At 44.3% G+C, this 115,343-nt stretch carries 84 protein-coding genes and 1 pseudogene (1 of these 85 running past the window's edge); 60 read left to right on the forward strand and 25 right to left on the reverse strand.

Features of this window, described 5'->3' with window-relative positions; genetic code table 11:
• On the reverse strand, window positions 1-149 hold the 5' portion of the coding sequence (locus MKY01_RS15950) for a VOC family protein (protein WP_339287010.1). It extends 253 nt beyond the left edge of the window; the window shows 149 of its 402 coding nt (coding positions 1-149); the start codon lies at window positions 147-149; the stop codon falls past the left edge of the window.
• Window positions 150-349: 200 nt separating this feature from the next.
• Window positions 350-1,009, reverse strand: a complete 660-nt coding sequence (locus MKY01_RS15955) for a metalloregulator ArsR/SmtB family transcription factor (protein WP_036671328.1) — start codon at window positions 1,007-1,009, stop codon at window positions 350-352.
• A 166-nt stretch (window positions 1,010-1,175) separates the two neighbouring features.
• On the opposite strand from MKY01_RS15955, the gene MKY01_RS15960 reads away from it, so the two are divergent.
• From MKY01_RS15960 to MKY01_RS15990, 7 genes are all read left to right on the forward strand, one after another.
• Complete coding sequence (locus MKY01_RS15960; protein ID WP_036671330.1) at window positions 1,176-2,534, forward strand: MFS transporter; 1,359 nt, start codon at window positions 1,176-1,178, stop codon at window positions 2,532-2,534.
• 24 nt (window positions 2,535-2,558) lie between these two features.
• Complete coding sequence (locus MKY01_RS15965) at window positions 2,559-2,894, forward strand: helix-turn-helix domain-containing protein (RefSeq protein WP_253508618.1); 336 nt, start codon at window positions 2,559-2,561, stop codon at window positions 2,892-2,894.
• Window positions 2,884-3,243 (forward strand): iron-sulfur cluster assembly accessory protein, encoded by a 360-nt coding sequence (locus tag MKY01_RS15970; RefSeq protein WP_017688344.1) that lies wholly within the window; start codon window positions 2,884-2,886, stop codon window positions 3,241-3,243. The genes MKY01_RS15965 and MKY01_RS15970 overlap by 11 nt, the downstream gene beginning before the upstream one ends.
• Before the next feature lie 23 nt (window positions 3,244-3,266).
• Complete coding sequence (locus MKY01_RS15975; protein ID WP_051449765.1) at window positions 3,267-3,554, forward strand: hypothetical protein; 288 nt, start codon at window positions 3,267-3,269, stop codon at window positions 3,552-3,554.
• Window positions 3,555-3,751: 197 nt separating this feature from the next.
• Window positions 3,752-5,116, forward strand: coding sequence for an MFS transporter (locus MKY01_RS15980; protein ID WP_339287013.1), 1,365 nt, complete (start codon window positions 3,752-3,754; stop codon window positions 5,114-5,116).
• Between the two features lie 70 nt (window positions 5,117-5,186).
• Window positions 5,187-6,410 carry a macrolide family glycosyltransferase gene (locus MKY01_RS15985; protein ID WP_339287015.1) on the forward strand — a complete coding sequence of 408 codons (1,224 nt, stop codon included), beginning with the start codon at window positions 5,187-5,189 and terminating at the stop codon, window positions 6,408-6,410.
• A gap of 138 nt (window positions 6,411-6,548) precedes the next feature.
• A complete protein-coding gene (locus MKY01_RS15990; protein WP_339287017.1) occupies window positions 6,549-7,778 on the forward strand; it encodes a multidrug effflux MFS transporter in 1,230 nt (409 codons plus the stop codon).
• Between the two features lie 165 nt (window positions 7,779-7,943).
• Here MKY01_RS15990 and MKY01_RS15995 read toward each other — a convergent pair whose 3' ends face one another.
• Window positions 7,944-8,918, reverse strand: a complete 975-nt coding sequence (locus MKY01_RS15995) for an HTH domain-containing protein (RefSeq protein ID WP_339287019.1) — start codon at window positions 8,916-8,918, stop codon at window positions 7,944-7,946.
• A gap of 105 nt (window positions 8,919-9,023) precedes the next feature.
• Here MKY01_RS15995 and MKY01_RS16000 point away from each other — a divergent pair, with 105 nt between their 5' ends.
• Together MKY01_RS16000 and cls are read left to right on the forward strand one after the other, a co-directional pair.
• On the forward strand, window positions 9,024-9,503 hold the full coding sequence (locus MKY01_RS16000) for a GyrI-like domain-containing protein (protein ID WP_339287021.1): 480 nt from the start codon (window positions 9,024-9,026) through the stop codon (window positions 9,501-9,503).
• A 215-nt stretch (window positions 9,504-9,718) separates the two neighbouring features.
• On the forward strand, window positions 9,719-11,158 hold the full coding sequence (gene cls / locus MKY01_RS16005; RefSeq protein WP_282321342.1) for a cardiolipin synthase: 1,440 nt from the start codon (window positions 9,719-9,721) through the stop codon (window positions 11,156-11,158).
• Window positions 11,159-11,322: 164 nt separating this feature from the next.
• Here cls and MKY01_RS16010 read toward each other — a convergent pair whose 3' ends face one another.
• The 3 genes from MKY01_RS16010 to MKY01_RS16020 are packed head-to-tail and all read right to left on the reverse strand — an operon-like array spanning window position 11,323 to window position 14,985.
• A complete protein-coding gene (locus MKY01_RS16010; protein WP_339287023.1) occupies window positions 11,323-12,444 on the reverse strand; it encodes a Ger(x)C family spore germination protein in 1,122 nt (373 codons plus the stop codon).
• Window positions 12,441-13,529 (reverse strand): endospore germination permease, encoded by a 1,089-nt coding sequence (locus MKY01_RS16015; protein ID WP_339287025.1) that lies wholly within the window; start codon window positions 13,527-13,529, stop codon window positions 12,441-12,443. The genes MKY01_RS16010 and MKY01_RS16015 overlap by 4 nt, the downstream gene beginning before the upstream one ends.
• A complete protein-coding gene (locus MKY01_RS16020; RefSeq protein WP_339287027.1) occupies window positions 13,522-14,985 on the reverse strand; it encodes a spore germination protein in 1,464 nt (487 codons plus the stop codon). The genes MKY01_RS16015 and MKY01_RS16020 overlap by 8 nt, the downstream gene beginning before the upstream one ends.
• Window positions 14,986-15,217: 232 nt before the next feature.
• On the opposite strand from MKY01_RS16020, the gene MKY01_RS16025 reads away from it, so the two are divergent.
• The 11 genes from MKY01_RS16025 (at window position 15,218) to MKY01_RS16075 (ending at window position 37,227) form a co-directional block, all read left to right on the forward strand.
• Window positions 15,218-17,518 carry a stalk domain-containing protein gene (locus MKY01_RS16025; RefSeq protein WP_339287029.1) on the forward strand — a complete coding sequence of 767 codons (2,301 nt, stop codon included), beginning with the start codon at window positions 15,218-15,220 and terminating at the stop codon, window positions 17,516-17,518.
• A gap of 117 nt (window positions 17,519-17,635) precedes the next feature.
• The gene (locus MKY01_RS16030) at window positions 17,636-19,921 is read left to right on the forward strand and encodes a DEAD/DEAH box helicase (RefSeq protein WP_339287031.1); all 2,286 of its coding nucleotides are present in this window, start codon (window positions 17,636-17,638) and stop codon (window positions 19,919-19,921) included.
• Between the two features lie 276 nt (window positions 19,922-20,197).
• Window positions 20,198-21,145, forward strand: a complete 948-nt coding sequence (locus MKY01_RS16035; protein ID WP_036615554.1) for an ABC transporter permease subunit — start codon at window positions 20,198-20,200, stop codon at window positions 21,143-21,145.
• A 13-nt stretch (window positions 21,146-21,158) separates the two neighbouring features.
• Complete coding sequence (locus MKY01_RS16040) at window positions 21,159-22,028, forward strand: carbohydrate ABC transporter permease (protein ID WP_036615551.1); 870 nt, start codon at window positions 21,159-21,161, stop codon at window positions 22,026-22,028.
• Between the two features lie 65 nt (window positions 22,029-22,093).
• Window positions 22,094-23,671, forward strand: coding sequence for an extracellular solute-binding protein (locus MKY01_RS16045; RefSeq protein ID WP_339287033.1), 1,578 nt, complete (start codon window positions 22,094-22,096; stop codon window positions 23,669-23,671).
• Window positions 23,672-23,763: 92 nt separating this feature from the next.
• Window positions 23,764-25,503, forward strand: a complete 1,740-nt coding sequence (locus MKY01_RS16050; RefSeq protein ID WP_339287035.1) for a histidine kinase — start codon at window positions 23,764-23,766, stop codon at window positions 25,501-25,503.
• Window positions 25,503-27,113, forward strand: a complete 1,611-nt coding sequence (locus MKY01_RS16055; RefSeq protein WP_339287037.1) for a response regulator — start codon at window positions 25,503-25,505, stop codon at window positions 27,111-27,113. Before MKY01_RS16050 ends, MKY01_RS16055 begins: the two co-directional genes overlap by 1 nt.
• Window positions 27,114-27,210: 97 nt before the next feature.
• Complete coding sequence (locus tag MKY01_RS16060; protein ID WP_339287039.1) at window positions 27,211-29,442, forward strand: FAD-dependent oxidoreductase; 2,232 nt, start codon at window positions 27,211-27,213, stop codon at window positions 29,440-29,442.
• 17 nt (window positions 29,443-29,459) lie between these two features.
• Window positions 29,460-30,668, forward strand: a complete 1,209-nt coding sequence (locus MKY01_RS16065) for a GDSL-type esterase/lipase family protein (protein WP_339287181.1) — start codon at window positions 29,460-29,462, stop codon at window positions 30,666-30,668.
• Window positions 30,669-30,937: 269 nt separating this feature from the next.
• On the forward strand, window positions 30,938-36,010 hold the full coding sequence (locus MKY01_RS16070) for a hypothetical protein (RefSeq protein WP_339287041.1): 5,073 nt from the start codon (window positions 30,938-30,940) through the stop codon (window positions 36,008-36,010).
• Window positions 36,011-36,339: 329 nt separating this feature from the next.
• Window positions 36,340-37,227, forward strand: coding sequence for a cation diffusion facilitator family transporter (locus tag MKY01_RS16075; RefSeq protein WP_339287043.1), 888 nt, complete (start codon window positions 36,340-36,342; stop codon window positions 37,225-37,227).
• A 128-nt stretch (window positions 37,228-37,355) separates the two neighbouring features.
• On the opposite strand, the gene MKY01_RS16080 is transcribed toward MKY01_RS16075, so the two are convergent.
• From MKY01_RS16080 to MKY01_RS16095, 4 genes are all read right to left on the reverse strand, one after another.
• Complete coding sequence (locus MKY01_RS16080) at window positions 37,356-37,826, reverse strand: ferritin-like domain-containing protein (RefSeq protein ID WP_036671366.1); 471 nt, start codon at window positions 37,824-37,826, stop codon at window positions 37,356-37,358.
• Window positions 37,827-37,932: 106 nt separating this feature from the next.
• Window positions 37,933-38,373, reverse strand: a complete 441-nt coding sequence (locus tag MKY01_RS16085; RefSeq protein WP_339287046.1) for a CBO0543 family protein — start codon at window positions 38,371-38,373, stop codon at window positions 37,933-37,935.
• 276 nt (window positions 38,374-38,649) lie between these two features.
• Window positions 38,650-40,026, reverse strand: coding sequence for an MmgE/PrpD family protein (locus tag MKY01_RS16090; protein ID WP_339287183.1), 1,377 nt, complete (start codon window positions 40,024-40,026; stop codon window positions 38,650-38,652).
• A 163-nt stretch (window positions 40,027-40,189) separates the two neighbouring features.
• Entirely contained in the window at window positions 40,190-41,149 is a 960-nt protein-coding gene (locus MKY01_RS16095) for a LysR family transcriptional regulator (protein ID WP_339287048.1), read from the reverse strand.
• A gap of 232 nt (window positions 41,150-41,381) precedes the next feature.
• On the opposite strand from MKY01_RS16095, the gene MKY01_RS16100 reads away from it, so the two are divergent.
• From MKY01_RS16100 to MKY01_RS16115, 4 genes are read left to right on the forward strand one after another with little or no spacing between them, the layout of a single operon-like run.
• Complete coding sequence (locus MKY01_RS16100; RefSeq protein WP_339287050.1) at window positions 41,382-41,939, forward strand: DJ-1 family glyoxalase III; 558 nt, start codon at window positions 41,382-41,384, stop codon at window positions 41,937-41,939.
• A gap of 12 nt (window positions 41,940-41,951) precedes the next feature.
• Window positions 41,952-42,506, forward strand: coding sequence for a DJ-1 family glyoxalase III (locus tag MKY01_RS16105; protein WP_339287052.1), 555 nt, complete (start codon window positions 41,952-41,954; stop codon window positions 42,504-42,506).
• A gap of 27 nt (window positions 42,507-42,533) precedes the next feature.
• Window positions 42,534-44,435: a glucose PTS transporter subunit IIA gene (locus tag MKY01_RS16110; RefSeq protein WP_339282586.1), complete on the forward strand. Its 1,902-nt coding sequence runs from the start codon at window positions 42,534-42,536 to the stop codon at window positions 44,433-44,435.
• Between the two features lie 11 nt (window positions 44,436-44,446).
• A complete protein-coding gene (locus MKY01_RS16115; RefSeq protein ID WP_339282588.1) occupies window positions 44,447-45,862 on the forward strand; it encodes a 6-phospho-beta-glucosidase in 1,416 nt (471 codons plus the stop codon).
• Window positions 45,863-45,976: 114 nt separating this feature from the next.
• Here the strand turns inward: MKY01_RS16115 and MKY01_RS16120 are convergent, their stop codons facing one another.
• Window positions 45,977-47,338, reverse strand: a complete 1,362-nt coding sequence (locus MKY01_RS16120; RefSeq protein ID WP_339287184.1) for an alkaline phosphatase — start codon at window positions 47,336-47,338, stop codon at window positions 45,977-45,979.
• 354 nt (window positions 47,339-47,692) lie between these two features.
• Here MKY01_RS16120 and MKY01_RS16125 point away from each other — a divergent pair, with 354 nt between their 5' ends.
• From MKY01_RS16125 to MKY01_RS16180, 12 genes and pseudogenes are all read left to right on the forward strand, one after another.
• Window positions 47,693-49,507, forward strand: a complete 1,815-nt coding sequence (locus tag MKY01_RS16125; protein ID WP_339282590.1) for a family 43 glycosylhydrolase — start codon at window positions 47,693-47,695, stop codon at window positions 49,505-49,507.
• Window positions 49,508-49,740: 233 nt separating this feature from the next.
• Window positions 49,741-50,055, forward strand: coding sequence for a metalloregulator ArsR/SmtB family transcription factor (locus tag MKY01_RS16130; RefSeq protein WP_036615511.1), 315 nt, complete (start codon window positions 49,741-49,743; stop codon window positions 50,053-50,055).
• Window positions 50,052-52,520, forward strand: a pseudogene (locus MKY01_RS16135) (DsrE/DsrF/DrsH-like family protein). The gene MKY01_RS16130 and the pseudogene MKY01_RS16135 overlap by 4 nt, the downstream one beginning before the upstream one ends.
• A gap of 142 nt (window positions 52,521-52,662) precedes the next feature.
• The gene (locus MKY01_RS16140) at window positions 52,663-52,989 is read left to right on the forward strand and encodes a metalloregulator ArsR/SmtB family transcription factor (protein WP_036671386.1); all 327 of its coding nucleotides are present in this window, start codon (window positions 52,663-52,665) and stop codon (window positions 52,987-52,989) included.
• Between the two features lie 69 nt (window positions 52,990-53,058).
• Window positions 53,059-54,360 (forward strand): arsenic transporter, encoded by a 1,302-nt coding sequence (locus MKY01_RS16145; protein ID WP_282321323.1) that lies wholly within the window; start codon window positions 53,059-53,061, stop codon window positions 54,358-54,360.
• Between the two features lie 38 nt (window positions 54,361-54,398).
• Window positions 54,399-54,818, forward strand: coding sequence for an arsenate reductase (thioredoxin) (gene arsC / locus MKY01_RS16150; protein ID WP_127548768.1), 420 nt, complete (start codon window positions 54,399-54,401; stop codon window positions 54,816-54,818).
• Window positions 54,819-55,069: 251 nt separating this feature from the next.
• Entirely contained in the window at window positions 55,070-55,888 is an 819-nt protein-coding gene (locus tag MKY01_RS16155) for a helix-turn-helix domain-containing protein (RefSeq protein ID WP_282322167.1), read from the forward strand.
• Window positions 55,889-55,927: 39 nt separating this feature from the next.
• Complete coding sequence (locus MKY01_RS16160; protein WP_282321322.1) at window positions 55,928-57,100, forward strand: MFS transporter; 1,173 nt, start codon at window positions 55,928-55,930, stop codon at window positions 57,098-57,100.
• 228 nt (window positions 57,101-57,328) lie between these two features.
• The gene (locus MKY01_RS16165; protein ID WP_339282592.1) at window positions 57,329-57,913 is read left to right on the forward strand and encodes a TetR/AcrR family transcriptional regulator; all 585 of its coding nucleotides are present in this window, start codon (window positions 57,329-57,331) and stop codon (window positions 57,911-57,913) included.
• Between the two features lie 135 nt (window positions 57,914-58,048).
• Window positions 58,049-58,942, forward strand: coding sequence for an NAD(P)-dependent oxidoreductase (locus MKY01_RS16170; protein WP_339287186.1), 894 nt, complete (start codon window positions 58,049-58,051; stop codon window positions 58,940-58,942).
• 29 nt (window positions 58,943-58,971) lie between these two features.
• Window positions 58,972-60,024 (forward strand): LLM class flavin-dependent oxidoreductase, encoded by a 1,053-nt coding sequence (locus tag MKY01_RS16175; RefSeq protein WP_282321319.1) that lies wholly within the window; start codon window positions 58,972-58,974, stop codon window positions 60,022-60,024.
• Window positions 60,025-60,084: 60 nt separating this feature from the next.
• Entirely contained in the window at window positions 60,085-61,038 is a 954-nt protein-coding gene (locus tag MKY01_RS16180) for an alpha/beta hydrolase (RefSeq protein ID WP_339282595.1), read from the forward strand.
• A gap of 400 nt (window positions 61,039-61,438) precedes the next feature.
• Here MKY01_RS16180 and MKY01_RS16185 read toward each other — a convergent pair whose 3' ends face one another.
• The gene (locus MKY01_RS16185) at window positions 61,439-62,248 is read right to left on the reverse strand and encodes an AraC family transcriptional regulator (protein WP_036671408.1); all 810 of its coding nucleotides are present in this window, start codon (window positions 62,246-62,248) and stop codon (window positions 61,439-61,441) included.
• 135 nt (window positions 62,249-62,383) lie between these two features.
• Here MKY01_RS16185 and MKY01_RS16190 point away from each other — a divergent pair, with 135 nt between their 5' ends.
• Window positions 62,384-63,805: a family 43 glycosylhydrolase gene (locus MKY01_RS16190; RefSeq protein ID WP_339282596.1), complete on the forward strand. Its 1,422-nt coding sequence runs from the start codon at window positions 62,384-62,386 to the stop codon at window positions 63,803-63,805.
• 124 nt (window positions 63,806-63,929) lie between these two features.
• Here MKY01_RS16190 and MKY01_RS16195 read toward each other — a convergent pair whose 3' ends face one another.
• Window positions 63,930-64,844, reverse strand: a complete 915-nt coding sequence (locus MKY01_RS16195) for an AraC family transcriptional regulator (RefSeq protein ID WP_339187133.1) — start codon at window positions 64,842-64,844, stop codon at window positions 63,930-63,932.
• Between the two features lie 216 nt (window positions 64,845-65,060).
• On the opposite strand from MKY01_RS16195, the gene MKY01_RS16200 reads away from it, so the two are divergent.
• From MKY01_RS16200 to MKY01_RS16215, 4 genes are all read left to right on the forward strand, one after another.
• Window positions 65,061-65,936, forward strand: a complete 876-nt coding sequence (locus MKY01_RS16200; protein ID WP_339282597.1) for a fumarylacetoacetate hydrolase family protein — start codon at window positions 65,061-65,063, stop codon at window positions 65,934-65,936.
• A gap of 21 nt (window positions 65,937-65,957) precedes the next feature.
• Window positions 65,958-67,424 (forward strand): alpha-ketoglutaric semialdehyde dehydrogenase GucD, encoded by a 1,467-nt coding sequence (gene gucD, locus MKY01_RS16205; RefSeq protein ID WP_339282598.1) that lies wholly within the window; start codon window positions 65,958-65,960, stop codon window positions 67,422-67,424.
• 16 nt (window positions 67,425-67,440) lie between these two features.
• Window positions 67,441-69,417, forward strand: a complete 1,977-nt coding sequence (locus tag MKY01_RS16210; protein WP_339282599.1) for a YjhG/YagF family D-xylonate dehydratase — start codon at window positions 67,441-67,443, stop codon at window positions 69,415-69,417.
• Between the two features lie 62 nt (window positions 69,418-69,479).
• Window positions 69,480-71,141: a glycoside hydrolase family 43 protein gene (locus tag MKY01_RS16215; protein ID WP_339282600.1), complete on the forward strand. Its 1,662-nt coding sequence runs from the start codon at window positions 69,480-69,482 to the stop codon at window positions 71,139-71,141.
• Window positions 71,142-71,313: 172 nt separating this feature from the next.
• On the opposite strand, the gene MKY01_RS16220 is transcribed toward MKY01_RS16215, so the two are convergent.
• Complete coding sequence (locus MKY01_RS16220) at window positions 71,314-71,670, reverse strand: DUF3221 domain-containing protein (RefSeq protein WP_127549420.1); 357 nt, start codon at window positions 71,668-71,670, stop codon at window positions 71,314-71,316.
• A 173-nt stretch (window positions 71,671-71,843) separates the two neighbouring features.
• Here MKY01_RS16220 and MKY01_RS16225 point away from each other — a divergent pair, with 173 nt between their 5' ends.
• The 3 genes from MKY01_RS16225 (at window position 71,844) to MKY01_RS16235 (ending at window position 73,453) form a co-directional block, all read left to right on the forward strand.
• Entirely contained in the window at window positions 71,844-72,146 is a 303-nt protein-coding gene (locus tag MKY01_RS16225) for an immunity 53 family protein (protein WP_235431574.1), read from the forward strand.
• A gap of 41 nt (window positions 72,147-72,187) precedes the next feature.
• Window positions 72,188-72,919, forward strand: coding sequence for a hypothetical protein (locus MKY01_RS16230; protein ID WP_047843145.1), 732 nt, complete (start codon window positions 72,188-72,190; stop codon window positions 72,917-72,919).
• A 66-nt stretch (window positions 72,920-72,985) separates the two neighbouring features.
• Window positions 72,986-73,453 carry an Imm26 family immunity protein gene (locus tag MKY01_RS16235; protein WP_047843146.1) on the forward strand — a complete coding sequence of 156 codons (468 nt, stop codon included), beginning with the start codon at window positions 72,986-72,988 and terminating at the stop codon, window positions 73,451-73,453.
• A gap of 285 nt (window positions 73,454-73,738) precedes the next feature.
• Here the strand turns inward: MKY01_RS16235 and MKY01_RS16240 are convergent, their stop codons facing one another.
• Entirely contained in the window at window positions 73,739-74,353 is a 615-nt protein-coding gene (locus MKY01_RS16240) for a TetR/AcrR family transcriptional regulator (RefSeq protein ID WP_047843147.1), read from the reverse strand.
• Between the two features lie 176 nt (window positions 74,354-74,529).
• Between MKY01_RS16240 and MKY01_RS16245 the strand changes: the two genes are divergently transcribed.
• Window positions 74,530-75,267, forward strand: coding sequence for an SDR family NAD(P)-dependent oxidoreductase (locus MKY01_RS16245; protein ID WP_047843148.1), 738 nt, complete (start codon window positions 74,530-74,532; stop codon window positions 75,265-75,267).
• Between the two features lie 130 nt (window positions 75,268-75,397).
• Here MKY01_RS16245 and MKY01_RS16250 read toward each other — a convergent pair whose 3' ends face one another.
• Window positions 75,398-76,270: an AraC family transcriptional regulator gene (locus MKY01_RS16250; RefSeq protein WP_036671442.1), complete on the reverse strand. Its 873-nt coding sequence runs from the start codon at window positions 76,268-76,270 to the stop codon at window positions 75,398-75,400.
• Between the two features lie 208 nt (window positions 76,271-76,478).
• Here MKY01_RS16250 and MKY01_RS16255 point away from each other — a divergent pair, with 208 nt between their 5' ends.
• The 8 genes from MKY01_RS16255 (at window position 76,479) to MKY01_RS16290 (ending at window position 93,499) form a co-directional block, all read left to right on the forward strand.
• The gene (locus tag MKY01_RS16255; protein ID WP_339282603.1) at window positions 76,479-82,862 is read left to right on the forward strand and encodes a GDSL-type esterase/lipase family protein; all 6,384 of its coding nucleotides are present in this window, start codon (window positions 76,479-76,481) and stop codon (window positions 82,860-82,862) included.
• 275 nt (window positions 82,863-83,137) lie between these two features.
• Entirely contained in the window at window positions 83,138-84,850 is a 1,713-nt protein-coding gene (locus MKY01_RS16260) for a histidine kinase (protein WP_127549416.1), read from the forward strand.
• Window positions 84,847-86,253, forward strand: coding sequence for a response regulator (locus tag MKY01_RS16265; protein WP_127549414.1), 1,407 nt, complete (start codon window positions 84,847-84,849; stop codon window positions 86,251-86,253). Before MKY01_RS16260 ends, MKY01_RS16265 begins: the two co-directional genes overlap by 4 nt.
• Before the next feature lie 252 nt (window positions 86,254-86,505).
• Window positions 86,506-88,242 carry a sugar ABC transporter substrate-binding protein gene (locus tag MKY01_RS16270; protein WP_339282607.1) on the forward strand — a complete coding sequence of 579 codons (1,737 nt, stop codon included), beginning with the start codon at window positions 86,506-86,508 and terminating at the stop codon, window positions 88,240-88,242.
• Window positions 88,243-88,303: 61 nt separating this feature from the next.
• Window positions 88,304-89,218, forward strand: coding sequence for an ABC transporter permease subunit (locus tag MKY01_RS16275; RefSeq protein ID WP_253508706.1), 915 nt, complete (start codon window positions 88,304-88,306; stop codon window positions 89,216-89,218).
• A 13-nt stretch (window positions 89,219-89,231) separates the two neighbouring features.
• The gene (locus tag MKY01_RS16280) at window positions 89,232-90,125 is read left to right on the forward strand and encodes a carbohydrate ABC transporter permease (protein WP_100527586.1); all 894 of its coding nucleotides are present in this window, start codon (window positions 89,232-89,234) and stop codon (window positions 90,123-90,125) included.
• A 22-nt stretch (window positions 90,126-90,147) separates the two neighbouring features.
• Window positions 90,148-91,776: an alpha-glucosidase gene (locus MKY01_RS16285; protein WP_339282609.1), complete on the forward strand. Its 1,629-nt coding sequence runs from the start codon at window positions 90,148-90,150 to the stop codon at window positions 91,774-91,776.
• Between the two features lie 52 nt (window positions 91,777-91,828).
• Window positions 91,829-93,499 carry an alpha-glucosidase gene (locus MKY01_RS16290; protein ID WP_339282611.1) on the forward strand — a complete coding sequence of 557 codons (1,671 nt, stop codon included), beginning with the start codon at window positions 91,829-91,831 and terminating at the stop codon, window positions 93,497-93,499.
• 97 nt (window positions 93,500-93,596) lie between these two features.
• On the opposite strand, the gene MKY01_RS16295 is transcribed toward MKY01_RS16290, so the two are convergent.
• The 4 genes from MKY01_RS16295 to MKY01_RS16310 form a co-directional block, all read right to left on the reverse strand.
• Window positions 93,597-93,878, reverse strand: coding sequence for a GNAT family N-acetyltransferase (locus MKY01_RS16295; protein ID WP_036615433.1), 282 nt, complete (start codon window positions 93,876-93,878; stop codon window positions 93,597-93,599).
• On the reverse strand, window positions 93,871-94,122 hold the full coding sequence (locus MKY01_RS16300; protein WP_036616061.1) for a (4Fe-4S)-binding protein: 252 nt from the start codon (window positions 94,120-94,122) through the stop codon (window positions 93,871-93,873). The genes MKY01_RS16295 and MKY01_RS16300 overlap by 8 nt, the downstream gene beginning before the upstream one ends.
• A 270-nt stretch (window positions 94,123-94,392) precedes the next feature.
• Window positions 94,393-96,147 carry a methyl-accepting chemotaxis protein gene (locus MKY01_RS16305; RefSeq protein WP_339282613.1) on the reverse strand — a complete coding sequence of 585 codons (1,755 nt, stop codon included), beginning with the start codon at window positions 96,145-96,147 and terminating at the stop codon, window positions 94,393-94,395.
• 242 nt (window positions 96,148-96,389) lie between these two features.
• Window positions 96,390-97,229 (reverse strand): alpha/beta hydrolase, encoded by an 840-nt coding sequence (locus MKY01_RS16310; protein WP_339282615.1) that lies wholly within the window; start codon window positions 97,227-97,229, stop codon window positions 96,390-96,392.
• A 151-nt stretch (window positions 97,230-97,380) separates the two neighbouring features.
• On the opposite strand from MKY01_RS16310, the gene MKY01_RS16315 reads away from it, so the two are divergent.
• Entirely contained in the window at window positions 97,381-98,244 is an 864-nt protein-coding gene (locus MKY01_RS16315; protein WP_127549400.1) for a LysR family transcriptional regulator, read from the forward strand.
• A 16-nt stretch (window positions 98,245-98,260) separates the two neighbouring features.
• On the opposite strand, the gene MKY01_RS16320 is transcribed toward MKY01_RS16315, so the two are convergent.
• Window positions 98,261-98,665 (reverse strand): VOC family protein, encoded by a 405-nt coding sequence (locus MKY01_RS16320; RefSeq protein ID WP_339193453.1) that lies wholly within the window; start codon window positions 98,663-98,665, stop codon window positions 98,261-98,263.
• A gap of 307 nt (window positions 98,666-98,972) precedes the next feature.
• Here MKY01_RS16320 and MKY01_RS16325 point away from each other — a divergent pair, with 307 nt between their 5' ends.
• A complete protein-coding gene (locus tag MKY01_RS16325; RefSeq protein WP_339282616.1) occupies window positions 98,973-100,712 on the forward strand; it encodes an ATP-binding cassette domain-containing protein in 1,740 nt (579 codons plus the stop codon).
• A gap of 70 nt (window positions 100,713-100,782) precedes the next feature.
• Here the strand turns inward: MKY01_RS16325 and MKY01_RS16330 are convergent, their stop codons facing one another.
• Window positions 100,783-101,166, reverse strand: a complete 384-nt coding sequence (locus MKY01_RS16330) for a hypothetical protein (RefSeq protein ID WP_047843165.1) — start codon at window positions 101,164-101,166, stop codon at window positions 100,783-100,785.
• A gap of 241 nt (window positions 101,167-101,407) precedes the next feature.
• Window positions 101,408-103,009 carry a response regulator gene (locus tag MKY01_RS16335; RefSeq protein ID WP_339282618.1) on the reverse strand — a complete coding sequence of 534 codons (1,602 nt, stop codon included), beginning with the start codon at window positions 103,007-103,009 and terminating at the stop codon, window positions 101,408-101,410.
• A 354-nt stretch (window positions 103,010-103,363) separates the two neighbouring features.
• On the opposite strand from MKY01_RS16335, the gene MKY01_RS16340 reads away from it, so the two are divergent.
• Window positions 103,364-105,646 carry a glycoside hydrolase family 3 C-terminal domain-containing protein gene (locus MKY01_RS16340; RefSeq protein ID WP_339287188.1) on the forward strand — a complete coding sequence of 761 codons (2,283 nt, stop codon included), beginning with the start codon at window positions 103,364-103,366 and terminating at the stop codon, window positions 105,644-105,646.
• A 190-nt stretch (window positions 105,647-105,836) separates the two neighbouring features.
• Here MKY01_RS16340 and MKY01_RS16345 read toward each other — a convergent pair whose 3' ends face one another.
• Both MKY01_RS16345 and MKY01_RS16350 read right to left on the reverse strand, forming a co-directional pair.
• A complete protein-coding gene (locus MKY01_RS16345) occupies window positions 105,837-106,487 on the reverse strand; it encodes a TetR/AcrR family transcriptional regulator (protein WP_339287190.1) in 651 nt (216 codons plus the stop codon).
• 182 nt (window positions 106,488-106,669) lie between these two features.
• Window positions 106,670-108,334, reverse strand: a complete 1,665-nt coding sequence (locus MKY01_RS16350) for a histidine kinase (protein WP_339282619.1) — start codon at window positions 108,332-108,334, stop codon at window positions 106,670-106,672.
• Between the two features lie 190 nt (window positions 108,335-108,524).
• Here MKY01_RS16350 and MKY01_RS16355 point away from each other — a divergent pair, with 190 nt between their 5' ends.
• The 4 genes from MKY01_RS16355 to MKY01_RS16370 all read left to right on the forward strand — a co-directional run bounded on the left by MKY01_RS16355 (window position 108,525) and on the right by MKY01_RS16370 (window position 114,956).
• Window positions 108,525-110,174 (forward strand): hypothetical protein, encoded by a 1,650-nt coding sequence (locus tag MKY01_RS16355; protein ID WP_339282621.1) that lies wholly within the window; start codon window positions 108,525-108,527, stop codon window positions 110,172-110,174.
• Window positions 110,175-110,225: 51 nt separating this feature from the next.
• Window positions 110,226-113,066: a family 78 glycoside hydrolase catalytic domain gene (locus MKY01_RS16360; protein WP_339282623.1), complete on the forward strand. Its 2,841-nt coding sequence runs from the start codon at window positions 110,226-110,228 to the stop codon at window positions 113,064-113,066.
• A gap of 204 nt (window positions 113,067-113,270) precedes the next feature.
• A complete protein-coding gene (locus tag MKY01_RS16365; RefSeq protein WP_339282625.1) occupies window positions 113,271-114,503 on the forward strand; it encodes a cytochrome P450 in 1,233 nt (410 codons plus the stop codon).
• 318 nt (window positions 114,504-114,821) lie between these two features.
• The gene (locus MKY01_RS16370) at window positions 114,822-114,956 is read left to right on the forward strand and encodes a hypothetical protein (RefSeq protein ID WP_282321286.1); all 135 of its coding nucleotides are present in this window, start codon (window positions 114,822-114,824) and stop codon (window positions 114,954-114,956) included.
• The last annotated feature ends 387 nt before the right edge of the window (window positions 114,957-115,343 follow it).

Raw genomic sequence — 115,343 nt, forward strand, 5'->3', positions numbered from 1 at the left:
TCCGGAAACAGGAGAATCGTTGTTGAGCCTATGACAAGCTGAGCTCTCTCGTTGCCAACATTCTCCCCATGGAATCCAATCTCATTGAAAAAGGTAGTGGATTTCACAACATCTTTCACCGGCAGGTTCATCCAGATTTTTTGTGACATGGCAGTAGCCTCCTAGAGTATATTTTCGACACTCTTACTATACTCTACCTCAATTCAAAATTACATAATCGGGTACATACGATTATGAAAGCGTTAGAAATAACCGGTATAATGAAGGATGATTTAGAGAAATCCGAATCGTTCTAATCAGTTCAAAATCCAAACCAAAAGAGCAATCTCCAATGAGGTTGCTCTTTTGGTCATGGCTTATTATGCCTAACGGTGTATACGCAGTTTCTTCCTCCGGCTAGAATGTATTCTCCCCGTTCAATATGAACATTATCGCCTAGAACTGTTTTGAATAAATGTAACTCATTCTTGCATAACCCGGTACATACCGCGGCCGCTTCACAGATCGGACAATGCTTCTCAATGAATAGGAGACTGCCATCATCCTGCTCCTTAACCTCGGCCATATAACCTTCATTCGTACGAATTTCGGCCAATTTCTCCAATCTCTCTCTAACTCCTGATGAATCGCCAAGATGCTGAAGATATTGTTCTTGCATATTTTTATTTCGAACATCCAGCAGCTTGTCCAGCCCTTCAGTACCAAAAGCCTCTTTCATCGAATTGATGAGGCTGACGGATAGATCCGAATATCCACTTGGAAAAAAACGATTAGCCGCGGGAGTTAATATCCATAACTTGGTGGGACGACCCATGGGACGGGCCTCTTCCACAGTGGTGACCAATCCTTCTCCTTTTAGCGCATTCAGATGTTGACGAATAGCCATTCCGGATAACGAAAACTGAGAGGAGAGAGTGACAACATCCATTCCCCCGCGCTCTTTTAACAGATTAATAATTGCTCTCCGGGTACTGGTCGAGACATCCTTTTTAGTTTGATTTCCGCTCATGGTGCACCTCCTTGTGACGCAACTGAGTCTACATGACTAACTACATTTTAAACAAAAATGTTGACAAAGTCAAAGCCGGACTGTAGCTTAGACATTATAAACAAAAATGTTTACTAAGTATCCGGATACGATGTATACATACCAATTTTCTTGGAGGTCACATTTCATGTCGTCTAATCATCAAAGTATTTTCAGTCCGCGTTATTTTGCACTAACCATAGGGATTATTTTATCAGTGATGGCCGTTGGATTCGAAGGTCTATCCGTCACCACCATTGCTCCTTCGATTGCTGGAGACTTGAACGGCCTTAGCCTGTTCGGATGGATATTCAGTACCTATCTGCTTGCGCAGATTATCGGAACGCTGGTCGTCGGTCGGATCATTGATAAAAGAGGACCTGCAACACCGTTCACTTTTGCACTTCTGTTATTTATCGTAGGGCTGATCGCTGCCGCAACCGCAGGCGACATGTATACCATGATAGGATCACGGGCTCTACAGGGTTTGGGTGCCGGAGCTATGATGACTTGTGTGTATACAGCTATATCGTTAAGTTACCCGGATGAGTTGCGTGCCAAAATTCTTGGAGCATTTGGTACTGCCTATGTTCTTCCGTCCATGCTCGGTCCATATGTAGCAGGAGTTATCGCAGATCAGTGGTCCTGGCGCTTTGTTTTCTGGGGGATCTTACCTGTGCTGGTGGTTTCAGCATTGCTTAGTTTACCTGCCTTTAGGAAATTGAAAGTGCAGAAGACAGGAGGGGATAGCGGATCTTCATCCACTTGGATGGCGTTACTCTTAACGTTAGGTACAGGGATTTTCCTGGTTGGTCTAAGTAGGCTTCCGAGCATTATGGGATTTGTTTTAGTCGTGATTGGCCTAGTATTGATGATATTTCCTCTGCGTAAATTGCTACCGAAGGGAACACTTACGTTGCGCAGAGGAATGCCAGCTATTTTGGCAACACGTGGATTGTTCTTCGCTGCCTATACTAGTACACAGAATTTCCTGGTATTGGCTCTAATCGATGTGAAAGGAATTACACCTTCTCAGGCCGGATTAATTGTGGCGAGTGCTGCATTAAGTTGGTGTATCATTGCGTATCTGCAAGGACGGTGGGATGCGGCAGATCAGGGCAGTGGACGTCATATGAGAATTATTCTTGGCGTATTGTTACTTGCCATAGGGATTGCCATCGTATTTTGGGTACCTGTTGTGACCGTTACCATCGCAGTTATTGGGCAGATCATTGCAGGAGTTGGTATTGGATTGGCGCATCCGATTAGTGGTGTTGTCGCATTCTCCCAAACGGGGGAAGAAGGCGTGGGCCAAACCTCGGCAAATCTGCAATTTGCAGATTCTTTTACACCTGGTGTAGTGATTGGCATTGGTGGTTCCATACTTGTCGTGTGTCAGGCTGGCGGTATGTCACTTCAATCCGGCTTAATTGTAGCCATGGGTTTCCATCTCTTGTTGATCGTCACGAGTATCATTGCCAGCACTCGGATTTCACCACGCAGATGAATAAGAAAGTGGGTGTACAGACCATTGCTCACTGAAGATCCGAATAAACTATTTACAGCTTATCGCATCATCGGAACGAAATGGACGATCCATATTTTATGTGCTCTGTCTCAAGGCCCGAAGAGATTTGGTGAAATATTCGATAACATTCCTTCCATTTCCGAAATGATCCTCTCCAGACGTTTAAAGGGTCTTCAACATGATCATTTGGTCAAAAGAACAATACGGACACGCCCTACACAAATTATTTATGAACTTACGCCAAAAGGAGCTGCTCTTGCAGCATTCATACCCTGTCTAATGGACTGGGATACCGAATTTCAAAATGATACCACCGGGAGGAATAAAGATGATCATTGAGGTCAGTGATACAGCATCGGACAAAATCGTTGAGATCTTATCAAGTGCGGATATCCAAAATGCCTTTCTTAGAGTAGGCGTTGATGAAGGGGGATGCAGTGGTTTATCTTATACCCTTATCGTGGATGAACAGCAGGCAGAAGAAGACATTGTGTTAAATAAAAAGCAATTTAAGATATTGGTTCACGCGAACAGTATTCCATATATTGATGGTCTTGAGATTGACTATGAAGAGAGCGGAATGTTAGGCGGATTCACCATGAATAATCCAAATGCCAAAGTTTCGTGTGGATGCGGGGCCAGTTTCAGAATGGCCAATTATCGTGGCGAAGTGAAAAAATGTGACTGAACTGAAGGAAGGAGTGCAGAGCAATGATCTCATTTGTAATATCTGACCAAGCAATCGATTCATTTAAGAATGAATGGGAATTGGAAGAGGACCAATATGTAAGGATTTACGCAAAGTATGTCGGAGGAGGCTCCGATGCTTTTACAATTGGCATCAATGCGAGTGCTACACCGGTCGATCCCGCATTGGTTCAATCCATTGGAGGATTTCATTTCTTTGTTGAAAAAACAGATGCCTGGATCCTGGAGGATGAACTTCTCCAAATTGACTGTAATGAACATGGCATATTTTCAAGCAAAATCTCCTATTGAACATGGGGAACCCTATTCTAGACCATAATCTTACTTTTTAAACATTTAACTTTACAAAGTATAACACTTCATGTATATTCAGGGAGTAAAAAGGTTTATTTTACCATAATACCCATCAAATTATGGAGGTGTGGAAGACAAACAACAATCAGATTGGGATTTTTGATGCTCAGTACAGGGCGCCTACAATTGGGATTATGCTGGTTCTGGCAACCGTAGCTTTTGAAGGACTGGCTATCACAACGATTGCCGCGAAAATGGCACAAAGTTTAGAGGGTATTCATTTATACGGTTGGATTTTTAGCGCATTTTTGTTATCTCAGCTTATTGGAACTTTGGTTATGGGTCAGCAGATTGACAAGCGCGGCGTTTTTACATCCATGCTGATATCTTTTAGTGTTTTTGTGTTAGGAACTGTGGTCTCCGCTATTTCTTTCGATATGCACATGCTTATTGCCGGAAGAGCCCTTCAAGGTTTTGGAGCGGGGGCCCTGATCACATGTGTTTATACCTGTGTGACGTTACATTATCCAGATACACTTCGTACTCAAATCCTGGCCGCATTCTCTATGGCATTTGTCCTACCAACCTTAATCGGACCTTATGCAGCAGGCCTTATTGCTTCCTACATCTCGTGGCGATATGTTTTCTGGATCGTTTTACCCTTGATTGGAATAGCGCTCAGTCTCACATTCCGTTCTTTCCGTAATTTGCAGCTTCAGCAAGATCTGTCAGGTCCAGCGCGAGCAACCGACTCAAAGATTATGTATGCGATTCTGCTTGCGGTTGGAACGGGGCTGTTACTCACAGGACTTGGTATGATAACCGATTGGAAAGGCATAGTACTCACTTTGGCTGGATTAGTCGTCATGATCACACCAATGCGTAAATTGCTGCCAGTAGGGACTTTTTCGGTAAAAAAAGGATTGCCTGCTACTTTGGTATCGAGAGGGCTATATGTTGCTTGTTATTTTACAACGGAAAGTTTTGTGATCTTGGCGCTAACCGAAGTGAAGGGGTTATCAGCTGACCTTGCTGGCCTCATCGTAGCAGCAGGTTCTCTGAGCTGGTCCGCCGCAGCGTGGTTACAAGCCAAGCTTGATGCACGAGATCAAGGTCGGGCCCGAAAGGGTAGGGTCATGACGGGCATTGGGATTATGATCGTTGGAACTGCGCTTGTGATCCTGGCTCTTATTTTGACGGACGGTGGGATTATACTCATCCTTCTCTCACAAATGATTACAGGGTTTGGTGTTGGATTGGCCAACCCTACAACGGCAGCCATTGCTTTACAACATGCCTTGCCCAGGAAAGAGGGAGAAATGTCTGCGAATCTGCAATTTGTGGATTCCTTCTATATGGGAGTAAGCATTGGAGTTGGTGGCGCTCTGATTGCCTTGTCCGAAACGTTACAGTGGGGCATATCGACAGGTGTTTTGATCGTGTTAACACTGCAATTACTATGGGTCTTGTTAAGTTTCTTAGCATCACTACGAATTACCAAACTCGTTCATCAAGAACATCATCCAATCAGCCAAGTGAAGGATAACATCTCCATGTAACGGATGACGACCGCGTCGTTAAATACATCATGAAGAACGGGGGGACTAATTGCATTGGGAGGTGGGTAAGATGGCACGTGTATTAGTAGTCATTACTCCAGCTGAAGGACATGTGAATCCATCGTTAGGATTAGTTACTCAGTTGATAGACAATGGTGAGGAAGTCATCTATGTGTGCACGGAGGAGTACCGTTCCCGAATTGAACAAACCGGTGCCCAGATCATTACCTATCCGTTTCCACAAGATGCCTTCTCTCATGATCCGGTGTTGAAACCCCAGGAATACAAGCATTCTTATCAGTTCATTTATATGATGGTAAGCGGTATTATCCGGAGGATCATCCCCAATGTGCTACAGGTTATCGAGGATCAAAAGTTTGATTATATGATCTTTGATTCCCTGATGGGATGGGGAGGGACTATTCTTGCAGAAAAACTGGGAATTCCTGCGGTGTGCTCGATTGCGTCCTTTGCTTTTGTGGAGCCTCTGGGGTCTAGCTCAGTTCTGAATGAGACGGAGACGAAGGAGCTTTATGAGGCTACGATGAAGATCACAACGAAGTTAGCTGAAGAGCTTCAAGTGAGTATTCCAGCCATGGAAGAGATTCCGGCACATGTAGGTCAGTTAAAGCTCGTGTACACCAGCCGTTATTTTCAGCCGCAGGCAGAAAAGCTGGATGATCGTTTTATTTTCACGGGTCCTTCGATCATAACACGTCAAGATGCTCCGACCTTCTCGTTTGAGGTGCTTCGTGAACGGTACCCGCAAACCGTGTACATTGCTATGGGTACGATTTTAAATAAAAATTTGGATTTCTATCAGCTTTGTTTTGAAGCATTAGGGGATCTACCCGTGAATGTTGTTTTATCTTCAGGAAAATACACGGATATGGAGCCGCTGGCTGATCAAATACCTCCTAATTTTATCGTCAAGCCATACATTGCCCAGTTGGACATGCTGCAGCATACCGATGTTTTTATTACACATGCTGGAATGAACAGCACAAGTGAGGCGTTATATTACAACGTTCCGATGGTGATGATTCCATTAACATCGGATCAGCCTCTTGTCGCCAATCGGGTACAGGAGTTGGGCGCGGGTATTACTTTAAATAAACATAACCTCAGTGCAACTAATTTGAGAGAGGCATTAACAGAAGTACTACACAATTCACTTTATAGACGGCAGGCTTACCTCATTGGTGAATCTCTAAGGCAGGCAGGCGGTTACAAGCGAGCTGCCGAAATGATTATGAGTCATATGGGTTCAGATCGGAAAAGTTACACAATTTAAATGGTTTTCCATTCAAAGTCGCTTAATAAGCGGCTTTTTTTGGTTTTAATAGTCTTAAGACTTGACCTACAGTTAACTCTATGTCTTATACTCGATTAGGCTTGCAAATTATATAAGGAATTGGAGATTTTATTGATTATGGCGAAGAGCACGAATTGGAATGTTTTTGGACTGGCAATACTACTAGGTTTATTTTCTACATTAGGTCCATTTACGATTGATATGTATTTACCGGCTTTTCCGGAGATTGCACAAAATATGAATACAACGGCATCACTTGTACAATTTAGCCTTACTGCCTGTTTATTAGGGCTTGGTGTAGGACAACTCGTTATGGGTCCTTTGAGTGACGCGTACGGTAGACGTAGACCATTGTTGATCTGTATGGCAGCCTACATTATTTGTTCCTTGGCATGTGCTTTTGCTCCGAATATCGGACTATTGATTTTGTTTCGTTTCACGCAAGGATTTGCGGCTTCAGCTGGAATTGTCATTTCCCGTGCGATAGCCAGAGATCTATACAGTGGACATGAACTCACTAAATTTTTCTCTTTGCTGTTGCTTGTAGGGAATTTGGGGCCTCTGGCAGCACCCATTGCGGGAAGTGGGGTTCTTTCATTCACAACCTGGATTGGCGTGTTTATCTGCCTTTCATTCTTGGGAATTTTCTTATTAATCATGACAAAGTGGAGCTTAAAAGAAACACACCCTATCGAAAGACGTATAGTTCCTGACTTCAAACAGCAATTGGGTAATTACAGAATGCTTCTGCGTGACCGTAAGTTTGTAGGCTACATGCTGGCACAGGGAATTATGACAGCAGGGGTCTTTGCTTATGTGGCGGGAACACCATTTATTTACCAAAATATATATGGCGTCACACCCACAGTTTTTGCTATACTGTTTGCTTCAAACGGCATCAGCTTGATCATCGGATCTCAAATCGTGGGTCGACTAGCTAAACGTATCCCTGAGCAGACGCTGCTATTATCGGGACTATGGCTTGCTATAATAGCAAGTGTGGCTGCTTTGGTCGTAACCCTGGCTCATGGTCCACTTTTCGCATTGGTGATTCCATTGTTCTTCTTCGTATGCTCGATCAGCATTACGTCTACAGCGGCATTCCCACTTGCCATGGAGAGTCAAGCTAAGATGGCCGGAAGCGCAGCAGCACTGCTCGGCGTTGTTCCTTTTCTTCTTGGTGCACTGGTTGCTCCTCTGGTCGGCATCGCGGGTGAGGACACTGCCGTCCCGTTAGGACTCACGTTATTAATGACCAGTATCATTGCGATTGTTACTTATTTCCTACTCGTTAAAAACGTCCCGCAGCATACACCTAATCATGCCCAGTCTAATGCTGACTTCTAGTATAGAAGGAACAGCTCGCCAAGCATTGGCGTGAGACATGAATGAATATGATTCCATTACAAGTCGCTAACACAGCGGCTTTTTTTGGTTTTCCGTACTGAACCCTCAGCCTGAATTCAGGTAAGGCATTGTTAGATAATGGAGAGACTAGGGAGGAGGGGATGCTCACTGCTTCATTTGGAATAAGCTTAATCTCTCTTGTACAGCATCCAGAACTTCTTCCGGAATCTCCTTCACCTTGATATCTTCACCTAGAAAAAGCAACCAATTGGTGATTTCGGTTAACTCTTCTGAGTTATGAACATTCATAAATGCCTTTAGGAGAGCCGTAGTCTGGTATGGATTTGTATAGGCAATTGAAAACTTTAAAGGATGGTATTTTTTGAATTGCGCAATCGCCTTTGGGCCAAGTTCCAGGACAAGGTTGATAACTTCTTCCTGCGTATTTCGTTTGAGTTGTTCTACAATCTTTTTTGTACTCAGTCTTTTTTTCGCCGGGTATGCTTCGACATGGATGAGGTTGTCAACGGATACGATTCGTCTTTTTTCTTCCTCCAAGTCAAAACCTTCAATGATCCAATGGCCTTTTTGATGATGAAGGTGCAAGAGAACAATGGGATAGGACTTTGTTTTCTTCTCTTCTTGGACAGTAACTAACAAATAACGTTCTATAAGAAGAATTTGGATGAGTTTTTCCAAAGTAGGGTGAGGCAGGTCTGATAGATCAAGCAAGTCTGGATTATGGGGATTGGTCCCTTCAAAAAGCAATATTTGATTCAAATGTACAAGGTCATCTTGCTGGTTTTCTGAGATAAGGCCCAATAATTTTTCAGCCAAAGATTGACGACTCTTCAGATAAGGAAGCTGTTGATTTCTTGTCGCCATAAAGGCTATGAATAACGCTTTGATTTCATTATCGGTAAACCGTACCGTGGGCAGGAGGGAGTTGTTCATGACAAAATAACCCCCGTCCCGCCCAACTTCAGCGACAAGTGGCATTCCCATGGCTTCAATTTCTCTGATATCTCGAATGGCTGTTGAACGAGAAATATTAAATTCTCGCATGATTTCAGAGATGGTAAAGTGTGCACGGTTATTGATATACCGGGTGATGATATTTATGCGTTCAATTTTTTTCATTGTACCCCCTAAACAGTATCATATTCTGACATGATTTAAGGTTATTATAAACCTATCAAGTGAAAACACAAATCAATTGAAAATTTAAAGAGGACGGTGTAAACCATGAGTAATTATCATTTCGAAGAAAAAGAGAGCTTTATCGTGTTAGGTATTGGAACCGATCTTAAGAGCGACTATACAGACTATGTTGGCATCAGCAAGGAGAAGGCGGATTTTTGGTCCACGGTGAAAGAGGATGGAAGCCTGGACAAACTAAAGTCTCTGGCAACAAACGACTACATTTTTGCCGTAAACGAAGCAGTGAATAACCAGATGATGCATTATGCTGGTGTCATGACAGAAGAATCTCTGCCAGAAGCAACGCGAGTAATCCAATTTCCTAAGGGAGAATACCTTGTTGTGAAGGGTGAAGCAGAGACGGCTGATGCGCTCAGTAACATGCTTACTGGCATTGCTTTTGGTCAAGCTCTCCCCGTAGAAAAGGATTATGCCTATGTTGGCGGTCCAAATACAACAGTTGAAATGGGAGAGAAAAACGGTTTGGTATATGGTGAAATGTGGATTCCTGTTGTAAGGAACTAACTAAAGCATAAATATTCAATGTGAAAGAATCCCTTCTTTTATAGGAAGTGGATTCTTTTTTAGTTCGATGTCTAGTGATTATCATTTAATAGATTTAGTATTCCTCAAGTATGTTATCATATTCTTTGTGATGACGGCTTCATTCGAGAATAGCTAAGTAATAAGCATTTTTTATTATTTACATAAAGTCAATGGAAGGCAGGAGATATAGCAGTATGGTCACGCTGATACTTTCGCTCGTTATGATTATAAACATATTACTCTCAGCGGTATTTTTGTTTTTTGAAAGGAGAGACATTGGTTATACTTGGGCCTGGCTCATGATATTTTACTTCATTCCTATTTTAGGTTTTATCGTTTATCTCTTTCTGGGACGTAACCTTAAAAAGAAAAATTTCTACGGACTTTCAGCTGAAGAGAGAAACTCCCTAAAGTTAATTGTCGAGAATCAGTTAGTGACATTGAAGGAGCAACGTAAGGAAAACAACCCCCTGCTCATGAAATATGCTGACCTGATTCAATTGAATCTGACTTCATCCAATGCAATCCTAACCAATGACAATGAGATATTCATCTTCGATGATGGACAAGAGAAATTTGATTCTTTATTTGCTGATATCAAGGAAGCCAAGAAAGAGATTAACATCCAATATTACATTATTCAACCGGATTCCTTAGGGAAGAAATTACGAGATGAATTAACTATAAAAGCTAAAGAAGGCGTAAAAGTGCGAGTTCTCTATGACGAAATTGGTTCAAAGAAACTTTCATTGAAGTTTTTCAGAGAACTGATCTCTGCCGGTGGAGAAGTAGAGGTCTTTTTCCCGTCACTGATTAGGCCATTAAATTTCCGTATGAATAATCGAAATCATCGAAAACTTTGTATTATTGATGGGGAGATTGCTTATATTGGCGGATTTAATCTGGGAAATGAGTATCTAGGCATGGATAAAAAGTTTGGATACTGGCGTGATACACATTTTAAAATGCACGGAGATGCCGTTAATCATATTCAAGGAAGGTTTATTTTGGATTGGAAACACGCCAGCAAATCCGATCAAGTAAGTTACGAACAATACTCCTTCAACACAGCAAGGCTTGATGGTTCAAGTCCAGTTCAGATTGTGTCTAGTGGTCCTAACTCACAGGTGGAACATCTGAAGAATATGTACATCAAGCTTATAGTAAATGCCAAAAAGAGTGTGTATATTCAAACGCCTTACTTTATTCCTGACAGCACTTTTATGGATGCATGTAAAATCGCACTGCTATCCGGGGTGGATCTGCGCATTATGATTCCCAATAAGCCCGATCACCCGTTTGTATATTGGGCGACTTGGGCGTATGCTGGTGAATTATTGGACTATGGAGCCAAGATTCTGTTATATGATAATGGATTCTTACACGCAAAGACCATTGTAGTAGACGAAGAAGTCGCTTCAGTAGGGACGATGAATATTGATTCCCGGAGCTTTAGGTTGAATTTTGAGGTGAATGCAATTGTATATGACGAGCGAGTTGCGAAACAACTTCAAGAATTGTTTCATCAAGATAGCCAGTTAAGTACAGAACTTACTTCTGATCGTTATAGAAATAGGTCCCTTATTATCAAATTTAAAGAAGGAATATCACGTCTTCTTTCACCTATTTTATAGCTCAGCTTCACTGCCGAAGTTATACTCAACCAGGCACGATAAAACTTTCCACTGGAGTGCTTCTTAACGACTAGAGGTATTAGCAAATCCTTCTTTTTAAGTCAACAGTCAAAAGCTCTCTTCCAAATGGAAGAGAGCTTTCCCAATTGCACGACAGCATGTTATTAATTTAAAACGCCGCTGCCGACTATTGTAACCTTTACTTCCGGGTGAAAACGAACTTGGGCATATTCTTTATTCCAGTTTAGGCTTTTCCATAAGTCCGGGTAATGGGCAATTAAATGTCTGCCAATACCGAAGGAATCACAACCACTTTGCTGAAGTGTCTTGATAATTTGTTCTGCGTCCTGAGTCATGTCATCGGATAACTTGCGGTTCAGACGTTCAATTGTGTCTTTTTCCTGAAGATGATTCATTGCATACTCAACGATCGTTACTGGAAGTTCGATACGGAGGTTCACATCAATTTGGCTATCACTTGCCACCTTTACCGCAAGTTTGCGCTTAATTTGTGCGATATTTGCTTCATAAGTGACATAGTTCCGCGGGTTGTTGGAAGGCCCTGGGTGGACCTTTTTAACAAAACGCGCTGTTTTATTCCATTCCCCACTCATAATAATGTATAGAGGAGCCTGTTCGGTCGTAAGACTCCCATTGAATCTTTGCCCATGAAACAGGGCGATTCCCCGAGCATCAATCTCCTCTCCATCCTTATATAGATAAGGCAGTGTAAAATCCTGTCCCGGATCCAGCATGGGAGGGAGAAGGGTCTCTAACGTCATTTCCGGAAAAATACATAATTCCTCCAGACTCTTAATTTTTTTCGTAATAAAATCACCAATCAATATGCTGCCAACTTTTTTTTGGTGTAACAGATCTCCGGCATCGCCATCCACAATCGCAATTTTCACATGTGAGGTTGGGTAATCGGGTTCCCGATATAAGACGTCCAGGTAAGGGTAGATATCATTTTGTGCGAGTTTGTTGCCGTATAAGATCATCCCATATTTGAAAAACCGGATATCACCAGTCACTTTAGCGCGAATTCTATCTGTACTTTGACGGACGGATCTCCCGGTGCCTGAGTGGACTTCATTACCGCTACTCCCTTGTTGACTCTCAGAATCATCGACAATTTCAAGCGTCTGTTTAATTTCACCCTCTGAGGTGATGTCAAACGCCGAAGCATTAGCAAGTCTTGCATCTTTTAAACTATCCTGATCCCAACATCCCGTTATCACCATGAGCAGGGTCAGCAGGATGAGGATTTTCCCCCGTTTACTCATATCATCTTCTCTTTTCGTTTCATTATATAAGATAGAACCAACAGGAGCAGAGGCAGGATCATGAGAAAAAAGTATGCCGATCTGTTGGCTATCGTACTAATTAACTCAAGTTTTTCCTTCTGTTGTGGCAGATACGCAATTATGCAAGAAGCAAGAACCACATAAGGCACCGCTTTTTTATGGTGTTTTTGTTTGAAGAGATAACTTATACCATAGGAGGCCGTATAGTAATAGCCACATATGGCCCCGAAAATTGAAATTAACCAGATAGGGAGGAACAGAAAATCGGCCCGATCCATTGTTCCGAGTGGGATAGAGCGGAGCAGATATATGACTGGTTCAGGCATCAAGTCAAGTTGCTGGGGGCTGAACGCCGTTGAACAAATGAACACGGTGAATGCATACAACAACACGACTACAGCACTTGCTAAAGCAACAGACTTGAGTTTGCCACCGCTGCTACCTTCAACCATAGGAAACACAACGAGAAAAAACTCGAATCCGAACATAGCCATTAATGTTTCCGTTGATCCACTAATGATATTGGGCCATCCTGCTTCGGTTAAAGGCAAAAGATATAACAGATTAACTTCCTTGAGTCCATAACTGATCAATACCATCATGGGCAAGACCAAAAAGGAGATGAGTACAAGTACTCGCGCAATGATTCGTAATTTTTGCCGAACCAAATAGATACTGCTGAACAAGAAGAGGGCTAATATAGCCCACCGAGGCGTATCCTGCAGCATCCAGCGGTTAATCACACCGTAGGCGTTCACCAGAACAGAAGTACCCATTAACAGGAAATATCCAACGTAGGAAATGATCAGCAACTTGCCAATCCATTTACCCGTAATCAGCGTTACAATGTCATAAATGGATGAACTCGGGAATCTTCGCATCAAAAGCCAGCACAACAGTATGACAAGTTGGATCAGGAACCCTCCAAGAAAAACAGAAATCCATCCACCGCCTTTAGAGATAAGGTGTATACGGTAAGGGAGGGACAGAATATCTACACCGATCTCAAATTTCAAAATGAGCAAGAATAATTGTCCCCGAGTGATTGTTGTTTCCTTATTCACGTTTTTTCCAACTCCTAGAGAACTTCTGCTGATTCAGCCGCTGCGGGCGGGCATCATGAGGACGCCCGCGAAGCGCCCAGATGGGAAATCGAATCCATACATCCTTCATGTCAGCTAATCTGAAAGGGGCTACTGGAGCAAAATAAGGCGATCCGAAGTTTTCCATCTTACAGAGGTGAATGGTTAGAATCACCAGACCAAATGCGATGCCGATATATCCAAAAAGCGCCGCTCCAATCATCATTGGAAAGCGGAGAATACGGACTGCCGAACTCATCTCATGCGAAGGCACCAAAAACGACGAGATAGCTGTTAGTGAAACCACAATAATCATTGTATAGGATACAAGCCCCGCACGAACGATAGCATCTCCGATAACCAAACCGCCAACGATGCCGATGGTCTGGCCCACTCGGCTGGGAAGTCGGACCCCGGCTTCTCTTAATACTTCAAAGATCAGTTCAAGCAACATTGCCTCTACAAGTGCAGGAAAGGGGATGTTCTGCAATGATTTCTTGATTGTGTGTGCCAGTTCGATCGGTAAAATAGCAGAGTGAAAAGAGATGGTTGCAATATAAACAGCAGGTAATGTAAAAGCAATGACAAAACTCATCATGCGAATTAACCGTAAAAAGGAACTGACAATCCAGCGACCATGGTAATCATCCGGACTTTGATAAAAAGCAAAAAACGTAACTGGAGCGATAAGAGCTGAAGGACTTCCTTCCGCAAGTATGGCCACACGTCCTTCCATCAAGTTGGCAATAACCCGGTCAGGTCTTTCTGTATTGAGCTGCTGGGGAAACAGAGAGAAGGGATTATCCTCCATAAACTCTTCAATAAAACCTGGAGCGAGCACCATATCTGAAGATATGGACGTGATTCGCTCTTTTACTTCGTTCACTAACTCCGGATTGGCCAAGTCCTGAAGATATACAACTGCAATTTTGGTATGTGTCTTCTCGCCGACGTTAAAATATCGAACGATTAAGGATGGACTAATAATTTGTCTACGGATCAGATTCAAATTAACCGAAAGCTGCTCTACGAATCCATTGTGCGGCCCTCGAATAACGCCTTCATTCTCCGGTTCGGTTGTGCTTCGGACATACATTTTCTCGGTAGAGAGAATGTAAAACTCCGGGTACCCATCGATTATGTAAAGACATTTCCCTTGAATAAGTGAATCTATTCCACGTTGCAGATCCGTATCTTTTCGACTTTCTAAAGTGGTGAACGATGGGTAGATTTCCGAATGAGCTTGGCCATTCAATGCTGTTAAGACATGTGTTTGAATGATCTCCTGATCTACAAGTGAATCGATATAGAGAAGCATACTCTGTACACCATTGAGCAGAAGCTGTTGTTGTTTCAAATCGTCTGTACAGTAGAGGGACTGTTCCACATAAGAAATATTCATTTTTAATTCAGAGAAAGCCTGATTGGTTGGGGTCATTGATCCACCTCTTTATAAAATGCGACATGGATTATCTTGTGCAAAATCAAGACTATTATGCAATAGGCGCTTCTTATTCAAAGAACTTATAACCAAACATTGAAAAAATAGTTGCACAAAAATCCATAATTTACAATTCAATTAGAAACTTTTTCCTAAATCTAGCGTCTAATATTATGACTTTTTGAGGGGTTATACATTACTAGAGAGTAGAAGGAGCCAAAGACAACACATGAATATGAAGAAGAAATTATCCATTTTTACCGCTTTAGCCGTTTTTCAAGCATTTGCAGTCGGTTCTGTGAGTGCGCAATCAGCACCGCAAGGTGACACCGCGTCAGTAAACACAGCCAATGTAGAATCAGTTGAGGTGTTACAGCAAGAGCAGCCGATTGCAGAGCGTGAAGTGAAGACGGAGAGCAATAACAAATCTATCAATACTCCGCCCACTGAAACCAAGGACACTCAAACCTCAACCGGCACTGAGGCAACACTTAAAACAGACAGCGAGAAACCTGCATTGGATGGGGAAGAGTCGACTACAAACGAAACGGATGCAAAACCTGTAGTTCAAGAGGAAACCCCTGAGAAGGTTGAAACGCCAGCTACGCCTGCTCAGATAGAGCAACCATCCGTTGATGGGACGTCTCCTGCAGTAGCAGGTGGAAATCTGACGTTGTACATGAATAGCAACAAAATGGAGCAGGATGGAAAAACGTATCTTGCTGGACAGCCAATGGCTGTAAAAAACGGTGTATCCTATGTTGCAATCCGTGCGCTGGTTGACCGTGTGGGATATGGCGTCAAATATGATAACAAAACCAAGGAAACCATCATTATTAGTGGTGAAGATGAACTCCGATTCAAAACGAACAGCAAGGACTATACGGTAAATGGAGAGACCAGAACGATGAAAGGCCCTGCTTATCAGCAAAAAAGTACATTCATGGTGCCGTTAACTTCCATTACTCAAGCTCTGAACATCACCTATAAAGTGAATCAGTCGGCTAAAACGGTTGTGTTGAATCTTAATACAAAACCTGTTGCAAGCTTTACCATTTCCCAAAAGGAAATTTTTGCGGGTGATCAAGTAGACTACGTGACTTCTTCCAGTTCACCTAATGGAATGGATATCGTTGACGAACGCTGGACTGGTCGCCAGGATTCATTTGATCAAGCAGGTACATATACGATTTCATATCAAGTACAGGATTCCAATGGTCAATGGAGCGATCCCTATTCAACTACGATTGAAGTTTTGGCTCCTAATCTTCCTCCTGTAGCCATGTTCGCCACGGATAAAGAAGAGTATAAAATGGGCGAAAAAATAACATACACAGACCAAAGTACAGATGATGAAAATAATATTGTTAAAGCGGCGTGGGAGAACAATTCACTTGCGTTCTTTGAACCGGGGCCAAAAACGGTGACTCTTACGGTAACTGACAATCACGGTGCTACGAACACGTACTCCAAAGTCATCACCATAACCAATGAGACCTTATATTCATTTACCGATTTTAATTTACTCTTCACGCCGGTAGGACAGAAATTCACCTTTAACGGCGGCGAAGTGACTACGATGGAGAAAGTGCCTTATACGTACATGGATGAGCCAAGTTTGCTGATCCGCAGTAACAGTCCGGAAACTGTGAATACGGAAGGCATTGTATATAAAGAATCATCTTTGGGGCAGACCCGTTTCATGATTCACCACGTGAACAATACAGGCAAAAGAGTAAAAATGTATGTGATTGCAACCAATAACAATCCAAATCCAGCCGTATTTGAACAACAGAATATGGGCTTTGCCGGACCTACACCGTATGCTACCGTAGCTGGGAAATTGTCTATTGATAAATGGTTCAAGTCGATTCAGACTGGAGCGGATCAAAAGAAAGAGTACCTTCAACCTGGGGAAAGCAAACTGATTTTGACAGAACTTAATAAAACGCCGATGAAAGAAGGACAAGTAATCTCCCTCTATTCGGACGCTTATAGTGATTATTCCTTAGACTATAACGTTATCCTGGTGGAAGAAAATAAAGATCCTTTCGAGGCTTTGTCATTGCTACCTGTGCTTGATCGTGATGGAGTGCACAACCGTGGTACGTACCCGAATGCGACTCGTATTATAAAGTACGATGAGCACGTGGGAATCAAACCTGCCCGTCTGCCACTTGGTGACAATTCAAGCGATCCCAATCTGGTAGGAACAGATCCAATGGCATACACAGACGCATCCAATGCGGGTAATTTCGGCGTATTGTACAAAATCACGCTGACCAATGTTGCACCGCGTACGCTTATCTCCTTTAACCCTCGTGGAGGGAAGTACTCCGGAGTAGCTCTGGTGAACAATCAGTTGGTATCGATTGCCGATGGTAACGTTGCGGTTGCCAATTCAAGTGAACAAAGCGTGCTTTACCGCACCGGTTCAACTGGAGAGAGCGTAACCATTCTATTCTCTGCCGCACCAGGAAGCAACCTGCCGGTCAATCTGCTCTTCACACCACTCCCATCGGAGAAGTAATGTAGGTTTCTCTTATAACGAATAGTTTGAGTGGCACGTTAATCATCGACAGAAAAGACTCCATATGGAGTCTTTTCTTTTCACAACTTATTTCTACTAAGGAGGAATCAGAATCCGATGAATGTAGTCGTCAAGTTGATACGTGAATTCAAAGAGCGCGATACCCGGCGTTTGTTGAAAGATTATCGAGACAGAGTGGAGCTTATAAGGAAACGGAATTTGGAAACTTGGGACGATCAGCACCTGCAAGCGGAATCTCTTCGGCTGCAAGAAGAAGCAAGATCAGGCAAGCCTTTGGATGATCTGCTTGTTGATGCTTATGCTCTAGTTTGCGAGGTTGCGAAGAGAACACTCGGATTACAGCCTTATGATGTCCAGATTATGGCTGCTATCGCTTTGCACGAAAGATTTTTGATCGAGCAGCATACCGGTGAAGGAAAAACACTCTCTGCTGTTATGCCTGTTTATCTCAACGCTTTGACAGGCAAAGGCGTTCATGTGCTTACTTTTAACGACTACTTGGCAAATCGAGATGCAGCGTGGATGGGACCGATCTATCGCTTCCTCGGGTTAACGGTAAGCTCGGTTCAAGCGGGCATGAGCCTGTTCGAGAAACGGGAAGCTTACGCCAAGGACATAACCTATGTTACAGCTAAAGAAGCAGGGTTCGATTATTTGCGCGACACAATCGCATTTAATGAGGCTGATACCGTGCATCGTCCTTTCCATTACGTCATCGTTGACGAAGCAGATTCATTGCTTCTTGATGAAGCACGAGTGCCGTTAGTCATTAGTGGCGATTCGAGTGCTTCCAAAAGTGATGGCGTTCTTTTCGCAGAAGTGGCCCGGCAGCTGCAGCCAGGAGAGCATTACGATTTTGACGAGTTCCAGCGGAACGTTTACTTGAATGAAGCGGGTGCTGCAAAAGCAGAGTTGCTGCTGGGATGTGGCAATTTGTACGATAGCCATAACAGCCATTGGTTAACGTCATTGAATTGTGCGCTACATGTGGAATCATTATTAAAAAAAGACGTCGATTACATCGTCCGGGACGGTGTAATTGAGCTAATCGAAGAACACACCGGCCGTGTGGCCGAGAACAGATATTTGCCGGACGGGCTGCAAGCTGCGCTGGTGGCCAAAGAAGGGTTACAGTGGAAGGCCGGCGGGAGAATTCTCGGCACGATCACCATTCAGCACTTTATTAGCCTGTATTCGGGAATTTGCGGAATGACGGCTACGGCGCATGCTTCAGCAATGGAATTTGAGGATATCTATGCGTTGCAAGTCGTGCAAATACCGCCAAACCAGCCAAACATACGGATTGACCACAAACACCGAATTTACACCCATAAAGAAGCCAAATATAAGGCGCTTGTACAAGAAATCTCTTCCGTCCACAGGATGGGACGCCCCATTCTTATTGGTACGTCAAGCGTCGAGGAATCTGATATGCTGGCGGAGGCGCTTGCCACTGCTGGCGTACCTTGCCAGGTTCTGAATGCCAAAAACGATGCAAAAGAAGCCGAAATCATCGCTAAAGCGGGAGAAATAGGCGCGGTAACGGTATCTACGAATATGGCAGGGCGCGGCGTCGACATTCGTCTCGGTGGCGGTAATCCCGCACAGGCAGAAGTGGTTGCCAAACTGGGCGGATTATACGTGATAGGTACATATGTGAACGAAAGCATGCGGATTGACGACCAGTTGCGCGGACGTTGCGGCCGCCAAGGTGACCCTGGGTCTTCCGTATTTTATATTAGCCTGGAGGACGAGTTGATGCTTCGCTTTGGCATTCATAAACTGTTTCGCGCTCCAAATCAGGACGAGGTTCTTGATGATCCGGCGCTCCACAGCAAAATCGAGCATATCCAGCACGTTATTATAGGTCAAAACTTCGATATTCAGCGGGAATTGAACGGTTATTCGGATATGGTGGAGGATCAGAGGCGAATTCTATATGAAGAACGGCTCGGAATTTTGAAAGCTGAGAGACTGATGAGTCCATCGGAGCGGCGTGTACGGCTTTTTTATATCGACGAGTTCTGGGCTGACCATCTGGCATTTGTTTCTTACATTCGTGAAAGCATTCATCTCGAGAGCATTACCAGTCGTAACCCAATCGACGAGTTTCATACGCAAATCACCCAAGCATTCGAGCAAATTCCGGCTAAAATAGATCATGAGTCGGCAAATATGCTTAGAAAACTTGGAGGTTCGAATGATCCCGAGAAATGGGAACAGTTCGGTCTGAAGAGTCCTATTTCGACTCGAACCTATATGATCAACGATCAATACAGCCAAGATAAGCGCAGCTCATGGACCGGAACGACGGTATTTGCTTTTTGGGGCAGTAAGATTTTGAAGCTATTACTGAAGCCAGTATATAGGATGTCAAAATAGTGATGGGAGCGTGACGATCGATGAACAATAATTGTTGAATTCGATTATGAAACTGAGATTTTTTGGGGAGAAGTATAAATACGGCATTTGAAAGTCGCTATTATAGCGGCTTTTTTTTATTTTAGTAGAACAGTTCTTGTCTCACCTGCCGGGATTAGCTGTTGGAACGAGCCAGGCACACTTCCTTAAAATCTTATAAGAAATTCTTGATATTTCAGAAATTTATCCGATAGGTGGGTGCTATTATACAAATACAAACAAAGACGAGGTGATGAAATGCAAGCAAAGTTGGCAGCGGACGCCATTCCCATCTCCAAAAAGCGAAAGACATGGATAAGGACGATACAAAAGCACAAAGTGATGTATGCTCTCTTATTACCAGCTTTAATTTACTTTGCGGTATTCAAATACATTCCTATGGCGGGAATTATGATTGCTTTTAAAAACTACAACCTGGCTTTGGGACTATGGGATAGCCCATGGGTGGGATTCAAAAATTTTACCGATTTTATGAACGGCGTTTATTTCTGGGACATCATGAAAAATACGATCGTCATATCGCTGTATAAGCTATTGTTTGGTTTCTCCGCGCCCATCGTGCTTGCTTTACTCCTCAATGAAGTGTATAGCCAATGGTTTAAGAAAATCGTACAGACGATCACTTATTTACCTCATTTTCTATCATGGGTCATTGTGTATGGAATTATGGTAGCATTACTAGCCCCAGGCGATGGTCTCTTTAACATGATTTTGAAGGATTTAGGTGTTGAACCCATCTCGTTTCTAACGGAACCTGCCTGGGGCAGAATGCTGATCATCTTATCTGAAGTATGGAAGGATATTGGATGGGGGGCCATTTTGTACCTTGCCGCCTTGGCAGGAATCGATCCAAGCTTGTATGAAGCGGCTCGAATGGATGGTGCATCCAAATGGAGACAGCTCTGGCATATCACGTTACCCGGTATTCGAGGAGTCATTATTCTGATGCTGATTCTTAAATTAAGCCATATCCTGGATGCGGGTTTTGACCAAATATTCATGTTTGCCAACACCTTTAACCAGGAGAAGATCGATATTATCGACACATGGGTATACCGCGAAGGGTTGGAACGTCTTAAGATTGGCTTGGCTACGGCTGTAGGATTGTTTAAAGCTGTCATCGGATTTGCTTTAGTGTTGGCAGCGAATAAGCTCGCCAAAAAATTCGATGGGCAAATCTGGTGAGGTGGTCTTTAGAATGATCCATATGACAATCGGGGAAAAAGTCTGGCAAACCGTCGTTTATGTAGTTCTTATTATATTATCCCTACTGTGCGTGCTACCCTTTCTATATGTGGTTGCTGTCTCCGTAACACCAGAATCGGAAGTATTAAGAAGAGGGATTGTGATTATACCAGAGTCCTTTACCTTTCTGGCCTATAAAGAAGTATTCATTTCTCATGGGATCTGGCAGGCGTATAAAATTACGTTATTTCGAACGATTGTAGGGACTGCGTTAAATGTGTTTTTTACGGTAATCGCGGCCTACCCGTTATCCAAAAAATATTTGCCCGGAAGAAGTCCGTTTTTACTCTTCATTGTGTTTACCATGATGTTCAGTGGGGGATTAATTCCGACTTATTTACTAATCCGCTCTCTGGGATTGTTAAACAGTCCTTGGGTATTGATTATTCCAAATCTCATTAGTGCATTTAATCTGGTGATCATCAAAGGTTTTTTTGAACAATTACCTGGTGAAATTGAGGAATCAGCGAGGGTAGACGGTGCCAGTGAACTTCAGACGTTATGGCGGATCATTTTACCCCTGTCCTTACCCGTCCTGTCCACCATTTCCTTATTTTACGCAGTCGGGCATTGGAACAGTTATTTTGATGCTATTGTATATATCAATGATTCCAACTACATGCCACTTCAAGTGATTTTGCGCAACATTCTGCTTAACGTTGCAACTCAAAGCGCTGATTCGCTCGCCAATTCCGGGGCTGTCAGTACGTTCGCTGTGCAGATGGCTACAGTAGTTGTAACTACAGTCCCGATATTGATCGTTTATCCATTTTTGCAAAAGCATTTTACCAAAGGTGTACTCCTGGGATCCGTTAAAGGATAAAAGGTGTTCCAACCTAACTTATTACGGGGAAACCGTGATAATATACAAGCAAAGGAGAGGTCAATATGCAGCGTAAAAAGATTTCATTTGCTATTCTGTCGGCAATCTTAGGACTTGGAACGCTTTTGTCAGGATGTGGGGGGAATGAAGAAGTTACATCGACAACTTCGAGTAATTCGCAAGGGCAGTTTGCAACCAAAATGAAAATCTCAATGTTTAACCAAGGCACTTTTAATGCTGCTGCTCCGGTACCTCCACGTGATGAAGATATTCAACGCCAAATGTTGGAAGAAGAGATGAACATCGACTTGGAGATGATGATTCCTCAGGCTGGTCAAGCAACAACCAAACTGAATACACTCATTGCAGGCGGGGATATTCCAGACTTGATCTTTTTGAAAAGTCGTGCTGATCTTGCGCAATATTACGACCAAGGAGTTCTTGCGGATTTAACACCGTATTTGGACCAATTCCCTGAACTACAGAAACGATTTGGCACCGACTCATGGGAGGCAATGTCCTATCAAGGGAAGACCATTGGAGTTCCAGGCTATGATAATGTAAACGGTATCAGTCGAAGCTTCTTCATCCGCAACGATTGGCTGAAAAAGCTGAATATGGAGGTACCAACGACACCTGATGAGTTGTTCGAAGTTATGAAAGCCTTTACAGAGAAAGATCCGGATGGGAATGGAAAAAACGATACGTACGGATTCATCGGTGGTATGAATAAAGAAGGCAATCTGCAAACCTATGGCTTTGATAGCTTGATGTGGATGTTTGGCGTCAATCCTCCTTCAGCCGTTGAGATAAAAGATAATGAACCGGTATTTCTGTTTATCGATCCCAAAATGAAAGAGGCGCTTGCTTACATTAATAAAATGATGGCAGCCAAGGTGGTTGACCCGGACTGGGTGACGATGAATTCGCCTGATCTGTTGGACCAAAAGATGTTTAAGGGTAGAGTTGGCTTCATGATTAGAGATGCTCGCAGACTGGAGCCGGACTATCAGCAGAAAATGAAAGAAATTAGTGGCGAGGTGCCGGAATGGATCGTTATTCCTCCGATGAAAGGTCCTTACGGTGATCAAATTGTAGAGAGAAAATCATTCCAAGGTAATTCATGGGCCATATCCGCAAAAGCGGACGAGGATAAAATCATTCGGATCTTGTCCATGCTGAATTATCTCTTTACGGATGAAGAAGCTTATCCAAACTTTGCATACGGAATCAAAGGCATCCATTGGGATGTCGTAGACGGCAAGATCAAAAATAAAACCTCCGAATTATCAAAGGAAATGAAAGAGAAGTACCTGTGGGTCGATCATTATAGAATGCCACGCCGTGGTGATGATGCAGAGTACTTCAGCTTCCAGAATCCGAAGACGGCGGAAGCTTTCAAGGACAATCAGCAATATGTGGGGCCAACGCTGCCAGGAAATTTATTGACCCCTGACCCTAGCGATACCTTGGATGCTGACCGCACACGTTTCATTAATGAAAGCTTAGTTAAATTTATGACGGGGAAAGAGTCTCTTTCCAACTGGGACAATTTCCTTCAGACGCTGGATACCAAGTTTGACATGCAGAAATATAAGGAAACAGCAATCCAGCAATTTAAAGAAGCCGGCCTTATCAAGTAAAAATAAACGAAGAGAGAGTGGCTATTCGTAGCCCTCTCTTTATTAGCATATGCTATTCTTAGTTTAAAACGGAACTAAAAGGAAGATGATCGATGCGAAGAAGAATCAGCTTGCCTTTAAAATTATTTTTTATCGTGTTTGCCTTTGTATTAGGCTGCATCATCTTGATAAGCCAATTGTCTTATCGCTATGTCCAAAAGGAAATAAGAACCAATGACATTTTTTACACCAATCAAATACTAGACAAGGTTGACCAGTATTTTACCGTTAATTTTTCCTCCTTCCAGACGATTCTCTTCTCAGTTGAAACATCAGTGAAAGCCAACATTAACAATACCGAAGTGATTAAAAAGCAATTAAGGGAGCTGTATGAACTCAACAGTATTTATGTCAGTAATATTTATTTGATCAAAAGCGATTTATCCATTCTGGGTGGAAGTACACCTACTCGAATATTCGATGAACCTTTATCTGAAAGAGCACCTTTATTTGATGCGGCTGACAAGAATAGAAGGACTACCTTTGTTAGTGAACCTTACAAATCGAAGTATTCCGGCTGGACCGTTACGATGGTTCGATATCTGAACGGTGCTCCGTTTCCTATGGCCATTGCGGTTGATTTGGATCTAAATGCCATTGAAGAAACCTTGTTCAAGATTAATAAACAGGAACAAATGAATCTGGCTCTGATCACTGCGTCAGGTAAGATCATTGCCGGATTTTCTGAAAATAAAGGACCTCTGAATATTCAAGATCATTCTTTTTCGATCGGAGAGACGTCAGCGGAAGAAATTCTGGATACGACAGAAACAAACCTTCAACTGTATTCCAACGACGGTATTCCGGTCTCCCTTTTGAAAAAACCAACGGAGAAGTTCAACTGGACCATCATCTCGATCAACGATGAATCACGCTTAAAAGCAGCGTTGTCCAGATTGGAAACCTATTACCTCGAGCTGCTCGCTGCAGGTCTTCTTTTAAGTTTGTTCATTTCTTTTTTGGTTGCCAAATATATAAGAAAACCACTCTATACGCTCAAAACAAAAATGAAGCAGGTGGAACAAGGTATCCTTACAACAACAGTTACGATTAATCGAAACGATGAGTTTGGCGATCTTTCACGAGCATTCGATCGTATGTTACAGCAAATTGTGGAACTGATTCGCCGGGCCGAGCTTCATAATGAACTTGAGCGGAAGCTGGAAATCCAGGTGTTACAGTCTCAAATAAACCCACATTTTCTGTATAACACACTTGGTTCAATCAGCAATGTGATACGTCTCGGACAAATAGAGAAAGTAGATGTGGTGATCGGATCGCTCATTTCATTATTGGAATATGGGATAGACGATGCTTCTGAGAAGGTTTCCCTACGCCAGGAATTACGCAATGTAGCGGACTATATCGAGATCCAGAACATTCGGTATAACCGAAACTTCCACTTGATTGAAGATATCGAAGCAGGACTGATGGATTTTCTAGTTTTCCGAATGCTGTTACAGCCCCTTGTGGAGAATAGTATCTTCCATGGTTATAACGGAGGGGGAATTGAGGGCCCTATTACGATTCATGCGTACAGGGAGGACGGCATCGTCATCATCGAAGTTATTGATCAAGGAGAGGGAATTCCAGCTGATAAAATAAAACATATTTTAATCTCAGAACCGAGTGAAGAGGAAGTAAAAAGGAAAAGAATCGGACTGAATAATATTCATGGGCGAATAAGACTCCACTACGGAGATCAATTCGGGCTGGATATCATTAGCATACCTAAGGAAATAACCCGTATACGCGCTGTATTCCCGGCAGAATTGCCAAAAGGAGATGCATAATGGGGAGAGACTATACCTGCTTCATTGTTGACGATGAAGACCTGATCATTCAGCGATTGGAATTGTTTTTTAATGAACTCTCTCATAGGGATCGACGATTTGTTCTGGTGGGCAAAGCGAATAATGGGCTGAATGGGATCGAGGAGATCATAAAACTTAAACCGGATATCGTCATATCCGATATTGTAATGCCGCGAATGGACGGAATCTCCATGATTGAGCAGCTCAAGGCGGAGCTCCCCCATACCCAATACATACTTCTGACCGCCTATTCATCCTTCGAATACGCTCAACGAGCGATTCAAGCCAACGTATTGGAGTACATTGTAAAGGTTCCACTGAGGGAAGCGGATTTGAATCGAGCGTTGGATAAGGCAGCCGGAATTTTAAATGAGTTTGAGAAAAAAGAGGCGGAATTTCACTCGTTAAACGTATCCGTGCTTGAAAATAAATATAGAGTCCGCAAGCAATTTTTTAACGAATTAATCCGAGGCGAAATCCCTTCTCATCGGGCATCGGATTTTGCCAATCGCATGCAGTTTCATTTTTTTCAAGCCAACTATTGCTGCTTCATCGTTGAGATGAATACGTACGAAAGTTTCCGAAACGAATACGCGGCCGCAGATCAAAACATCTTGAAATATGCGATAACAAATATCATCGAAGAAACGGTGATGAATGGTAGCAGTGGCGTAGCTGCGGATCTGTCCGATAATCGTTTTATTGGCTTTTTATCTTGGGAAAATAACCGCAGTGATATGGAAACGGAATATGCTTGTTTATCTTTGGGAGGGCAGATCATCTCTCATTTGCATCAATATTTGAATAAAAGGGTATCTGTCGCTTTTGGAAGTCCGCATCGAGGCTGGGAATCGATCAAACAGGCGTACACGGAAGCTGAAAATGTGAGTGAGGATTTCTATTATCATACCGAAAAAGTCGTAAAAACACCGATGCATCGGTTCCAATACCATAATGACAAAAAAGCAGATTTTCAGCAGAAGCTTGCTGATTTTCTTATACGCCTGAAGAGGAAGATTTCCAAGGAAGAGCTGGACAATGCACTTGCCGATCTGTCGCAATTTGTTACGGACCATAAAATTCACAAGTCTATCATGGCGCCAATGATTAGAGATTTGTACAGAGACATTACCGTGAAATTTAAATCGGGGAATAAGATGGCCACGGAAGTTCCAGACTTCCCCATGGAATTTATGGCTTTTCAGGAGCAACTCGCCTATATTGGCGACTTCACATTCGAATACGTGCATGCGGGCCAACTATTACATCGTGCAGAAATTATGAGTGCAATGCATTATATAGAGACAAACCTGAAACAACGTTTAACGTTGGAGGCAATTGCCGAGGAAGTGAATTTAGCACCATCGTATTTTAGTAGCTTATTCAAAAAAACAATGAACGAAGGCGTGATCAGCTACATTAACCGTAAAAAAATCCATCTCGCCCTCGAGTTGTTAAACGTTCGAGATTATTCATTATTGGAATTGTGCGAGGAAGTAGGCATCGTCAATGAAGGGTACTTTTGCAAACTTTTTAAAGAATATACGGGGGATACACCTAAGCAATACCGGATAAAAATGACACGGTAGGAATTCAAATAAGGATACAAAAAAATGTATGATTTTTTCGCGAAATCCTGTAAAAAAAAAAGGGTCAAAACCATTACCATGATAGGAGCATCTAATCATGGAGGTTATCAAAATGGAGCTTATGAAATCAGATGTAACCGTCATTGGTGGAGGAATTGCCGGGATATGTGCTGCCATTGCTGCCGCACGCCAAGGGTTGCTGGTTTCACTTATCAATGATCGGCCAGTTCTGGGTGGAAATGCGAGCAGCGAGGTCAGAGTTCACATTAACGGGTCGGCATATCTCGGAAACAGTCCATCCTATTATGCTCGCGAAGGCGGGTTGGTGGAAGAACTTAAACTGAAGATCTTTCATTATAATCCGTTATACAACAAAAAGCTTATGCTTTCACTTTCGGATACGGTCTTGCTTGACATGGTTTATGATGAACCCAACATTTCTCTATTTCTGAATACATGTGTGCATGAAACGGGCATGGAGAACGGCAGAATTCAATGGGTGGAGGGCCTTCAATTGGCTTCCGAAAGAAAATTTCGTTTTGAAAGCCCAACCTATATCGATTGCTCCGGTGATGGAATTGTTGGATACCAAGCAGGTGCTCACTTCCGATGGGGAAGAGAGGCGAAGCATGAATACCAGGAGGAGCTCGCTCCAGAAGTGGCAGATCATTACACGATGGGTGATACGATTCTGTTTCAAGCCCGTGACGTAAACTATTCCGTTCCTTACAAAAGGCCAGGCTTTGCGTATGATATTACGAAGCTGGAGTTTTTTGATAGTATCAGAAAAGGATTAAATCATCGATCTTTTCCAAGGAAAATCAACGGGCTTGGCGGATTGTGGTGGCTGGAATACGGCGGACATATGGATATTATCAAGAATAATGAAGACATCGCATTGGAACTGCGGAAATTGGTATACGGGATATGGGATTATATCAAAAATAGCGGTGAGTTTGATGATGTAGACAACCTTATCCTAGATTATGTATGCCCGATTCCGGGAAAGCGGGAGTCGAGACGTTTTATAGGGGAACACATGCTGTCTCAGAACGATCTTACAGAAAAGACTCATTTCGAAGATGCGGTATCCGTCGGAGGTTGGTATATGGATCTGCATGCAAATAAAGGCATCTACGATGAAGGGCCGGCTACCGCGTGGAACTTTGTGCCGGGATTGTATAATATCCCTTTTCGCAGCTTATTTTCACGCAATATTCCTAATCTCATGTTCGCTGGCCGTAATATAAGCGCTACTCATGTGGCTTTTGGGTCTACAAGGGTGATGGCAACTTGTGGTTGTATGGGGCAGGCGGTAGGAACGGCTGCTGCGTTATGCGTAAAATATGATACAGACCCTGCGGCCATCGTCAAAGCGCATATGGGTGAGCTTCAGGCGCAGTTGCTTCGAGACGGGCAAACAATTGTAGGGCTTCAAGAGCCGTTAGATCCTTATTTCGCAGACGGATTAACGATTCGTGCCTCGTCTCAGCGAAGCTATGAACAACTTCATACAACCGAAGAGATCTCCTTGGAGAACGCGTTATGTTTGGTCTTGCCGATTCAGACACCCGTGGTTGAAAGCGTGCAGATCAAAATTAAAAATAGATCCGAGCATTCGGAAACGTTGCAAGTGAAGCTGTTTGGTGGGGATCGAAAGGAAAACTATATTCCCACCAGCGAGCTGAAGGGCTACAACTTGGTGATTTCAGCGGGTCACGATGACTGGATTACACTGGACCTCAACTGCAAGAAGCCAGAAGACGACAAAATCTACATCGTATTGGAAGGTACGGCGAGCCTTGCCGTGTATGGCAATGAAGAGAAAATGACTGGAGCGGTGAGCTTCCTTTATAGACCGGAAGAGCCATCCAGGCTGAAGAAACTTAATAAGAGCATTTGCTTCAAGGATCTGCTACCATCCCAGGATATGTATAATCCCGCGAATGTCGTCAACGGCTTCTCCAGACCTTATGGTCTGCCGAACAGCTGGATTTCGGAACGTACGGAAGGACAGGAATGGTTGGAATTTGGTTTTGCAAGCCCCAAGAATCTGGATGAAATCCATCTTGTTTTCAATTCGCAGCTGAATTTGGAGCATTTTGATGATCCAATCGAGTCGTTGATTCAAGATTATGATGTGACTTTAACTTTGGAAGATGGAAGCGAGAGTGAAATTAAAGTCCGTGGGAATTATCTTTCGTTGAACAAACATCAGGTGTTTGCACAAGGTGTAACCCACATCCGGTTTGATTTCTGTGCAACGTATGGTTCGCCTTATTATGAAGTGTTTGCTGTAAAACTTTATGCTCCTAATAACGCTAAGTGAGGGCGGGTGAAGTCGTGATGAAGGAATTTTTCCCACGAAGAGGGCTACCTAATGTCATTCAGAAGTTGGAAAATGGAGAAACCGTGACCATCGTTTATTTCGGCGGTAGTAATACACGTTCGAAAGGATATAGGGTCATGACGGCGGATTGGCTGCGAGGGCAATATCCCCATGCCGATATCCACGCTGTGAACGCAGGCATTGATGGGACAGGATCGGACCTCGGCTGCGCCCGTTTAGAGACAGATGTGCTTCGTCATCAGCCTGATCTCGTATTTGTTGAATTCGTTGGCAACGATGGCGGAGTTCCCGAATCCAAGGCGCGGATCGAAGGCATTGTCCGACAGATTCGCAAGCGCAGCCGGTTTATCGATATCCTGTTTGTATATACGATCAAGGAGCGGGATTTGACCTCATTTCAATCCGGCGAATACCAGAAGGGCGCTCTTATGCAAGAGGAAGTCGCCGACTATTACGGCATTCCTTCGATTCATCTGGGCGTAGCGGTCAGTCAATTGGTTTCGGATGGAAAGCTTATTTTTACTTCAAGGGCAGACGTATCCATCCCCGGAGCAGTTATTTTCACGCATGATTCGATCCATCCAACGATCCCCAAAGGACATCAGATTTACACCGATACAATCACCCGGTCGTTTGAGAAAATCAGAGAACTTCGAGATCACGTGGGAAAAGTCGAACATCACTTGCCGCAGGACCCCTTGGTCCCGGCCAATCCTTGGGAGTATGCAACCATGTTGCCACTGGATCGTCTTACTCATTTTTCCGCAGGGTGGTCTTACATGACCTCTGATGATTTTCCTTTAGTACGTGAGTATGATTGGTTGTTCCCCGGATTATGGCGAGCAGTTGATGCCGGAGAGGCGATCACAGTGGAGTTTGAGGGAACCCACATCGGCTTATTTGATATCGGGGGGCCGGATTCTGGCCGATTGAAGGTGTCGGTGGATGGAGGAGAACCCTTCCTTATTGATCGATTCACGCTCTACAACGATCATAATAGAAATCAATATATTTTCTTGCCGGAGCTAACAAATGGGAAACATACAGTTCTCTTCGAGATCGATCACGAGAAAACTGACAAAGCGGCCGTGTTTGAGGCAAGTGGCAATGAACGAGGTATGGAACATGTTCGGCAACATCCAGCTTGGTATGATCAAACCGTCATTCAGCTTGGAAAGTTGTTATTGGTGCAGCCGCCTTTATAATTGATAAGTCCTCTTGCAACACTTGGAAGACCTATATTCTATCTGACTGCTACTGAGCAATCAATTAGGATGTAGGTTTCTTTTTTACTTAAAATCGTATAAGAAATTCTTAAAATGAAAGAAATATCACCGTAATCTAACATGCTAAGATAAAAACGACAGAGCGGGATTAGGCAGAAGGGAAGGTTAAGTGCTTTTTTACGATCATTAGAGCAAAAGGTAACTCATTTTTGGAAGCGTTATCATTATGAGGAGAGGCTGTGAATTGTATGGTCAAAAGGAAGCTGTTTTTCTTCATCGTTTTCATGTTGACGGTCGTAGTTCCTTCCAGCCTGATCGGAATAAGGACCGCTTATGCGGAGACCTTACCTTATCAGACGATTATCATCGATGACGGGAGTATCAAGATCAATGATGTTGTGACACCTGATGCGGGTAACAAGAACAATGGATATGCGGCTCCAAATTGGACTACAAGCACAGGGGTGAAGGGGTATGATCTTTCCAGCACCAAATATACGAGTACAGCAGGCAGAACGATAACATGGAATCCACGCTTAGAAGAAGGAACGGCGAAAATATCGTTCTATAAGCTGGATTGGGCGGATAAGGCTGATAGCAATGTAAAAATCGAAATTGTTCATAATGGAACAACGGATGTAGTCTTTATGGATCTAAGACCCTCATCTGGCGCTCCAGCAGGGTGGGTTGATTTGGGAGAGTACTATTTTTCTGGAGTTGGTGAAGAATTCGTTCAATTGACCCGTTCTACCGGCACCACAAACACGATCCTTACACGCGCGGATGCGGTCAAGTTCGAAGGGAATATAACGCAGAAAGAGCCACATAAGACAATCATCATTGATGATGGGAGCCTCACAATTGATCATGTCGTTACGGTTGATTCCGGCAACGCTAATAACGGATTCTCCGCTCCATATTGGAGCACAAGCGCGGGAGTGAAGGGATACAATAATTCCAGTTCCAAATTTACAGACGCTGTAGGTAGAAGCATCACCTGGAATCCACGCTTGGAAGCAGGGACGGCGAGGATATCGTTCTATAAGCTGGATTGGGCGGATAAAGCAGACAGTAATGTGAAAATTGAGATTGTTCATAACGGGATTACGGATGTTAAGTTTATGGATCTAAGACCTTCGTCAGGTCCATCGGTTGGATGGGTGGATCTGGGGGAGTATGAGTTTAGTGGTGATGATAGCGAATTTGTCAGGCTGACTCGAACGCAGCCTTCTACGGGTACAATTATTACGCGGGCTGATGCAGTCAAGTTCGAGGGGAATATCCGTCAACAAGCACCACCGCTCCCCCCGCTAAGAAGCCGTACCTTAGCGAATCTCAGTTACACAGAGAAAGGCAGCATCGAAAATGCGAACTATAAGGCAACCTTCTATGAGGCAGCATGGGATGAAGGTAAATCCATCGTTCGTGACATGTTCTACAAAAACACGGAGACAGGGAACTGGGTTCCAATCAATAATGAATCGGAAAGACTTGAGGAACAATGGGTTCTATTGGACGGGAACGCGGGCAGCCGAACCAATTACTACGATACGATGAACAAACGCTGGATTACATTCGACGGGGTCCATTTTCCAGACAGCCAGACGGCGGTATTAACCGATTCTAGGCATGGCAGTGATTACTATTTTGAAGTGAACTGGTCCATGGCAGGGGATAAACCAGATGTTTCTTTTGCCTTTACACCTCGCCGCGACGGCAATTATGTGATTGGATATCAGTCCTTCACAACAGAGGCAGTCTCGGGCATCAATGAAGTGTTAAATGGATTCAGGTCACATGCCAAAATGGTAGGTACGGTGGAATCAACAAGTTTAAGAGAGCTGAGCGCTCCGATGAGCCTAGTTGAGAAAAAAGATGGTTCGGGAAATCCATTAACGTATGGCGTATTTGTACCTACGACAGAGCTTCCGGTTGAATTTGAACCGACGGGAGGTGTGACGAAACAACGGCTTGGCATGAGCCTGGTCAACAACGAAGGCAGTGTGCAACCCATCCTGTATGCCCCTCAATTAGGGACTTATTCACAAATGACCGCAGAAAGCACGTATCAATTTCATATGGGGCTAATCGCTCAAAAAAGCAATCTATATGAGTCCTACGTGGATATTCTTCGCAATGAGTACGATTATTCGGCATACCGGGAAAATGTGTCAGATCAGTCGCTTACTGACGCGATGTTTAATATGATTGATCTCCTTAAAATTGAGCCGCAAGGGGACGACTCTGTGAATTATGTCCCATCACCCAGCGGGTGGTGGAGCCGTGCCAAGGGTTTTATTGATATCGAAAACGAGGATAGCGTCCGAACAAGCTCAAATGCGGTTCTTTTGGGGGCTTACTATTTGACTGGAGATGACCAGCTATACGATACGAGAGCACTGCCGTCCGTCCAGTATGGCGTATCGCGAAATGGTATCGGTTGGTCGCCAACGCAGAAAAAAGTATACGGTGTGCCTTCGTTATGGAAAATGGCTACTCTGCCGTTTGATGTTTCAAGTGTCACCGCTGTTCACCAGATGATGGGCACTACAGCTGGTATTGGGGCGCTGGCACAGGAAGAATACCTCGTACGTGACCCGGATCAGAAAGACCGCGGGCCTGTCATTCAGCCCCTGATGATGTATCGGATGACGGGAGATGCACAGTATTTGCAAGCTGCGAAGGATGCAGCCGACAGTTATATCACGCAACATATCGATACGCCTGCATCCGTCGATGTGAGTAAAAATGAGTTCATTTATTATTACAGCAAGCTGTGGATGGAGATCTTGGAGCTATATGAGGAAACTCAGGATCCCAAATACTTGGATGCCGCCTATAAGGAAGCCAAACGGTATGCAACCATGTTTGTTGCTCGTCCAGTTCCTGAAGGTAACGTTACGATTCCTCAGCCGGAGACATATAATTACGCGGAGTCGTTCCATTGGCCGGAAAGTGGTAAATTTCAATATCCTAGGCTTAAGCTTCCCGAAGATATTGCCGGAGGCGTTCAAGCGGAGCGTTGGCTTGTTTCACCGAGCGGACTGACGTTTGAAGCAGGAAGTACAACCGGTTATTATCGGATGAATGCTCAGGAAGCTCCATTCATGCTGAGATTGTCGCTTTATACAGGGGATGAACTGCTGCAGGATATTGCTCATAATGCGGTTATTGGACGATATTCCAGTTATCCAGGTTATTATTATAAAGGCTTCGCCGTTAGCCAACTTGAACCGGACTTTCCTCTGGAAGGCCCAAGCGGGGCTACATCCATCTATTATCACCATATCCCTGGGCAACTCGGGCAAACGATGGATTATTTGATCAGCGAACAATCATTAAAATCGAACGGGAGCATTACGTTTCCTTCCGTATTTGAAACGAATTTTTTATGGTTCAAATATCACCTCTATGGGAATAAACCAGGTCAATTTTATGGTAACTCCGACGTTTGGCTATGGATGCCCAAGGGGATTATTAAGACCAATCATCCTCAATTAAACTGGATAACGGGTGAGAGCGGGGATAAATTTTACATCGGATTAAGCAATGCATCGTCTGAAGAAGTTCAGACTCCGATTGAATTGAATGAACATATCATTGGATTCGACCCGGCACAGGATTATAACGTAACGATCATCCGCGACAATGGTACACCAGAACAAGCAGTTATGAGTGGTGGAATCATTCAAGCCACGGTTTCAGGCAAGGGCATCACCGCGATCATTGTAGAGGGACTTGATATTGATGTACCGCTGCATCAGGTCAGAACGGCAGATACATCGGATGCAAGTTATTTCTTTGATACCCACAGTCCAATTGATGCGGTTAAAGGCATGCTGATCGTTAAGCCCGACGAAACAGTTTATGATGCTTATGTACAGGCCAAAACAACGAAACCAGCGACAATCCATTATTCATTGGATGGCGGAGCTACGTATACGACTATACCCGATACGATATACCCGATGGAATGGTCGATACGAGTGGATGATTTATCCCAAACCTTTACGTATTACGTGGAATCGGACGGGAAACAGACCAACAAGCGTACACTTTATCTGCCTGATCAGGTAACGGAAACTCCAGTCCAACCCGATGGGCAGGATAGTTCATCCATCATCGTGGATAATACGGAGGCGGAGACAGAAGGCGTCTGGATAAGGGATACGACGGCTAACGATTATTATTATGATAACTATGTGTATGCCAAATCTACGACCGGCACAGCGACAAGTAAAATGAGATGGCGGCCTGAGCTGCCGGAAAGTGTCACTTACAGTGTGTATTACAAGATTCCGCAAATCACTGCAACGAGTGAAAATTGGGCTACAAATGCCTCATTTACCGTTTATTATAACGGGGGCTCCGAGACGGTTACCGTTGATGAGACAACGGCGAATGGTACTTGGGTGCACCTAGGGGATTATCCTTTTGCTGCAGGTGATAGCGGGTACGTGGAACTAACCAACAAGGCCAACAAGTCCAGGGTCGTTGCCGATTCGATCATGTGGGTGGACGCGAACCAGATACCGCAATTGGAGTCTGCTGTGATCCTGTCCGATCGGAACGAACTGCAGATGACTCAAACCGCACAACTGAATGTAACCGGTTATTTGGATAACGGTTTGGTCGGTGATCTTACACAAGCCGATGTGCAGTATTTCGTTGATCGTACGGATCTTGCCGAAGTGAATAGCAGTGGGGTGTTGACCCTTCTTAATCTTGATGGGAACACGGATCACATTGAGGTATGGGCTACTGTTACGATTGACGGAGTGACCTTAACCACACCACCTTTGAACATCACGATCAGGGACTTAACGGTTATCGTCGATAGCACAAATACAACTGGGTTATACACGACAGAAGGGTCATGGAGCCAAAGCAATTTAGCAGGATACAAAATTGGGGTTAAATCCCGCTATTCAACAGTTCAAGGCTCATCAGCAACGTGGAAAGGCGAGTTTCCAGAAGGTAAATATACGGTCTCGATCTATAAACTCGTCCATACGACAGCAAACGATAACAATGTCAAAGTGGAAGTGAAACATAAAGCGGGTACCGAGGTCACCTATATCGATGCAACGACCGGATCATCGGGTTGGGTTAATCTGGGGACGTTCGACTTTACGGGCGACGGTAGCGAGTATGTTCGATTAACCAGGGTTACGCCTACCACGGTAGACCCGCCAACGCTTCCTGCGGATATGATCTATACGAGGGTTGACGCAGTTATGTTCGAACGGCATTCCGATGATTCGGAGCAGCTTGCCAATGAAGCGCCAGTTGAACCGACACTTTCTGAATCAGAGCAGTGAATTATGAATGGAAGTGGAACAACGGTAAGTGATGTTATACAAATTATTGTAAAATAACGCTAAGAGCCGAGTGGATCAAAACGATCCATTTGGCTCTTTTTGTCTAAGTGCACGAAAGTGTGGTTACAAGGGAAGGCAGTCGGCCACCTTCCTCTTACCACCCATTAATCACTTAAGTTTGCCAAATCCAACTTTTTTGGATTCTTGTAAAAAAATTGCCGCGTTCAGATTATGTTTCGTCACACTCAAAACGTTTCTCTAGACCCACACAAATCTTCAATGGTACCATCATACACGTGCTTGAATTGAAGATTGCAGGAGGATATCATGTGGATCAACTTAAATACGATAATCTAAAGCTGGGGGAGCGCGGAGCTATCATCAGCATTATCGCCTACATATGTTTGACCGTATTAAAACTGATCGTTGGCAATATGGCCGGATCAGAAGCGCTCAAGGCGGATGGATTAAACAATGCCACCGATATTGTGGCCTCAATAGCTGTACTGATCGGTTTGAAGCTTGCCCAACGCCCAGCCGACACAGATCATACATATGGTCACTGGAGAGCAGAGACCGTTGCGTCACTTGTTGCTTCTTTCATTATGATGGCAGTAGGTTTACAAGTACTGTTTCAAGCCATTGGTTCTGTGTTTCAGGGTACACATGAATCTCCGGATATCATCGCTGGGTACACAGGCATTTTCTGCGCAGTTATCATGTATCTGGTCTATCGCTATAACAAGAGACTTGCTACTCGTATTAAAAGTCAGGCAGTCATGGCTGCAGCTCGAGATAATATCTCCGATGCCTGGGTGAGCACCGGTACGGTCATTGGGATCGTGGGTTCCCAGTTCGGCCTCCCATGGCTGGACCCTGTAACGGCTGTCATTGTCGGTTTCCTGATCTGCAAGACCGCTTGGGACATTTTCAAGGAAGCCACACATCATCTGACGGATGGTTTTGATGTTGAACTGATTCAGGAGTACAAAAAAACGATTGCCGGAATTGACAGCGTAGAAACAGTTAAAGACGTGAGAGCGCGGAATTATGGCAATAACGTTGTAGTAGACGTTGTCATAACAGTCCATGCTGAGCTGGATCTTCAACAAGCACACGATATCTGTACAGACGTGGAGAACGAGTTAATGGAGGAACATGACGTATACACCGTTCACGTTCATGTGGAACCTGATACGTTGGAAGAGTGCATTTAAACTCAGGATTATAAAAGAGCGACTCGGCAAAGCAAAAAACCAGTGAGCTTTAATTATTCACTGGTTTTTTGCTGATTTCAATTTTCATTTTTTTAAAAGAATACGCGCGTTGTTTATCCCATACATGACTATCTCGGCAAATTATAGGTAATCAGATTGTTATATTTATCCGCATGTTTCTGTTCGTCCAGGATGATTCCCCACACCGTGTCTTTATATATGCCATAAGGGAGACCAAACCATATTTTTCTATACTTTTCCACGGCCGCCAATTCACCCTGAAACGCCTTTTGCAGTCCGGCAAGATAAGAGGTGACCGTCTCAACCGGCTCACTGCTTATGCCCGTAATCTCCTGACCTGTCAGATCCTTGTACATTTGGCGGAACATTTGATTATGTCCTCGTTCATCATTGCGGATGCTCGTGATGATGGCAGCCTGATTGGCATCGGGTGACAACTGAATCAGTGAATCATAGAACACCTCATCGTTTCGTTCTCCTTGCACAGCCGTTTTGATTAATTCAAGTGCTTCGGCTGATGATGTTGCCCATACCGGAGTAAAAGTGTACCTGTAACCATATGGATATGCCACATACATTACGAATCCCTCCAAGACGAATATGAGTTAAGATATGCACGTATGCCCATCAGCGTTAACCCATATCATCTGTCCTGCCTTATTTGTGGAAAGCTTCAGTAAAACTTCACTTGGTATACCTCAATATTTTACTGTAACCATAAGCAAGAACAAATGGCAGGAGGTATGACAAAAAGGTCCAAATAATGTTCCATCCATTAAAATAAATGACATGTCCCATCATTTTGGCAACCCATTCGATTAATGTCAGCGATAATGATGCAACGAGGATCGCCAACCATGGCTTGGCACCTTTAACTATAATGGCATACATCATCAAGCAGCCGGCGATCGGATAGACTCCAAGATCCATTGGAAGAGCAGCCAAGGATTGATTATGAGTATTCGGCAGAATATTCCAGAAGTAATTAAACCCGATATTGTTGATGGATGCTGAAATAGCCACACCAAGTGGATAATATAGAATAAGGATTGTAAAGTTCCGACGCAGAATCCATACACCCAATATAATGGGAATGACCATACCCAACAGAATGTTTCCTAACATGCCATTTTCCTCCAAAGCTTTGTTACTTCTGTAGTTTCACTATAAGCCGCATCAGCATTTATCGGATTTCTCTCACTTCAATACAAGTGGTGTTGTATAAGTTAACCAACTCCATGGGATATAATGCATATTAGCAAATTCGAAATAGGCATGTGTGAGTCCAAACGTTAAAAAGGCCGCTTATCCAACAAGAGTAAGCGACCTGGGTGAACTACGGTTCACCCTTTTTCATATTCATCTTATTCAACTCAGAATGGTAATAGCTAGTCAAGTCGCTTACACACAAAGCAGTCTATCCACATGATTTAAGTTCTCCAAATGTTGAATAAGCTTAAATCGTTCTTTTTTTGTTCCATTAAAAGGTGTGCCTTCAAGAAATTGATTGAATTTCTGTTCGAGCATATTCCAGCCAAACGGAGTTTCCATATCACCTAGAGGTACAGGCATCCACCGTTCATATATATTGCCATCATGTGTTGTTATAACAACATGGGAAGCGCAAAAATGAGTTGGATGATCAGCCAGATATTGCTGCACTTCATCATCCAGGGTTACTGTAATTTTTTGCACCAGCTCCTGAACCTCCGGATCGGTGAAGCTATTGAATATTAATTCCTCTGAGTCCATACGACCGTATTTGAGAGCCACGGCTGAAGTGAATTGTGTGCTGGCCTGTGCTCCGATTGCGGTCTTGGGTTTAGGATTCGTCAGACGATATACAAATGAAGAGGTCCTCACATCAACAGACTTGATCTTGGATGGTGTTAAACTATAGTCTTCACGAAGTTCCAACATAGCATCCAGAGTGGCGTGTAATCCACGCTGGCAGGCATGACGTTTGAAATAAATGTCAGTCACTTTAAAATCAGTTCCCAGTCCTTCCAGCACATGACTTGTGTCACAATGCCCGCTTGTTCCTTTGAAGGCCTGGAAGAATCCATATTTTCCTTCCAAAGCTGCATCAGGACCCGTGAAACCACAGGATGCCAGTCTCACGGCCCTTAATCCGGTCAATGCCGCCCAGCCACTGCATAAAATTTTCCCTGAAGTTCCATCATTCTGATATTCAATCAAACCTCCTGTGAAAAGAGAAGCAATTCCCATCGCATCCTTGGTCTGCTTGGTATCTGCATTTGTTAATTTACTTACCAAGGCCGCTGCTGCGACAGCGCCGCATACCCCGGTAGCATCAAATCCTCTTTCCCGGTACATAAATGGATTGATCGCTTCGCCTAACCGAGCATATACGTCATAAGCCGCAACAATGGCGGTGATCATCTGTTTCCCATCGTTTCGGTGAAGCTGAGCCATACTTAGCAGGAGCGGAACAAGCACAGATCCAGGGTGGCCCATGGCGTGGCGATAGCCGTCATCCAGGTCTGCACAACGTGCCATCATGGTATGAATAAAGACAGCATGATCTGTGCTAGTGCGAACATCCTGTTCACCAATCAATGAGACCAAGTCTTCATTTTTAATAATAGAGTCTGCCAATCTTGCATATTCCAAAATGCGTTCACTTGTTTCGGAGTATCGACCAAATACCATATTACCGTAAGAGTCGAGTATTACCTGTTTACCTACTTCGATAGCCCTCTCGGAAAGATCCTCATATTGAAGACGGGTTACGTAGTTGGCAAGTTCTACAATCATATGATTCACAACAGTTCACCTCGTTATTTTGACTTCAATCCGCAAATACACGGGAAGTTTACATAACAAAAATATAAAGTTGGCATGATGTTGAACTCAAGCACAAGTTAACTGCACTAACTCAACTTTTGTATGCACATAAGTAATTGAACACCAATATGATTCAATTGCTTTGATGCAACGAAGGGGTGCAATAACGTTTGACTATTTTTTTTAAATCCTCTACGTAAGAGGGGAAAATTTTAGATTTGTGATAGATCAATGCAAGCGGGTGAAGATAAGAAAAATTGGCGATTGGAAATACATGAAGGTGAGAATTCGTATGATTAGACTCATTCAATGCATGAATCCCTGAAAGATACATCGTTAATGAAAAACTGGCTGCGTAATCCTCAGCACACAAAAGATGATGGATATCCGGTTGCGTCAATTCGTTAATACAATGCAGGGATATGTTACGTTCAGCGAGATGTTTATCGAGCAAAATACGGGAATTGAAGTTTTTCTTATTCAGAACAAAGGGTACATGTTGAAACAGACTCAAATCCGCACCCTGGTTAAATGTTTCGATGCACTCGGGATATTGATCAGGGAAATACTGCTTGAGCAAATTGTCCGAGATTACCATGTACATCTGCTCAAGCAGTATCGTTTCATACTTTACATTTTGCGTTACGATATTGTCCACACCCGAGAGAAACAGATCCAGTGAATTGTTTAACACCATCTCCTGCATTTGCGGTGAGGTTGTACGATGAATTTTAAGCTCCACTTTGGGATGCAGGGCATAAAACTCTTTTAATAATTTCGGCACGATAATGGGATAGCGGCCTTCGGTAACGCCAAAATGAATCGTGCCTGACTTATCCTCTTTAAGATCAGTAAGTTGATTCTCCATGTTTTGATCCAGCAGCTCAATTTGACGTAGCGTATCTTGCATAATTTTCCCCGCTGCTGTCAGCGCAATTTTAGGTTTTCTTTCGAAGAACGCAACACCATGTTTTTCTTCCAAGCTTTTCAGGTATTTGCTGAGTGATTGATGGGAAATATATAGTCGTTTCGCTGCATTGGAAATGTTTAACTCTTCGGACAGAACCAAAAAATATTTATAGTTATTAAGCATGCATACCTCCTGAGGTAATCTTCTGTGTGATTCTAATGTAAACACTATAGATGCAACACGGTTAAAGATCATCATACTGCAACTATTAGTTACATACAAGCAATCTAAATGTGCTTTGGGGTTGCGAATATCTATGATAAATTATGAATGTATTCACGATGTCCATAGCGGTGTAAGCGTGAGCAATATGCAAATGTCTGCTCCAAAATATAATTAACAGGAGGTTATGTGCGTGAGTAAAGTTGCAGTTCTATTAGCAGAAGGATTTGAAGAAAGTGAGACCCTGACGATTGTTGATATTTTGAGAAGAGCACATATCGAATGTCACATGATTAGTACAGCGGGTGAAATGGTTCGTGGTAGTCATGACATCGTGGTCAAGGCTGATGCGCTCATCAGTGAAGATGTTAAAACCTACGATATGATTGTACTCCCTGGAGGAATGCCTGGGGCCGCTAATCTTCGTGATGATGACCGTGTAATTCAACTTATTCAGGAAATGAATCAGTCCGGCAAATATGTAGCAGCCATGTGTGCAGCACCTCTTGCACTAGGCAAAGCAGGTGTGTTGGAGAACAAAAATTTTACCGCTTATGTAGGTTATGATCAGAAAATTGAAACCAGCGGTACTTTTAAAGAAGATATTGTTGTTAAAGATGGAAATCTGATTACAAGCCGCGGCCCTGCGACGTCTTATGCTTTCGCTTTTGCATTAGTGGATGCCTTAGGCGGAGACAGTATGGCTGTCAAAAATCGTATGGTATATTTCAATGCATTTGATGCTGAATAGGAGGGAACTGAAATGACGAATAAAGTAGCAGTATTGATGGCGGAAGGTTACGAAGAGGGCGAAACGCTGACGATTGTTGATATTTTGAGAAGAGCTGGATTAACCTGTGACACGTTTTATTTTGGTGATAAGTTGGTTAAGGGCATGCACGGCATCTTTGTAGAAGCAGACAAACCTTTTGGCGAAGAAGTAAAGCAGTATGACATGATCGTTCTGCCGGGAGGCCGCCCAGGTGGACAAAACCTGAAGGAAAATCCGGATGTGATTGACATGGTGCAGTACTTCAATCAGAACAACAAGTACATTGCCGCAATGTGTTCTGGTACGGTGGTACTGTCCGATGCAAAGGTCATTGAGGGCAAACAGGTAACAGGTTATGTAGGGTACGCTGAGAAATTGATTGGCGGCATCTTCAAGGATGAAGTCGTCGTAGCTGACCAGAATCTCGTTACAAGCCAAGGGCCTGCAACACCTTATCCATTTGCATACAAAATTGCAGAAATCTTCGGCAAAGATACATCAGGCCTACGTGAAAAGATGTTATACAACTTTGCCGGAGGCAAGTAAAGACAGCTAAGAGGGCGGGGGAATCATATGAAAACAGAGGAATTGGCTAAGGAGATTATCGCTAACATTGGACAGGATAATATTACGTATGCCACGCATTGTGCAACCAGATTGAGATTCAACGTAAAAGATGAGTCTCAGGTTAACTTGAAAGCGCTTGATCGACTGGAAGGTGTCCTGCGAGCCCAGTTTAACAGCGGTCAGTTACAGATCATCATTGGCGCAAAAGTGAAAAGCGTTTTTGACGCAGTAAGTGAAAAGCTTGACTTGGAAAATCAGGACATTGAAGTGAAAGCAGTACAACAAAAAAAGAATGTGATTTCCCGAGTCGTGGAAACGGTGGCAGGTATATTCGGGCCAGTCATTCCAGTGTTGATTGGGTGCGGTATGGTGAAGTCTGTGCTTGCAATCCTGACGACAATGAATCTTCTTGAGACAACAAGCGGTGCGTACCAAACCTTTAATCTGATTAGCGATCTTATTTTCTATTTTTTCCCCTTCTTCCTTGCAGTCAGCGCGGCCAAGAAGTTCAAAACCAACGAATATCTGGCTGTGGCCCTTGCCGGGGCTTACATGTATCCCACCATTATGGAAGGTGCAGCAAAAGTGGCAGAGACGGGTGTTACCAGTTTAAGCTTTTTCGGCCTTCCATTATTGCTCGTGAACTATAAATCAACGATCATTCCGATTATTATTTCGGTTTGGGTGATGAGCTACGTCTACCGATTTGTTAATAAGCGAATACCCGATATGTTTAAAATTTTGTTTGTGCCGATGATTGTGTTGTTCATTATGGTTCCACTTGGATTAATTGTTTTCGGACCTTTAGGAACCTACTTCGGCAGTGGAGTTGCTCAAATTGTAACGTATTTGTATACGGTGAATGGCGTCATTGGTGCATTTTTGTTTGGAACATTCAGACCACTTCTAATTATATTTGGCATGCATTACGCAATTACTCCAATTAACAGCCAGCTCATTGCTGAATATGGATACTCGGTAATTTCACCTGCGAACTTGACAGGAAATCTGGCTCAAGCCGGGGCATGTATTGGTGTATTCCTCTTATTGAAACATAAAGCGAGCAAATCCAGTGCTTTATCCAGTGGTGTAACGGCGATGTTTGGTATTACCGAACCGGCTATCTTCGGATTCAACCTTAAGTACAAGCGTCCTTTTATCTGTGCGATGCTTGCAGGAGGTATCGGAGCAGCTTACATCAATTTCTGGGGTGGAGGAGCAACGGCTCTGATTCTGCCAGGTATCCTGGCCTTGCCAACCTATATCGCTGACAGTTATATACACATCATTATCGGGGTAGCAATCAGCATTACGCTTGCACTGGTTGCCGTCTTGATCTGGGGAATTGAAGAAGAGATTCCAGCTCCAGTTACTGCAAGTGTTGGCAATGGAACAGATGGTTCTGCTGCCGCTAATGCGATTGCGGCGACCTCAGAATCTCATGCTTTGACTCGACCAACCGGAACAATGATCATTGGCTCTCCGATTAACGGGATAGTTAAAAATATAACTGAAATCGACGATCCCATCTTTGCTCTGGGGAGCGGTGCTGCAGTTGAATCAATCGACGGCAAAGTATACGCCCCATTTGACGGAAAGGTTGTATCGCTGTTCCCAACCAAACATGCCATTGGACTGATGTCGAATGAGGGTGTGGAAATGCTTGTTCATGTAGGGATAAATACAGTCAAGTTGAAAGGAAAGCATTTCACAGCTTATGTGCAGCAGGATCAGGTGATTAAGCAAGGAGATCTGCTGATCGAATATGATCATGAGGCTATTCGCGCAGCAGGATTTGATACGGTCGTGCCCATCATTATATCGAATACTTTTGAATATCAGAGTGTTGAGCAGATTGCTGAGGATCGGGTTGTCCAAAACGAAGCATTGTTACGCATTCACGCTTAGAGGTGGTTAATATGAGTAAATTATCTGATGACTTTCTTTGGGGAGGCGCTGCAGCGGCCAACCAGTTAGAAGGTGGATGGAATGAGGGCGGCAAAGGAGTCAGTGTTGCAGATGTCATGACAGCAGCAACACATGGCTTGGAGCGAAGAATTACACAGGGAATTGAGGAGAATGTATATTACCCTAGTCATCAGGCTAGTGATTTTTATACAAGATACAAGGAAGATATTCAGTTGTTTCATGAGATGGGATTCAAATGCTTTCGAACCAGCATCGCGTGGACACGGATATTTCCAAACGGAGATGAGACGAAACCGAATGAGGAAGGTCTGCAATTCTATGATGACTTATTTGACACCTGTTTGGCATACGGGATTCAGCCAGTAGTCACCATATCTCATTTCGAAATGCCATATCATCTAGTGACGGAATATGGGGGATGGCGCAATCGTAAATTGATTGATTTTTACTTAAACTTCTGCGAAGCAGTCTACACCAGATATCGGACTAAGGTTAAATACTGGATGACGTTTAACGAAATCAATATGATTGTGCGCAAGCCATGGAAGCCGGGAGGCATTCAGTGGAACGATGGGGAAAACAAACTTCAGACCATGTACCAGGCTGCGCATTATATGCTGATAGCCAGTGCCAAAGCAGTCAAGCTTGGTAAAGAGATCAACCCGGACTTTATGATCGGCGGCATGTTCCTTCATCCAACATCATACGCAGCTACATGCGATCCTGATGATGTGCTTGCCCAGGTCAAAAAACTTCAACAAGCTTACTTCTTTCTCGATGTACATGTCAGAGGCAAATATCCACGCTCATATTATGGGTTCCTGAAGCAGCATCAATTGGAAATTGAAACTGCTCCTGAGGATGAATTGATTCTGAGAGAAGGAACCGTAGATTATATCGGATTCAGTTATTACTCCAGCTCTGTCGTTATTGCTAATCCAACCGATCAGGACAAGAGTGAGGGGAATGAAATAAGCGGTTATAAAAATCCGCTCTTGCCTGCCAGTGAATGGGGATGGCAAATTGATCCGGTAGGTCTCCGGATTACATTAAACTGGCTGTATGATAAGTATCAGATCCCGCTATTTATTGTAGAGAATGGTTTAGGCGCAGTGGATACGCTCGAAGAGGATGGGTCAGTGCATGATCCGTATCGGATTGATTACCTTAGACAGCATGTGAGTGAGATGAAAAAAGCCATTCTGGAAGACGGGGTCGAAGTGATAGGTTACACTCCTTGGGGTTGCATTGACCTTGTCAGTGCCGGAACAGGAGAGATGAAAAAGAGATATGGCTTAATCTATGTCGATAAAGACAATGATGGGAAGGGTTCATTAAAGCGAGTTAAAAAAGATTCTTTCTACTGGTATAAAGAATGTATTAAAAGTCAAGGGAAGATAATATAACACTTCGTCAAGTACACGAATGATCAATTAAAAGCCCTTGTCTCCATCGGCAACAACTGGAGACAAGGGCTTAAGCTTTTTCAAAGTTTTACCGAAATTTATTAGGGATTTTTTTTACTGGTGCTTACTGAGAATATCAAATATGATCTTGGCATTATCTGTGTTGTCGATCAAACCGGCGAAGCGATGACTTGCCGGACCGTAGGCATAGACCGGAACATCTTCACCTGTATGTCCACCTGTTGTCCAGCCGGTAAATGAACGGTTATCAATAATCGCTTCAATAGCATTATCAATCTTTGTTACATCCGCACTTTTGGCTGCTTCGTTCACCGATTGAATCTCTTCAGGTTTCAACTCCAGTTTGAGATAACTTTTCAGTGTTTCTTCAACCGAAGCACCTTTTGCAATTTGTGCTGCCATGAAGTCAGGTGTGCGCAGTGCAGCTTTGATTGGGTCTACGAAGAAGTTGTATTCTCCGTCTTTTCCAAGCGTAAGTCCGCCCGTGGAGTGGTCGGCAGTAGCTACGACAAGTGTTTCACCGTCTTTTTTGGCAAAATCAATAGCTGCCTGAAATGCTGCTGCGAAATCATCCATTTCACTCATCACGCCAACGATATCATTATCATGTCCTGCCCAGTCGATCTGGCTGCCTTCGACCATTAGAAAGAATCCTTTGTCGTTCGAACTGAGGCGATCAATCGCTGTATTGGTCATCTCAGCTAATGATGGAGTTGCAACAGTACGATCAATCAACTTGTCCAGCCCTCCGTCCGCAAACAGTCCAAGAACTTGTTGATTCTTATCAGCGAGGAGAGAGGAACGATCCGTCACATAGCTGAATCCGGCCTTCTGGAATTCCTTTGTAAGGTCACGACCCTCGCGTACAAAATTGGATTTCCCTCCACCCAGAAGTACATCCACCTTATGCTTGCCATTAATCAACTCATCATAATAATCGTCCGCAATAGCATCCATATTTTTTCGACTGATATCATGGGCACCAAATGCAGCTGGTGTGGCATGAGTGATCTCCGACGTAGCCACGAGTCCGGTGGCTTTCCCGTTTTCTTTGGCCTGCTCAAGTACGGTTTTGACTTCCTTCTGCTCAGGGTCAACCGCAATGGCCGCATTGTATGTTTTCACGCCCGCGGACATGGCCGTTGCCGCGGAAGCGGAATCCGTCACATTTTGTTTATCATCATCCGGATAGGTCATTTGTGCCCCAACCAGATAAGGGTCGAATACGGTTTTGTCCATGCCCTTCGTTGAAGGATCATCTTTCATATAACGGTAGGCTGAAGTATAAGAGGTCCCCATGCCATCCCCAATGAGGAAGATGATGTTCTTGATTTGTTTTTTCTCCACACTTACAGCTTGAACGGCACTTGCTTGTCCGGCGGACAAGAGAGTAGAAGCCGATACAGCCAGAGTCAGCGCTACCGCTGGTAGTACTCTTTTGGATAATTTCACAATGATTCCTCCTCGTAATATCTCAACAACAAAAATGAATGCATGAATCTATATTCATTTGTTCATCATTAAGAAGATTAGCATTTATATGTAAATGAACACCAAGAACTTTGTATACTTGAGGTAAAATAAACAAATACGGCGATAACTTTAATTTCTTTGCATGAGGAGCAAGTCAAACATTCCAATCAGGGCAATATATTTCCTGCGAAAGATTCACATGATCTTCTACATACGAGATTACAAAATATACTCATTCCGCTGTTTTTGAAGTATGATACAACATAAGTAGAACGCTTTCATTTTTATATTACTGTTAGTATACGATCAATTTCATTTTCAGGAGGCTCTTTACCATTGACCAAAACAACTCCAAATTATGATGGGTATCTCTTTGTACATTTTATTGGCGAACAACCAGACGGAGAGCAGGTTTATTTCTCCTATAGCGAGGATGGTCTTCACTGGAAGGACCTTAATGGCGGATCGCCTGTGCTGTTTTCCGACCTTGGAGAAAAGGGGGTACGGGACCCGTTTCTGGTTCGTTCAGTCAAGGATAATAAATTTTATCTGATTGCTACGGATCTCCGCATCGCAAGCGGCAAAGGATGGACTCATGCCGTTAATGCCGGGAGCCGTGACGTAATTATATGGGAATCCAGCAATCTCGTGAACTGGTCATCCCCATGGAACGTTACACTAGGTGTTGAGGGCGCTGGATGTGTCTGGGCACCAGAAGCTGTGTATGATGAAATGGCAGATGAGTTTGTTGTATTCTGGGCTTCTGCGACGCAGGAACCACAGGAGCAAGAACGAAAACAAAAAATATACAGTGCTCGCACAAAAGACTTTCGTACGTTCTCTGCATCGGAAAAATACATTGAGCGGGATAATCATATTATTGATACAACGATTCTTCCTGCGGATGGCTCTTATTATCGATACTCCAAGGATGAAACAACCAAAAACATACGGGTAGAAAAAGGAGACTCTCTCGACAAAGGGGCATTTGTTACACTTCAAGCTCCGGTACTGGAGGCTATGGCAGGTGTGGAGGGACCTCAAATCTTTAAATTCAATGACCGGGAGGAATGGTGTCTGATTGTTGATCGATTTGCTGAAGGCAAGGGTTATCTTCCTCTGCTGACTACAGATCTGGGAAGTGGAGAATTCCGAATCGTCCCTGATGGTGAATTCGATATGGGAACGACTCAAAAGCGGCATGGAAGTGTCCTGCCAATCACAGCTGAGGAGTGCAGCCGGCTTCTCGCGGCTTTTGGGGATGGTCATCAGGTGCTTCCCGGACAATATGCCGATCCTGATGTCGCACAGTTTGAGGATCGTTACTATATGTATCCGACAACAGATGGTTTCGAGGGGTGGTCGGGGACACAGTTCAAAGTGTTTTCTTCTTCAGACCTGAAGCATTGGCAATATGAAGGTGTTATCCTTGATCTGGGAACAGAGGATGTAGCTTGGGCAACCGGTAATGCCTGGGCACCGGCAATCGCCAGCCGTAACGAAAAGTTCTATTTTTATTTCTGCGGAAAAAAGCTGAACGGCGAGAGTGCCATTGGCGTTGCTGTTGCAGATACACCGATTGGTCCATTTCTGGCCGAGTCGCAGCCTTTAATCACAATGGAGCAATTGAAACGTCTGGGCATTACTATGGGCCAAGCTATTGATCCTTCCATCTATGTCGAAGATGATGGAAGACAGTATCTGCTATTTGGCAATGGACATGGTGCCATTGTGGAGCTTGGTGAAGACATGATAAGTGTCGTTGAGGACACAATGAGCAATCTGGCGGGCTTGCATGATTTTCGTGAGGCGGTAACCGTGTTGAAGCAGGGTGGACTATACCACTTTACATGGTCCTGTGATGACACAGGTAGCGAAGACTATCATGTGAATTATGGTACGGCAGAGCAATTATACGGTCCAATTACCTATCGATACCCAATCCTGAGCAAAAATGTGGAGAAGGGCATGCTGGGCACAGGTCATCACTGTATATTTAATGATTCCGAAACGGGTCAATACCAGATTGCCTATCACCGTTTTGTCACCCCACTATCTAGATTTTCCTCTGGAAAGGGGTATCACCGCGAAATATGTATGGACCCGCTTCTTTTTGGTAAGGACGGACTGATTCAGCCTGTTATACTCTAATAAAAGACCTTCAGTTAAATCGCTATTTTATGAAGACCTGATAAAGTATGTATGCCTGTCAAATGTCGCTTTTAGCGATTGTTGGCAGGCATTTTTATCATCCACCTGGAACAAGCCAAACCCTTAGGATTGAGCGGGTATGCGACTTAATGAACGTATTCACTCCAGAATACATTTGACATGAGAATCAATAAATCGTATTATTACGATATAACGATTTAGGAGGAATACTTTTGAACACTCCCGCTTTTGACAGCAATAACATTAAACAGTTCGATGAACCAGCTAATCTGCTGAAAGCTCTGTCTCACCCCATTCGTTTATGCATTGTGCGGGGACTGATGATGAAAAAAAAATGTAATGTTTCTTATATGCAGGAATGTCTGGATCTTCCCCAATCAACAGTCTCACAACACCTCCAGAAACTTCGTAGTGCAGGTATTGTTGCTACGGAGCGGAATGGTCTTGAAGTGAACTATGTGCTTGCCGATCAACGGGTTGAACAGATTATCAAAACTTTATTTGAAAAGGATGATTGTGAATCATGAGCAAAAAAGTACTCATTGTTGGCGGTGTAGCTGGAGGTGCATCTGCAGCTGCACGTCTTCGCCGTCTGGATGAACATGCCGAGATTATTATCTTTGAGAAAGGGCCCTACATTTCATTTGCCAATTGTGGTTTGCCTTATTATATAGGTGGCTCAATCGATGATCGAGAGCGTCTGCTGGTGCAAACGCCAAAAGGGATGGCAGATCGCTTTTGTATTGATGTCCGTACAGGAAGTGAGGTCGTAGCTATCGATTCGCAGAAGCGAGTGGTTAAGATACAGTCCCAAGAGCGGGGTGCATATGAAGAAAGCTATGATGAGTTGATATTATCACCAGGTGCAAAACCGATCATTCCCGATCTGCCGGGTAAGGACAATCCGCTAATTTATACCGTACGAAGTATTCCAGATATTGATCGGATTAAAGACCAGGTTAGTTCGTCTAACAACCAATCTTCGATCGTAATAGGCGGTGGGTTTATAGGCGTGGAAATGGCTGAGAATTTAAAGGAAGCTGGTCTGGATGTAACGCTGATTGAGGGGAACGCACAAGTACTCACACCCTATGATACCGAGTTAGCAGCCGCATTAGCACAGGAAATGGAGAATCATGGTGTAAACCTGCTGTTTTCCAAACGTGTTCAGTGATTTCATTCCCTAGAACAGGGCATAGGGGTTGAACTTGCCGATGGTCATGTGTTGACAGCTGACATGGTTATTCTTGCGATAGGCGTAATGCCGGACACCTATTTTTTGAAAGATAGCGGCGTTTCGCTGGGTGCACGTGGACATATTATCGTAAATGAAGCCTTGGAAAGTAGTGTGCCACATATCTATGCTGTTGGGGATGCCATCGAAGTAACGGAAACCATTCATGGTACGAAGGCAACGATACCACTTGCCGGACCTGCCAACAAACAAGGCCGTATTGTTGCCGACCGTATCGCAGGGCTTCCTTCTACCTATAGAGGAACACAAGGTACGTCCATTATCAAAGTATTTGGAATGACCGCAGCGACGACAGGCAGTAATGAAAAAACACTACAGCGTCTCGGCATGGACTATCAAACCGTTATCGTACACCCTGCTTCTCATGCATCGTATTATCCGGGTTCAAGTGCAATTACTCTTAAACTGCTGTTTACTCCGGAAGGCAAAATTTTAGGCGCACAAGCAGTCGGTTATGATGGAGTGGATAAACGAATTGATGATATTGCTGTAGCCATTCATTTTGGAGGACATGTCCGGGATTTAACAGAGCTTGAACTGAGTTACGCGCCTCCTTATTCGTCTGCCAAAGATCCCGTGAATATGGCTGGATATGCAGCAGAGAATATGATTACCGGACGTGTTCAGACGTTCAGCTATAATCAACTGGCTGATCGTCAGCCGGGGCAGTCTATACTTCTGGATGTACGCAGTGAAATTGAGCATCAAAATGGTCATATTCCGGGTTCACTCTCTTTTCCAGTTGATGAGCTTCGTCAACGTTTAGATGAATTAGACCGATCCAAAGAAATCTGGCTATACTGTCAAGTCGGCTTACGTGGTTACACTGCTTCGCAAATTTTGCGTCAGCATGGTTTTAGCGTAAAAAACTTAAGTGGTGGTTATAAAACATACCGTCAAGCCCAGTTTAATCCTGCTCCATTTACTACTGAAAAACAAGATCATCATGATTCTGCGGTGGACGTTAAGGAAAAAAAGTCTATTCCCTCTGAGTCGATACAACCGCAACGTATTGATCATGAGTTGAACGTTTGCGGATTAAGTTGTCCTGGTCCCGTAATTCAGGTTAAGCAGAAAATGGATCAACTCTCATACGGAGAAACCCTTCGCGTGAAAGCTTCCGATCCAGGATTCTATGAAGATGTTAAAGCATGGGCGACAATGTCGGGTTCCACAATCTTGCAGTTGGAAAGACTGAAAGGCGGTACAATTGAGTCTGTCATTGCCAAAAATACAGCACAACCCGTATCCAATGCCCCAATCAGCGATCCTGCCAGCACGATGGTTGTTTTCAGTGGTGATCTGGACAAAGCGATCGCTTCACTCATTATTGCAAATGGGGCAGCAGCCAGTGGACGGAAAGTAACCCTATTTTTCACGTTTTGGGGATTGAGTATTATTCGTAAGCCGCAACCTCAGAAGTTATCCAAAACTATGATCGGCCGTATGTTTGATATGATGTTACCTCGCGGGAGCCAGAAGCTTGGCATGTCCAAAATGAATATGCTCGGAGCAGGCCCGAAGATGATCCGTGGTTTGATGAAAAAACATCATGTGCCTTCGTTGGAAGAATTGATAGAGAGCGCAATTGCACAAGGAGTAAAGATCGTTGCCTGTCAAATGTCTATGGATTTAATGGGGATACAGCGTGAAGAATTAATAGATCAAGTCAAAATTGGTGGTGTAGGTTACTATCTTGGACAAGCATCACAAGCCAATCATAATCTGTTTATTTAAAAAATTATCACAAACTCCAAAAAGCGTTGATTCGAATTCGAACCAACGCTTTTTGGACTTAATCATCAAGTAAACATTGACTTCATTTTTTTGATATTATAATATAAGCATACACTTATATGTGATTAAAGGAGGAAGTGCTATGGATTCTATGCAAGAGGTAGCGGATAAGCTTAAATTGCTGGGTGATAAAACACGCCTTACGATCCTTACACTCCTCAAAGAACGTGAATGGTGCGTGTGTGAATTTGTAGAGATTTTAGACATGTCACAACCTGGAATTAGTCAACATTTGCGCAAGCTGAAGGATCAAGGCTTGGTTAAAGAAAGTAAACGTGGTCAGTGGGTATACTACTCTTTAAATGTAGAGAATACACCCTATATTACATCTGTCCTGGAATTGATGCCAGATACAGCAACTATTCTTAAATCGTTAAATAAAGAAAACTTTACTTCAGTATGTAATTAATTTTTGATCTATATATAAGCATATCATTATATACAAATATAAATTAAGATGAACTGAAAGGGGGTGTATATGGTTTTGTTTTCTACGCTGTTAGCCTGCATCATCTTTTTGATTACACTTGTACTCGTTATTTGGCAGCCTAAAAACCTGTCCATTGGTTGGTCTGCTTGCGGCGGAGCAATCCTTGCTTTACTTGTGGGTGTGGTCAATTTGGAAGATGTATGGGATGTGACACAAATCGTATGGAACGCCACGCTTGCTTTTGTGGCAATCATTCTGATCTCATTAATTCTGGATCGTATCGGCTTTTTTGAATGGGCTGCCTTACATATGGCCAAAGCCGCTCATGGCAATGGTGTACGAATGTTTGTCTATGTCTCCATCCTGGGAGCGGTGGTTTCTGCTTTCTTTGCCAACGATGGAGGCGCACTGATTCTGACGCCGATTGTTCTAGCCATGGTACGTGCACTGAATTTCGATGAGAAAAAAGTATTTCCATTTATTATTGCCAGTGGATTTATTGCGGATACAACTTCCTTGCCACTGGTTGTAAGTAACCTGGTCAACATTGTGTCTGCCGATTTTTTTGGTATTACGTTTATGGAGTACGCAGGAAGGATGTTTGTTCCAAATCTGTTCTCGCTGGCGGCGAGTATAGGTGTACTGTATCTCTTTTTCCGCAAGAGTATTCCCAAACGATTTGATGCGAGTGAATTGAAACCTCCGGTAACTGCCATTAAGGATATGAAGATGTTTCGGTTGTCGTGGGTGGTGTTAGCGGTTCTTCTCATTGGATACTTTACCAGTGAATTTATCGGAATTCCCGTATCTCTTGTGGCAGGTATTGTCGCGATATTCTTCCTGATCATGGCTTCCCGCAGTTCAGCTGTACCGACTACATTGGTTGTCAAAGAAGCGCCGTGGGCCATCGTATTTTTCTCCATCGGTATGTATGTCGTGATTTATGGTCTACGTAACGTAGGTTTGAACGATTTGTTGGCCGTTGTCATTCAGGCTGTGGCTGATCAGGGATTGTTCGCTGCAACAATGGGTATGGGCTTTATTGCGGCAATCATTTCATCCCTGATGAACAATATGCCTACCGTGTTAATTGATGCGCTTGCCATTGATGCAACCACAGCTACAGGGACTGTTCGGGAGGCGCTTATCTATGCCAATATTATTGGCTCGGACTTAGGACCCAAGATTACCCCGATTGGTTCACTCGCGACCCTGCTTTGGCTTCATGTTCTTAGCACCAAAGGTGTCAAAATCTCATGGGGCACTTACTTCAAGACAGGTATCATAATCACGATTCCGACTCTGTTTATTACGCTAGTGGGTCTGTATCTGTGGTTAAGCATTCTATAAAAGCAATCTATAATTCAAGTAACGAGGAGACGATGAACATGAGTAAAAAAACACTGTACTTTCTGTGCACAGGTAACTCTTGCCGGAGTCAAATGGCCGAAGGCTGGGCCAAGAAATATCTGAGTGAGGACTGGAATATCTATAGCGCAGGAATTGAGGCCCACGGTCTGAATCCAAAAGCGGTTGAAGCCATGAACGAAGTTGATCTGGACATTTCGACTCAAACCTCGGACATCATTGATTCAGAGTTGTTGAACAACGCTGATTTCGTAGTCACGTTGTGTGGGGATGCAGCAGATAAATGTCCAATGACGCCTCCACTTGTGAAGCGAGAACACTGGGGATTTGATGATCCTGCCAAAGCACAAGGTACAGATGAAGAGAAATGGGCCGTATTCCAAAGGGTTCGTGACCAGATCGGGGAACGCATTAAAACATTTGCTGAAACCGGAAAATAATACAAACCTGCCTGAGCAGGATAATTGAATGCGTACCAAGAGAATGCCACGATGAGTGGCATTTTTTTGTTCAAAAAAAATGAACGTTTCATTCAGAAACGGTTCTTTGACTTACATTTAACAGCAACATAGAGTGATGACAAGGACGGTGATTGATTTAGCTAGGCAAATGAGAAGCATATACACCCTTGACTTTCCCCTGTACGGGAAACTATATACTCGCATTATGTTAAAAGATTGGAGATGATATGTTGTTCAAAATCAGTGCGTTTTCCAGGCTAAGTAGAGTCTCATTAAAAACACTGCGTTATTATGACCAGATTGGCATACTTAAGCCGAGAAAGGTAGATCACGATACGGGTTACCGTTACTATTCCGCAGATCAGCTTCTCGAGCTCAACCGAATCTTCATTTATAAAGAATTGGGGTTCACGTTGCCACAAATCACACAGCTGTTACAGGAGCATATTACATTGGAGAATATCCAAGGCATGTTTAAGCTAAAAAGAAGCGAAATTCAGCAGATTATCGATACGGAACAAGCCAAACTCGTCCGGATTGAGGAACGCATGCAGCTTATAGAGGAAGAGGGGCACGTCGAAACTGGACAAGAAATTCGAATCAAAGAGGAGGGTGCTCGGCAGTTTCTTTTTCAGACAGGGTGCGGGAGGGAAGAGGATATCCCGACTTTATTTCATCAGTTTGACCAGTCATTAACAAAAGAAATGCGCCAACTGATCGACGGACCTCAGGTTGTTTTGTGGAAAGAAATTGCAGGACAAGAGGAAGAGTTCGAGTTTGAAATAGGTTACTTCTTAAGCTGTGAGCTGCGATCACCTCCCGACCCATTTCAACTGCGGACTCTTCCTGCCGAGCCCATGATGGCCACCATAGCTTATCGTTCCAATGCCACCTTTGCCTGTAAAGCCTGTGTTCATCTAGCTACATGGATTGAGAAGAATAACTATCAGATCAAGGAGAACGAAGCTGGTAGAGAATTATATTTACCCTTATCTCAAGATCAAGATGTACAGTTTATAGAAATACAAATTCCAATACTAAATAGATAACTGAAGAATAGATAACTGAAGAAGACGGAGTGGATTAAAGTGAAAAATAAATGGATTATATATATCTTGGCATTGGCTGTTTTTCTGATCGGAACCCTTGAATACATTATTACAGGAGTCATAGAAATGATCGCCTCAGACTTGAGCGTATCTACTTCCGAAGTGGGTTTACTGGTGACTGTATTCGCTCTGGCAGCGGCCATTATCGCTCCGATTCTCATTGCAATTACAATAAATATGGATCGCAAGAAGTTACTGTTGTCCGCCCTCAGTGTGTTTATTGCCAGCAACGGACTTATGCTTGTTGACCTTTCTTACGAAACTTTACTATGGGTGCGAATTATTCAAGGGGCTAGCGGAGGAGTGGCTACCGTAGTAGCGATGGCCGTATCGACACGACTGGTTGAAAAAGAAAAAAGGGGCAATGCCATCGGCATCATTTTGATGGGGCTAAGCAGTTCGCTAGTGCTCGGTGTCCCATTGGGCACATTTTTTAGTGAAATGTTTGGATGGAGAGTTCTATTTATATTCATTGGATTGTTAAGTGTTCTTCCATTACTTATTATCTACAAAAAGGTTCCGGCAATCAAAGAGGAAGAAAAGATCACCCTCAGAATGCAGCTCTCCATTTTAAAAAATCCACTCATTCTGACTGCCTTGCTTATTACATTATTGTATATCAGCGGCTATTCGACACTGTTCACGTATATTACGCCTTTCTTGCAAGCTACGTCTTCTCTTTCCATGACCGAGATAAGCGGTGTTCTGTTTCTCGCGGGAATTTGCAGCTTTGTCGGATCAAAAGTGGGCGGACAATTGGCAGATGCAAAGGGATCAAAGTTTACAATTTGTCTAGGCCTTCTGTTACAAGGCGTAACTCTTCTTTTGTTTGCTCTAGCTGGAGTTAATCTTATGATGTTAATCTTGGTTTTAATGATTTTTATGTTAGCAACGTGGAGCATATCTCCGGCCCAGCAACTATATCTGGTTACACTGGCACCTCGTAATCCTGACATTGCCCTTAGCGTAAATACGTCGTTTATACAGTTTGGTTTTGCACTGGGATCTGGATTAGGTGGGGTTGTAATCAGTCGTACATCTGTCCTGTACTTAAATTGGTTGGGGTTTGGAGCTGTAGGAATTGCTTTACTTCTTGCGATACTGCTATTTAAGAAATCGAGAAGCAGGACTGGAACTCCAGATCCATTGTAATTTCAGTGATGGGTAATTCTAGCTTATGAGTAAAATAAAAAGAGGATCTCTTCAGCATTCACTGCTCAAGAGATCTTTTTGGTGTATAACAAAGTTAATATTTTTGGAGTTAGATGTAAAATATGCTCATATATTATTCAATGGATAAATTTTTAATAACGATTAACAACCGGCAAAATTCTTTTCTGGACTGATCAGTTCAGATATGTTATATTTCTGAAACGGGAGGTGTTACTTATCGCCAGGACTAAAGAATTTGACAGAAATCAAGCGTTACACCAAGCAATGTTGTTGTTTTGGAAAAAAGGATACGAGGCTGCTAGCATACCGGATTTACTAGAAGTGATGGGCATTAGCCGATCCAGTCTTTATGATACGTTTTCCGACAAGCAAACCTTGTACAGAGATGCCCTGGAGCATTATAAAAAAGGGAGTTCCAATAAGCAGACCATTCTTGAACAAGCATCCAACGTTAGAGAAGGAATTCTTCAATTTTTTGGGTATCATATTGCTTCAGCATACGATACCACCCTACCGGGCGGATGTTTTGTAACGAATACAGCTACAACATTGGAGTCACCAGATGAACAGATAAATGTCTTGATACAGACTAGTTTTTCGGATTTGGAACAAGCATTTTGCGAGCTTTTGGAAAAGGGCCAACAATCGGGAGAGATAGATAAAACAACAGATATCAAAACATTGTCTTATTTATTGCTGAATTTACATCAAAGCATAAATATTATGGCCAAAACAGGTCAAAATCCAGAACGTGCAAAAGAGATGATTAGCTTTATAATTGCAGGGATATAATTTTTTTTAGCAATATTGGAATGATTGTTCCGTTATTATATTCCTCATATTTTGAAGGTGCCATTTAAAGAGTATCTGTAAGACCATAATTTTTTTAATCATTCTGGAACATTCATTCCGTTATCGAAACATTCCATCAACAGTAAGGAGATGCAACCAATGAAGGTATCGTTTATTGGACTTGGAAATATGGGGCTTCCAATGGCACAAAACCTTTTGAAAGCGGGTTATGAAGTAGTCATCTTTAATCGGACCCCTGAAAAAGTTGAACCATTAATAAAACAGGGAGCACGGTATGTCCAAACACCACTAGAGGCAGCGAAAGAAAGTAATCTTGTAATTACCATGTTATCTGATGATGCTGCTTTGAGAGAGATTGTTGAGGGACCAAAAGGAGTTCTGAACGGATTATCTGAAAATGGAATTCACGTATCTGCCAGTACGATCAGCGTAGATCTGGCTCGGAAATTATCCGCTTTGCATGTAGAGAGACACCAGCACTTTGTGTCTGCCACCGTAATGGGGCGCCCGGATGCGGCTAAAGCAGCTACATTGCGCATTATTTTAGCTGGTCCGGAACATGCAAGACAACGAGTACTTCCCATGTTAACAGCACTAAGTCAAGAGATATTTGAGATTGGGGATCATGGCGAAGAAGGTAACATTGTCAAAATAGGCGTTAACTTTCTAATTGCTTCAATGCTGGAAGCTTTGTCGGAAGCGCAGCTCATGGTTGAAAAGCACGGCATTAAGCCGTCCCGATATATGGATGTTGTGAATGCTCTTTTTCAATCTCCGGTATATCAGAACTATGGCTCGATCATGACTGAACAGCGCTTTGAACCAGCCGGTTTTAAAATGAAGCTCGGGTTAAAGGATGTTGCATTAGCTATCGAGGCAGCCAAGTCAGTTCAAGCTCCACTACCTTTAGGTCAGCTTATTCATCAACACCTCTCTGATGGAATTACCCATGGTTATGGTGAGTTGGATTGGACGGCTTTAATCCGTTGTCTTGAGCATTCCTCTTAAGGAAAGAAAAATATAAGGAGAGATTAATTATGGAAATAGGTGTTACTTCATTCGTAGAAACAAAGCCTGATACTAAGACCGGAGTTGTGATGAGTCACGCTCAGCGATTGCGAGAAGTCGTGGAAGAAATCGTCCTTGCAGATCAGGTAGGACTTGATGTGTTTGGCATAGGTGAGCATCATCGTGATGATTATGCCGCATCTTCACCAGCAATGGTGTTGTCCGCTGCGGCGCCCCTCACAAAACGGATTCGATTGACAAGTGCTGTGACGGTCCTATCTTCAGCAGATCCTGTCCGTGTGTTTCAGGATTTTGCCACGCTTGACGGTCTCTCCAATGGACGTGCCGAGATTATAGCGGGTCGAGGTTCCTTCATTGAGTCCTTTCCACTGTTTGGTTATAACCTGCATGACTACGAGGATTTATTTAATGAAAACATTGAACTGCTTCTTAAATTACGGGAATCCGAGAAAGTAACTTGGAGTGGAGGCCATCGACCAGGGATACATAATCTGGGGGTATACCCGCGGCCTGTTCAGAATTCTATACCTGTATGGATTGGTAGCGGAGGTACTCAGGAGTCTGCCATACGTGCTGGAATTCTAGGTCTGCCACTAGTTCTGGCAATTATCGGTGGAAATCCAACGAAATTTGCGCCACTTGTAGAACTGTATAAAAAGGCGGCAACTCATGCTGGTCATGATGTATCACAGCTTCGGGTAGGTTCACATTCTATCGGATTTGTTGCAGAAGATACGGAAAAAGCCGCAGAACTCTTTTTCCCGTCCACTCAGTACGGCATGAATAAACTCGGCAAAGAGCGGGGGTGGGCATATTACGATCGTTCCAGCTATGACGCTGCCCGCAGCTCTGATGGTGCGTTGTATGTAGGGGATCCGGAAACAGTTGCTCAAAAAATTATTCATCTGCGCAAGCATGTAGGAATTACACGTTTCATGATGTATGTTCCCTTAAGCACGATGCCACATGAGTTGGTAATGCAGGCTATAGAACTGCTCGGTAAAGAGGTTGCACCGCGAGTACGAGAGGAAATTTCCAAGTGGGAAGCTGAAATGAGATAGATAAGGATTAACTAAAAAACATAAATGAACGAATTCATTATTATATTTGGAGGAATTATCATGAGTATTGAGACACGTATATTACCAGAATTAAGAGAGGTATATTCACAATTTCCAGGGTTTGAATTGGAGAAAAATTTAGAGTGGAGCAGAAACTTAGTATCGGCTGCATCGGTGAAAAAATCAGAGCATGTAAACACAACTAGCCGGAAAATTCCGAGGGATGGAGGTGAGTTGCTGGTCAAAATTTATGAACCAGCCGAACGGACGAATGATTTACTACCAGCCATGTTATGGATTCATGGGGGTGGGTACGTGTTAGGACATCCAGATATGGACGACAAATTGTGCGAACGTTTTGTTCAGACAGCAGAATGTATTGTCGTATCAGTCGATTATAGGCTCGCTCCTGAGCACCCTTATCCTGCGGGGATTGAAGATTGTTATGCTGGATTGGTATGGATGACGGAGGAAGCAGCAATGCTTGGCATTGATGTGAATCGGGTTGCGATTGCCGGTGCTAGCGGTGGCGGAGGACTGACAGCAGCACTCGCGCTGATGGCACGTGATAAAGGAGGTCCGTCTATTATCTTCCAAATGCCATTGTATCCGATGTTAGATAATCGTAACATCACGCCATCTAGTCATGAGATTACAGAAGAGGGTTCAATCTGGAACCGAACGGACAACGTGGCTGCTTGGAATATGTACCTTGGTGAGGAGAACGATATCAGTGGAAGTTCTTCTTATGCAATACCTTCGAGAGCAGAGAGCTTGGCCGGATTGCCACCAGCCTATACTTGTGTAGGTCAGCTCGATCTATTCCGAGACGAGACGATGGAGTATGTGGCACGATTAGCACAAGCAGGTGTGGATGTAGAATTTCACCTCTATCCAGGTTGCTTCCACCTTTTCGAAATTCTTGCTCCAGAAACAGAAGTGAGTCAACGTACTGTTAAGGGTTATATGGATGCAATGGCTCGTGCTCTTCATCCCAATAGAACCCTTAATTAAGGATTGATGAATCAGAACCTTTTAAGTTAAAGAATATTTATAATAGGAAACTTTATGTCAGAAGAAGTCACTAAATTAGTGACTTCTTTTGTTTGGAGATATAAGTATAGATAAATAATCCGAAAAGTTCGAAATGGGGTTAAGCTCCAGGATTCCAATCAGGAAGACTCTTGGATTTGGTCTTTCCAATGTATGTCATTATAAGGTATCACAATATGATAATTGATCAATCATGCTTGAGAATATGTCATTGCATCATACAGTCTAAAACCTTAACTTAAAATGACAGCAGAGAACGCTAACAACCTCGATGACGTTTATACCGATTAAATGGCTAAAGTATGTGTAAACGCCCATTGGACAGAGTGGGAATTTTTCCATTGATCTAAGTACATCCCCCTTAAAAGTGAGATTTATATCCCAACTCTGTTAAGTCAGCCGGGACACCTTCACGTCGTTTATGAAACTGTTTAGGCGAGGAACCGGTCATTTGTTTGAACTGCCTGCAAAAATGCTCGACATTACGGTAACCGCATCGATCGGCAATCTCTGCAACCGTATACAAATGATGTCTGAGATATTCTTTGGCCAAACGTATTCTGCTATGAATAACATCCTCCATACACGAGAGGCCAAACGATTTCTTGTACATCAACTGCAGGTACCCCGGGCTGACGTTTATGATCTTCGCCATTTCCGATATGGTCCAAGGATGGCTGGGATCGTTATGAATTGCCGTTCGAAGCTTCAACAGAGGATAGTGCTGAGGACTAATATCCTCTTGGACACAAGACTCAAGCAATTTATTGAACAAGGTTCGCAACAGGCAATTGATGGATGATTCCCGGTAATCGTTCTGAAAAGAATGCTCTGCAACAAGCAATTGGAACAGCTTATGACAGTATTCCGGATCATCCAGCGGGAAAGGTGTGCCTGGCGGAAGGGAGGTATCGGTTACAAACGGTTCATCACTTTCAAAACGAATCCAATCATTTATATAGCGCTCTGAACAAGCCCGATAATATATTTTTTGATACGGTTTGAAAAGTACAGCACAATGAGCCGGGTATTCCTTAAGTTGTCCATCAACCCAAAACTGGGCAGGGGTCTGTGTAATGACTAATAACCAGGCATCATGTCCTTCAGGGATATCAAAAACAAAATGATTCTGATGTACCGCGTCACATTCAACGTAAAAAATAGATGTCATGGTTCTTCCCCTTTATCTTTAGGTTGTAAAAAAGAATAACCCATACTCTACTTAAGCTATTTTCTATTATACGAGAGTTATCTTTATTTCATAGAACGAATGTACTATTACAATTATATGAGGAGTGTAGCTGGAATGAACAAGCAGGGGTTCAACCCATATCTTCCATCCTGGGAGTACGTACCTGATAGTGAGCCTTATGTATTCAATGAAAGAGTGTATGTGTATGGTTCACATGACCGTTTTAACGGACATGCTTTCTGTCTGAACGATTATGTATGCTGGTCTGCACCCGTGAATGACCTTGGGAATTGGAGAAATGAAGGGGTGATCTACCGAAAAACAGATGACCCGTTGAATCCGAATGGCCATATGTGCTTGTATGCGCCAGATGTTACGCTGGGTCCCGATGGGCGGTATTATCTGTATTATGTGCTGGATAAGGTACCCGTTGTTTCGGTGGCTGTATGTGATGCACCTGCCGGTAAATATGAATTCTATGGTTATGTACAATATGACGACGGCACTCGTCTGGGCGAAAGAGAAGGGGACGAGCCCCAGTTCGATCCCGGCGTGATGACTGAAGGACAGCACACTTATCTGTATACCGGCTTCTGTGCGGCCGGAGACCAATCAAGACATGGCGCGATGGCCACGATGCTAGGTCCGGATATGCTGACGATTGTGGAAGAACCCATATTCGTAGCACCGAGCGAGCCTTACAGTGAGGGCAGCGGTTATGAGGGCCATGAATTTTTTGAGGCGCCTTCCATCCGGAAGAGAGGTGATACCTACTATCTGGTGTATTCCTCCATCGTTATGCATGAATTATGTTATGCCACCAGTCGATTTCCAAATAAAGGATTTACATATCAGGGCGTCATCGTAAGCAACTGTGATCTCCATATCGACTCCTACAAACCTGCTGACAAACCCATGTATTATGGAGGCAATAACCATGGCAGCATTGTGGAGATCAACGGAGACTGGTATGTCTTCTATCACCGTCATACCAATGGGGACGCATTCAACCGACAGGGCTGTATTGAGAAGATATCTTTTGAAGAGGACGGCAGCATTCCTCAGGTGGAAATGACCTCCTCTGGTGCGGGTGGGAGACCGCTTGAAGGAAAAGGCGAGTACCCCGCATATCTTGCATGTATTCTTTTGACCAAAGATGATCAGAAGTACACTGGAGGTTTCGGGGCAGGAGCCTGGCTGGACAGCCGCTTTCCAAAGATCACCCAGGATGGTAGAGACGGTGATGAAGAAGTCGGATATATCGCCAATATGGTTGAATCCGCAACGGCAGGTTTTAAATACTTTGATTGCCGAGGAATTCGCCAGGTCTCGATCAAGGTACGGGGATATTGTCACGGGGTATTTGAGGTCAAAACCGCATGGGACGGTCATGTCCTGGGTACAATCCCGGTACATTTCACCAATCATTGGAAACCCTATTCAGTCGAGATGACCATTCCGGATGGTATACAAGCTTTGTATTTTACGTACAGAGGTTCTGGAAGTGCAAGCCTTGCATCATTTATTTTAGCGTAATCCTCAAACACATGATCTGAGCAATCCAGACAAAACAAAGCAGCTGCTGGTCATCCAGTAGCTGTTTTGTTGACCGATCAGCCTATGCGGCTCAGACAATTTTGGGGTTTTTATGATTAAACTTTTAGTCATCTGCAACGTTGGCTTCTCCAGCCTGCTGCGAATGGCTGCGATATTCGCTTGGCGCGATGCCTGTCCACCGCTTGAATTGGCGGCTAAAATGCGCATTGGTCTTATACCCCAGCATCATCGCAATATGATCTATGTTCAGGTCGGTTTGCTTTAACAGCCGCTGCGCTTCGTTCAGAAGGGTTTCGGATAGAAACTTGCGCGGAGCGATGCCGTATACCTGCCGAAAAATACGATTAACCTGTGACGGGCTAATGCTCAGCGACTTGGCGATGTCCTGAATCCAGGTTCGATCGCTCTCCTGAATTTCCCCGTGAAGATGGATATATCTTACCGAATCCTCAATGTGCTCAGCAATCTGATGGGCAATGGTTTCTTTTCTCGACAACGTAACGGAGGCTTGCTGAGATAACTGACCGACCAGGGAACCGAGCAGTTCAAACACGGCGGCATGTACCTTCATTTGTTTGGAGGAAGTTAGCGAGCTAGACAAATGCTCTGTGGCCAGACCATACAAGGTAGACAGGGAAGGGGAAAGCCCCAGAGCCAAATTTGAATTTGCCGGATAATAGATGTCTTTGCAACGGTTAAGTTCTCTGCAAAAGGATGTATCGTGTATGCTGAAATGCACAGAAAAATAAGTGAACCCCTCCGGTCCGGCTCCGGTGCAAGAGTGGGTCATACCAGGCCGGATGAACAGAAGGTCACCAACCGACTGACGATAAGACTGCCCGTTGACAACCATGTTCATCTGCCCGTCCATCATCCAGTGCACTTCATACATTGAATGTTCATGAGACGGATAAGTCCAGCTGGAATCTACCTTTCTTGCATGCAGCCCCAATAATTGAAAAGACATGCGAACATCGGGTAGACGACCTAAATACACAGCATCCGAAAGCTTGGTCACAGCAAACCAACCCCCTTGTACTATTCTATATACCAACATCCTGTCATCGGATTGTCCTCGTAAATTATCTTTAGTTTAATGGATCTAACCTCATCTTAACAGAAAAAAATGCGTGAAAAGGGTAAATCGTCGGAGTGATTAGAACATCGTCATGAACCATAGCGGGTGCTATGGTAGTATTATCAACCCGATGGGGAAAAATGGAGGCAAGCTTGAATGAGAATTATTCGATTTCTGGACGGACAACAGAAGTGGCTGGCAGCCGTTACGGATGATGAACAAGCGTATCGTTTGCCACAAGCAGATTTTATGACTTTGATCCATCAAGCAAGAAAGCAGGGGATTTCTCCAGTTCAACTTGTTGAAAGCGCTTTTAAACCATTAAACAAGTTAACTGACGATTGGACTTCCTTACATCTAATCACTCCATTGGAAGCTCCGGAAGTATGGGCGGCGGGTGTGACTTATCAGCGTAGCCGGGAAGCGCGAAATTATGAAGCAACGGAAGGCAAGCTAGATGCAAAGACCTTTTACGATAAAGTTTACGATGCCGAAAGACCGGAGATCTTTTTTAAATCTACAGCAGCCCGCACCGTCGGGCCCAATGAGGCTGTCACACTTCGCAGCGATTCCAATTGGCAGATCCCTGAGCCGGAGCTGGGGTTGGTGCTTGCCGGGGATGGCAGCATTGTGGGATACATCGTTGGCAATGACATGAGTTGCCGCGATATTGAAGGGGAGAATCCGCTATATCTACCGCAAGCAAAAATGTGGCGCAATTCCTGCTCGATAGGGCCAGCCATTCGTCTAGCGGAAACGGTGCAGAATCCATATGCGTTCAGCATCGTCTGCGAAATATATCGCGAAGGTGAAATAGTTGTCAAAAGCGAGGCAAGCACAAGTGAGTTAAACCGAAAACTCGATGAGCTGGTCTCTTTTCTGGCCAGAGATAACAATCTCTTTGACGGTACGGTGTTATTAACAGGCACAAGCATTGTGCCCCCTAATGATTTTACACTTGCACCAGGGGACCGCATTGAAATATCCATTAGCGATATCGGGACACTTATTAATCCAGTCATTTCAAACTAATGTACAAGGAGGATGAATGCAATGACGACATTTCAGGTAGAGCAGACATACAGCAATTACATTAACGGAGAATGGGTGAAGGCGACATCCGGTGAAACCGAACCGAGCATCAACCCGGCGAATCGGAAGGAGGTAGTTGGCTACGTACCCACCTCAGGCGTAGAGGATCTGAACCGGGCTGTTGCAGCGGCGAAGGAAGCAGCAAAAGATTGGCGGAGGTTATCGGGTGCGGAACGCGGAAACTATCTATTTCAAGCAGCCAATGTGCTGGAACGCCGGGCCGATGAAGTTGCAGAGGCGATGACCAGGGAAATGGGCAAAACACTCCCAGAAGCTAAAGGAGAGACACTGCGCGGTGTAGCAATCTTAAGGTATTACGCCGGAGAAGGCATGCGAAAAACTGGGGATGTCATTCCATCAACGGACAGCGAAGCACTGATGTTTACGACTCGCGTACCCCTTGGCGTTGTTGGGGTTATTGCTCCTTGGAATTTCCCAGTAGCCATTCCGATTTGGAAAACGGCTCCGGCCTTGATTTACGGCAATACGGTTGTGTTGAAGCCTGCTCAGGAAACTGCGGTCACTGCGGCTAAAGTAATGGAGTGTTTTGAAGAGGCGGGCATTCCGGCAGGCGTTCTTAATCTGGTATGCGGCAGAGGCTCAGTGATCGGATCTGCACTTGCTGAGCATCCGGATGTGGGCGGAATAACGTTCACAGGTTCCAATGAAGTGGGCAAACGGGTCGGCGGCGCAGCACTGGCACGTGGGGCCAAGTATCAACTTGAAATGGGTGGGAAAAACCCGATTATTATCGCGGCTGACGCTGACCTGGATTTGGCTGTGGAAGCCACGATCAGCGGTGGGTTGAAATCGACCGGGCAAAAATGTACGGCCACCAGCAAGGTCATTATTGAACGAAAAGTATACGATGCCTTCAAAGAAAAGCTGCTCTCGCAAATCCAGGAAATTCGGCTGGGTGACGGCATGTCTTCTGGAAGCTGGATGGGTCCATGTGCAAGCGAAGGACAGCTCAATACCGTGCTGAGTTATATTCAAAAAGGCCAAGATGAAGGTGCCGTTCTGCTCACTGGCGGAAAAAGAGGGGACGGTCCGGGACTGGAAGAGGGATTCTATGTGCAGCCGACCGTATTTGAAGGGGTCGAATCCCATATGTCCCTCGCCCGGGAAGAAATCTTTGGCCCGGTTCTGGCCTTGATTGCGGTAGATTCCCTGGAGGAAGCGATCGAAGCGGCTAATGATAGCGATTATGGCTTGAGTGCTTCCATCTATACACAGAACGTCGGAGCCATGTTGTCTTTCATCCGGGACATGGATGCAGGACTGGTCAGAATTAATGCAGAAACAGCCGGCGTAGAGCTGCAGGCTCCGTTTGGCGGAATGAAGATGTCAAGTTCACACTCCAGAGAACAGGGGCAAGCGGCTATCGAGTTTTTCACGGCCATCAAAACGGTCTTTGTGAAGTCATAAACTGTGGGAGGCTATCATGTACGAACAGATTACGTCGATTATGGGAGAGACCGCGTCCAACTGCTTCGATATCATAGCACATGCTCCAGGGGCTGCCGGACGTCTGCCTTTAACGGATGATTTGCTGCGGAATGCTCCAAGCGGCGACTTGTTCGGCATGTCCCAGAATGTTGGAATGGGCTGGAAGCCCGGGGAATTGAACGGAAAACAATTTCTGATCTTGAGTACACAAGGTGGCATACGCAATGAAGACGGCAGCCCGGCAGCACTCGGTTACCATACGGGCCACTGGGAGGTCGGCCTGCTGATGAAGGCTGCCGCAGAAGAACTGTCAAGCCGGGGAGGAATCCCGTTTGCTGGATATGTCAGCGATCCGTGTGACGGCAGATCACAGGGGACGACCGGCATGTTTGACTCGCTTCCGTACCGGAACGATGCCGCTATGGTATTTCGCAGACTGATTCGCTCGCTGCCAACTCGTAAAGGCGTGCTTGGTGTCGCCACTTGTGACAAAGGTCTTCCAGCGATGATGCTCGCACTTGCCGGCATGCCGCAATTGCCTGGTGTAATCGTTCCCGGTGGCGTCACACTTCCACCTACCGATGGAGAGGATGCCGGTAAAATTCAGACCATCGGTGCACGGTACGTCAACGGGGAACTTTCTCTGGAAATGGCTTCGGATTTAGGATGTCGAGCTTGTGCTACACCGGGAGGAGGCTGTCAGTTTCTAGGTACCGCGGCTACGGCCCAGGTTGTAGCAGAGGCACTGGGTATGACAGTGCCTCATGCCGCGCTTGCACCTTCCGGGCAGCCCATCTGGTTTGAAATGGCGCGCCAATCGTCACGTGCACTCATCCATATGGAGTCACAGGGGATGCGGATGGCAGACATTGTCACCGATGCATCCATTCGCAATGCGATGACCGTTCATGCCGCGTTTGGCGGATCGACCAATCTGCTTCTTCACATACCGGCGATTGCCCATGCCGCCGGTTTAACCATACCCGCGGTACAGGACTGGATACAGGTCAACAAAAATGTTCCAAGGCTGGTTAGCGCCCTACCAAACGGACCGATCTTTTATCCGACCATACGTGTCTTTCAGGCAGGAGGTGTACCGGAGGTCATGCTACACCTCAGACAGCTTGGTCTGTTGGATGAGTCTGTACCAACGGTTACAGGTACTTCATTGGGTCAGGTACTGGACTGGTGGGAATCGTCGGAACGCCGTCATCTCATGCGGAAGCAGTTAAAAGAGCAGGACGGCATCGATCCAGACAGTGTCATCATGAGTGTAGAACACGCTCAGCGGCTTGGAATCTCATCGACCGTAACATTTCCAACCGGGAATATCGCTCCGGAAGGTTCAGTCATCAAATCCACCTCTATTGATCCTGCTGTATTGGATGAACATGGCGTATATCGTCATCGTGGCAGAGCAAAGGTTTTTACCACTGAACGTGAGGCGATCCATGCGATTAAGACCGGAGGTATTCTGGCTGGCGACGTTGTTGTGCTTCTCGGGCGAGGTCCATCGGGAACTGGAATGGAGGAGACGTACCAGCTTACATCTGCGCTTAAACATTTGCCTTTTGGCAAATACGTGTCACTGATTACGGATGCCCGGTTCTCCGGTGTTTCCACCGGAGCATGTATTGGTCATGTTGGCCCCGAAGCGCTGGCAGGCGGACCGATTGGCAAGCTGCGGAACGAAGACCTGATTGACATCGCGGTTGATCGTAACACGCTGGAGGGTAGCATTAACTTTGTCGGAGAAGGCGAATTGGAGTTTTCACCGGAGGAAGGTGCTCTCATCCTGGCACAAAGGCCCTTTCATCCAGATATGAGGCCTGATGAGGCTTTGCCGGATGATACAAAGCTCTGGGCTGCATTGCAATCGGTCAGCGGTGGGACTTGGAGAGGGAATGTATATGATGTCGAGCGGATCATAACTGCCCTGGAAGCCGGCAAAAAAGCGCTAGGCTGGTACTGATATCTACCTTTCGTGAATCTGCTGTTGTACAGATCATTACTTTCATACCGGAGGTTTCTTCCATGAATAAGATCAAGAAAATGATCACCAATCCCATCCTGCCCGGTTTCCATCCCGATCCGTCCATCTGCCGAGCAGGGGAGGATTATTATATCGCCACTTCCACCTTTGAATGGTTCCCTGGTGTACGAATTCACCATTCCCGGGATCTGGTTCATTGGCGGCCCATCGCTTCTCCGCTGACTCGTGTAACGCAGTTGAACATGGAGGGCAACATTAATTCCGGAGGCGTATGGGCACCCTGTCTTAGTTACAACAACGGTGTGTTTTACCTGATCTACACCGATGTCAAAAGCCGGGTAGGCGCTTTTAAAGATACCCATAATTACCTTGTGACAGCAACGGATATCGAGGGACCTTGGTCCGAGCCGGTTTATCTGAACAGCAGCGGTTTTGATCCTTCCCTGTTTCATGATGAAGACGGGCGTAAGTGGCTGGTCAATATGATATGGGATCACCGTAAGGGCAAAAATCGGTTTGCAGGCATCGTTCTTCAGGAATATTCCGTCCAGGAACATAGGCTGATCGGACCGGCCATGAACATATTTAAGGGAACAGAATTAGGCCTGACCGAAGCACCCCACCTGTATAAACACAAGGACTATTATTATCTCATTACGGCTGAAGGTGGAACCGGTTATGAGCATGCGGTTACCTCAGCACGTTCCCGTACGTTACAAGGTCCTTATGAGGTCGATCCTGCCAATCCGATCCTCACTTCATACGACAGACCGGATTTAGCTCTGCAAAAGGCAGGCCACGGTAGTCTGGTCGAAACGCATACCGGCGAATGGTACATGGCTCATCTGGTCGGACGACCCGTTCAGCACAAATATTGCATTCTTGGACGTGAGACCGCACTTCAGCCATGTACGTGGAGTGAGGACGGCTGGCTGAGACTTGCGAGCGGTGACCGATATCCGGAGGTTCAGGTGCCTGCACCGATGATCCAGTCCCATCCGTTTGAGCCGATTGCTGAAATGGATGACTTTGATCACTTTGAGCTTCGGCATGATTGGAATACACTTCGCATTCCACCCGACTCGACTTGGCTCAGCTTGACGGAACGTCCCGGTTACATACGATTGCACGGCATGGAGTCGATGAGTTCAACGCACAGGCAAAGCATGATCGCACGGAGACTTCAGGCCTTGAAGTGTGAAGCCGAGACGTGTCTGGAATTTGCGCCGGACCATCCACAGCAAATGGCCGGATTGATTTTGTACTACGATACCCAGGACTATCTCTACTTACGTGTAACTTATCATGAGGAGAAAGGGCTCTGCCTGGGGATCATTCAGTCCAAATACGGGGTATACGACGAACTGTTGGAGGATATTCCGCTAGAGTTGGTGAGCACGCTCCGTTTAAAGGTTGTGGTGGATCAAGATCGCGCCAGCTTTTATTATGCGTTAAATACTGATTCATCCTGGAATACAGCAGGCGAGTGGGTTGATATCACACATCTGTCCGATGAATCTCCAGAGTATATCCGGTTTACGGGAACCTATATCGGTCTTTGTGTGCAGGATCTAGGTGGAACCCGAAAACATGCCGATTTTGATTACTTTAAATATAAAGAAACAAAGCATGTAGCTGGTGTATTGGAAACGGAAATGGAGAGCCTTACCTTTGACGGCGTAGAGATGATTAAAAAACCTTAAAAGCCTTAGCATTGATTTGAATGAATTTCGGGAGGGCTAATGAGAGGAGAGGCCGGTCGGATTTATCCGTACGAGATTTAACTCCGAACTCTTGAAAACAAAATGATAAAAGACCTTACGTTTGCTTTGAAACGTTAAGGTCTTTTTATCGTTTTAAACAATCGAAGAATTCTCAGCCTATTTTTTCAATACTCACAACGGTTCTAATGGGTGGCGAGGGTTCTAGTTGGTCAAAGCCAGTAGTAATTCTTACTCTTTGCCCTACCTCAATTGTTTCATATGTTTCTCTATTGACCAAATAATACGAACCTTCCTGGTCTTGTGCTAATTCTATAAAATCCTCAAGATTTCCATTCTCCAGGTCTTCCTTACTTACATTTTGAAGAACAAGAAATTTGTACTTGTCATTTTCATCTGTTTTAAATACTACAGTGCCCTCGAAAACTGGATAATTCTCTTTCTCATCCTTGTTAGAACAGCCCGAAAGTATAATCATACTAATGAAGATAAACAATATTATTTTTTTCATAATGACCTCCTTGATTTGAAATAAAGTTTTCCCCTTGCTTTTAAGTATACCCTACGTAAAAAAAGCAAATTATTACTAAAAGGTAATTCATACGAAAAAAGTATGCAATATGGCATGAGAATTCCTTTAAATAATAATTCCCTAGAGTAGAAAAAACAAAAAAAGAGGTCACGATGATGGATATCCTAAAATGGATTCAAAGCTGGTATTATGAAAACTGTGACGGTGATTGGGAGCATTTATACGGTGTGCGAATTGATACGGTGGATAATCCTGGTTGGTCTGTCGAAATCGATTTGACGGATACCTATTTAGAAGATGTGCCATTTGATTCGATTGAAGAAGAGAGAAATGAAGAAGATTGGTTCTACTGTATCGTGAGAGATGGAGTGTTTCACAGTGCAGGGGGAGCAAAAAATTTAGAAGAGATGCTTAATTGCTTCAAAAATTGGGCTTCAAGTTTGGATAGAAGTTAATAATGCACTAACCATCGGGAGTAATCTAAGGAGAGAACCAGATGTATCTAAAAGGATTCAATTTGGATTTACCGTATATTGTAGATGATGAAAATATTGAATCTATAATAAAAAAACAAAAATGTGAGTACAACGAAGCAACAAAATTAGATTATGCGTTGAATTGGAAATGGAAAAGACGCTCTTTTAGTTTGGAAACCCGCTGTATTACAGCGATGTATGAACGTCTGTTGGGGAAATACAAAACGAAAGATTGTTGGAAAGTCCTAATAGAGTGTGTAGAAAACATTACGGATGAACGTATTGTTAACGATTCTGGTGTGTGTTCGGTACCGATCCAATTTAGTTTGAATGACTTTAGTGAAAAAAATGAGTTGGAGAAAAAAAAGGCTACGCTTCGCCTGCTAATGGAAGGCATAGAGAAACTTGCTCTACGTAATAATTGGGATATTGATCCATTTAGGGAGATAGCTTTGCAAATAGAGCAGTTAGATTATGTAAATGAATGGACTTGGAAAAAAGACGTAAAGAGCCCTAATAAGAAGTACAATGCTAGAGTCATATGTCATCATAATGTAGATAGCATGGATATATTCCTATCTATTTTACAACGTGATGGTACGCAAGTACTTGTAGAGAAGGTCATATCAGAACAACCAGATGAATTTGCCTATGCTGAACATCTAGGTGAACTTACATGGGTATCTGATTTTGAAGTTGCTTTAATTAATAAAACAGGTACTGAAAGGCACTCTGCAACCCTGAAATATTAATACGCTGTTAAAAATTCCACTTAGAAGAATAGGTCGAATAAAAAAGAAATAGTAAAGGATAAAATAATGAAAAAAAGAGTTTCGGTGAAGATAGGAGATGTCTTCTCAATAAAACTAAATCAGGATTGGAATTGTTATGGACAAGTTGTTTCTGAAGGAAGAATATCAGATTGTATGATTGTATTTGATTTGATATCAATGGAACACCCAACAGTAAGTGAGATCACTACTAAACCAATCATTTTCTTAATACAGACTGTAAACTCCAGGATTGAAGATGGTATCTGGAAAGTGATTGGTAATGCTCCAATACCTAGGATGACATTTCCCATGTACAAAGAGGAAACTGAAGATGGATATACATTGGTAGATCATAAGGGTGATATTGTGACTGAAACTCCCAGTGCTTCACAGATTGAAGTTGCCTCCGAACTGGAATCTTGGTCACCTGTTAGTTTAGAAAAAGCAGTCATTGCTAGATTTGTAACTGGAGAATGGGACCCGTATTATAATGATTTAATTTATATAGAGTAGTCTATGTTCAATGGTCTAGAGAAAAGGACATAGTCCGTTTACCGCTTGGGCTTGTATCTAATTAATTTTCACTTAGGCATGCATTTATCTTGAGGATTTCATTCCTCTCGTGTAAATGACATGCCCGTTTTTATTTATGCTTTAAATCCCCTTGTGATTTTGCGTCCTGTTGGTGTCTGGGCATGTCCCTGAGTAATCAGGAGCATCTGCTCCATCTGCAACTAGCCTGTTATCTAAAGCAGACATATCGTTCATCGTGATGTTCACAAATCAACTTACTTGAGATCAAGATTCAAACGTGTTACCGACATAATGAAAAGAGTGAATATGCGTTTTGGTGAGATCAATCACGTTTTTGATAAATGCCTCACGTGATTCACGATATCCGCTTAATATCCAATTATTTAATAGTCCAAAAAAACCGTAGGCGGTATAGTACTTGAAATAGTCCATATTAACTGGGGAGTTGTTGATCGTCTCAAAGACAAATTGCTCCTGATAGATTTTGAGTATGGTTTGCGGAAAGCCTGTATGTAGACCGGGTAACGTATCATCGTATTGAATCAGTTCGAAGAAATCACGGTGCTCGTAGATATAATCCACGATTTGAAAAGATTCGGCATCCAGCTTGTTTGTTGAAACCTTTTGACCGTGCCAATAAGGTTTGCCTACTGCGCCCCTCAATCCTTCGAGTGTCATACTCAACAACTCTTCGGCGAGAATATATTTATCCTGGTAGTGTAAATAAAACGTGCTACGATTATAACCCGCCTGATCAACGATGTCTTTGACAGAAACACCATGGAATCCTTTTTTCTTAATGAGCTGAATCAGAGCAGTTTTTAGGTGCTCCTTGGTTCGATTACGATGTTGAGATGTCACAATAAGTTCATTATTCATTCAAAAAAACTCCTATAAATATAGACATAGTTTTATAAAGTGTCTACGAGGTAGACACTTGGTCACATCTTAATGATTGGATTGTTACAATTTTAAGCATAGAATTAGTTTTGTAAACATCATATAGCACTATTTATATAGGCGCTATTCAAAATATTATACTGGGGGATTTATTCATGGGCAAACTTCAAGATAAAGTTGCAGTCATCACAGGAGGAGCATCCGGGATTGGCGCAGCGACAGCTCGCTTATTCGTTTCCGAAGGAGCTAAAGTGGTCTTGGTGGATCTAAATGAAGAAAAAGGTAAGGCGTTTGAGCAGGAACTGAAAGCGCTTAAAGCAGAGGCTCTCTTTATTAAAGCAAACATAACAAGTGAAGAAGAGGTTTCTGAGATTTTCAAACAAACCGTAGAAGCATTTGGTCAAGTCGATATCGTATTCAACAATGCGGGAATCGGACGTGTTCATCCCACGCATGAGCTTGATTATGCCGAATGGCGCAATACAGTCAATGTTGATCTGGACGGCGTATTCTTGGTTGCACGTGAAGCGATTCGCGAAATGCTCAAAATTGGTGGAGGTACAATCGTCAACACGGCTTCCATGTACGGATGGGTTGGTTCACCTGGCTCTGCAGCCTACAATGCAGCTAAAGGCGGCGTTGTGAACCTGACTCGTTCGCTCGCGCTGGAGTATGCTGAGCAGAATATTCGGGTGAACTCCCTTTGCCCAGGCTTTATCGATACACCGATTATCCCGGAAGAGAGCAAACAAGCACTTTCAGCGGCAACACCAATGAAACGTCTGGGTCAAGCAGATGAGATGGCAAAAGCCGTTCTGTTCCTGGCTAGCGACGATTCTTCATATATGACAGGAAATAGCTTGATCATAGACGGAGGATACACCGCTCAATAAGTGTAGCAATTATCGAAGCACACAAAGAACATAGTTCCATTAAAAGTCGCTATTCTAGCGGCTTTTTTTATATTGTATTGGTATAAGAGCAGTTCCCAATTCAAGGACAACTAGCAAACAGCGATTTTAGCTATTCATAATAGATGGCCTCATAAGGAAACTCTAACTTATTCAAGCGATATTCTTTGGGCGACATGGACATATATTGCCGAAAAACTTTGCCGAAATAGCTGGGACTCTCAAACCCGCATTGTTGACCAATCTGAGAAATCGGAAGTTCCGTTGTGCGGAGTAGTCGGATTGCAACCTCAATGCGTCTGTCTTTAAGATAGGCTAGCGGTGATGTTTTCTCGGATTTCTGAAATAACCTGCACAAGTAGTGTTTATTGATATCGCAATGGCTGGCTAGAAGATCCAACGTCAATGGAGATGCATAATTCTCTCGGATGAACTTTTTACATTTCTCAATCGTTGTTATGGATAGGGCACCGATATCCTTCTCCGCATCCCGACTCGTCTGTACCAGGATAAGCAACCACCGATAGATTTGCATGGACAAGCGATACTTGTCCGTAACCTTCTCTTGATGAATCAAATGGATAATTTGCCATAACTCTTGAATCAAGGGAGAGTCCGCGTTTCGTCGAATGACATGTCCCTCATTATCATGCATCATATCCCAAATTCGGTTAGCTTCATCCCCGCGAATGTTGATCCATATAAATTCCCATGGTTCGTTGTTCTCTTGTTTATAGTAATAGCAATGTTCTCCTGCAATTTTGACAAGTAGGGCATGTCCCTTCGGTAAAGGGAGCGTTTGATTGTCAATATCCAGATAACCCTGGCCATTAAGTGTGTATTGAAAAACGACATGCCCCGGGTCCGGTCTATCATCACTTGGACAACGATATTCCTCGCTAGAAACGATCTGCCATCCAATAGAGTCCAGTGTCATGATTGATGTATCGTCATTACGAAAAGCATAAGAAACCGTATGAACCATCGTTTCATCTCCTTCCTAAAAAAGTCAATTATCTTATATAATACGTCACATTTTTTAGATTGTCTGTCTTTTTTTAGACCTGTAAGATAAATGTAAGCGGTAACATAAAGAGGAGGTGGCTGTAAATTGTGTTCATATGACAACAAGCTGGGCAGGATCGAACTGATGATTCTAAAAATGAATTTTTAGATAAGGGGGAGTTAATCGAATGATCCGAAGAACTGTTTCCATCCAAAAATCGATGTTTGTATCTTTTTTAGCACTCCTTATGGTTATTTCACTGGCTGTTCCTCCGGCGCCGATACGTGCAGAGTCATCAAGCAGCCTGCCGGGTCGCCAAGCAGAGTATCTTAACCGGGGATTGGTTGCGGTTCTTGTAGACAACGGCGTTTTTTTAAGCTGGAGGTATTTAAACAACGATCCAGATGATATCGCTTTTAATATATATAAAAACGGAACCAAAGTGAACGCATCGCCCATAAGCGATGTGACCAACTATGTGGACACCACTGGTTTCGACAGTTCGCAATATCAGATCTCCACCGTTATTGCAGGCAAAGAGCAAATGCAACCGGAAGTTGTATCGGTCTGGCATAACGATTATCTACCTATTCCGCTCGATAAACCGGCCGATGGTCGGACTAAGGATGGCGGAACGTACTCCTATTATGCTGGAGATGCTTCCGTAGCTGACTTGGACGGGGATGGCGAGTATGAAATTGTCTTCCTGTGGAGTCCAAGCAATTCCAAGGACAATTCGCAGGCGGGTTATACGGGGAATGTCTATATCGATGCCATCAAACTGGATGGCACCAAGCTGTGGAGGATTGACCTGGGAGTCAACATCCGCGCCGGAGCGCATTATACGCAGTTAATGGTGTATGACCTCGATGGCAACGGAAAGGCTGAGGTTGTTGTCAAGACGGCGGACGGCACAAAGGACGGCCAAGGCACGGTCATTGGTGACGGCACGAAGGATTATCGCAACGACGGCGGATACATACTCTCAGGTCCAGAATATCTCACGCTGTTTAACGGTGAGACTGGCGCGGCTGTATCTACCGTGAACTATGATCCTCCAAGAGGCAACGTCAGTGATTGGGGTGACGGCTATGGCAACCGTGTAGACCGTTTCCTTGGCGCCATCGCTTATCTGGACGGTACGAAGCCAAGTGTCGTGATGAGCCGGGGTTATTATACCCGCACAGTGCTTGTTGCTTATGATTATGTTGGCGGGGAACTCGTCAAACGCTGGACGTTCGACACAAACGAAGCAGGATCACAATATCAATCACAGGGCAACCATAATCTAAGTGTGCTGGATGTCGACAAGGACGGCAAGGACGAAATTATGTTTGGCGCCTTGGCCATTGATGATGACGGCAGCTTGCTGTACAGCACCGGACTCGGCCACGGTGACGCCATGCACGCCGGCCAGCTCGATCCGAACCGGGAGGGCTATCAGGTCGTAAGCGTGCATGAGCATTCTGATGCGGCATACGGTCTGGAGATGCGCGATGCGGCAACAGGTGAAATCCTCTGGGGTGAGAAAACAGGTTTTGACACCGGTCGCGGGATGTCGGCGGACATTGATCCGAACTATCCAGGTTACGAATCATGGGCCACGACCGTTACCAACGGGCAAAGTGTACCTGTAACCAATACCTATTCTGCAGCAGGAGAGGCTATCTACACTGTGGACGAAGGGCCCAAAACCGCCAATTTCGCCATCTGGTGGGATGGAGATCTTCAGCGGGAGCTGTTGGACCATGAGTGGGATAATAGCACAGCCAAAGGTATTCCACTCATCTATAAGTGGGATTACCAAAACAAAAAGCTGAATGAAATCTTCCGGGCGACCGGTACGTTAACGAACAACCATACCAAAGGCAATCCGGCACTTCAGGCGGACATTCTGGGTGACTGGCGTGAGGAGCTTCTGCTACGGAGCGAAGATAGTTCGGAGTATCGTCTCTACACAACGACCATTCCTTCAGACTATCGCATCCCTACGCTGATGCAGGACCCTGTGTATCGACTTGGCGTAGCCTGGCAAAATGTAGCCTACAACCAGCCGCCTCATACCGGCTTTTATCTTGGAGCGGAAGCTACAGCATTCCCTAAAGCCGATCTGACTCTGACCCGCGAAGCTGAAATGCTGGAGCCGGTCTACCGCTTTAATTTCGGTACAGAGACTGCGTCAGGAAGTACGAACATACAGGATACGCTCTACGCACAAGATCCGGGATACGGCTTCAAGGATACAAGTGATGTTACGGTAGGGGCAAATCAGGTCTCGGTCGCGGCGGGCACGACATTTGCCGTTGATCTGCCCAATGCGAACTATAAGGTGATGTTGCGATTGGGCAATGATGCAAATGACTCGAACGTTGGAGTCAAATCCGAATTCGTCCAGAAGCTCGCCGTAACCAATGTGACAGCAGGGACACCACTGGAGTATTCCTATGATATTGCTGTGGTGGATGGACAGCTCGATCTTCTCTTCACGGGTACAGCCATAGACATCCAAGACGTCATCATCGAGAAATATCCAGAGAAAGCGGCTGGTGCGGCAACAACGATCTATATGGCTGGTGATTCAACCATGCAATCTTACAGTGAAGCGCAGGCTCCTCAAGAAGGATGGGGCCAACAGTTCGGACGTTATTTCTCCAATGGGGCTGTCGTCGTGAACGATGCGATCGGCGGCCGAAGCAGCAAATCATTCATGGTAGACGGTCGTCTCGATACGATCCTGCAACGAATTAAGCCGGGGGACTTCTTCTTCATTTCCTTTGGTCATAACGACGCGAGTGCAGGGATACCGGACCGGTATGCATCCCCTGAGGATTATAAGATCTACTTAACTCGTTATGTAAACGGTGCCAAACAGCGGGGCGCTACACCGGTATTGCTCACTCCGGTTGGGCGCAGAGATTTTAATACAGTGACTCAGGAATTCAACGTCAGCTTCCCGGCATATGTTCAAGCTGCCAAAGAAGTGGCGGAAGAGCAGGACGTGCCGCTGATTGATCTCAGCAAGTTGAGTATTGCTTACTACGACAAAATTGGTAATACAGCTACGGAAAAAGTGTTCCTATATGCTAATCCGGGTGAATATCCAAAATACCCGAATGGGATCAACGATAATACGCATTTCAGCAGCTATGGTGCACAGAAAATTGCCGGACTCGTTGCTGGTGCAGTCAAAGACATGGAGCTGAGCATTTCATCACTGGTCATCGACCCGGATATTTCCGAGCCAGAGCCAGAGCCGGAAGCCCAGCTATATGAGGAGGATTTTGAAGGCGACGCTGCCAACTACCAATATGCGATGGTCAATGCCACGGGTATTGCAGGAACCATGACGGGAACCGTTGTTGACCAGTCCGGAAATAAGGTACTGTCCGTCGCGGGTTCCGGATCGGGCAATCGGGCCAAGGTATTCCGTCTGTTCGATGCCGTAAACGGCGATCAGGTGAACGTGAACTTTGACTGGCAGTCCGGTAATGTGAGTGCCTATCCATCAGAAGGTCATCTCACAATACAGGATTCAAACGAAAATGCCCTGTTCACGCTGCATACCAAAACCGGAAGCACCAAAATTCATTATTTTGTCGGTGCATATAACCCAGACTACGGCACAGGGGATACAGCCATACCCGAAGGGGGAACGGCTACAGATATTTCCAAGAACCAGTGGGTCAATGTGGATGCAACCGTTAATTTTGCCGAAAAAACATTGGATCTGACATTAACGAACCTAGCCGATCCGATAGTTACCCAAACGATTGCAGATATCTCGCTGAGTTCCGCCGCATATGCGGACAACGTCAGATCCATGCGGTTCCTGGGAACGAGAAAAGGCGGTGGAGGCACGTTGAACTGGACTACCCAGATCGACAACGTGCGGATTGAAGGCACTCAGCTCTCTTCGGAGAGTGGCGATCAGACGGCCTTAATCGCTCTGTACGATGAGATCAAAGCACTGAATCTGTCGGATTATACAGATGCATCGAAGGCCGTGGTGAACCGGGCTTTGGCAGCTGCGGAAGCTATATTCAATACGGAAGCCACGCAGGCTAAAGTTGACCATACGTTTAACATGTTAACTGTTGCGAAGGATTCATTGACAAGTGAACCAAACGAAGAGATAAGTGAATACAAATTTGACTTTGGTTCTGGCGGCGCAGCCGACGGATACATCAAGGTAGATGCCAAAAGAGCGTACATTGAAGGCAATGGGTACGGCTTTGCTGATACTGCGCTGACCAAAGATGAGAACCGGGGAACCGGAGATTTGCTCAAGAAAGATTTCACACGAGTAAACGGTACCTCTTTCCTGGCGGAAATGGAGCCGGCGAATTACCGGGTAACGATGACCATCGGGGATGCGGAGGAATCAACCAGCGCAAATGTGGTTGTAGAGCAAATGACAAAGCTGGCGCTTACAAGCATTGCCAAGGGCGAATTCAAAGAAATCACGTATGACGTTGCCCTGATTGATGGGGTCTTTAACTTCAACTTTACCGGAAATGCACCGAAGATCAATGCGCTGAAGCTGGAGCGACTGCCAGATCACAGTGCAAGCGATAAACCAGTTATTTATTTGGCCAGCGATTCCACGGTGGCCAATTACGCGGAAAACTATCGTCCGCAAGCGGGCTGGGGAGAAACGTTGGGTGAATATTTTGATCCAAATGAAGTCAGTATTGATAACCGGGCAGTTGGAGGTTTGAGTAGTAAGACCTTCCTGGTCGGTGGATATCTCAACGATATTTTACTCGACATTCAAGAAGGCGATTATCTATTCATGCAGTGGTCTCATAACGATTCCACACCTTCACGTCCAGAGCGTTATCTTACACCAGAGCAATTTAAGGTATATCTGAAAGAATACATTAACGGTGCTCTGCAGAGAGGTGCGATTCCGGTTCTGGTCACACCAGTGAACCGTCGTGATTTTACCGGAGAGGTGCTGAACAAAAGCTTCCCGGAATACGTACAGGCGATGAAAGAAACGGCGCAGGAAACGGAAACGCTTATCATCGATCTGAACCAAGCCAGTTGGGAGCATTTCCAGGAGCTTGGCACAGAAGGAACCAAATCGATATTCATGTGGGTAGGCACAACGGAAGACAATACACATTTGCAAATGAACGGTGCAATCAAGGTGTCTGAACTCGTAGCACGCCTTGTGAAGGAATTGAATATACCTTTATCTGATTTTGTTACGTTGGAAGGAGAATCTCCGGAGCAGAAGGCCCCGCATACTACGGCAACTGTGGAAGGAGAATTGCAGAACGGCTGGTATACTTCTCCAGTCCAAGTAACCTTCACAGCAAGCGATGAAGATTCCGAAATTGAAGGGACCTATTATCAAATTAATGGTGGCGAAACGGTGAGTGGCACACAATTGACTCTAACTGAAGAAGGAACACATACCATCAGCTACTGGAGCGTCGATGTTGACGGTAACAAAGAGAGCGAACAGTCTTTGTCCATATCCATTGATCTCGTACCTCCAACCATTGAGATTCATGGTCAAACCGAATACACCATTGATCAGCAGGTGGAAATTGGTTATACAGCTTCCGATTCGGTATCCGGTGTGGCAGAACCGGAGGGTGTGCTTCTCGACACTCCTGCGTATACACTGGAACCCGGCCTGAACGAGGTTACGGCAACGGTCTCGGATTTGGCTGGCTGGGAACAGACGGTAGAATATAGTTTTGGCGTTATTGCTACATTCGACAGCCTGATTAATCTGACCAACGCCTTTGCCGATGAATCGACCGATCCTAATGCTGGTGTTCTTGCTGATCAGCTTACAAACACGTTACAGCAGGCCAAACAGGCAGCAAACGATCGTGAAGGAGCAAAAGCGCGTCAATTGCTTGCATCCTACGGTAATGACGTTCAAGCAGTTAGAGGAACCGTATTTACGGATGAGCAGGCAAGTGTGCTGATTAAGTGGGAGGAATGGCTCCATCAGACAACGCCACTAGCAAACGGTGCCCCTGGCACTCCGGTGTTATCTGATAATAATGGTTACGACACGGGGCTCAAAGACGGCGACTACACAATCACGATGAATCTATGGTGGGGTAATAACGGCAATCAGTTCAAACTGTATGAGAACGGTGAATTGATTAAAGAAATTTCTCTGGTCGATCAATCCCCGTCCGCCCAATCTGTTCAAGTTGATATTACTGGAAAGAAAAATGGCACCTATATCTATACTGGAGAATTGATCAATGCACTGGGTTCAACCATGAGTGTTCCACTAACAGTCATCGTCACGGATGCTTCCCCGGGGCAAGCCGTTCTGTCGAACGACAACTGGGACGGTGACGGCAACTATAATGTCACCATGAATCTGTGGTGGGGAACAAACGCAACCGAATACGAACTTTACGAAAATGGTGTATCGATTGACACACAATCGCTGCAATCTCATTCGCCTGGTACACAGTCTGCGGTTACCTCAATCTCTGGAAGAGTACCTGGAATCTACGAGTATGAAGCTGTACTTCGTAATTCTTCAGGGGAAACCAGATCACACAAATTAAATGTGACGGTACGAGAGTAGACTGAAATGTTGGAGCATTCCATTAACAAGAAGTGATTACAACTGAAGTAAGGTACGCATATAAAAGTGCTATTCCTCATTATTTTGAGGAGTAGCACTTTTTATATGCGCACAGTATGAAAGCGTTTGACTTATTTGAATATCAATCTATAATGATGAAAGGAAATTGGACTTGGACAGGATACAGACAGCCTGTCCGCTTGAATGTATATTCAGAGCAAGCTTCCATACGCAGGAGGCTTGCTGTTTCATTTTCAGAAGGAGAATAGGTTCCCATGACACTTAAAAAAAGAATATTTTTACTGTTCTTTCTCAGTGCGTTTATCCCCTTTATCAGTATATTTGCAATTTCTTATTATACGATCGACTCCATTTTCGCAAATAAGATCGATGATGGTATCCGTAGCAATTTACAGCAGGTGACATCCTCATTGGAGAATTCCATCACCAATCTGAATCATGTGACGCAACAATTATCTTACAGGGGTACTTTAGGCAAAAGAATGGATGAATTCTTGAATCCGTCCTCCGATATCTTCGAACTGATTGAGGCCAGGGACGAATTAAAAAACGAGTTAAGTGTTGTGACCTTCACCAATCCTAATATCGGATTGACCCTATATTACTTTCAAAAAGAAGGTACTACTCAGTTCGGCAACTTTCCGATTAAGGATCGTTTCTCTCCTGAGTCTCTGCCTGTGCTCTTCCAAACCTATGGCATTAAGTACTATGGCCCCCATATGAGTATGAACCGATTTGATGATCAACTCGTTCTGTCTGCTATGCGCAAAGTGCAATTATCCGAGAGGAACGACGTGTTCATTTACGTAGAATCAGGCTTTCGCCTCACTCAAGATATCTTGGGTTACAATCAATACAACGGCGCATTATCTCATCTCATCCTGGATGGTGAAGGCAACATTGTGTACAGCGAAATACCGGAAGCCATGAAGGTAGGGGAGAATTTCACCAGCTTAACGGTCGATCCTGCCAAGGACGGAATATCCCGCGGGTATCACTGGTTCAAGGAGGATTCCTCACAGAAATGGAGTGTCGTATCGGTCATTTCGCAGTCTCAATATCAACAGGAGAAAAACCAGTGGTTGCTTCAAATTTTGCTGGTCGCTTTATTTTTCCTCGGCTTTACCGTGTTTCTCGCTTGGCTCCTGTGGAAGATGGTGTACAAACCACTCGGTCTGTTCCATTCGGAGATCAATGGAATGTCCAAAAATCCACAAACAAAAGGGAGCCGAGCTCGCACTCAGATTCCCGAATTTGATTTTCTGTTGGGTGAATTTTCGAACATGCAGCATCAGATTGGTGACCTCTTCAAGGAAGTACAGCAGAAAGAGAAGATTCGTGCAGACCTGGAAGTGGAAAAGCTGCTCTATCAGATCAACCCGCACTTTCTGATGAATACGCTCGATACGGTGCACTGGCTGGCCGTCATGAACGGACAAGGGGAGATCGACAAGCTGGTGCAGTCATTGAACAAGTTGCTCTATTACAATCTAGGCAAATTAGGGCAAGTATCCACTATGGAAGAGGAGATCGATGCCCTAAGACAGTATCTAATTTTGCAGCAAATTCGCTATGACTTTGAATTTGACGTCCGCATTACTGCAGATGAACAAGTGCTTCAAATTCCTGTGCCCCGCTTTATTCTGCAACCTCTGGTTGAAAATTCGTTATATCATGGATTAAGTGACGAAGGTTTTATTCAGATTGAAGTGACATGCACTTCAACGTTGAACATTATGATACAAGATAATGGTGCAGGTATGACTGAGGAAACCATTCATAATCTGCTGAACAATCGTGAAGCTGAACAACAAAAAGTAGGGATGGGCATCGGACTTAATTACGTTCACCGCATGTTGAAAGCACAGTACGGGGACCAAGCACAACTGGTGATCGAGAGTGAATTGGGAACAGGGACAAGCATACTGCTCGTATTGCCTATTAAAGGAGAAGATATCTCGGCATGATTAAGGTATTGATTGTAGATGATGATAAGCTGGTACGCAAAGGTATTAGCTCTGCGATGCCATGGGACGAGTTCGACATGGAGGTTGTAGGAGAAGCAAGCAACGGGTTGAAAGCACTGGATTTTCTGAAAACCCAACCGGTCGATCTGATGCTAACGGATCTTGCGATGCCCGTCATGTCAGGGATCGAACTGATGCGAGCTGCAAGGCAGCTCTATCCTGAACTTCATATCGTCGTGTTAACACTGCATCAGGATTTCGATTATATCCAGGAAGCGCTAAGACTCGGAGCCATCGATTATATAGCCAAAGTGCAGCTGGAGAAAGAGCAATTCGAACATGTTCTGCAACGGATTCATACCCGAATTAACGGGTTGACAAGCACGATAAGAAAGATGCCTGCACAGAATGAAATCAATTTCCATTATCGAAATGTGTATGCTCTTGTTTCACAAGATCGGAAATCAGAGCATACATGGCCAATGGAGCTAACTGCGCATGAAGATGAGATAAGATGGGAGGTTGAGCGTCATAGCTACATGTGGGCTACACCCCCGTCCGAAGAGAATCAACTGTTTCATCAATTGAAGGAATGCCTGCATCAAGTTCCCCAGTGTACGTTGTTGGTTTTGTCTGATGTACAAGAGCGAACATGGTCGCAAATCAAAAACTGGATTATGAATTATACAGAGACGTCTTTATTCTATGCATACAACCCCAATAACCAAGTCATTGCCGTTTCGATGAATGAGAAAGACACATGTTCAAATGAACCACAGGATGAGGACCTTGACCGGATTAAACAAAGTTGGTTCCAAACCCCATGGACCCACCACGACAGTTACTATAACCAACTCATTGACCAGTTTATATCCTTACGATTACATAAAGGTCAGTTGATGGGATTGCTGTACTCGATCTTAATGGAGTGGAACCGTATTTTTGCCCAAACTACGCTTGGAAGAATCTCGATGATCCATTCTTTCGAGTCTTGGTACGAGGTTGAAGAATGGATCAAACAGACTGCTGCAAGCATTCGAAAGGCTGATGAACAGACTTCGTACTCACAGGAAATCATCGATGCCGTGAAAAAAGCGGTGATGATCGTGCAGCAGGATTTGGAACAGGCCTATACAGCTTCAGGTCTCTCCCAACAACTCAATATCAGCCGAAGTTATTTCAGTCAATGTTTCAAAGATCTGATGGGGAAAACCTTTAATGAGTACTCCCGCTTCATCCGGGTGGAGAAATCCAAAGAGTACTTGCTCAATACGAATAATACGATTTTCTGGATTGCGGAGCGAGTGGGTTATACGGATGAAAAATATTTCAGCCGGATTTTCCGCGAACTGACAGGTCTTCTGCCAAGCGAATATCGGCAGCTAGGTAGAGGAAATAAATAGCCGACAGTCTCCTGTTTTAGGAGCTGCCGGCTTTTGTTTTTGATCGAGAAGAGGGGTAGATAGACAAATGTTAGTCAGTAGGTAGGGTAAATGATCACAAGTTAACCATACTTCATCATACGGACTGAAAACTGTAACCATTTCTCTATCCAAACGGACGTGTAATCCCTATCTCGATTGGCCTTCACTTCAATTTATAATGAAAGCGTAAACAAATATGTTGAACATCAGAATAAAGGGGAATCGAACTAGATGAGAACAAAATGGTCTATGAAAAGCAAACGGGTGACAAAGCGTCTGGCCGTGCTGTCCATGTCCGCCTTGATGGTTGCAGCCCTAGCGGCATGTGGAGGCACTTCCAATCCTCCTACTGCAGAGGAAGCAGGCAAATATGAGGTAACGCCTGGAGATCCGTTCAGTGCCTATAAAGACGAAATTACCGTAACCATGGGACGGGTAACCACAGCCAATCCAAAACTGCCGGCTGGTGATACCTATGAGAACAACGCATATACTCGGCTGGTCAAAGACACGTTTAACGCTCAGATTACAGATCAATTTGAAGCCAATGGTGAAGATTATAGTCGTCAAGTATCGCTTGCCATCGCATCCGGGGAATTGCCTGACATGATGCGTGTTGATTCCAAAGATGAACTGAAAGAACTGGTGGATAACGATCTGATTGAGGATCTGACCGCCATTTATGATCAATATGCCACGGATAATATCAAGCAAATGTACGATTCCTACGACGGCCGAGCATTAGACAATGCAACGATTGATGGACGTTTGATGGGACTTCCGGCGACTTCCCTGGATTCCGCACCAACGATGGTTTGGGTTCGTCAAGATTGGCTGGATCTGCTGGGGATTCAACTGGATGCAGACGGAGACGGTGCCCTTTCACTGGATGAAGTGGAGAAAACAGCGCTGGAATTCCTGAAAAGAGATCCTGGCCAATCCGGGAACCCGGTAGGTATTCCATTTGTGAACACGATGAATACAACAGATTATAATGGCTCTGCTTATACGATGCTGGGTGTGGCCTCAACCGAGGGAGCCTTCCCGCAATATTGGATGAATGGTGAAGATGGCAAAATCGTGTATGGTTCCACGACAGAAGAAACGAAGAAAATGCTGGGCACCATGGCGGATTGGTTCAAGAATGGCATCATTGACCCGCAATTTGGAACCCGCACGTTTGATGATATTACTGCACTCTACGCCAATGGCCAAAGCGGTATCGCCTTTGGACCGTGGCATATCCCTGACTGGGGACTGATCAGTGCAAAACAGATGGATAAAAATGCGAAATTTTCGGCTTATACGCTGGAGGATGCAAACGGCAAGGTCAACGTGGCGCATGCCAATCCATCCAATCAGTTTATCGTGGTGAGAAAAGGTTATGAGCACCCTGAACTGGCCGTTAAAATTGTAAACCTGTTCTACGATAAACTGGCCAATGATAAAAATGCCGCAACAACCATGCCGGAAGCTGCCAAGTATCAGGAGACCGGGGTAGACGGTTCAACGAGACCGTTCAATATCGAAGTCAATTCGGCTACATCGCTACTGGATGATTACTCTGACGTTGTTCGCGGGATTAAAGGAGAGATCAGCCTGGATGAGGTTCGCACAACCGAATCGAAGAACAATATCGGAAGCATCAAAACCTATTTGAGCGACATGGATACGGATGATGTGACTGCTTGGTCAAAATATCATTCACGGATCAACGGAGTGGGACTAATCGACAAACTGACACAAGAAAACAAATTTGTATGGATGACACCTGCTTTCTCTGGCACTACACCAAGCATGAAACAGACGTGGGCCAATCTGACAAAGTTGGAGCAGGAGTCGTTTATCAAAATCGTAACGGGTTCAGAACCGCTCGATTACTTCGATACATTCGTCAGCAATTGGAAGAAACAAGGTGGTGATCAAGTCATTCAGGAAATTGAAGACGAGATCGCATCGAAAAAATAAACATCCATGAACAGTAGCAGGGCTGCGATACGCAGCCTTTCTTCAGAAAAGGGGTTCATCCATGAAACAGGGGAATTGGAAAGCGCGAGGGCGGCTCGGCCCAGGTGCCATGTACCATATGATGATGCTTCCGGGCATTTTGTTTTTGCTTGTATTCAGCTATGTTCCTATGGTCGGCATCATTACGGCGTTTCAGGACTATATACCGGCCAAGGGCATGTTTGGCTCCGAATTTGTAGGCCTGAAGCATTTTATGTATATGTTCAAGCTTCCGGATATCGCGCAGGTCGTCAGCAATACGTTGGTGATTGCGATTGGCAAGATTCTGCTCGGAACGATGATGGCCATCATTTTTTCTGTTTTATTAAATGAAATTCGTATCAAATACGTTAAAAAATCTGTGCAGACGATTGTTTATCTGCCGCACTTTCTATCCTGGGTTGTACTGGCATCGGTTGTTGTCAACATGTTCAGTTTGGATGGCATTGTGAATCAAATGATGGCGTTCTTTGGACTCGAAAATATTAATTTCCTTGGCAGCAACACCTGGTTCCAGCCACTGATTATTGGTACAGACGTATGGAAAGAGTTTGGTTACAGTTCTATCGTCTATCTGGCTGCCATTACGTCGATTGATCCTGGGTTGTATGAAGCAGCAGGAATGGATGGAGCCAGTTGGTGGAGAAAAGTATGGCATATTACATTGCCAGGCATGCTGCCTATTATTCTGCTCATGGGCGTAATGAGCTTGACCAACATTTTGAGCGCCGGTTTCGATCAAGTCTATAATCTGTATAACCCGGTTGTCTATGAGTCAGGCGACATTCTGGATACTTATGTCTATCGGATCGGTCTCGTTGGACGACAGTATAGCTTCGGTACAGCCGTTGGTTTGTTCAAGTCCGTTATCGGTATTGTTTTGCTCATGTCTGCCAACCAGTTGGCCAAAAAATATACGGACCGAAAAATATTCTAAGGAGGCCAAACCTGTGTCCTATTCTGCAAACTTAAAAGATCGAATTGGCCGGTTTGCCATCTATGCCATCGTCATCATGCTGGCATTGGTCTGCCTTCTTCCGTTATGGAATATCGTCGCCATTTCATTCAGCAGCAGCGAGGCAGTATCCGCGAACGCAGTAGGTCTCGTTCCAGTTAATTTCACAACAGCAGCGTATACCAAAATTATCGAAGATGCACAGTTCTGGCGCTCCTTTGGTATATCCGTTCTACGTGTTGCGCTAGCTCTTGTGCTCAACATGATTCTGATTATTTTAATGGCGTATCCGCTATCCAAATCAAAAAGAGATTTTAAAGGCAGAAACATTTATATGAATATCATGATTTTTGCCATGTTGTTCAGTGGAGGCATGATTCCCAGTTACCTGCTGATCAAAAACCTGGATATGCTGAATACGATCTGGGCACTTGTTCTGCCAGGTGCTGTCCCGATATTCAGTGTCATTCTCGTGATGAATTTCTTCTCCGCTGTACCTAAAGCGCTTGAAGAAGCAGCATTCATCGATGGGGCCAATCCGCTCCAGGTCTTGTTCAAAGTGTATGTTCCCGTATCCATTCCTGCACTGGCGACAGTCGCCTTATTCAGTATCGTGGGTACGTGGAATGACTTTTTCGGCGGGTTGATCTATATGACCAAAGTGAGTAATTATCCGTTAATGACCTATATTCAGTCCCTTAACGTGAATATTGCTGATTTGCTTCAAGCCGGCACCAATTCCAGCGAACTCAGTAACCTGACTGAAATATCGAACAAAAACCTGAATGCAGCCAAAATCGTAGTCGCTGTTATCCCGCTATTGCTGATTTATCCGTTGCTGCAAAAATACTTTGTGACGGGCATTGTCGTAGGATCGGTCAAAGAATAACATTAGAGAGGTTGAATGGAACATGGAAAATAAAAAATGGTGGAAAGAAACCGTTGTATATCAAATATATCCACGCAGCTTTCAAGATCGTAATGGTGATGGAATTGGCGACTTGGAGGGCATTGTATCCCGATTGGATTATTTGCAGCAACTCGGCATCGGTGCGATCTGGTTATCACCTGTCTGCAAGTCTCCTCAAGATGATTACGGATATGATATCTCAGATTATCAGGACATCGATCCGATGTTTGGGTCTTTGGAAGATATGGAACAGTTAATTCTGGAAGCCAAGAAACGAGACATTCGAATCATCATGGATTTGGTGTTGAACCACACTTCGGATGAACACCCCTGGTTTCTAGAAGCCAAAAAAGGCAAAGACAATCCGTACCATGACTACTACGTCTGGAGAGATGGCGTGGAAGGAACACCTCCGAACGACTTGGGGTCCACCTTCGGTGGTTCAGCCTGGGAATGGGTGCCTGAGATCGGGCAATATTATTTGCATCTCTTTTCCGTAAAACAGCCTGATCTCAATTGGGAAAACCCCAAAGTCCGGCAGGAGATATACAACATGATCAATTGGTGGATCGACAAGGGTGTGGGTGGTTTTCGCCTTGACGTGATCGACTTAATTGGTAAAGAACCGGATTTGAAAATTACGGGAAACGGACCTAATCTGCATAAATACATCAGGGAACTGAGCAAGGAGACGTTTCAAAAAGCGGAAGACCTGCTAACCGTTGGAGAAACATGGGGCGCCACTCCGGAAATCGCCAAACTGTACAGCAATCCAGACGGCAGTGAGTTTTCAATGGTCTTCCAATTTGAACACATCAGCTTGGATGAACAAGAAGGCAAAGGAAAGTGGGATCTTAAACCTTTGGATGTGATGGCATTAAAAAAAGTGCTGTCCAAGTGGCAGACGGAGCTCAAGGGTGATGCCTGGAACAGTCTATTCTGGAACAACCATGACTTGCCACGTATCGTATCTCGTTGGGGAAATGATGGAGAATTCAGAGTTGAATCGGCTAAAATGTTGGCTACCCTTCTTCATGGCATGCAAGGTACGCCTTACATATATCAGGGTGAAGAGCTGGGTATGACGAATGTTCAATATGCGATCGAGGATTATCGGGATATTGAATTGCTCAACTTTTATAAGGAAAGAATGGAGAAAGGTTATCCCGAACAAAGCGTGATGGAGTCGATCTACGCCAAGGGCCGCGATAATGCACGCACACCTATGCAATGGGATACTTCGGATAACGCGGGTTTTACACAAGGGGAACCTTGGATTAAGGTGAATCCAAATTATAAGCAGATCCATGCCGAGGAAAGTTTGAATAACCCTGAATCCATATTCCATTATTACCGGAAGTTAATCCAACTCAGAAAAGATCATGAAGTCATCGTATATGGTGATTATGAGCTGATCTTTCCAGAGAACCCAGACGTGTTTGCATATACCCGAACGCTGAATGGTACGACAATTCTTGTGGTATGCAATTTCCAGGGATATACGACCGAACTCCCGCTTCAGGAGCAATTGACAGGGTCCTATCAGCTTTTGATAGCTAACTATACAGGTGAACTCTCGGAGGGCGAATTACGTCCATATGAAGCCAGAATGTACCTTATTCATGATTAAAGCATAATACGTTATATAATGTTCAGTTCTCAAGAAAGAAGGATTATATTCAATGAAAAGAGTATGGTGGAAAGCAGCAGTAGCTTATCAAATCTATCCGAGAAGTTTTATGGATTCCAACGGGGATGGCATTGGTGACATCAAGGGGATCATATCTAAACTGGATTATATTCAAGATCTCGGTATTGATCTGATATGGATCTGTCCGATGTATAAGTCACCTAACGACGATAATGGGTATGACATCAGCGATTACTGTTCCATTATGGATGAATTCGGCACGATGGCGGAATTTGATCAATTACTGAATGAAGTTCATCTTCGCGGCATGAAACTCATTATGGACTTGGTGATCAATCATACAAGTGACGAACACCCGTGGTTTATTGAATCCAGAGCTTCACTGGATAATCCCAAACGGGATTGGTACATCTGGAAAGATGGGAAGAATGGGGACGAACCGAACAACTGGGAGAGCATCTTTGGCGGTTCTGCTTGGGAATATGATGAAGTCTCCGGACAGTACTATCTCCATCTGTTCTCCAAAAAACAACCAGACTTGAATTGGGCAAATAAAGAAGTTCGGAAATCCATATATGAAATGATGAATTGGTGGCTGGATAAAGGGATTGATGGTTTTCGTGTGGATGCAATCAGCCATATTCACAAAGAAGAGGGTCTCTTGGACATGCCAATAAGAGAAGGCGTCAAATACATCTCTTCTTTTGAAAAGCATATGAATGTGAAGGGAATCCAGAGTTATCTGCAAGAAATGAAAGAGAACACATTATCCAGATATGACGTCGTGACTGTTGGGGAAGCAAATGGAGTTAAGGTAGAGGACCAAGAAGATCTGCTGGATTGGATCTGTGAAGTCAGAGGGAAATTTAATATGGTCTTTCAATTCGAACACCTGGACCTTTGGAAAAACAGTACAGACAGGCAACTGGATGTTCCCAAACTGAAAAACGTCTTGACCAAGTGGCAAAAATCACTGGAAGGCGTCGGCTGGAATGCTTTATTTATTGAAAATCACGATCAGCCTCGCAAAGTTTCATCTTGGGGAAATGATACGGAGTATTGGTATGAAAGTGCCACAGCACTTGGAGCCATGTACTTTTTCATGCAAGGCACACCTTTCATATATCAGGGGCAAGAGATAGGCATGACAAACGTGGCTTACCCTTCCATAGCGGATTATAACGACATAGCCGATCGGAATTTATATCAGATCAAACGCGAAGAGGGGATGTCGCATGAGGAGATCATGAACATCATCTGGGCTTCGAGTCGCGATAACTCCAGAACACCGATGCAGTGGTCTTCGGCCAAAGAGGCCGGGTTTACCAGTGGAACACCATGGCTGAAGGTGAATGACAATTACATTAATATTAATGTAGAGAAACAACTCCAGGAACCACGTTCTATTCTTCAATTTTATAAAGAAATGATTCAGCTGCGAAAAGAGCACGATACGCTGACTTATGGGATCTATGAGCTCCTTATGCCGGATCATCCGAGTGTATATGCATATACACGTACACTGGCAGACCAACAGGTGCTGGTAGTAATCAATCTTACTGAACACATGGTGGAGCTTGAGGAAGATGAGCTTGGCCTCAACTTCTCAGAGATCTGGCTTACCAACTATGAGAATGGTTTGCTGCCACTGGTGTTGCGACCGTTTGAAACCATTGTTGGATTAAGCAATAAAGTAAAGTAGGATACGTAAAAAGAAAAAGGCGCCTATATCATTCAGAAAATGATATAGACGCCTTTTATTGTTGTATAACCACATGAAAATCAGCTGTGAATATTCGTTATTGATGGAGAACATCCGCGTATTCGGAGATACGTTCGAAACGTCCCTTGGCAAACGGGCATAAAGGTAAAATCTTAATACCGTTTTCCCGCGCGTATTCCACCATCGCTTTGATAAGTTCATCGCCAAGCCCTTGTCCTCGGTAAGCATTTTCCACCAATGTGTGATCAATGATGTATAGCTCTGGACTCGAGATTACATAGGTCATCACCGCAGCAATGTCACCGTTATCTTGAATAAGAAATCTTTTATTGGCAGGTTCATGTTCTACGTTATGCATGTTCATCCTCTTTCTTTGTTGAATATTCACCGTCCAGAAGCTTATACGTCAATGCTCCGCTTGGACATGTGTCAATATGCCGGGCAATGGCTTCCGAAGTGTCACCATCAGGATCAACCCAAGGACGCTTGCTTAAATCAAAAACAGCAGGGAGGCCCTTTACGCAAATACCGGAATGAATGCAGACATCCGAATTAAACATAACCTCGATATCTTTACCGTAATATAATTTCTCTTTAACCATAATGCATTCACATCTTTCACTGTTGAGTTTGAGTTTGTTTACAGATCGATATCCCAGGCATCCATGGTAAGTCATGTCTGGCAGGCTCTTAATGTTCGAATTATAAATGAGGAATCATTATTAAGTCAACGTGACGAATCTCCTAATTCGTTGGTGGAAGCTACTGATCAGAACCCTGAGTCCTCCGAAAAATTAACGCTCCAAGAAAGTTACGTTTCCGGCGGCGATTCTAAATTGTCATCTAACAACACCCTTAATGAGATTGGGAAATTATTTAGTGACTTCGATCTGAAATTGATCGGAATATGATTTGAGGTTACCTGCAAGACCGGCGAGTTCCCCGGAGATGTTCGACAGTTCGCTTGCCGATCGCTGCTGCTCCACAGCACTAGCCGTGACTTCTTCGGCCATGGCTGAAGTTTCCTCGGTTGCGGAAGCAATATAACTGAGATTCTGTTCCAACTCCTGACGAATAGAGTGCATGTCCATCGTCCGGCTGTCTAAACTCTGAGCCAACTCATGCACTTCGGTCGATAAGCGGCTAACCTGTCCAAATGCCTGGAGACAATCAGCGATCTGTTTCTCCTGTTCCTTAACAGCTACCATATTTGCATCAAAATGACTGCCCATCCGATGTATCTCTTGAACAAATGAACCCAGGATCTCATCAATCTCCTGGATCGAACGTTCGGATTGTTGAGCGAGCTGTCCCATTTCACCTGCAACGACTGCAAAGCCTTTACCCGCTTCTCCAGCTCGGGCAGCTTCAATTGAAGCATTCAGGGATAGAATTTGAGTTTGTTTTAAAATGTTGTGAATCTGACCGCTAATAGAGGAAGCGAGTTCGGATTGAGTCGTCAGAGACCTGGAAATATCCTGTTGATGCTCAACACGCTTGGCATTCTCTCTGCCCTTCTCAAGTAGAACCTCATGTTCACGTGTAACTTGTATTTGAACAGAAGATAGCTGCTCTGAAGTATAAGTAAACTGTTTCACATATGAACCTACTTCATTCATTATTTTGCCCAGATTCTCTGAATGCTGGACGGAGTGTTCTGTCTCTTCAGCCTGTTTCATTGAACCTATGGCAATTTCCTCAATCGCTCTGGAAAGTTCTTCGCTCTGACGCTGGTTTGTCTGAGCGGTTTCCGAAATATCTTTTGATGACTGCTGTAATGTATTTGAACCTTGCTGTATTCCCATCAGAATGTTCGTCAATTGGGCAACCATGATGTTAATCAAATCACTAATGTCACCGAGTTGATCATTGGACATGTGTGTGGATACGACTTTGAGATTCCCATCAGCAACCTGCTCGAGACTTGACTTAATATCGCGTACTTGTCTAAGAATACCTCGTACTACGAATAACATCATGACCAAAGAAAGAATCAGTACAACCACAAAAATCGGGATAATGGTCTGATAAGCATTATTCACAGATGTCGCGGAGACTTGATTCACTGCTCCAGCAGAAATATCAATGCCAAGATAGCCAATGACAGCACCTTGCGAATCCTTGATTGGTGTAAAGGAGGACAATAGCTGTCCCCAAGTTGGATCATCTACAATGCCTGTTGTGACGACTTCACCGCGTAACAAGCGTTCCTGAATCTGGGGATTGAATTCCATTGCAGTGCCGTAAGGACTATATTCCGTATCGTCCCAATTCGCTCCATCTACGGTGTAGATCCACCCGTCCGAAGTTTTGTTATACATATAAACATACAAGGCTCCCGATTGAAGCCTAACTTTAACGAGTTCGTCCCTAAGACTTTTATATTCGTTGCTCTCCTCTGAAGCAGGAGAAGATAATGTCTTAATTAATTCCGACTCCTGACCTAGTTGAGAGGCGGTATTCACAGCCAGCTGCTGATTGTTATGCTGCATGGTCATTAATGATGCATTTTCACTGGAGTCGATGGTTGCCCATATGATTAGACCGCCCATGGCCAGTAGCGGAACCAGAATAATCAAATACAGTTTGAACCTTAAATCCATCTTTTTTTTGCGAGTCTGTTTCACGTACGGTTCCCCCTTGGATGTAATAAAGTAAATATGGCTATTCGTATAACCCCATACTATTTATCGTAATATTGAAGGGGGAAATGAAGACTAATCCTAAATTTGTATATACATATACGCAGATTATAAACTAACAGTATGCAAGGACACCTTGCCATTAACCAAAAAAAGGCTCCACCAGCTTTATGCCAGTGGAGCGCTTAATTTTTCTCTTAGAGATTCTGTTCAATATACAAACCTACTCACGGATGTTTATTGCAGAAACGGTCGATATAATCAGAACATTGCCCCGGCTCATCTTCCATTACGAAATGACCAGCTTTGGGAATGACATGTAGGCAGGCATGGGGAATATCCTGGACAAGCCTCTTTGCGTACATAAGGGGCTGCCATTCGTCTTCTTCCCCCCATAAAATTTGAACGGGAACTTTCAGCTTGGGTAAATCTGTTCCATAGGATTCAGTATATTTTGCATTATAATGAGCTACCTGATGGGAGAAAAAAGAGGCTTTGCCCAATGAACCTGTATGGGGTTCCAGATATGCATCCAGTGCATTGCCAGTCATAAGCTCTTTATTATACACTGCCATGGATAATTGTTTCTTTAGCATGGTATCAAAATCAGCACGGGACATTTGTTCAACCTGTTCAAGCTGTTCTTCGATAATTTTCTTCCAGGTTGGTGAGGGCCACGAATCATAGCTGGGGATGTTGAGTAACGTAAGCGATTGTACACGCTCAGGCTGTTCCAAGGCTAGTTGGACTCCAACAATTCCACCTAGATCGTGGGCTGCGACATGTAAACGATCCATTCCGAGTTCGTCTAAAAGCTGACTAAACAGCGAATATTGTGCTGCCACAGAAGTATCTGCTTCGAGTGGTCTTTCGGATGCTCCATATCCAAGAAGGTCATGTACGTAGACTTTATATCCTTTTTGAACCAGAGCGGGTATTACTTTTCTCCATTCATAGCTATAAGACGGTGTTCCGTGAAGGAGCCATATGGGAGAGCCTTCTCCGTATTGCTCATAAGCGATTCGATATCCATTAATCAAGATGGATGACGTTGCTACTGTTTGCATAGTGATTACTCCCTTCCATAAACGATTGAGATTAAAAATGAAATGGGCTCTTAATGAGCTACATTGAATATAAACGATTGCTTTCCATTAGTTAAATTGATAGTTTATATGTAAACGATCAGTTTTAATGATGTTACAAAGAAGGGAGCCAATGATGGAAATACGTCATCTGGTCACATTTATTGCAATTGTGGAACACGAGGGATTTACCAAAGCTGCTGAACATCTTGGATACGCGCAATCTACAATTACATTGCATATTAAGGCGTTGGAAGAGGAGATTAACTACCCTTTATTTGATCGAATTGGTAAGCGGGTTATTTTAACGGAGACCGGGAAAAAATTGTTGCCACATGCCCAAAAAATGCTTGAGCTTTATCATATGATTAAGGAAGTGACTGTTGCACAAGGTGAATTAACAGGTAATATCGTGATCAGTATTGGGGAAACGTTGTTGATCTATCGTTTTCCACCTATTATTGAAGAGTTCAAAAAATTGCATCCTCATGTCAATATCGAGTGGCACCAATTAGATTCCGTACATTATAAAGAGAATTTGATGCAAGGTAAAAGTGATATTTCCTTCATGTTGGGGACAGAGGTGCATGATCCCAATCTGTACAGTGAGAAATTGGCTGAGGAGCCCATGATGCTGTTGTACCCCAATTCATTTGAGCTACAACGCGACATCGTACGAAGCAATTTACTTTTTACCGAAAGAGGTTGCGGTTATCGCACATTATTTGAACAATGCATTGAAGAGTATCAGATTGGGATTACTTCCAATATTGAATTCTGGAGTATTGAAGCTGTGAAACAGTCGATATTGAGCGGTATGGGTATATCCTTGTTACCTCGAATTACGGTAGAGAAGGAGCTGAAGGAGGAAAAACTTTCAGGTCAGCAGTACAAACAAAATCTAGCTACACAGTTGCTGTATCCCAAAAACAAGTGGATCTCTCCCCAAGTAGAAGCATTTATTGAGATCGTTAGAAAGCATGCCTCCCTATGGTAGCTCATTTCAACTGTCCTTAACGCCTACCACTGAACCGTTGGATTGCTTCCTCGGTCACCGGCGTGAAGAGATTAACCAGATTACCGTCAGGATCGCGAAACAGCACAGCACGATTCCCCCACGGCATTGTGGTAGGTTCCTTTACCCACTCATCGACAAACGGCTTCAAGCGCTCGTATTCGGCATCGACATCGTGGACGTGGAACTCAATAATGACAGTACGATTGTTGGCCGCCACAGCGGAACCAGCGCCAAACAGTTGCACCGTCTGGGAGTGGCCGATCGCTAGAGTGCACGATGGCATAACGAGTTCGGCAAAGACAGGTGCAGGGCGTTCCGCCGAAACACCCGTAATTTTCTCATAGAACTCGACAAGACGATCCACGTCATCAGTAATGATACGCACAGAAGCAAAATTCACGAGATATCATCCTTCCTATAATAAGTAATACATTTTGGATCAAAAACACTTCGCATTTACTTTTACTCCTTTACAATTGCTTACTCCAACTATACAAATACACTACTGACAACAGTATGTCAGTAGTGTTTTACGAAGAAACCACCGTCCACTAGCCATCATTCTATAGAACGTATTAGAGTTTCAAAGTGAGGGTAAGTGCTAAAAATCGATTGTACTTGGTGGTAAACAGTGTTACTCTAAAAGTCTGTGTTCGACAATATATTTAATATTAGCCACCAATTTAGTTGTAAAGAAAGGTAACACTATGATAAAAGTTGAAAACCTATCCTTCTCATTTCCACAAAAGGAACTATATAAAAACATTTCATTTACGTTTGAAGAGGCACAACATTGTGCTTTTATCGGAACAAGCGGCAGTGGAAAAAGTACATTGATCGATATCCTGATGGATCCGGAACGATATTTGTTCGAGGGCAAGTTAGAGATAGACCCCGATTGCAGAATCGGGTATGTGAGTCAGTTTTTGCAAGTAGACAAAACAAAAGAAATGACCGTTTTTGAATATATCGCAGAAGAATTCATCAAGATACAAGATGAAATTACAGCGATTTATGCGGAGATGGCCACCACATCGGATATGGATTTCCTGATGGAAAAGCTTCAATTGGCTTTGGATGCATTCGAGGCGATGGATGGGGATAATTACGAAAAAAACATCAATAAACAGTTAAACCTTGCCAACCTCATGAAGCTCAAAGATCTTAGTATATCCGCCGTAAGCGGCGGGGAATTCAAACTTATTCAAGTGATGAAGGAAATGCTGAATCGTCCAGACTTCATGATTATGGACGAACCTGATGTATTTTTAGACTTTGAAAACCTGAACGCGCTTAAAAAATTGATTAACACACACAAGGGAATGTTGCTGGTCGTTACGCACAACCGATATCTGTTGAACCATTGTTTCAACAAAATCATACACCTAGAAAACACAGAGCTCCAAGAGTTTGACGGGCGATATATCGATTACAACTTCTCACTGCTTCAGTCTAAGATCGAACTGCAAGAAATCGCAGTTGCTGAAGCTGAGGAAATTGAGAGATACGATCACATCATCGACAATCTTAGAGAGATCGCCACATATAATTCCGAAGCCTCCAGAGGCAGAGCGTTAAAAGCCAGAGTCAAGTTTCAAGAGAGATTGGAAGCACGTCGAATAAAAGAGCCATTTGTCGATATCAAACAGCCGAATATCCGTTTTGGAATCGATAAGGAAATGGAAGACACCGTTGTGGTTAACGTCAATAACTATAACGTTTCCTTTGACGAGTTGCTTTTGGAAAATGTGAACTTTGAGATCAAATCTACAGATAAAGTAGCCCTGATCGGTCCTAACGGTACCGGGAAAACGACTTTACTCCGAGAAATCTTTAAAAATAATCAGGATGCCATTGAAATAAATGCTGATGTTAAAGTGGCCTATTTATCTCAGGTTCAAGGCGAAATGCTAAAAGATTCGAATACCATCCTAAATGAATTCATTGATTCCGGCTTTCAAACGTATGATGAAATTAGATCGTATCTTCCAAACTATGGCTTTGAAGGAGAAATCCTTGATCAAAAGATTGAATCTTTATCTGGTGGAGAAAAAAATATGCTTCAACTGGCTAAAGTTTCTGCCAGTCAAGCCAACGTATTGCTCCTAGATGAACCGACAAGCCATCTGGACATCTATACACAAATCGCATTGGAGAAAGCCATTGAAGACTACAAAGGTGCGATTATCATGATTTCTCATGATTTCTATTCGGTTGTAAATGGTATGGATTATGTTTTAATTATCGAGGACAAAACGATTAGTAAAATGAGTATAGAAGAATTTAGACAGATGATTTATGCGAGTCATTTTAATGAAAACTATCTAGAAAATGAACAAAAGAAAAAGTCTGTTGAAATGAAAATTGAATTGGCTTTAAAAGATACTAATTTTGAACTTGCAAAGAGTTTGGTTGATGAGCTAGAAAAGCTGATTAAGTTGCTTTAGACAAGGTGAATATTCCATAAATCTAAATCCCCCTGTATGTGGATTAATCCGCATACAGGGGGATTTACTTCTAGAAACAGCTAAACGAGCTGATTCGCTGCAGATCAATGCCGGTGTATAGCCAGAAGAAGCCATTCCAACGGAAGCCAGCCACCGAATTTCTACCTACAAATACCGGGTACATCCAGAAGCCGGGACCACGATCCGGCCAAATATATGTGTAACGAAACAGGCAGCCGGATATGGCTCTTGGATCTACCGCATATAACGAAGCGGGTTGCTGTGGAATGAATGATGGTGGCGGCCCTGTAGGTGCCTGCACGCCTTGTGGTCCGCCGCCTCCACCCCCGGGGAACGATGGCGGACCAGGAAATCCGCCGGGTCCTCCTGGTCCTCCGGGACCCCCAGGTCCGCCAAACCCTCCACCAGGTCCAAAAGGAGGTAAAAATGTCATATCACATCACTCCTGTTCATTGGTCTACTGTATTGTATGTAGGCAATTGAGCAGGGGAATGGGTGAAAGCCTATAAAAGGCCGCTAATTTGGTCATAAGCTTGTCAGGTGGATATTCAAAATAAAGACACGCTCAAGCATAATAGATTTATACGAACTGCAAAAATGCACTGGGAGCAATCCCGGTGCATTCTCCTTTTAAAATGAGCGATAAGCCCATAATTTTTTTGCCATTCATTTTGTTAACGAGTACGAAACTCCTGTGGTGTGCAACCATAATGCTTTTTAAATATTTTTATAAAATGTGGCGGAGCCAAAAAACCAAGCGCCTTGCTGACATCTGCAATTTTGAGGTCTGAGTTCAGTAACAAGTAAGATGCTCTGTTCATACGTAAGCTGTACAAATAATCACCAATCGTTTCTCCGGTGACCGTTTTGTACACCTTGGACAGGTAAACGGGGTGCAGGCCGATATAGTCGGCAATGACCTGAAGGGAGATGCCTTCTGCCAAATACTCCTGAATGTATGTTCTCACTTTAGACGTAATTTGTTCATGCGCATTCATCAACTGATTAGAAGCCTGCTTGCGCCGCTGATTAATCATTTTCTCTGCCCAGCTATATATGCGTTGGCTGGATAACTGGCTTTTTTTCCGAAGTAAAAATTCGAACTCCTCCCCCAGCATTTCCTCAACAGTCGTGTCCTGCGATTTTAGTGAAATCGAGAATGTGGAAGACAAGTAGAGTAGTACTGTAAACAATTGATCGTGGGACAGTTCTTTACCAACTTCGTTCAAAAAAAGAATTCTGGAAATTTTGCTTATGGCCTCATCCCAATTACCTGATTCCAGCAGGTTAGGGAGCAAGGGTGGCTCATACAAATTAATGAGATTTTGCTGTTCATGGGAATCCGCATCCTTTTTGTCCAGCGTAATAAAATAGCTTTTATTGCTACCCACATTCCGATTGATGGCTGACACGGAGGCTAAATACAGATCGGAGAGGTGGTCAGGGAAGCATTGCTCTTTACTCAGACAAATGGAGATGGCTCCCTTTAAAAATTTTTGCACATTGTTTTGCAGTCTGACCGCGTGGGAGTCGACTGAATCGAGTGCATGCAGATCACTGTTTTTGATCAGAAATACCAGATATCCCTGCTCTGTAATACAATGCCACAGCTTGAACGGATGCTGAAACACTTCTTCGGCTATATTGGTTACAGCATATTCGAGCAAGGATAATGACCGAAGATCATAACCGGAGAATTCCTCCTCCATCCGAATGACCATCATAATAAAGGGGTCAGAGGACACAAAGGGAATCTCCAGCATGCTGAGACGATCAGCCAGAATCTTATGGCTCATGGCTTTGTTCTGAAGAAGTTCCTTGAGAAGTTGATTGCGCAACAAGGGCATATTGGCGTGAAGGGCATGCTGAATTTGCTGAAATGAACTGATGCGTTCCCATTCGTGCTCAATATTGGCAATAGCCTTTGTTACAGCTTGGATGAGCTCATCGGTATTAATCGGCTTCAGCAGATAATTAGCAGCCTGATACTGAATCGCTTTTTGGGCATATTCAAACTCATCGTGACCAGACAAAATAATGCATCTAATTTTACTGGAGAATCGGCGAATCTCCAAAATAAGCTCCAATCCATCCATCTCGGGCATACGAATATCGGTAATCATGATATCAACAGCGTATTTGGAAGCGATATCGAGAGCCTCCGTAGCAGAGTATGCTCTATGCACTTCCTGGATGCCATAATCTTCCCAGGGAATTGTCAGCGCGAGACTATCAACAACCGATTTCTCGTCATCCACTATTAATAAACCGTACATGCTAATTCCCCCCTCTACAGACAAGCTGTTACAACACTTATTGTATTGTATGATGGCCGAACTATCATTTCAATGCGTGCCGCCTTGACTGACCTCAAATCTTAAGAAAACGATATAGATGTTCAGATATACTTATGCGAATTAGCGCTGCAAGTGGTCTGCGAGGCATGAGAGATCTCTCTTTTTCTTCAGATTGCGTTATATCACATTAAGAAAGCGCTATTTCATGTCATTCAACCAGACAGTACTATTAAAAAGAGAACTAAACTCAAGCCCTATACTATTATGTGGGACCTTACATAGCCGAATTGCATGTCAAGGATACCTGCCGATAAATGAAGGAGTGTCTGGATGATGAATCGTGATATCAAGCAAATTGTGAAACAGTTAACCTTAAACGAAAAGGCAACACTCTGCTCAGGTAGCAGCTTTTGGACAACGCAGGCTGTAGAACGTTTGGATATTCCATCCATTATGATGACGGATGGTCCTCATGGATTACGCAAGCAAGCAGGTGATGCCGACCATTTGGGACTGAATGGAAGTGTTCCCTCCACTTGTTTTCCATCGGCGGTTGGGCTAGCCAGCTCCTGGAACCGGGATCTTGTGCAACTTGTCGGAGAAACAATTGGTAAAGAGGCGCAGGCGGAGGATGTCGCCATTCTGCTCGGCCCAGGGGCGAACATCAAGCGTTCCCCGTTGTGCGGGCGCAACTTCGAATATTTCTCAGAGGACCCTTACCTGACGGGTGAACTGGCAGCATCTCATATTTCTGGTGTGCAAAGCCAGGGTGTGGGAACCTCACTTAAACATTTTGCAGTGAACAATCAGGAGCATCGCCGAATGACTACCGATGCGGTGGTCGACGAGCGGACATTAAGAGAAATCTATCTGACCGGGTTTGAGAAGGCGGTCAAGCAAGCGCAGCCATGGACAGTAATGTCTTCTTACAATAGAGTGAATGGAACGTATGCGTCGGAGAATGATTACTTGCTGAATACCATTTTGAAGGAAGAATGGGGACATGAGGGCTTTGTTGTGACAGACTGGTCCGCAGTGAATGAGATCGCAGCCAGCATCGCTGCGGGACTTGGACTGGAGATGCCTTCTTCCAACGGAGAAGGACCACGCAAAATTGTGGAAGCGGTGAATGGCGGCGAGTTGTCCGAAGAACAGCTTGACCAAGCCGTGGATAGGTTGTTAGCTATTATTTTCAAGGCGGCAGAGCACAAACGTCCAGAAGCAACCTTTGATTCTGAGCAGCATCATCAGATTGCCAGAGAAGCAGCAAGAGAAACGATGGTGTTGTTGAAAAACGAGGACGATATTCTTCCGCTGAGCAAGAATAGCCGCATCGCCGTTATCGGAGAGCTAGCTGAGAAGGTCAGATATCAGGGCGGCGGCAGTTCGCATATCCATCCGACTCAACTGGATAGCCCTTATGAACAGATGGTTTTACTTGCTGAAGCGGATGCATCGGTGACTTATGCTTCGGGCTACAAGCTCGCTTCAGATGAAAGTGACCCGTTATTGATGAATGAAGCTGTCGAGGCGGCCAAAGCAGCGGAAGTCGCTGTGCTGTTCATTGGTCTGCCTGACCGCTATGAATCGGAAGGATATGACCGGTCTCACATGGACATCCCAGCTAACCAATCAGCGCTAATCAAAGCCGTTGCAGCAGAGCAGCCTAACCTTGTTGTCGTGTTAAGCAATGGATCACCGATTGTGATGCCATGGCTTGATGATGCGAAGGGAGTACTGGAGGCGTATCTGGGTGGTCAGGCAGCTGGAGGAGCCATGGCGGATCTGTTGTTCGGAGAAACCAATCCAAGCGGTAAGCTGGCGGAAACGTTCCCGCAATCGGTGCATCATAACCCTTCGGCTCTGTTCTTCCCCGGGGACGGAGATCGTGTGGAATACCGTGAAGGCATATATGTTGGTTATCGTTACTATGATCGTAAGGACATTGAACCGTTGTTCCCGTTTGGTTACGGATTGAGCTATACGCAGTTTGATTATACCGGTCTGAGTCTGAACGATACACAGTTCAAGGATACGGATCGGGTTACGGTAACTGTTACGATTCGAAACACGGGCATTCGTTACGGACAAGAGGTTGTGCAATTGTATGTGCGGGATCAGCAAACCGTAGTAAGTCGTCCGGACAAGGAACTGAAAGGTTTTGCCAAAATCGGACTGGAGCCGGGCGCTGAGGGTAGCGTTTCCTTTACGCTGGATAAACGCAGCTTTGCTTATTATAATGTTGATTTGAAGGACTGGCATGTAGAGAGTGGCTCCTATGATATTTTGATTGGCTCATCCTCTCGTTCCATTCTTCTGCAACAGACGGTCAACGTGGAGTCCACGACAACCGGCCCAGTACCTACCTTTGACCGTAATACAACGCTGGGTGAGCTGCTCGCCAATCCAAAAACGATGGCTGTCATGAGTCAATTACAGGGACTGGCTCCAGAGGGAGCGGAAGAGGCCCAATCCGATGCGATATCCTCCGAGATGATTCAGGCATCCATGAAATATATGCCGCTTCGTGCGTTGATTCCGTTTACGGGAGGGGCTCTTACGGAGGAAACTCTTTCCCAGTTGCTTGCTGGATTAAATGCGGCTGTTCGTCAGTAAAATCAAACTTCTGCTTCAACTATAGAACGCTCAAAAACGCCTATAAGTCATGACTTATAGGCGTTTTCCATCTAAGGATGTTATAAGACGTATTCAGGATGTACACATCATCGAGAGGGCTGCTCCATCTGCTCCCACAGTGATTCTCATAGTATCATAATTAGTTATACTTTAAAATCGGAGCAGCTGTTCAGGGCTTAAGATGATCCAAAAATATGTTTTTGAGGATATTAAATTGCTCGGTTTCATCCACTTTTGTTTGGAAGGCTTCAATGCCATTGAGCATCGCTGTTTTTTTGGAGAAGTTGCCAAAGACATTAATCATCGTGTTAATCGTCTCAACCACATTGGTGTCGTTACGAACAGATCCATCCTTTTGACCAAGCTCAGCCAGCTCTGCACAAAGCGTAATAATCTGTTGGTAGTTGGAATGATACATCTCGATATCCTCCAAGGGGGACTTGGACATTGCGACGTAACACTCAAACGCTTCTATTAATTTGGAGCTTCGCTGGCTTTCCACCTGCTGGAAAAAAACAAGCGAATCGAAAAGGCGGCTAAGCTTGTCGTAGCAGGTACCTTCACCTCTGATAATATCGGAGAATACCAGTACCTCGGACTGAACAATATCTGAAGCTACGGCAACAATAAGCTGCTCTTTCCGCGGAAAGTAGCGGAAGATTGTGGCCACTCCCAGTATTGCCTCGTCCGCAATATCCTGCATGGTCGCTTGCTCGAAGCCTTTATTCAAAAAAGCAATTTTAGCTGCTTCAATTATAGCTGCTCGTCTTCTTGTTTTAAGGTCACTGCGCTCTTGTTGAAGCCGTTGACGGGGTTCTATTGTAAAAACCTCCTTGTTGGAATGAACTCAAACTATGCTAACAAACTAGACTCTTTTCTGTCAACGTAAGGATTCATTCTGCGGTTTGGCGATCGAAAAAACACTTCAACCCAAACAATGCCTCTGCCGTCACTGGAAGTGTGATCAGAGGCATTGTTCTATTATACTGTGTTATCTTAACCCTACGATTTTGCAAGCGACCAGTTTAATCGCACACGCATGCCCCCAAGGGGACTCTGTTCAAATTGGATACCCGAATGGGTGGCGTCCTGAATGCGCAGACGCTCCGCAATATTCCAGAGCGCACATCCCATCGTGTCCACAGGAGGCTCGGATATTCTGACTTTAAGTGTATTGATTTCTTCGTCCGTCATGCCTTTCCCGTCGTCATCAACCACAATACATATCCCGTATTCAGTATGCTCAACGGAGACCTGGATGGAGCCGGAATCCCGCTTGGCTTCTATGCCATGGATGATGCTGTTTTCTACTAAAGGCTGAATAAGTAGTTTGGGAATAGGAACAGATCTTAGCTCGTCCGGTAGCTCGATCTGATAAGAGAGACGGTCCATGCGCAAGCTCTGTATCTCAAGGTAATTGCGGACGATTCCCAACTCTTTTTCCAAACGGGTCATCGGCTCGTCAAGGCGTGTGGTGTACCTGAAATATTCAGCCAAGTTCTGGGTCATGGCAGTAACCGCTTCCTCATTGCCCAATCTTGTCATATTATTAATGAAAAAGAGACAATTATATAAAAAGTGAGGATTAATCTGGGCTTGTAGCTGTTTCAGCACCGCTTCACGAGCAACGATTTTTTCCTTATATACCTTTTCAATCAAATCCTCAATCTGTCCGGCCATGTCGTTGAATTGACCATATAAGTAATCAAATTCATTACCGCTCTGTCGTTGAATCCGATAAGAGAAGTCGCCATGCTTCAAAAGACGAACACCTTTTAACAGAGCAAGTATGGGGATCTGTACCTTGCGGAAAAGAACAACAATAATCGTGACACCCGCCATAAACAGCATGACACAGGCAGAGTAAAACCAGAATTGAGTCATTCGTATAGGCTGCAACGCTTTATCAAGTGGCATAAAATCAATTAAATACCAGCCGAGCTGATGAGAGTACACGTAATTGACAATGTACTGGGCTCCGTTAACCGAGACGGTTTCTGTACCGGAGGATGGTTGTAGATGACCGGTTAGCTCTTTCATGATAAGAGGGGTCATGGGATTAGCCTCTTTGCGAGTAATCAATTGCTCGTCCGGGTTATAAAACAACGTCTCATTCTCGCCCTGATGTAAGTTCTCAACTATATCCTCCAGATTGCTACGCGGGAACTCCAACCGAATAATAATCTGTGGACTGACCTTGTATCTATAATATTTAGCTGTAGCTGCATCATAGTTCCACCCTGATTTCAGTGAATCTACAGAGGGAGTCTTCATATTTAACTCCGAAGAAATGATCCATTGATTCAACAGAACCGAGTAGACCGATATTTTGTTATTCCATCCCTCGGACAGACTTTGCAGATTAACTCTCGCAGCAACATTTTGAATCAACTGTACCTGCTCAAAGGAACTCATCACGTCAATGGATCGCAGCAAGGCAATAGAATTGTCCGTTTCCATGGAGATAGATAACATATTCAGTCGATTTATGCTCTGATCGAGAGAGTTAACGACAAACTGCACTCGATTGAGATTGTTGGTTTCAATATCCTTTTGAACGGTATCCAGACTGGATTGAACGGAGAAGGTATACATGACCAGCACGGCGACAAGCATAATCAGCGTGATGGCCACCATGTTCATAAAGGTCCTGTATTTCTTTTTCAACCCTTAACGCCTCCTGCCAACGATGTAAATTCACCTTATTGTAGGCTGGCATTGGATGAAATACAAGTGAATTGGAATGTAATATAGATGAAGGTTAAGAATGAATTATCCAATGTTGGAAAAGCGTTATTTCGACTGTATAACTGGCACGATATGATGAAGATGAATTAGATGAAGGAGCGCATTTCGCATGAGCTGTAGCAAAATATACCTGTCTCTTACTGTTGCTTGTTTGATTCTGTTTACCGCCGCTTGCAGTGGTAAAGCACAGGAGCCTAAGCCTGTAAAAACAGGTGTGATCGTAACAACGGTCAAAATGAATGATCCAACCACGATCTACAAAAATGGCGAAACTGCCGCGGATAATGTTCATATCCGTTGGGCCAGAGAAACGCTTGGCGTGGATATTCGGACCAAATGGAGTGCTCCTGTCGATGACTACGATATGAAGCTTCGATTAATGCTCTCTGCCGACAATACGTTACCTGATGTGTTCTCATCCAATGTCATGGACACGGTCAATGGATTCATGATCTCAGGAAAACTGTTGGACGCTGGACAAGCCTTTGATCGATATGCCTCATCCACCTGGAAAGCGGCTATGGCTGAAGTGCCAGAGGTATGGAAGCCCTTTGAGATTGACGGGAAACGGATGGCGATTCCGATCATTACGGAGCAAGCCTCGCAGTCCGTACTCTGGATTCGCAAGGATTGGCTAGATCATCTGAACCTGAAGGCACCAAGCAATCTCGACGAACTGGAAACGGTAATGAGAGCCTTTACCTATGATGATCCAGACGGTAATGGCATACAGGATACCTACGGTATTGATTTTGCAATCAAGGACCAGTATCTGGCCTCTCCTACAGGAGACATATCCTGGGTATTTGGTGCATATGGAGCGATTCCAAGTATATGGAGCAAGAATGCACAGGACAATCTCGTCTACGGAAGTATCCAGCCTCAGATCAAAAATGCGCTGGCAAAACTGCAAGATTGGAAGAAAAAAGGATATGTGGGCAATAACATAGCTCTGCAAAACTTCAATCAGGTCAATAAAAATATTATTGATGGCAAAGTTGGCATGGTGGCTGGTCCACGCTGGTTTGGAGATTATCCGCTGCAACAACTTAATGAAAAGGATCCGAAGGCTGAGTTTGTGCCTTATCCGATTCCTGCAGGAATCGACGGAACCACAGCGAGATTTAAAGGAAACTCTTACAGTGGGGCTTTAATGATCAGCGCAGACATTTCTGAAGAAGCCTTGCAGGCTTTTTTCAAGTATCAGAACTATCTGTATGAGGCTACGGTGACGAATAATCCGTTGTATCTGAGTGCATATCAGAATGGATATGATTATGTGCTGAACCCGGATGGTTCGGTGGATAGTGACAGCGGCGATATTCCCGGGGGGAAAGTGATAACGTTCAAATATACCCTCATGGGACAATATGCGAGTTACCCTTCCCGATTCAGAGTAGCTCTTCTGAGAATGGGCAAGGGAGAAGAGCTCAGCTCACATGATCGCGCCATTTTGTTCAGTATGGGAATTGATCCTAAGGATGAGAAGCAGGATCCCATTATGAAGGCAAACGTTGTAGAGACCAGGCAACGGCAAATTGATCGAGTTAATCTGTTTCAGGGGCCCCCAACAAAAACAATGCAAGCTCGAAACACTTATTTACAAAAATTGGAATTAGACACCTTCAACTCCATTATTTATGGAGAGGAGCCACTCACCATTTTTGATGAGTTCGTGAAAAAATGGCTGGATTCAGGTGGAAGAAAGATCACGGAAGAAGTGAATGAATGGTACCAATCGGCGCAGACTCAGCCTTAAAACAGGATGGTTAAATGGTCCGAAAGGTAATATACAGGGGAGGTTTCATCGATGAACATTACTCATATGAAAACAAATCACATCACTAATCCGCTCGGTTTTGCAGTAACCAAGCCAACCTTTTCTTATACCGTTACGGATACGACAGCGACAACGCAGATCGCCGCACAGGTAGAAATTGCACTGAACGAATCCTTTGCAGAGCTTGTATTTGATAGCGGAATAACAGAGGATATTGATTCCCTCGCGTATTCTCCGGATCTGGAACTGGTTGCACGGACGCGTTACTTCTGGAGAGTTCGAGTCTGGAATGAGCTTGGGGAAAAGGCGACCAGTGAAACGGCCTGGTTTGAAACAGCGAAGCAGGATGAGCCATGGACGGCAAAATGGATTACACCTGAGCTGGAACCGATGATTCATCCAGTCCTCCAAAAAACGTTCGAAGTCAAAGGTCCTATTGCCAAAGCACGGGCGTACATCTGTGGTTTGGGAGTATACGAATTGGAGCTAAACGGAGTCAAGGCTGGGGATGAGTACTTGGCCCCTCATTATAATGCCTATCACAAATGGCTTCAGTATCAAACCTACGATATTACCGACCTGTTGCAAGAAGGGTCCAACGCGATAGATGTTCGTATGGGGAATGGCTGGTATAAGGGACGGTTTGGTTTTGAAGGAGATACCACCGCCAATTTGTATGGTGATCATTTTGCATTGCTGTCCGAGCTGGTGATTACTTATAAGGATGGAACAGAAGACGTTGTACCGTCAGATCTGTCCTGGCATGCCATCCGCTCGAATGTGGTGGATGGTAACATCTATGACGGAGAAATTTATGATGCCACGCTGGAAGTGAACGAGACTTTCCCCGTTCGGGAAAGTGATCTGGGATATGAGCGAATTCAAGCAAGAAAAAGTCTTCCGGTTGTAATCAAGGAAACCTTGAAGCCGATCGAAATTTTGACCACGCCTGCTGGCGAAACGGTCATTGATATGGGTCAGAATATGGTAGGCTGGCTGCAATTCCGTACTACGGCACCAAGTGGAACGGTCATCCATTTGCAATATGGCGAAGTGTTGCAGGAAGGTAATTTCTACCGGGAGAACCTTCGCTCTGCTAAGGCGGAGTATATCTATACAGCAAACGGTGAAGAAGCTATTGTGCGTCCGTATTTCACATTTTATGGTTTCCGATATGTTAAGGTTGAAGGTTGGGTTGGCGAACTGGATCTAAATGACTTCACAGGCTGTGTGGTTTACTCGGATATGGAACGCACGGGATATTTGGAAACTAGTCATGCTGGCGTGAACCGTTTGTTCGAAAATGCACTTTGGGGGCAAAAAGGGAACTTCCTCGATACGCCTACCGATTGTCCACAACGCGATGAGCGCATGGGCTGGACAGGGGATGCACAGGTATTCTCCGGTACAGCAAATTATAATATGGATACGTATGCCTTTTTTAACAAGTATGGATATGATTTGTGGATGGAACAGGAGGATCGGAACGGTATGGTTCCGATGGTCATTCCGGTTGGACGTGTGCAGGGCGGAGGGTCCAGCGCCTGGGGAGATGCGGCAACCATTATTCCGTGGAATACGTACCTGCATTCCGGGGACCAGTCCATTCTGGAGCAGCAGTTTGACAGCATGAAGGCATGGGTAGATTATATCAAGCATTCAGATGACGAATCCGGTGGTACACGTTTGTGGACGGTAGGTTTTCACTTTGGTGACTGGCTTGCGCTAGATGGGGATGATCCGAACTCTCCGATGGGCGGTACTGATAATTACTTTATTGCCTCAGCCTACTATGCCTATTCTTCAGATATTGTAGCCAAGGCTGCCAAAGTACTTGGACATCATGATCTTGCCGCATCCTATGAGCAGTTGGCGCAAGAGGTTAGAGTTGCAATTGTGAAGGAATACTTTACTGCGAATGGACGTCTGGCAGTAGATACACAGACCGCATACGCTGTAGCGTTGTATATGGATCTCGTTCCTGAGCAACATAAGGCACGGATTGCAGAAGCTGTTCGCTTGCGTGTACGCAAGGATCAAAATCATCTGAGAACCGGCTTTGTAGGTACGCCTTATTTAAACCGAGTGCTGTCAGCGAACGGTAGCAATGATATCGCCTATACACTTCTGCTCAATGATGATTATCCAAGCTGGCTGTATGCGGTCAATATGGGTGCAACAACAATCTGGGAGCGTTGGAACTCCATTTTGCCAGATGGTACAATCAGTGAAAATGGTATGAACTCGCTCAATCACTATGCCTACGGTGCCGTTGTTGAATGGATGTATCGTCATATGGCGGGGATCAATCCAGTAGAGGATCGACCTGGCTTCCGACATGCACTGCTTGCACCGATGCCTGATTTCAGAATCCATTGGACCAAAGCGCGTATCGACTCCGCTGCAGGAACTTATCGCAGTGAATGGAGGTTTGATGAAGCAGGCAAGCTGTATTTAAGCTTCTCTGTTCCATTTAATGCAACAGCAACGATCAAGCTGCCACGCGCCGTAGTTGATCAGGTAATGATGAACGGAATTACACTTTCGGATGCAGGTCTGACTGTCGTTCAGGGTGAAGATGAAGTGATCGTCGAAGTGGTGAGTGGCACGTATGATTTCATATATGTACCGTCCGTGCCATACAAACAAACGTTAAGCACCCGTACACCTCTGAATGTACTGCTTCGTAACGAGCATAGCCGGAGTATGCTGCACGAGCTTTCACCGGTGCTGGCTTCGCTGGACCCGGGGACAATCGGCCCAATGGGGGAAGCAAGCCTGCGTGAGCTATCCACCTATCCTTCGTTCAGTACGCCAGAGGAAGAACTCGACCAGCTCGATCTCAAGCTGGAGACCATTCAACTCGTTTAGAATAAATGATTGTTCGTTGATACGAAAACGAAACATAATTACGTTTCTTTAAATACAAATCTTCTCATACCGATGCACACAAGTTGATCTTGTGTGCATCTTTGGTTAGCAAAAAATGAGTAGTTTATCAAAATTTGAAAGCATATTGGCGAAATGATAGAATTCATATTGTATTGATATCCACTCTATCATTCAGGAGGCGTTATGATGTTTACAAACGAGAGCAAAAACGATCCCAAGTCCAAGGTTGATTTTATGGATAGAACGTTTATCCAAAATCCGTTCCCGGTGTATGAACAGTTGCGTTCAGAAGATCGGGTACACCGTTTTCTTCTGCCGAGCGGCCACTTTGCCTGGTTAGTGTCTGGCTACGATGACGCCTATGCCATTTTGCAGGACAACAAGCGCTTTGTAACCAACTCTCCGTACATGGGAGAAGCTGACGGCTCAGTCCCACCGCATCAGGAGATCATCTCTCGCAACTTGCTTAGTGTAACGCCAGAGGACCATCGTCGGTTGAGAAGGTTGATCCAGAAGGCCTTTACACCACGTATGATTGAACGCCTCCGTGGTCGCATCCATGAAATTAGTGAAGATTTGCTTGATGGTGTACTCGCCACAGGTAAAAGAGAAATGAATCTGATCGAGGACTACGCCTTTCCTCTTCCAATCATTGTAATCTGCGAGATGTTAGGAGTTCCCCATGAGGATCAGGAGCAGTTCCGTGAATGGTCTAATACAATTATGGAAGGCTTCAATAGCCCCGAAATGAGTGAACAGAGTGATCAAGTCATGCGTGCCTTTGTCGAGTATTTGCAGAAGCTCATTACAGAACGAAGACAATCTCTTCAGGAAGACCTGATTAGCGACCTCATCATTGTAGAAGAGGAAGGGGACATATTGTCCGAACAGGAGTTGTATGCCCTTGTTTTTGTCCTGATCATTGCAGGGCATGAAACCACTGTAAATCTGATTGGCAACGGTATACTGGCCTTGCTCGAAAATCCGGAGCAGAAGCGCTTGCTGCTGGAGAAACCAGACATGATTGGACCGGCCATTGAAGAGATCTTGCGATATAACGGACCTGCTGAGGTGAGTAATATTCGCTGGGCTACCGAGGATGTCGAATTCGGGGGCAAGCATATCCGTAAGGGTGACATGCTCTTTGTTTCCTTTTCCTCAGCCAACCGGGATGAGAATCAGTTCGCTGACCCGGATGCGTTTGATATCACACGGGAGGTTAATAATCATATTGCCTTTGGTAAAGGTGTTCATTTTTGCCTTGGAGCCCCGCTCGCCAGACTTGAAGGGGAGATCGCCATTAATGCATTACTTCGTAAAATGCCGGATATTCAATTTAAGACACAGCCCGCTTTACTGGAATGGCGTCCAGGCATGATTATTCGCGGACTGCACGATTTTCCGGTTTCCTTTTAATCCAATTACAATATCATTTGTTATAAAACAGGATAACCTCACTTAACCGCGATTTCGCGGTTTTTTTGTCTTTGACTAGCAATAGGCTTGAATTACGCTACACGATCTTTGTATTGCGTTATAGTCGATCGTCTCACTTGAAATCTACAATAAAAGTATCCTTTTAGCCCTGCCAATCCACTGAGTTAAGGAGACAGATTTTAAATGAACATACAATCGGTTAACCTGAGCAATACCAACGTCACATTGTTCACCCGAGATGCCAAATATTAAAAAGCGGCCAGCGGTGCTTGTGCTTCTTGGTGGAGGGTATAGAGCTTGTGGTTTGGTCTATGTACACGCTGGGTCAGCAGTGTGTTTGGCGAATTTCCCTCTTCTATTGATCCTGTTCTCGATGAAGAGGTCCACGAGTACAGTCTCGATGTGAAGCTGGGTCTTCTATGGAGCAACTAGCAATGTAAAAAGCTGATTCTTGCCGCTATCCCTGAACTCGGGGAAACTCCACATCCTGATGCGATGGGAGTGCCACTTCGTACGATCTTGAGTTATGGCGGGGACCTGTTGACTGAGGAAGAGCAGAAGCAGCTTAACAATGGACTCAAGACTATTTCAGTGATAAAACCTGAAGGCAACACAGCCGAAGCAGGATGACCCTTTAACCATTTTCGGATTCGTTCCAACTCTATTAAAATAACGAATTGCAAAAATCTACACGGAATGATAGTATTTATACCAATATAATAGTTTAACTATCAAAAAGAGAATCTGGAGGAAACAACTATGACAACTTACAATGAAAACATTAAAATTTCGGAACTATTGAATAATGAAGAAGCAACT

The sequence above is a fragment of the Paenibacillus sp. FSL R5-0486 genome, assembly GCF_037975155.1.
GTDB lineage: Bacteria > Bacillota > Bacilli > Paenibacillales > Paenibacillaceae > Paenibacillus > Paenibacillus amylolyticus.

Coding starts and splice junctions, on each gene's coding strand:
- MKY01_RS15955 (WP_036671328.1), bottom strand. CDS start 1,009: ATGAGCGGAAATCAAACTAAAAAGGATGTCTCGACCAGTACCCGGAGA.
- MKY01_RS15960 (WP_036671330.1), top strand. CDS start 1,176: ATGTCGTCTAATCATCAAAGTATTTTCAGTCCGCGTTATTTTGCACTA.
- MKY01_RS15970 (WP_017688344.1), top strand. CDS start 2,884: ATGATCATTGAGGTCAGTGATACAGCATCGGACAAAATCGTTGAGATC.
- MKY01_RS15975 (WP_051449765.1), top strand. CDS start 3,267: ATGATCTCATTTGTAATATCTGACCAAGCAATCGATTCATTTAAGAAT.
- MKY01_RS15980 (WP_339287013.1), top strand. CDS start 3,752: ATGCTGGTTCTGGCAACCGTAGCTTTTGAAGGACTGGCTATCACAACG.
- MKY01_RS15985 (WP_339287015.1), top strand. CDS start 5,187: ATGGCACGTGTATTAGTAGTCATTACTCCAGCTGAAGGACATGTGAAT.
- MKY01_RS15990 (WP_339287017.1), top strand. CDS start 6,549: ATGGCGAAGAGCACGAATTGGAATGTTTTTGGACTGGCAATACTACTA.
- MKY01_RS15995 (WP_339287019.1), bottom strand. CDS start 8,918: ATGAAAAAAATTGAACGCATAAATATCATCACCCGGTATATCAATAAC.
- MKY01_RS16000 (WP_339287021.1), top strand. CDS start 9,024: ATGAGTAATTATCATTTCGAAGAAAAAGAGAGCTTTATCGTGTTAGGT.
- cls (WP_282321342.1), top strand. CDS start 9,719: ATGGTCACGCTGATACTTTCGCTCGTTATGATTATAAACATATTACTC.
- MKY01_RS16010 (WP_339287023.1), bottom strand. CDS start 12,444: ATGAGTAAACGGGGGAAAATCCTCATCCTGCTGACCCTGCTCATGGTG.
- MKY01_RS16020 (WP_339287027.1), bottom strand. CDS start 14,985: ATGACCCCAACCAATCAGGCTTTCTCTGAATTAAAAATGAATATTTCT.
- MKY01_RS16025 (WP_339287029.1), top strand. CDS start 15,218: ATGAATATGAAGAAGAAATTATCCATTTTTACCGCTTTAGCCGTTTTT.
- MKY01_RS16030 (WP_339287031.1), top strand. CDS start 17,636: ATGAATGTAGTCGTCAAGTTGATACGTGAATTCAAAGAGCGCGATACC.
- MKY01_RS16035 (WP_036615554.1), top strand. CDS start 20,198: ATGCAAGCAAAGTTGGCAGCGGACGCCATTCCCATCTCCAAAAAGCGA.
- MKY01_RS16040 (WP_036615551.1), top strand. CDS start 21,159: ATGATCCATATGACAATCGGGGAAAAAGTCTGGCAAACCGTCGTTTAT.
- MKY01_RS16045 (WP_339287033.1), top strand. CDS start 22,094: ATGCAGCGTAAAAAGATTTCATTTGCTATTCTGTCGGCAATCTTAGGA.
- MKY01_RS16050 (WP_339287035.1), top strand. CDS start 23,764: ATGCGAAGAAGAATCAGCTTGCCTTTAAAATTATTTTTTATCGTGTTT.
- MKY01_RS16055 (WP_339287037.1), top strand. CDS start 25,503: ATGGGGAGAGACTATACCTGCTTCATTGTTGACGATGAAGACCTGATC.
- MKY01_RS16060 (WP_339287039.1), top strand. CDS start 27,211: ATGGAGGTTATCAAAATGGAGCTTATGAAATCAGATGTAACCGTCATT.
- MKY01_RS16065 (WP_339287181.1), top strand. CDS start 29,460: ATGAAGGAATTTTTCCCACGAAGAGGGCTACCTAATGTCATTCAGAAG.
- MKY01_RS16070 (WP_339287041.1), top strand. CDS start 30,938: ATGGTCAAAAGGAAGCTGTTTTTCTTCATCGTTTTCATGTTGACGGTC.
- MKY01_RS16080 (WP_036671366.1), bottom strand. CDS start 37,826: ATGTATGTGGCATATCCATATGGTTACAGGTACACTTTTACTCCGGTA.
- MKY01_RS16085 (WP_339287046.1), bottom strand. CDS start 38,373: ATGTTAGGAAACATTCTGTTGGGTATGGTCATTCCCATTATATTGGGT.
- MKY01_RS16090 (WP_339287183.1), bottom strand. CDS start 40,026: ATGATTGTAGAACTTGCCAACTACGTAACCCGTCTTCAATATGAGGAT.
- MKY01_RS16095 (WP_339287048.1), bottom strand. CDS start 41,149: ATGCTTAATAACTATAAATATTTTTTGGTTCTGTCCGAAGAGTTAAAC.
- MKY01_RS16105 (WP_339287052.1), top strand. CDS start 41,952: ATGACGAATAAAGTAGCAGTATTGATGGCGGAAGGTTACGAAGAGGGC.
- MKY01_RS16110 (WP_339282586.1), top strand. CDS start 42,534: ATGAAAACAGAGGAATTGGCTAAGGAGATTATCGCTAACATTGGACAG.
- MKY01_RS16115 (WP_339282588.1), top strand. CDS start 44,447: ATGAGTAAATTATCTGATGACTTTCTTTGGGGAGGCGCTGCAGCGGCC.
- MKY01_RS16140 (WP_036671386.1), top strand. CDS start 52,663: ATGGATTCTATGCAAGAGGTAGCGGATAAGCTTAAATTGCTGGGTGAT.
- MKY01_RS16145 (WP_282321323.1), top strand. CDS start 53,059: ATGGTTTTGTTTTCTACGCTGTTAGCCTGCATCATCTTTTTGATTACA.
- arsC (WP_127548768.1), top strand. CDS start 54,399: ATGAGTAAAAAAACACTGTACTTTCTGTGCACAGGTAACTCTTGCCGG.
- MKY01_RS16175 (WP_282321319.1), top strand. CDS start 58,972: ATGGAAATAGGTGTTACTTCATTCGTAGAAACAAAGCCTGATACTAAG.
- MKY01_RS16180 (WP_339282595.1), top strand. CDS start 60,085: ATGAGTATTGAGACACGTATATTACCAGAATTAAGAGAGGTATATTCA.
- MKY01_RS16185 (WP_036671408.1), bottom strand. CDS start 62,248: ATGACATCTATTTTTTACGTTGAATGTGACGCGGTACATCAGAATCAT.
- MKY01_RS16190 (WP_339282596.1), top strand. CDS start 62,384: ATGAACAAGCAGGGGTTCAACCCATATCTTCCATCCTGGGAGTACGTA.
- MKY01_RS16200 (WP_339282597.1), top strand. CDS start 65,061: ATGAGAATTATTCGATTTCTGGACGGACAACAGAAGTGGCTGGCAGCC.
- gucD (WP_339282598.1), top strand. CDS start 65,958: ATGACGACATTTCAGGTAGAGCAGACATACAGCAATTACATTAACGGA.
- MKY01_RS16210 (WP_339282599.1), top strand. CDS start 67,441: ATGTACGAACAGATTACGTCGATTATGGGAGAGACCGCGTCCAACTGC.
- MKY01_RS16215 (WP_339282600.1), top strand. CDS start 69,480: ATGAATAAGATCAAGAAAATGATCACCAATCCCATCCTGCCCGGTTTC.
- MKY01_RS16220 (WP_127549420.1), bottom strand. CDS start 71,670: ATGAAAAAAATAATATTGTTTATCTTCATTAGTATGATTATACTTTCG.
- MKY01_RS16225 (WP_235431574.1), top strand. CDS start 71,844: ATGATGGATATCCTAAAATGGATTCAAAGCTGGTATTATGAAAACTGT.
- MKY01_RS16230 (WP_047843145.1), top strand. CDS start 72,188: ATGTATCTAAAAGGATTCAATTTGGATTTACCGTATATTGTAGATGAT.
- MKY01_RS16235 (WP_047843146.1), top strand. CDS start 72,986: ATGAAAAAAAGAGTTTCGGTGAAGATAGGAGATGTCTTCTCAATAAAA.
- MKY01_RS16240 (WP_047843147.1), bottom strand. CDS start 74,353: ATGAATAATGAACTTATTGTGACATCTCAACATCGTAATCGAACCAAG.
- MKY01_RS16245 (WP_047843148.1), top strand. CDS start 74,530: ATGGGCAAACTTCAAGATAAAGTTGCAGTCATCACAGGAGGAGCATCC.
- MKY01_RS16250 (WP_036671442.1), bottom strand. CDS start 76,270: ATGGTTCATACGGTTTCTTATGCTTTTCGTAATGACGATACATCAATC.
- MKY01_RS16255 (WP_339282603.1), top strand. CDS start 76,479: ATGATCCGAAGAACTGTTTCCATCCAAAAATCGATGTTTGTATCTTTT.
- MKY01_RS16260 (WP_127549416.1), top strand. CDS start 83,138: ATGACACTTAAAAAAAGAATATTTTTACTGTTCTTTCTCAGTGCGTTT.
- MKY01_RS16265 (WP_127549414.1), top strand. CDS start 84,847: ATGATTAAGGTATTGATTGTAGATGATGATAAGCTGGTACGCAAAGGT.
- MKY01_RS16270 (WP_339282607.1), top strand. CDS start 86,506: ATGAGAACAAAATGGTCTATGAAAAGCAAACGGGTGACAAAGCGTCTG.
- MKY01_RS16275 (WP_253508706.1), top strand. CDS start 88,304: ATGAAACAGGGGAATTGGAAAGCGCGAGGGCGGCTCGGCCCAGGTGCC.
- MKY01_RS16285 (WP_339282609.1), top strand. CDS start 90,148: ATGGAAAATAAAAAATGGTGGAAAGAAACCGTTGTATATCAAATATAT.
- MKY01_RS16290 (WP_339282611.1), top strand. CDS start 91,829: ATGAAAAGAGTATGGTGGAAAGCAGCAGTAGCTTATCAAATCTATCCG.
- MKY01_RS16295 (WP_036615433.1), bottom strand. CDS start 93,878: ATGCATAACGTAGAACATGAACCTGCCAATAAAAGATTTCTTATTCAA.
- MKY01_RS16300 (WP_036616061.1), bottom strand. CDS start 94,122: ATGGTTAAAGAGAAATTATATTACGGTAAAGATATCGAGGTTATGTTT.
- MKY01_RS16310 (WP_339282615.1), bottom strand. CDS start 97,229: ATGCAAACAGTAGCAACGTCATCCATCTTGATTAATGGATATCGAATC.
- MKY01_RS16315 (WP_127549400.1), top strand. CDS start 97,381: ATGATGGAAATACGTCATCTGGTCACATTTATTGCAATTGTGGAACAC.
- MKY01_RS16325 (WP_339282616.1), top strand. CDS start 98,973: ATGATAAAAGTTGAAAACCTATCCTTCTCATTTCCACAAAAGGAACTA.
- MKY01_RS16330 (WP_047843165.1), bottom strand. CDS start 101,166: ATGACATTTTTACCTCCTTTTGGACCTGGTGGAGGGTTTGGCGGACCT.
- MKY01_RS16335 (WP_339282618.1), bottom strand. CDS start 103,009: ATGTACGGTTTATTAATAGTGGATGACGAGAAATCGGTTGTTGATAGT.
- MKY01_RS16340 (WP_339287188.1), top strand. CDS start 103,364: ATGAATCGTGATATCAAGCAAATTGTGAAACAGTTAACCTTAAACGAA.
- MKY01_RS16355 (WP_339282621.1), top strand. CDS start 108,525: ATGAGCTGTAGCAAAATATACCTGTCTCTTACTGTTGCTTGTTTGATT.
- MKY01_RS16360 (WP_339282623.1), top strand. CDS start 110,226: ATGAACATTACTCATATGAAAACAAATCACATCACTAATCCGCTCGGT.
- MKY01_RS16365 (WP_339282625.1), top strand. CDS start 113,271: ATGATGTTTACAAACGAGAGCAAAAACGATCCCAAGTCCAAGGTTGAT.